Raw genomic sequence first — 115,343 nt, forward strand, 5'->3', positions numbered from 1 at the left:
CCCGGCGCGGGCTCACGGGTCGGGCGCCGGAAGCCGGAGGGGCGCGCGTGGTGAAGGCCCGGCGCGGGCTCACGGGTCGGGCGCCGGAAGCCGGAGGGGCGCGCGTGGTGAAGATCCGGCGCCGCTTCGCGGGGCGGCCACCAGGGGCGCGCGGGGTCGCCGTCCGGCGCCGCGCCACCCTCGCCTGCAGCGTCCTCGGCGCCGCCGTCGTCGCCCTCGACGGCACCGTGCTCACCATCGCCCAGCCCGCGCTCCAGCGCGATCTGCGCGCGGACGTCGACCAGGTCCAGTGGACGAGCACCGGCTACCTCATCGCCGTCGCCGGCCTCCTCGTCTTCGCCGGACGGCTCGGCGACCGGTACGGCCACCGCCGGCTCTTCGCCCTCGGCACGCTCGGCTTCGCGGCCACGTCGGCCTGCATCGCCTTCGCGCCCGGCATCGGCTGGGTGACGGGTCTGCGGGTCGCGCAGGGCGTCTGCGGGGCGCTCCTGCAGCCCGCCACCCTGGGCATGCTGCGCGCCGCCTTCCCGGCCGACCGGCTCGCCATGCCGATCGCCCTGCGCACCAGCGCGATCGGGCTCGCCGCGGCGGCCGGCCCCCTCGTCGGGGGCGCGCTGGTGAGCGCGTACGGCTGGCGGTCCGTCTTCCTGTTCACCGCCGTGCCTGCCCTGGCCGTCGGCCTGCTCGCCGCCGCCGTCCCGATGCCGGACCCGCCGCCCGCCGCCCGTGGCCCCCGGGAGCTCGACCTGCCCGGCGCCTGTCTGCTGGCCGTGACGCTCGCCTGCCTGGTTCACGTGCTGGTCACCGCCCCCGGCCCCCTGGCGACCCCGCTCGCGCTCGGCACGGCGCTCGCGGCCGGGTCCGCGCTCGTCCGGCACGAGCGGCGTACTCCGCATCCGCTCCTGCCGCCCCGCGTGCTCCGGTCGACGCCCGTCATCGCCGGGCTCGGCACCCTGCTCGCCGCCTCCGCGGCCCTGTTCGGCACGCTGTTCGTGACGACGTACTTCCTTCAGGACACCCTCGGTCTCGACCCGCTGCACAGCGCCTTGTGGGCCCTGCCGCTGGCCGCCGTGATGGTGCTCGGCGCGCCCGTCGCCGCGCTGCTTCCGCGCCGCTTCGGCCCCCGCGTCACGACCGTCTCCGGCGCGTGCCTGCTCGCCGCCGGCGTACTGCTCCTCGCCCGGCTCGACGAGGAGGCGACGGCCCTGGTGACCGGAGGCTGCTTCGCCCTGGTCGGGGCCGGATTCGTCACGGTCATGGTCACTGCCGCCTCCGTGCTCGTGCGCCGGGCGGCCGTGGCCGACGCCGGGGTCGCCGGCGGGCTCCAGCAGACCGCCATGAACATCGGCCCGGCCCTCGGCGTCGCCGTCGCGACCCTCCTGATGACCCTCGCAACGACCGGACGTGACGCGGGCGGCACGACGCCCGCCCTGCTGGTCCTGGCCCTCATCGCCACGGCAGGCGCGGCCACCGCCCTCGGGCTCCCGGGACGCCCGGGGCCGCCGGAGGCCGAGGCCGAATCCGGGCTGCGACCCGCGGCCGGCGCCGAGCCGGGGCGGGAATCCGGAGCGGCCCCCGCAGCCTCGGCCGGAGCCGATCCCGGACCGTGATCGGGAGCGGCATCCGCGTCCGGGCCGAGGCGGGAGCCGGTGCCCGGGCTCCCTGCCGGGCGCCGGGCGGCCTTCGCGGCGGGGGCGGTACGCGCCGCTGACCCGGCGGCCGCCCGCATCCGAGGCCGGGACGGGAGCCGGTGCCCCGGAACCCGGGCGCCCACGGGCGGCTTCCGCAGCCCGGGCGGGCGCGAGCGGCAGGCCGCCACCGGACCGGGCGGCCCAGCCGCTCCCCGGCCCGTACCGTCGCCGTTCCCCGTCCGGACACGCCCGGGCGGAGCCGGATACCCGCCGTGCCCTCTGCGTACGATCACGCAATGCCCACTGGTGGTCACCGTCAGTTCCCCTCTCCCCGGACGCGCACGCAGATCACCCTCGGTCGCTGTCTGCCCTTCCTGTTGATGGCGCTGACGGTCGTCGTCGACCTCCTCACCCCCGAGCGGGAGCGCTTCGACCGCCTCCTGGTCGCCGCGCCCGCTCTCGCCGCGGTGACCTGGGGCGTTCGCGGGACCGTTGTCATCGGCGGGCTCGCCATGGGGCTGCGCGCGCTGCTCGGCCTCTCGCGAGGGGAGCCGTTCCTGCCCGATCTGCTCGCCAACGAGCTGGTCCTCGCGGCGGTGACGGCGGCCGCCGTCTGGGTCAGCCGGGTGCGGGTGCGCTACGAGCGGGATCTGCGGGAGGTCACGGCCGTCGCCGAGGTCGTCCAGCGGGTCGTCCTGCGCCCCCTTTCGCCCCGGCTCGGCGCCCTGCGACTGCACCTGCTGTACGTGGCCGCGGCGGCCAAGGCGCGGATCGGCGGCGACTTCTACGAGGCGGTGCGGGTGCCCGGCGCCGTGCGGCTGATGCTCGGGGACGTCCAGGGCAAGGGGCTCGGGGCCGTCGAGACCGCGTCCGTGCTGCTCGGCGCCTTCCGCGCCGCCGTCGACGAGGCGGCGGACCTGCCCGAGCTGGCCGACCGGCTCGAGAAGGGTCTCGACCGCTATCGCGCCTGGGAGCCGGACTCCGACACCGTGGAGCGGTTCGCCACCGTCGTCCTGGTGGAGATCCCCGATGACGGGCACGTCGCCCGGCTCCTCAGCTGCGGCCACCCCGCCCCGCTGCTGCAACACGGCTCCGCCGTCCGGCCCGTGGAGTTCACCGACCCCTCCCTGCCGCTCAGCCTGGCGGGCCTCGCCGACCAGAGGCACCGCGTCGAGGAGGTGCCGTTCGGGCCGGGAGACCGCCTGCTGCTCTTCACCGACGGGGTGAGCGAGACCCGCGACCGCGCAGGCGTCTTCTATCCCCTGGAGGAGCGGCTGCGCGGCTGGGAGGGCGTCCCCGGAGAGCGCCTCCCGGGCCTGCTCCACACCGATCTCGTGGCGTACGGAGCCGACGGCCTCGACGACGACGTGGCCGCCGTCCTCGTCGTACGCCCGTGATCCGGACGTCGTGACGGCGCGGCTCAGCCGAGCGCGTGGCCCGTCGTCGCGTCCACGTGGTCCGGGATCTCCTCGTGCCGGTCGCCGACCGAGAGCGTCCCGGTCGGCTCGAAGAGCAGGATGGACGCGCCGGAGGGAGCGTACGGGCGGTGCTCGACCCCCCGCGGGACGGTGAAGACGGAGCCCTTGGCCAGCGTCACGGTGCGCTCCGTCCCGTCCTCCCGCAGCGCGATGCGCAGTTCGCCGTCGAGGACGAGGAAGAACTCGTCCGTGTCGTCGTGGGCGTGCCAGACGTGCTCGCCCGCCACCTTGGCCACGCGGACGTCGTAGTCGTTCACCCGCGTCACGATGCGGGGGCTCCACAGGTCCTCGAAGGAGGCGAGGGCCTGGGTGAGGGCGATGGGGTCGTTGCTGCTCGGGTCGCTCATGCGCCCATCCTGCGCCGTGACCGCGCACCGCCGCGAGTGCTAGAAAGAGCATATGTCGCAAGGATCCTCGCACGGTGCGGAGCGGGACGGCAGGGGCCCGCACCGGGTCGTGGTCATCGTCGACGCCCACTCCAACCCCTTCGAACTCGGCTGTGCCACCGAGGTGTTCGGGCTGCGCCGACCCGAGACCGGCCGCGAGCTGTACGACTTCCGGCTCTGTTCGCCCGAGCCCAGGACCCGCATGCGCGACGGGTTCTTCACCCTCACGGGTGTCGCCGGGCTCGACGCCGCCGACGACGCGGACACCCTGATCGTCCCCAACCGCCCGGACGTGGAGGTGCCCCGCCGCCCCGCCGTACTCGACGCGGTCCGCCGCGCCCACGCGCGCGGGGCACGCCTGATCGGTTTCTGCAGCGGCGCCTTCACCCTGGCCGAGGCAGGGGTCCTCGACGGCCGCAGGGCGACCGCGCACTGGCAGTGGGCGGATTCCTTCCGCGCCCGCTTCCCTTCCGTGCGGCTCGAAGCGGACGTCCTCTTCGTCGACGACGGGGACATCCTCACCGCCGCCGGCAGCGCCGCCGCCCTCGACCTCGGACTGCACGTCGTGCGCCGCGACCACGGCGCCGAGGTGGCCAACGCGGTGAGCCGCCGACTGGTCTTCGCCGCCCACCGGGACGGCGGTCAGCGTCAGTTCGTCGAGCGCCCCGTTCCCGACCTGCCCGAGGAGTCCCTGGCGCCGCTGCTCGCGTGGGCACAGGAGCGGCTCGGCTCCCCGCTCGCCGTCTCCGACCTCGCCGCCCGCGCGGCGGTCAGCCCGGCGACGCTGCACCGCCGCTTCCGGGCCCAGCTCGGCACGACCCCGCTCGCCTGGCTGACCGGCGAGCGGGTGTCCCTCGCCTGCCGTCTCCTCGAACGCGGCGACGTCCCCCTGGACGTCGTGGCCCGGTCCAGCGGACTGGGTACGGCCGCCAACCTGCGCGCCCTGATGCACCGGCAGACGGGCCTGTCACCCTCCGCGTACCGCCGCCGTTTCGGCCCGGCGGCGGGCTGACCCCCTCAGGACCGCCTTCTCGGCGCAGGGTCACGCGCCTCCCGGGCCGCTTGCGCAGACTCCGTCACGCGCCTCCCGGGCGCCTGCGCAGACTCCGTCCGCGCCTCCCGGGCCGCCTGCGCGGCCGGTCCGGGGCGCCTCAGGAGCGGTACGGCGTGTTCGCCGCGGCCCAGTCCGCGAGGGCGCGGGCGCAGTCCGCCACCGACTCGCGCCAGGTCCGGGCCGCGCCGGCGCCCGCCTCGTCGCTGACGTGCTTGACGATGCGCAGCGGGACCCCGGCGACGGCCGCCGCGGACGCCAGGGCGTACCCCTCCATGTCCACCAGCGGGGCCCGGGCGGCGAGCCGGGCGCGGGCCGCCTCGTCGGAGATGAAGGCGTCGCCGGTGGCGAGGACGACCCCGCCGCCGTCCGGGAGGGCCAGCGGCCCGCCGTAGGTCTCACCGGTCAGCGTGGCGAGCAGTTCGCCGTCGAGGTCGTGCTGGAGCACGGCGCCGACGAGGTGCGTCCCCGTCCAGCCCGGCCGCAGGGCACCGGCCGTGCCCAGATTCACGACCCCGGAGGGGTGGGGGCCCCGGCCGAGCGTGGTGGCGAGCGCGGTCGCCGCGTTCACCTTGCCCATTCCGGTCAGCAGGATCGGCAGGTCCGTGTCGAGGAACTGCGCCTCCTCCTTGACGGCCAGGACGAGCAGGGGTCGGTCGGCCGTTATCTTCCCGATGAGTTCCATGGGGTCACGCTAGTTCGAGACGCCCCCGCCCGTACAACCGGCGGGGTTCCGACCGGCTTGGTGACCACCGCGACACCGCCGGTCACCGTCGGCGCGGCGCCCCCTCCGCCACCGCCCTCACCACCCCTGAGAGACGATTTCACGCCTCGGCGTGTTTCTTACTGCAGGACGCTTGTGCGCGGGCCTTCGTCCCGGCACGCTCCTCGGTATGAACACAGCCAGGCACGCCAGTGAACGCCTGATGAGCTGGCCCTCGCTGATCGCCGACCCCGCCCTCTGCGGCGCCGAGGTCGGCCTGCGGACCGCCACGCGTGAGATCGTCCACTTCCACGGTGAACACGAGGCCGACGTCCACCTGAGCCGCGCCATGATCGCGAAGCTGCGGCCCGCCCTCCTGGGGTCCAGTGCCGTGCGGTTGCGTGCCGGTTCCGGCTGGGTGACGGTCCGTCTGGACATGGGTTCCGACATCGACTTGCTGGCGACCCTGGTGAGCGCCGCGCTCCAGGCATCCACCCGCGCCCCGGAAACGGGGGACGGCGTGCCGGACGGCTGCACCCGCACCTGACGCCCGCAGTACCCCGTTCGGCGGCATGGCGGAGGGGTCCCGTCCTCCCGCGGGTACTCCCCGTGGCATGCCCCCCACATCCGGTGCGCCCCACGAGGCCGCCCCCGACGAGCACGGCCACCGGTTCCGCAGGCTCTACCAGCGCGTCGTGACCTCGGTCATCGGACTCGCCTGGAGCCGGGGGCGCGAGATGGAGCTGATGCACCGGGCGATGGGGTTCGCGGCCCTCAGCCTCCTCACCCTCGTGCCGCTCCTCATCATCGTCGCCGCCGCCGACCTCGCCAGCGGCCGGGGCTTCGCCCGCTGGCTCGTCCAGGGCCTCGGCGTGTCCGAGGTCTCCGAGGAGGAGGTCGAACAGCTCTTCGGTCAGCCGGGGCAGGCACTGCAACGGACCACCGCCTTCGGCCTCGCGGCGCTCGCGGCGTTCGGTGTGACCTTCGGTTCCGCCGTCCAGACGGGATACGAGCGGGTGTGGGACCTCCCGACCGCCCGCTGGCACACCATGTGGCGCCATGTCGTCTGGCTCGCCGTGCTCGTCGCCGCGCTCCTCGTCTTCGCGGCGACGCCCCCACCGGAGAGCGCCGCCGAGACCGTCACGGTCGCCGCCGCGGACACGGTGGGAACCGCCCTCTTCTTCTGGTGGTCGCAGCGCTTCCTCCTCTGCGGGCGCATCCGGTGGCGCGCCCTCGCCCCCGGGGCCGTCTGCACGGCCCTGGGGCTGTTCGGCCTGCGGATCTTCTCCCAGTTCGTCTTCTCCCCGCTGATCGCCTCCAACGCCGTGACGTACGGGCAGTTCGGCACGGTCCTCGTCCTGCAGTCCTGGCTCGTCGGCGTCGGCTACGTCGTCTACGGCGGCGCCCTGGTCGGCCGGCTGATCCACGAACGCCGGGTCGCCCGACGGCTCGACCGGGAACCCCTCGACCCGCCCCCTGGTCCGGGCTGACCGGGGGCCGCGCCCGTGCTCACCCGATCCGGTGACGCGCGGACGGCTCGGCCGGCGGCGCCGCGCGGACCGCTTGGATGGGAGTGATCCACGTGGTCCGACCGTCGAGAGAGAGCTGCCCCATGGCGAACACCTGGCTGCCGCCCGCCGAGTACATCGCGACGCTGCCGAGAGCGACGGCGTACGCCTGCCTGTACTTCACCGACACCGACGGCCGGCCCTTCCAGCTCCGTGCCTCCTACCGGACCGAGCCGTGGCAGTGGCCAGGAGGCAACATGGACCCGGGCGAGACGCCCTGGCAGACGGCGGTCCGCGAGTGTCACGAGGAGACGGGGATCGCCTTCCGGGGCCGGCCGCGGCTCCTCGGCACCCACTTCATCGGCGATCAGGGGGAGGAGTGGCCCGCCAACCGCATCGGGTTCATCTTCGACGGCGGTGTCCTGACCCCGGACCAGCTCGACGCCGTGGTCCTCGACCCCGACGAGCACAGCGAGTTCAGCGTGCGCACGCTGGCCGAGTGGGAGCGGGAGATGACGCCGGGGACCTTCGCGCGCCTCGCGGAGATCGACCGGGCGCGTCGGCTCGGCACCACCGTGTACGTGGAGAGCGGCGCCGGGACCTGAGAGGGCGCCGCGCGGGACGCTCCGGGAGGCCGGGCGTCCCGCGCGGCGAGAGGAGTTCTCTGCCAGGGGGGCGGCCTGCCGTTCCGGGAGACTTCGGGCACGCATCGGATGGTGGCGGAGGATTTCGCGGGATCTCATCTGATATGTCTGGGGCGTGTGCTGGAGCGCGACGGCCGATCTCGTGGCGGGCACGGCCATCACCGCCGTCGGTGTGGGCAGTCTCGCCTCCGTGCGACGCCCCGGCGACGCGCCGCTGGCCGCCCTGCCCCTGCTGCTGGGCGCACACCAGATCGTCGAGTCCGTGATCTGGCGTGCGGGCGGCGGCGCGGGCCCGGCCACGCTCGCCTGGGCCGTGATCGCCCTGCCCCTGCTGGCCCTGTGGGTCCCGCTCGGGGTCCTGGCGGCGTCCCCGCGAGCCGGCCGCCGGCGCCTGGCGCTCCCCGTCGCGGCAGGCGCGGCCGTCGCCGGCGTCCTCGGTCACCGCCTGGCCGGCCGGCCCGTCACGGCCGAGGTCCGCGGCCACACCCTCGGATACGTGCTCGACCTGCCCTTCGCGGCCCCGCTGATCGCGGGCTATCTCCTCGCCACCGTCGGCGCGCTGCTGCTCTCCCACGACCGTCTGCTGCGCCTCCTCGGCCTCCTGACCGGCGCCGGAGCGGTCGTCTGCGTCCTGCTGTGGCGCACGGAGTTCGTCTCCACCTGGTGCGCCTTCGCGGCCGTCGCCTCGCTCGTTCTGCTCGTCTGGGTACGAGGCCGTAACCCCCGGGCGCCTCGGCAGTTGACCAGGGCATGAAGAAGCGCAGCATGCTCGCCATCGCCTCCCTCGCCGCAGGCGTCGTCACGGCCCTCGTCACCCCGCCGCCCCACGCGACCGCCGCCACGGGCGCGGACGCGGGTGCGACCGGCCTCACCGGACTCTCGCAGCACGACACGGAGCTCGACACCCTGCTGGACGAGGCCACGCCCGTCGTTCCCGACGGCAGCCTGCAGCTCCCCGACAGCGGACCCCGCCCGTAGCCGGTGTCGGCACCGGGCAAGGAACGGATCCGGCGGATCCCCGCACCCACCGCGGCGTGCGGGGATCCGTCATGTGGCGGCAGCCCGTGCGCGCGCCGCGCACAGGGAATGACAGGATGTCCCCATGAGCGAGAACGTCTACTTCGACATCACCATCAATGACGAGCCGGCCGGCCGTATCGTCTTCAAGCTGTTCGACGACGTCGTCCCGAAGACGGCGAGGAACTTCCGCGAGCTCGCCACCGGCGAGCACGGCTTCGGCTACGCGGGCTCCCCCTTCCACCGCGTCATCCCCCAGTTCATGCTCCAGGGCGGTGACTTCACCCGGGGCGACGGCACCGGCGGCAAGAGCATCTACGGCGAGAAGTTCGCGGACGAGAACTTCCAGCTCAAGCACGACCGCCCGTACCTGCTCTCGATGGCGAACGCGGGCCGCAACACCAACGGCTCCCAGTTCTTCATCACCACCATCGTGACCGACTGGCTCGACGGCAAGCACGTCGTCTTCGGCGAGGTCGTCGAGGGCCAGGACCTGGTCAAGAAGATCGAGGGCCTCGGCTCCCGCTCCGGCGCCACCAGCGCCAAGATCGCCGTGTCCGCCTCCGGCGTCGTCAAGGCCTGAGCGCCCTCCACCCCACGCACACCGGCGCCCCCCTGAGGGGAGCGCGCGACCGCCCCTGCCGAGCCTTCGCAGGGGCGGTCTTCGTCTGCCCCGCCCCGATACGGCCCGCGGCTCGTTAACCGGATGCGCGCCTCCGGTGCCGCGTGTACGGTCGCCCCACGTGCCGATTCCGTACAGTCGCATCCCGCGCCGACTCCGTACGCCCGCGCACGCGCCGAGCCCGGCCGGATTCCGGAGGTGAGCCCGCATGAACGACCAGCGCCCCCCTCGGGCCCTCCCCGTCGTCGCGGCGGACTGAACCGCGACCGCGCACGGGAGCGCCCGCCGTACGAGCACTCCCGAGCGAAGGAACCATGACCGTCACGCCTTTCCGTATCTCCGTCTCCGACGACGTCCTGCACGACCTGCGGCAGCGCCTGCGCCGTACGCTCTACACCGAGCCGTCCGACTCCACGTACTGGGCGGCCGGCACCGACCCCGGCTACCTCCGGGAACTCGTCTCCCATTGGGCCGACGGCTTCGACTGGGCCAAGGCGGAGGCCCATCTGAACACCTACCCGCACCACATCGCCGACGTCGCCGGACGCCCGGTCCACTTCGTCCGCCTCCGCGGCCGGCGCGCCGAGGGCGCCCCCGCCCCCCTCCCGCTGATCCTCACGCACGGCTGGCCGAGCAGCTTCGTGGAGATGCTGCCCGTCGCCGAACTCCTCGCCGACCCCGCCGCGCACGGCGGCGACCCCGCCGACGCCTTCGACGTGGTCGTACCCTCGCTGCCCGGATTCCTGTACTCCGCTCCGCCGGCCGGGCCGTTCACCCGCCGGGGGGTCGCCGAGACCTGGCACACCCTGATGACCGAGACGCTCGGCCACGGGCGCTTCGGCGCCTTCGGCGGAGACATCGGCGGCGGGGTGACCCAGTGGCTCGGAGCCCTCCACCCCCGTGAGGTGGCCGGGGTGCACATCACCTCCGCCGTCGTCGCGTGCGATTTCGAGGCGGAACCGCCCACGACGGAGGAGCGGACCTACCTCGACGCCCTCGCGGCCTACGACGCCCGGGACGGGGGCTACAGCGAGATCATGTGCACGCGGCCGGACACGATCGCCGCCGCCCTGCGGGACTCGCCCGCGGGGCTGCTGGCCTGGATCGTCGACAAGTACCGCGACTGGAGCGACTGCGCGGGGGACCTCGAGTCCCGCTGGGACAGGGACACCCTCCTGACGGTGGCCACCCTCTACTGGGCCACCGGCTCCATCGGCTCCTCCTTCCGGCAGTACTACGACTACCCGCACAACCGGCCCGTGCCGCCCGTCGAGGTCCCGGCGGCGATCACCCTGAGCCACGAACCGGCGTACGCCGACTATCCCCGGAGCCTCGCGGAGCGCACCTTCCGCGACCTGCGCCACTGGAGCACCCCGGGGTGTGGCGGCCACTTCATGGCCCACGAGGAACCCGCCCAGGTCGCCGAGGAACTGCGCGCCTTCTTCCGTCCGTTGCGGTAGCCGCGCCGCCGCTCAGGCCGCCGGTCCGAAGGCCGCCGCGTTGCGCTCCGCCCACGCGGAGAAGGGGCGCGCGGGGCGGCCGAGGACCCGCTCGACGTCACGGCTCACCCGCCGCTCCTCGGGGCTGGGCTCGCCGAGGACGTCCAGCATCCCGTCCACGGCCGACGCCGGCAGGAACCGCGCCATATGGGCGCGCGCCTCGTCCCGGCCGCGCTCGACGAACCGCAGGGGTGCGCCGACAGCCCGTGCGAGAGCCTCCGTCTGCTCGCGCGGGGTGAGCGCGGCGGGGCCCGTCAGTTCGAGGATCCGCCCCGCGTGGCCGTCCTCGCACAGGGCCGCCGCGGCGACCTCGGCGATGTCGTCCGGGTCGACGACCGGCAGGGCGACGTCGCCGAACGGGGCGGCGACCGTGCGCGTCTCACGGACCGACTCGGCCCACAGGAAGGCGTTGGACGCGAAGCCGCCAGGCCGGAGCACCGTCCACCGCGGCCCCGACTCCCGTACGGCCGTCTCGAACTCCCCCAGCGCCCGGTGCGACGGGGACCACGGCCGGGTCCCGACGAGCTGCGAGGAGAGCAGGACGATCCGGCGCACGCCGGAGGCCGCCGCGCTCTCCGCGATCTCCCGCGGACGCAGGGCCTCCCCGGTCCCGGCGACGAGGAGGAAGAGCGCCTCGGCGCCCTCGAACACCTGCTCAAGCCCACTGGCGTGCGCGAGATCGGCCTGCCGGTGGCGTACTCCGGGCGGCAGCGGCCCGTCGGCGGGCCGGCGGGTCACCGCGGTCACCTCCCGGCCGGACCCGGCCAGAACCCGCACCAGGGTCCGTCCGACGTTCCCGCTCGCACCCGTGACGACGATCATGAGTCATTCCCTTCTCCGGCGGGGCGGAGTGCCCCGCCGCGGTCATGACTCCACCCTGGTCGGCGAACCGGTCATCTCCTGGCCGGTTCTCGGGACGGGTTCGCCTGCCGGTTCCTCAGGAGGGCTCCTCGCCGTAACGGCGTTCGAACCTGGCGACGCGGCCCTCGGAGTCCACCGTGCGGGCCTTGCCCGTGTAGAAGGGGTGGCTCTCCGAGGAGATCTCGACGTCGACGACGGGGTACGTCCGGCCGTCGTCCCATTCGATGGTCTGCTCACTCGTCGCCGTGGAACGGGTCAGGAACGCGAACCCGGCCGAGCGGTCGCGGAACACCACGGGGCCGTACTCCGGCTGCTTGTCCTGCTGCACATGTCCTCCTCGGGCGCGCCTGCTTCTGGGGCCCAGCCTCGCGGCGCTCGGTGACGCCGACCAGCGACCGGGGGCCGACCGGGTGACGGGCGCGGACAGGGCGGGGCGCCGAGGGCGTTTCCTCGTGACCGACGGCCCGCTATCGTCGGGTGATCGCGCGCCGCCCCGGTGGCGGCCGCCGGTGAAGGGGGAATCGCATGGCCGCCGTGGTCGTCCTGTTCGGTGTGATCGGGGCCGCCGTCGCCCTGCTCCTCGTGACGCTGCTGCGACGCGGCGGCGGACGGACCGACAACGCCGACGGGCTGCTCATGGAGCAGGCGCGCCGCGAGCAGGCACACCACGACCGGGTCTCGTTCTCGGCCAGGGCCCAGCACGGTGCGATGCCGACGCTCGGCGACCACCACCACCGCCGCCGCTGACCCCGGGACTCTGGTCCTGCGTCAGGCGGGGGCAGCCCAGCGGGCGGCCAGCAGGAGGGCGATGTCGTCCGGGCGGTCCGTGGCGCGTCGGGCGTCCCGGATCAGCCGGTCCGCCGTCTCCGCCAGAGGGGCGGAGCCCGTGGCCGAGAAGGTGCGGCGCAGCCGCTCCACGCCCTCGTCGATGTCGTGGCCCGGCTGCTCCACGAGCCCGTCGGTGAACAGCGCGAGGACCGCGCCCGGTTCCAGGCGCACCTCGGTCACCGGATACGTGGCGTCGGCGTCGATGCCGAGGACCAGTCCCCCCGCCAGGTCCATGACCTGCGTCTCCCCTTCGGGGTGCCGCAGCAACGGCTGGGGGTGCCCGGCCCGCACGGCCTGGGTGGCGCCGGTGCGGGGGTCGAGGACGATGTAGCAGCAGCTCGCGAACTGCCCCGGGTCGAGGGCGATCAGCAGCCGGTTGGTGCCCTGCATCACCTCCTGCGGCGGGTGGCCGCCGATGGCGAAGGCCCGTACGGCACTGCGCAGCTGGCCCATCGTGGCGGCGGCGGCGACCCCGTGGCCCTGGACGTCCCCGACGACCAGCGCCAGCTGTCCCCCCGCGGTCTCGATGACGTCGTACCAGTCCCCGCCGACGTCCATCCCCTGTGTCCCGGGGAGGTAGCGGGCCACGGTGTCCACCTGGTCGAGCACCGGCAGACGGTGGGGGAGCAGGGCGTCCTGCAGGCCGCGGGCCAGCGCGGACTCGGAGTCGTAGCGGCGGGCCCGCTCCAGCGCCTGGGCGATCAGCCCGGCGAGGGCCGTCAGCACGGTGCGCTCCTCCGGGCTGAACCCGCGCGGCCGGTCGAAGCCGAGGATGCACGAACCGACGGGCCGGCCCGAGGCGATCAGCGGGAGGAAGGCCCGGGCCCCCGTGTCGGCGTCCAGCGGCAGCCCCGGATAGGCCACCCGCAGCTGCTCCATCGACTCGTAGAAGAGCGGCCGGCCGGTCGTGAGCGTCTCGACGCCGGGCAGCCGGGCGTCGAGACCGACGCCGTCGAACGGCTCAAGGAAGCCGGGCGGGAAACCGGTCTCCCACGCGAGGTAGAGGTGGCGCTCGCTCAGGAGGTAGATCGCCAGCTGGCGGCCGCCGAAGGCGGGGAGCAGCTCGTCGGTCACCACCGCCGACACCTGGCGGGCGGTGACCGCCTCGGTGAGCGCGATGGCCAGAGCCACCGGCCGGTACAGCGCCGCCGCGCGGTCCGCGGGGGAGCCGAAGCCCATGTCCGGCTTGGTCACGGACGTGGGCTGGTAGACGGGCTCCTCCTCGGGGAGCAGCAGCAGCGTCACCCCGTCGTGGCCGGGATAGAGCGAGACCGAGAGCCACTCCCTGTCCGAGGGGTGGGCGAGGAAGTGCACCGATTCGTCCGAGAGCAGGGCCGCGCGCAGCTGTTCCTCGTGGGCGGGATGACCGAACCAGGGGAAGACCTCCGCGAGGGGCCGCCCGGCCAGCGCGGACCGGGGACGGCCCACGAGGTCCTCGGTACGGTGGTTGACGTAGGTGATCCGCCCGAGCCGGTCGATGGCGAGGATGGCGCGGGGAAGCCGGTCGGTGGCGTCGGAGCCGACCAGGCCGGTGCCCAGGTCGACCAGCGAGCCGGTCAGCCGTCCTCCGGCGGGGAGGCCGGGGGGGACGTCGGCCGGCGGCGGGTGCGTCGTGGCGGCCGTCAGGGCGGCCGAGGAGCCGGCCGGTCCGTCGCGGGGGGCGGCGCGGGCGGAGACCTCCAGGAGATGGAGCCCGCCGTCCGGGCCCTTCAGCCGGATCCGCCGGGCCACGGGAGCGCCGGACTCGGCGGCCCGGCGGGCGATGGTCCACAGGGCGTAGGTGTCCTCGGGAGCGAGGCGGGCCGTGAGCGCCTCGATGGTCCCGGGCCACGGGGCCTCGTCGCCGATGATCGCCCGCAGCCCGTCGTCGACGGTGACCTTTCCGGAGTCCAGGTCCCAGTCGAAGTAGCCGATCCGGATGGGCGGGGTCCCTGCCGACGGCAGCTGGACGCACACCGGCTCCGTGGGCCACGCGACCGACGTGCCGTCCGCGCTCAGCTCCGCGAGGGCCGCGCCGAGCCGGCGCGCCTCCTCGGTGAGCCGCCCCCGGTCGCGCGCGTTCACGGGCACGCCCGGGCTCGGCGCACGCAGCACCACGAGCACCCCGAACCGCTCGCGGCCGTTGACGACCGGCGCGTAGAGGGAGGCGAAGGGGAACGGCAGGCTCGCCACGAACTGGGGGAAGAGCCGCATGGCCTCCTCCGCGTCGGCCAGGTGCACCGGCTGGCCGGAGCGGTACGCCTCCGCCACGGGGAACGGGCGGTTCACATGCATCCGCCACCAAGGCCGGAACAGGGAGCCGGGCAGCCCGGCGAGGACCGCGAGCCGCAGCAGGCCGGGGGTGCCGGAGCGCAGATACACACCGCCCGCGTAGCCACCGACCGCCTCGATCGTCCTCAGGGCGGCCTCGGCCAGCGTCAGCGGCAGCGCACCGAACGCCTGTACGTCGGCGCGCGCTGTCCTGGCCGCGTCCCCGGCGTCGGCCGACGACACGGGGCCGGGCGCACCGTACGAGGTCACACTGCCAGCATGCTCCCGGGCCGCGCCGCCCCGCATCTCGGAGGTCCGGGACCGAATCCCCCGCCGCCTTTCGCGCCGGGTCTCCGAGCCGTCGGCGTTCTCCGGTGATCCGGCGCCGTCCGGGGGCGACGGGCGCGCGCGTCGGGGAACATGGGGAGCCGAGGCGGGGAGGCGGGTGCCATGGAGGCCAGTGTCCTGACAGCGGTGATCGCCGCGGCGGCGTTCGTGTGCCGCGCGGCCGTCCTGGAGTGGCGCGACCCGGGCGCCGGCCGCCGCGTGTGGGCCTTCGCGAGGGATCGCCGGGCGCTCGGTGCCGGGCTGGCCGCCACCGTCCTCCTCGGCGCCGTGGCCTGGAGCCGTGCCGGTGCCGGCGCGGTCGTGTGGGCGGCCCTCGCCGGGGTGCTCGTGGCGTCGCTGACGGCGGGAAGGCGGCCGTCCGGTGACCGGCACGGCCGACCCGGGAGCCGGCCGTCGTAACCTTCGGCGCCCGAACCCTTGACGTACGACTTAAATCATCCCTTGAATCATGCCTGCAACCCAGCAGTCGGCATGTTCTCGGGAGGCGATGTCATGAGCATGACTTATCGCGCGTCGGCCTCCTCCCCCCACTCACGGAAGAGAGAGTCATGCGCCCCTCCCGCACCCCACGGCGCGCGCTGTGGTCGGCCATGACGGCGGCGACGGTCCTCGCCGTCACCGCCCTGGGCCTCGGCACACCTGACCCCGACGCGGGGCCTCCCGTCACGGAAGCCGCCGTCGCCACCGTCGCCCAGGCCGCCGCCGTCACCTTCTCCGACGACTTCGACGGACCCGCGGGCGCGGCCGTCGACGGCGCCCGGTGGCAGATCGAGACCGGTGACAACGTCAACAACCACGAGCGGCAGTACTACACGGCGGGCAACCGCAACGCCGCGCTGGACGGCCAGGGCCACCTCGTGATCACCGCGAGGAAGGAGAATCCCGGCAATTACACGTGCTGGTACGGCCGGTGCGAGTACACCTCCGCCCGTCTCAACACGGCGGGCCGGTACACCGCGCAGTACGGCCGGGTCGAGGCCCGGATGAAGGTGCCCCGCGGCCAGGGGATGTGGCCCGCGTTCTGGATGCTGGGCAACGACCTCGGACAGGTCGGCTGGCCCGCCTCCGGCGAGATCGACATCATGGAGAACGTGGGCTTCGAGCCGTCGACGGTGCACGGCACCCTTCACGGCCCGGGCTATTCCGGCTCCGGCGGAATAGGCGCCGGCTACACCCTGCCCGGAGGCCAGGCCTTCGCGGACGCCTTCCACACCTTCGCCGTCGACTGGTCGCCCGGCAAGATCACCTGGTCGGTCGACGGCACCGTCTACCAGACCCGCACTCCGGCGGATCTCGGCGGCCGGGCCTGGGTCTTCGACAAGCCGTTCTTCCTCATCCTCAACCTGGCCGTCGGCGGCTACTGGCCCGGCGACCCCGACGGGTCCACCGTCTTCCCGCAGCAGCTCGTCGTCGACCACGTCCGCGTCACCACGGCCGACGGCCCGACGTCCGGCGGGCCGATCACCGGCATCGGCGGCAAGTGCGTCGACGTCGCCGGCGCGAACACCGCGAACGGAACGGCCGTACAGCTGTACGACTGCAACGGCACCGCCGCGCAGAAGTGGACCGTCGGCGCCGACGGGACCATCCGTGCCCTGGGCAAGTGCCTCGACGTCGCCTCCGGGGGTACCGCCGACGGGACCGTCGTCCAGCTGTGGGACTGCAACGGCACCGCCGCGCAGCGCTGGGACGCCAACGCGGCCCGGGACATCGTCAACCCCCAGGCGAACAAGTGCCTGGACGCGACGGGCAACAGCTCCGCCAACGGCACCCGGCTCCAGATCTGGACCTGCGGCGGCGCCGCCAACCAGAAGTGGACGGTGACCCGCTGACCGTCCCGGCGCCGGGAGCGACGCGCACGGAGCGTGGCGCCCCGGAGACCTCGCGGAGGCGCGCGTAGCGGCGCGCCCCGCCCGAGACCTCGCGGACGCGGCCCCGTGGCCCGGCCCTCGGACACGCACCGGAGGCCGGGCCCCGGCACCGGAGCCCGTGCCGGGCCGACCGTCCCGAGGGGTGCGCGTCAGGAGTCTCGCGGCGGTATGTTGCGTACAAGGACGTGACGACAGGGGGCAGGGTGACACAGCGCAGCGGTCGTACGGTGCGTGACCTGCGGCGCGAGAACCGCACCGCCGTTCTGCAGCGCCTCTACTTCGACGGCCCGCTGAGCCGTTTCTCGCTCGGCCCCGCCACGGGGCTGAGTTCGGGCTCCGTGAGCAACGTGGTGGCAGAACTGGTCGCCGAGGGACTGGTGGAAGAGGCCGGCAGCGTCGACTCCGCCGGCGGACGCCCCCGCATCCTGCTCCGCGTCCGGCCGGACAGCGGCTACATGATCGGCGTCGACGTGGGGGAGACCCGGATCAGGGTCGAACTCTTCGACCTGGCGCTCACCGAACTCGCACGGGTGGAGCGACCGCTCGCGACCGAGGGCCCGCGGCGAACCGACCGCTACGACGTCGCGGTCGTGGTCGGGCATCTGCGCGAAGGCATCGCCGAGGTCCTCGACCGGGCCGGCATCGAGGCGGAAAGGCTCCTCGGCGTCGGGGTCGGCGTCCCCGGCATCGTCGCCCGCACCACCGAGGACGGTGCCGTGGTGCACGGCCAGACCATCGGCTGGGACGGCGTGCCGCTGGAGCGTCTGCTCCGCGAGTCCGGTCTCCTCCCCGAGTCGGTGCCGTACTACATCGACAACGGCGCCAAGACACTCGGTCAGGCGGAGATGTGGTTCGGCGCCGGACGCGGCGCGCGCAACGCCGTCGTGGTGCTCTTCGGTTCGGGCGTCGGCGCCTGCGTCGTCTCCGACGACATGCGTCCCGGCAGGGCCGTGGAGTGGGGACACCTGACCGTGAGGGTCCGGGGGCGTCGGTGCCGCTGCGGTGCCCAGGGCTGCCTGGAGGCGTACGCCGGAGCGGAAGCCCTCCTGGAGCGGTGGGCGGAGGCGGGCGGCCGTCCCCCGGCCGGTGTGGACGAGGAGACGGCGCTGACCGCCATGCTCGCCGCCGCCTACCCGGAAGCGGGAGCCGAGGCGGGAGCCGGCGCGGACCCGGCGACGGAAGCGGGCCCCGCCGGCGCGGCCGTCCCGGCGCGCGAGGCGGACGCGACCGCCCTGGCCGTCCTGGAGGAGACCGCGGAGTACCTCGGAGCGGGCTTCTCCGATCTCATCAACCTCTTCCAGCCCGAGCGGATCCTCGTCGGGGGGTGGGCGGGGCTCCAGCTGGGCCACCGCTTCCTGGACGCGGTACGGGCGCACGCCACCTCCTACGCCCTGGCCTACCCGGCCGCCCACGTACGCATCGACCTCGGCACCCTGGGGCCGGACGCCGTGACGGTGGGCGCCGCCATCCTGCCGCTCACCGACTTCTTCGCACGGGGCGGACGCCGGGCCGACACGGATCCGCGGGAACAGGAGCCCGTCCCGGCCTGGCGCGCGACGCTCGAGGAGCGGACGGCCCCCTGAGCCACGCCCGGGACGTCGCGGCTCGGGCGGCACCCCGCGGACACCACCCGTGGGCGCGGGTCACTCCTCCAGGCCCGGCAGGCCGTCCGGGGCCGGGCAGATCCGGTGGCCGGCGTGATCGAACACGTACAGCTGTGCCAGGTCGACGAGCAGCGGGATCTGCGCCCCGGTGCGCACCCGGACGTGCGGGCCCGTCCGTACGACGAGGTCGCTGCGGCCGACGGCCCGCCGCTCCTCGGACGCCGGTGTCGCGGGGCCGGCCGGCTGCGGTGCGTCGGCCGTGGGGGCGTCGGGCTCCGCGGCCCGGGAGGCGCCGGTCCTGGCCAGCGCGTGCTCGCGCAGACGCGCGAGGACGGTCCGCTGGGGGGTGCGGCGGCGCCGTCCGGCGGCGGGGCGGGGGCGGGACGCCTCCAGATCGACCACGACGGCCGGGTGGGAACCCGTGTTCACGTGCACGAGCGCTTCGTGGCCCTGGTACTCCACGTGCTCGACGATGCCGGTCAACGCCACCTCGCCGGGCCGCGCCTGGCTGGGCTGGGCGATCCGGACCGCCTCCGAGCGCAGTCCCACGATGATCCGGCGCCCCTGCTGGATGCGGAGCAACTGGTGGTCGCCGCTGAGCGGTTCGGGCAGGAAGAGGCGCTGCCGGCCGAGGTCGATCGACATCCGCGCGTCCAGCGGCGCGTGCACCACGGCCTGCAGCAGGCTGATGCGCGGCGTGCCGATGAACGCGGCGACGAAGACGTTCGCGGGCAGGGCGTACGTCTCGCGCGGGGTGCTGATCTGCTGGAGCACCCCCCCGCGCATCACCGCCACCCGGTGGCCGAGGGACATCGCCTCGGACTGGTCGTGGGTGACGTAGACCGTGGTCACGCCGAGTTCGGCGGTCAGCCGGGCGATCTCGGCCCGGAGGTGGCTGCGCAGCTTGGCGTCGAGGCTGGAGAGCGGCTCGTCCATCAGGAAGACGGACGGGCGCCGGGAGATCGCCCGCCCCATCGCCACGCGCTGCCGTTCGCCACCGGACAGCTGCCCCGGGAAGCGGTCGAGAAGATCCTCGATCGCGAGCATCCGCGCCGTGGCCTCCACCTGCGGGCCGTGGTCGGTGCGCGGATCCCGCAGCCTCAGCGGAAAGCCGATGTTCTCCCGGCCGGTCATGGTGGGGTACAGCGCGAAGCTCTGGAACACCATGGCGATGTCCCGCTCGCGGGGCGGTATGTCGTTGGCGTACTCGCCGTCGAGCAGCAGTTCGCCCTCGGTGATGTCCTCCAGGCCGGCGATCAGGCGCAGCACCGTGGACTTGCCGCAGCCGGACGGCCCCAGCAGGACCAGGAACTCACCCGGTCGCACGGTGAGGGAGACACGTTCGACGGCATAGGAGTCGCGCCCGTATCTCTTGCTGACATCGCGCAGTGCAATGGCACGGCTCATAGCGATCCGCCTGAAGGAGGGAGGAGGAATGAGGGAGGAGAGAGCGAGGGGGAGGCAGCAGAGGGGAGGGTGGGGAGGAGGACACATCAGAGGCGGAGCGCGGGTGTGACGCGTGCCGAGGGTGACGCGTGCCGAGGGTGACGCGTGCCGGATGTGACGCGTGCCGGATGTGACGCGTGCGGGGTGTGACGCCAGAAGTTGGCCGACAAATGCCCTTCAGGGAACGCCTTGCGCCAAGATCGGGAGAAGCGGCTCCAGAGCGGGCAAGAGGTGAACCGGCCAGACAACTCCCGGTGCTCTCATGGGAGTTAAGGGCCTCGAACGAGCGCGGCGCAGCGGTGGGGGAGCAGCCGCGTACCCCGGTCGGCGGCACGCCGGGCCCTCGTCGGGCGGGAGCGGGCCGGATCGACGACAGTGGGGGCGTGGACGTGGATGTGGACGAGGTCGCCTCGGAGCTGTACGGACTGCCACCGACGGACTTCACCGCCGCCCGGAACGCCGCCGTCGCCCGGGCCCGTGAGGCGGGCGACGCGGAAGCGGCCCGGCGGATCGCCGGACTGCGGAGGCCGACGCTCGCGGCCTGGGCCTCGACCCTCCTCGTACGGCACAGACCGGCGGAGACCGAGCGGCTGCTCCAGCTCGGGCGCGCGCTCAGGGAAGCGCACCGGAACCTCGACGGACCCCGGCTGAAGGCGCTCGGCCACCGGCAGCACGCCGTCCTGGCCGCGCTCGCCCGGCAGGCCCGTGACCTCGCCGCCGAGGCGGGCCAGCCGGTGAGCGAGGCCGTGGTGGGGGAGATCGAGGAGATCGTGCGGGCCGTGGTCGCCGACGAGGAGACGGCGCAGCGGTGGTCGACCGGAGTCCTGGAGAAGGCGCCGCCCGCCAGGATCGGCTTCACCGGTCTGGAGCCGGGGCCGGGGGCCGTACCCGCGTCCCCGGGGGGCGGCGCGGGAGCCCGTGCGGAGCGGCCGCGGAACCGGCGGCGCGAGGAGCGGGGGGAGAGCCAGGAGGACGGGAGCCACGGGCGGAGGCGGGGCGGGGGGCCGGAGGGGGAGGGGCTGGAGGCGGCGGTCGCGGCCGCCCGGCGGGAGGTGGCACGCCGGGACAGGGAGGTGCGCCGGGCCGAGGAGGCCCGGCAGGCGGCCGGTCGCCGGCTGTCCCGGGCGGAGGAGCACCTCGCCGACCTCGGGCGACGCCGCGGCGAGGCGGAGCGGGAGCGGGACCGGGCCCGGGAGGACGCCGGAACGGCCGAAGAGCGGGTGAGGGAAGCGGAAGGGGCCGCGCAGGCGGCCCGGGAGGCGCTGGAGCGCCTTCCGGACGCCCGATGACGGCGCCTTTCCGCTCGGCGCAGGCCGGGCGATTGTCAGAGGTGGATGCGATGCTGCCGGGTATGGACGAGCTGATGAGAGGCCGTGTCTACGGCGCCGACCACGACGACCCCGATCCGGGGCCCAGGCCGGGGCACGACTACCGGGAACTGGTGGCCGGCCCCCTGGACGGACTGCTCCTCGACGTCACCGGATGGACGCCGGAGCAGCTCCGGCAGGGAGCCGCCCTGGCCACCGAGATAGGGACGTACGGACCCGGCGGCCGTGCCCAGTACGGACCGCGGGACGGTGATCCGTCGCACTGGGACTGGGAAGGCGACATCCGCTGAGGCGAGCGGCCCGCGGCACGGCGACCGGAGGCCGGCCGGAACGCGTGTTCCGACCGGCCCCGGGGGGCGTGTCACGGACCGACGGCCGTCACAGCGCCGGGTAGGCGTTCTTCATCAGCTCCTGGAACTGGGCCGAGAACCACTGGCCCGAGATCGGCGCGTCGGGCAGGGCGCCCGACATGCTGTTGCCGTTGCGCGCGTTGCCCGTGTAGGTCGGGTCGCACATCCGGTCGAATCCCTTGCCCTCGTTGTTCGGGATCTCCTTGCTGGCGCCGTCGGACTCGCCCGGGGGCTTCATCCACACGTACGCGTCGATGCCGGCGGCCGGAGCGGCCTGCGGCCGTTCGCCGAGGCCCGCGCCCGACTGGTTGCACCAGTTGCCGAGGTGGATGCGCCGGTCGTAGCGCCCGCCGTTGACGTACGTGTCGACCGAGGTCTGCGCGCCCGGCGCGGTGGGACGCGCGGTGCCGCCCCAGCCGTTGCGGGAGGTGTCGATCAGCATGCCGAGCTTCGAGTCGAAGCCGAGCGAGACCAGCTTGTCGCGCATCGCCTGGGCGTACGACAGCTCGTCGACGTACCGGTTCCAGTCGACCCACTTCGACTGGCGCACCGAGACCCCGTTGACGGAGTCGTTGATGCCGAAGTGGTTCTCCTTCAGGGCGCTGTAGTTGGCGGTGTTCACGATGAAGCCGTGGACGTTGGCGACCGTGGAGCCCTCGGCGGTCGCCGCCTGCTTGAAGAGTTCGGCCGAGGGGCCGAAGTTGTCGTCCCAGCCGAGCCAGCCGTGGTGGCCCGCGTCCACGTAGTTGTAGACGTTGGCGATCGAGCCCAGCTTGTTCAGCGCGTAGCCGACGCCCTTGATGTAGTTGCCGTTGGACTTCATCACGTCGCAGTTCGGGGTGGCCGTGGGGCGCCCGGAGACGTTGGTGACGAGGTTCGGCAGCGAGTCGATCTCGACGGTGGTGACGACCCGCAGGCCGGCGTACTTCGGGTCGGCGAGGACGGCCGCGATCGGGTCGATGTACTGCGTCTTGTAGCGGTCGATCTCGGTGGGGCCCAGCTCGCCGTTGGAGGCGAGCGCGGCACAGTCGCGCCCGGGCAGGTTGTAGATGACCAGCTGGACGACGAGCTCACCGCTGCCCTTCTGGACCAGGGCCTCGTCGAGGTGGTCGCGCAGGCTCATGCCGCCGTTCACTCCGCCGATGGCGGCGATGCGGTCGAGCCAGACGCCGGTGGGCTGGTTCGAGATCCTCGTCCCGCCGGGCTCGGCGGAGGCCTTCTCCGACCACTCCGGGTTCACGTACACCTTGGCACCGGCGTACGGGTTGTCGGCCTTGCCGGAGGTGGGCGGCGGCGTCGTGGGCGGGGTGGTCGGGTCGGTCGGCGTGGTGGCGCCGTTGCAGGTGACGCCGTTGAGCTTGAAGGTCGCGGGCACCGTGTTCGTGCCGCTGTAGGAACCGTTGAAGCCGAAGGAGGCCGTGCCGCCCGTGGCGAGCGATCCGTTGTACGACAGGCTCTTCGCCGTCACGGCCGCCCCGGACTGGGTGATCGTGGCGTTCCAGCCCTGGGTGACCTTCTGGTCGCCGGCGTAGGACCACTCCAGCGTCCAGGTGGACACCGGGTCACCGGTGTTGGTGACGACGACATTGGCGCCGAAGCCGGAGTTCCACTGGTTGGTGACCGTGTAGTCGACCTTGCAGCCCGCGGCGGCGGCGCCGGCGGTGGACGACATCACGGTCGCCGTGGCGCCGGTCGCCGTGATGAGGCCGATGGCCGCCAGCAGGGCGGTGCGGCCGGTGGTACGGCTGGTTGTGCGGCTCATTTCGTGAGGTGCCTTTCAGTCCTGGGCGCGCAGGTGCTCGCGCGGCCCGATGCCGAATGCGATGGGTGTGCCGTCGTACGACGTGATCAAGGCAGGACCCGGGGAGCGGTTGCGGGTGCTCCCGGTCCAGCCGAGATACGAGAGGGAGCGGTCGTCGAAACGCTTCATCACCCTGTCGATGAAGCCGTGACCGCAGGTGTGCTCACCGGTCTCGCGCGCCACCGGGGGCACGCGGGCGGCGGGAGCGGGGGTGCTGTCCCGGCAGGCTTCGTCGGAACGGATGGCGAAGGAGTACACGTGCCAGACCGCGGCGAGTTCGCCCGCGGGGTCGGGGGGGGAGCGTGGGCGAGCCACCGGCTCAGGCCGTCGGAGTACGCGATGCCGGGAACGAGGACGAGGGCGAGGGCCCCGGCCGCGCGGACCCCGGCCTCCGACCACGCATGTCGCGACCGCCGTCGGCGACGGTCACCGATCCCTGGAAGCCGCCGGCCCACTGGCCGACGACCGCGTACTCCACCGTGCACGAAGGTGCGGTCGCTGCTCCGGCGGCCGTACCGACCACGGCGAAAGCGGTGCTCGCCCTGGTGAGCGCCGCTCGGGCGAGCGGCGCGGACAGACGTGGGGGGATGACGCATGAGCGAGTCCTTGCAGCGAGGACGCGTCTGAGACGACGCGCCGACTGACGGAATCGCTCCCACTGGTGGGGCCAGACCGTAGCGCCAACGGGCGCCAAGCAAAAGAGGAGTTGAAGAAGTTCCCGGTCGAATGTGTTCGACTCTTCACGCACCTTGACGCCCTTGCGTCCCGTCTGCACAGTGGGAGCGCTCCCACTGGTTCAGAGCTTGTGTCCTTCTCTCCGCACGCCCCGCCTCCCCGAGCCGCGAGGAGAACCACCCGCATGCCACCCCGCACGCCACACCTCCCCAGCAGAAACCGCGGAACACGCAGGCCACGCGCCGTCTCGGCCGCCCTCGCCGCGGCCCTGACCCTCCCCCTGGGTCTGACCGCCGTGGGCACGACCGCCCACGCAGCGGCGGTGCAGTGCAGCGTCGACTACAAGACCAATGACTGGGGGTCCGGCTTCACCGCCGAACTGACCCTCACCAACCGCGCCACCACCCCGCTCGACGGCTGGACGCTCACCTACGACCAGACCGGCGACCAGAAACTGACCAACGGCTGGAACGGCACCTGGTCGCAGTCCGGCAAGAGGGTCACCGTCGTCAACGCCGGCTGGAACCGGACCGTCGCCGCGGGAGCGGCCGTCACCACCGGCGCCCAGTTCGGCTACACCGGGACCAACGCCGCCCCGACCGCCTTCGCGGTCAACGGCACGCCCTGCGCCGGAGCCCACCAGCCGCCCCTCGCCGTGCTCACCAGTCCGGCCCCCGGAGCGGTCTTCTCCCAGGGCGATCCCGTGCCGCTGGCCGCCACCGCGGCCGCCGCCGACGGCGCGAGCGTCGACAAGGTGGAGTTCTACAGCGACACGGTCCTGCTCGGCACGGACACCACCGCCCCGTTCGCCTTCAGCGCGACCGGTCTCGCCGCCGGCTCCCACTCGCTCTACGCCAAGGCGTACGACAGCATGGGCGCCTCCGCCGAGTCCGCCCCGGTGGGCGTCACCGTCGCCGCCGGACCGGCGCTCGTCGCCACGCCCGCGCAGTTCGGCGTCCGGCAGGGAGCCACCGGCACCTTCGATCTGAAGCTCTCCACCCAGCCCGCCGGGAACGTCACGGTGTCCACCGCGCGCACCTCGGGCAACAGCAACCTCACCATCGGCGGAGGCGCGAGCCTCACCTTCACCCCGGCGAACTGGAACACCGCCCAGAAGGTGACCATCGCCGCGGCGGCCACCGGGACCGGCTCGGCCGTCTTCACCGCGACCGCCCCCGGCCACACCAAGGCCGAGGTGACCGTCGCCCAGCTGGCCGCCGACTCCACCTACGACGCCCGCTTCCTCGACCTCCACGGCAAGATCACCAACCCGGCCAACGGCTACTTCTCCCCGGAGGGCATCCCGTACCACTCGGTGGAGACCCTGATCGTCGAGGCCCCGGACCACGGCCACGAGACGACCTCCGAGGCGTACAGCTACCTCATCTGGCTCCAGGCGATGTACGGCAAGATCACCGGCGACTGGACCAAGTTCAACGGTGCGTGGGACACCATGGAGAAGTACATGATCCCCACCCACGCCGACCAGCCCACCACCGGCAGCTACAACGCCTCCAAGCCGGCCACCTACGCACCCGAGCACGACCTGCCCTCCCAGTACCCGGCCCGGCTCGACTCCGGAGCCCCGTCCGGATCCGACCCGATCGCCGGTGAACTGAAGAGCGCCTACGGCACCGACGACATCTACGGCATGCACTGGATCCAGGACGTCGACAACGTCTACGGCTACGGCAACGAACCCGGCAAGTGCTCTGCCGGGCCGACGGCGACCGGGCCTTCGTACATCAACACCTTCCAGCGCGGCCCGCAGGAATCCGTCTGGGAGACCGTCACCCACCCGACCTGCGACAACTTCACGTACGGCGGGAAGAACGGCTACCTCGACCTCTTCACCGGGGACGCCTCCTACGCCAAGCAGTGGAAGTTCACCAACGCCCCCGACGCCGACGCCCGCGCCGTCCAGGCCGCCTACTGGGCCGACATCTGGGCCAAGGAGCAGGGCAAGGGAACCCAGGTCACCGCGACCGTCTCCAAGGCGGCCAAGATGGGCGACTACCTGCGGTACGCCATGTTCGACAAGTACTTCAAGAAATCGGGCAACTGCGTCGGACCCGTCACCTGCCCCGCGGGCACCGGCAAGGACAGCGCGCACTACCTGATGTCCTGGTACTACGCCTGGGGCGGCGCCACCGACACCAGCGCCGGCTGGTCCTGGCGGATCGGCTCCAGCCACGCCCACGGCGGCTACCAGAACCCGCTCGCCGCCTACGCGCTGAGCGAGTACGCCCCCCTGAAGCCCAAGTCGGCCACGGGCGCGGCGGACTGGGCGACGAGCCTCGACCGTCAGCTGGAGTTCTACCGCTGGCTCCAGTCCTCCGAAGGCGCCATCGCGGGCGGCGCCACCAACAGCTGGCAGGGCCGCTACGCCACGCCGCCGGCCGGGACGCCCACCTTCCACGGCCTCTTCTACGACGAGAAGCCCGTCTACCACGACCCGGCCTCCAACCAGTGGTTCGGCTTCCAGGCCTGGTCCATGGAGCGGGTCGCCGAGTACTACCAGCAGACCGGGGACGCGGCCGCCAAGACCGTCCTCGACAAGTGGGTCGCCTGGGCCCTGTCCAAGACCACCATCAACCCCGACGGCACCTACCGCATCCCCTCCACGCTCCAGTGGTCCGGCGCCCCCGACACCTGGAACGCGGCGAACCCCGGTGCCAACACCGGGCTCCACGTCACCGTCGCCGACTACACCGACGACGTCGGCATCGCCGCCGCCTACGCCAAGACCCTGACCTACTACGCCGCCAAGTCCGGCCACGCCGAGGCCAAGCGGGTCGCCAAGGCCCTGCTCGACGGCATGTGGACCCACCACCAGGACCCGCTGGGCATCGCCGTCCCGGAGACCCGCGCCGACTACAACCGGTTCGACGACCCGGTGTACGTACCGTCCGGCTGGACCGGCACCATGCCGAACGGCGACACGGTGAACAACGCGTCCACCTTCGCCTCGATCCGCTCCTTCTACCAGGACGACCCCGCCTGGCCGAAGGTCGAGGCCTACCTGGCGGGCGGCGCCGCGCCCGTCTTCACCTACCACCGGTTCTGGGCCCAGGCGGACATCGCCCTGGCCATGGGCTCGTACGCGGAGCTGCTCGAATAGCAGCCGCCCCGCCAGGAGCCGGCTCCGCGTACGACGAGGCCGGACGGATCCGCTTCCCGGATCCGTCCGGCCATCCACGCGTCACACGGCGGGTCGGTCGAGCGCCGTGAACGTGAAGGAGAACCGCGCGGGAGCGGCCCGCAGCCGGTACGGCGGCAGCACACCGGGGCCGCACGAGCGGGAGCCGATGCCCTGCTGGGCGTGGTCCAGACGGAGCCAGACCGTGTCACCGGGGACGAGATCGCTCCGGTGCTCCGCCGCGTCGAGCTGCTCGTCGGTCCAGCGGCGGGCCGCGAACCAGAACGGGGGGTCACCCTCCACCCGCAGCCCGCCGTGCTCCCCGCTCAGGTCGAGCCACCGGGTGTCGATCCGGGCACCGTTCTCCTGCGGACGGACGTAAGGGGTCTGGAGATCGTCCACGCCCGCCTCCCAGCGGCCGATCCGCGCGGCGGCGCGGGTGTCCGGATAGGCCTCGCCCGGCCCGCCGCCGAACCAGGTGACCCGGTCCAGAGCGGCCGGAAGGCCGAGGCGCACACCGAGCCGGGGGAGGGGCAGCAGCCACTCGCCCTCCGGGGCCACGTCGACCGTGAGCCGCAGCCGGGAGCCGTCGGACGTCCAGCGGTAGACGGTGCGCAGCCCCGCGTCCAGCGCCGCGGGCGCCACCCGGGTCCGTACCGTCAGCCCCTCACCGTCCGTCTCCACCGCGTCGACGCGGTGCCTCATCCGGTGCAGACCCACCTCGCGCCAGAGCGTTCCGTAGCGTTCGTCCGGCTTCCACCAGGCCCCGTTGTCGTTGTCGGTCGGCGCGCGCCAGACGTCGAGGCGCAGTCCGCGCACGGGAATGCCGGCGAGAGAGAGCGGCTCGCCCGAACGGGCGTCGAAGGAGGCCGGGCCGAGCGTGATCAGCCCCGAGCCCGCGCCCGGCCGCGCACCGCTCACCTCGCGGCCCACCACGGCCCGTGGCCGCACCGGGAGTTGGCCCCACGCGACCTCGTGGCCCGCCGGAGCCCAGGCGGTGTCGTGGGCGAGCAGCGCCCGTACCGTCCAGGTCCGCTCCCCTCCGCCGTACCCCTCGCCGCCCCCGTCCGCTCCGGGCTCGGGCGCCGCGGGCAGGGCGACATCGGTGCTCTCCCCGGCGCGCAGCGCCGGTACCGCGAGCGGCCCGCCGCCGGCCGGCACTCCGTCGACCAGGTACGACCAGGTGAAGGACAGCGCGGAGAGATCGGCGAAGTCGTGGAGGTTGGTGATCCGTACGCACGCGGCGGCGCCGTCCTCGGCGCCGGGGACCGGTTCGATCCGGACCGGCTCGACGACCTTCTTGTACTCGACCAGGCCGGGCGACGGTGTCCGGTCGGGGAACAGCAGCCCGTCGCAGACGAAGTTGCCGTCGTGCAGCTCCTCGCCGAAGTCGCCGCCGTAGCCGTAGCCGTACTCCGGGTGGGCCAGACCGTGGTCGATCCATTCCCAGACGAAGCCGCCCTGACAGCGCTCGTACCGTTCGAAGAGCCGCTGGTACGCGGAGAGGCCACCGGGCCCGTTGCCCATCGCGTGCGCGTACTCGCAGAGGATGAAGGGGAGTTCGCGCCGGGAGTCGGGGCCCTCGTCCTCCCGGCGGCCGATCTCCTCGACCTCGTCGTGCGTGGCGTACATCCGGGAGTACAGGTCCGTGTCCGCGCAGGACGGATCTCCTTCGTAGTGGACGAGCCGTGACGGATCGCGGTCGCGGATCCACGCGGCCATGGCGGTCAGACCGGCGCCGGTGCCGCACTCGTTGCCGAGCGACCAGATGATCACCGAGGCGTGGTTCTTGTCGCGCTCGACGGTCCGCGCCGCACGGTCGAGCAGCGCCGGGGTCCAGGAGTCGTCGGCCACCGGATTGCCCCGCCAGCCGGACCGCTGGAAGCCGTGGGTCTCCAGGTCGCACTCGTCGATCACCCACAGGCCGTACTCGTCGCACAGGTCCAGGAAGGCGGGGTGCGGCGGATAGTGCGAGGTGCGGACCGCGTTGACGTTGTGCCGCTTCATCAGCTCCACGTCCTGGCGCATGGTCGCCAGGTCGACGCTCCGGCCGGTCTCGGGATGGAACTCGTGCCGGTTCACCCCCCGGAAGAGGACGCGTCGGCCGTTGACCTTGACCAGACCGTCCTCGACGAGGACCGTACGGAAACCGACGCGCAGACCGACGCGCTCGCCGCCGGCGGCCAGTTCGCCCGCGTAGAGGCGGGGGGGTCTCGGCGGTCCACGGCTCGACCGCGACCGTCACCTCCTCGTCCGTCGCCACGTCGATGCCCAGCTCCGGCACCGTGACCCGGCCCGGTACGTCGCACGCGACACGCAGCGTGCCCGTGGCGGAGGTGTGGTCGTACGAGGCGTGCACGAAGAAGTCCCGGGCCGCGCCCTCGGGGCGGTGGTGCAGGGTGACGTCGCGGAAGATGCCCGGCAGCCACCACTGGTCCTGGTCCTCCAGGTAGGAGCCGGCCGACCACTGGTGGACACGGACGGCGAGCACGTTGCCGCGCGGCCTCAGCAGGGCGCCGACAGCGAACTCGTGCGGCAGGCGCGAGCCCGTGAAGGCGCCCAGCTCCTCGCCGTTGAGCCAGACCCGCGCCGCGGACTCCACTCCGTCGAAGCGCAGCACGGCCCCGCCGCCCTGCGGCCAGTCCTCCGGCAGGTCGAAGGGGCGCAGATGGTCGCCGGTGGGGTTCTCGGTCGGGACGCGCGGCGGGTCGACCGGGAAGGGATAGAGGATGTTGGTGTACGCCGGGGCGCCGTGGTCCTTGCCCTGGAGCACCCAGTGCCCGGGGACCGCGATCTCGCCCCAGCCCCGTGAGTCGTACCCCTCGGCGGCGAAGGAGGCGTCCTCGGCGTCGGCGGTGGGGGAGAGCCGGAAGCGCCAGGTCCCGTTCAGGGAGAGGGAGGCGGCGTCCGAGCGGGCGAACCAGGCGCGGGGCGGCAGGCAGCCGCGGCCGGGGGAGACGTCTTCGTACCAGGGCAGGGAGGGCATGAAGCTCCTGCGGGAGAGGACGGAGGGGGATGAGAGGGAGAGGCGGCCGGTGGGCGGGAAGCGCTTGCCGCCCCCCGTTTCCATCCCATCCTGACCTCTCCCTCCGCGCAACCCCGGCGGCGCGCCGGGCTGTTGGACCTTTCGCGGCGGGTTGGACGCGGGTGCCGTGATCACCCGGCCCGGCCCGGCGCCGCGGCTAGCGGCCGGCCCGGCGCTTGTTCCAGACGTCGAAGCCGACCGCCGCGAGCAGCACCAGTCCCTTGATGACCTGCTGGTAGTCGGTGCCGATGCCGACCAGCGACATGCCGTTGTTCAGGACGCCGAGCACCAGGCCGCCGATCACGGCGCCCGTCACGGTGCCCACGCCGCCGCTCATCGAGGCGCCGCCGATGAAGGCCGCCGCGATCGCCTCCAGCTCGAAGTTCAGGCCCGCCTGGGGCGTGCCGGCGTTGAGCCGCGCGGCGTAGACGCACCCGGCGAGCGCCGCGAGGACGCCCATGTTGACGAAGACCAGGAAGGTGACGCGCTTGTCCTTGACGCCCGAGAGCTTGGCCGCCGCCTTGTTGCCGCCCAGGGCGTACACGTGACGGCCGACGACCGCGTTGCGCATCACGTATCCCAGACCGATCAGCAGCGCGCACATGACCAGCATGACCACCGGCACGCCGTGGAAGCTCGCCAGGGTCAGCGTGAACGCCACGACGGCCGCCGTCATCGCCACGCACTTCAGCGTCCACAGCCCGGCGGGCAGCACGTCGAGTTCGTAGGCCAGCTGCCGCTTGCGGTCGCGCCACTCGCGCAGGAGGAGGAAGACGACGGTGGCCAGGCCGAGGAGCAGCGTCGGGTTGTGGTACTGCGTGTAGGGGCCCATCTCGGGGATGAACCCCTTGGCAATGTTCTGGAAGCCGTCGGGGAACGGCGCCAGGGACCGGCCCTCCAGGAAGATCTGGGTCAGACCGCGGAAGAGCAGCATCCCGGCGAGCGTCACGATGAACGACGGGATGCCGAGGTAGGCGATGAAGTACCCCTGCCAGGCGCCGGCGGCCGCCCCGACCAGCAGGCAGAGCACGAGGGCCAGGGCCCAGGGCACGTCGTGCCGGACCATCAGCACGGCCGCCAGGGCCCCGACGAACGCGGCCAGGGACCCGACGGAGAGGTCGATGTGGCCGGCGATGATGACGATCATCATGCCGATGGCCAGGATGAGGATGTAGCTGTTCTGCTGGATCAGGTTGGAGACGTTGTTCGGCAGCAGCAGCGTCCCGTCGGTCCATATCTGGAAGAGGACGACGAGGAAGACGAGGGCGACGAGCATGCCGTACTGGCGCATGTCGGCCCGCACCGCCTGGAGCAGCAGCGCACCGGCCGACGGGGGCTCCGGCCGGGCCTTCGCCGTGTCCTGCGCGGGGGGAGTCGTGGTGGTCATGGCGGGCTCAGCTCCTGCTCATGGTCATGTGGCGCATCAAGGTCTCCTGGGTGGCCTCGCCGCGGGCCACCTCACCGGTGAGTCGGCCCTCGGTCATCGTGTAGATCCGGTCGCACATCCCGAGGAGCTCGGGCAGCTCGGAGGAGATGAACAGCACGCCCTTGCCCTGGGCCGCGAGCCGGTCGATGACGGTGTAGATCTCGTACTTCGCGCCGACGTCGATCCCACGGGTCGGCTCGTCGAGGATCAGCACCCTGGGGTCGGCGTGGATCCACTTGCTGAGCACGACCTTCTGCTGGTTGCCGCCGGAGAGGCGGCCGACCTGCTCGAAGACGGTCGGGGTCTTGATGTTCATGGTGGCGCGGTAGCGCTCGGCGACCTGGCGTTCGTGGTGCTCGTCGACGACGCCGCGCCGCCGCATCCCCGGCAGGGACGCGAGGGAGATGTTGCGGTGGACCGTGTCGATGAGGTTGAGGCCGTACCGCTTGCGGTCCTCCGTCACATAGGCGAGACCGGCCTCGATCGCCGCCGGCACGGTCCTGGTCGACACCTCCCGGCCGTCGATCTCCACCGTCCCGGAGACGTAACCCCCGTAGGAGCGGCCGAAGACCGACATCGCCAGCTCCGTGCGGCCCGCGCCCATCAGGCCGGCGAGGCCGACGATCTCGCCCGGGCGGACGGTGAGGGACACGTCGTCGACGACCGTGCGCCGCTGGTCGACCGGGTGCCGTACGGTCCAGCCGCGCACGGCCAGCGCGGGCCGGCCGGCCCCGGCCGCGTCGTGGGGCGTGCGGTCGGGGAAGCGGTGGTCCAGGTCGCGGCCGACCATGCCGCGGATGATCCGGTCCTCGGACAGCTCCGGCGCGGCGGCCGGCTCGGGTCGCACCGTCAGGGACTCGACGGTGCGGCCGTCGCGCAGGACCGTCACCGCGTCGGCGATGCGCCGGATCTCGTTCAGCTTGTGCGAGATGACGACGGAGGCGACGCCCTGCTCGCGCAGCTCCAGGATGAGTCCCAGGAGGGCGGCGCTGTCCTCGTCGTTGAGCGCGGCCGTCGGCTCGTCGAGGATGAGCAGCCGCACCCTCTTGGACAGTGCCTTGGCGATCTCGACCAGCTGCTGTCCGCCGACGCCGAGGTCGGCGACCGGTGTCAGGGGGTTCTCGCGCAGGCCGACGCGGGCGAGGAGCCGGCGGGCGCTGCGCAGGGTGTCGTTCCAGTCGACGATCCCCCGGCGTGCCTGTTCGTTGCCGAGGAAGATGTTCTCGGCGATCGACAGGTGGGGGATGAGCGCCAGCTCCTGATGGATGATCACGATGCCGCGGCGCTCGCTCGCCCGGATGTCCCGGAAGGCGACCGGCTCGCCCTCGAAGCGGATCTCGCCCTCGTAGCTGCCGTGCGGATGGACCCCGCTCAGCACCTTCATGAGGGTCGACTTCCCGGCTCCGTTCTCCCCGCAGAGGGCGTGGATCTCCCGGGGGCGGACCGTGAGGTTCACCTCGCTGAGCGCGGTGACGCCGGGGAAGGTCTTCGTGATGCCGCGCATCTCCAGCACGGGACGGGAGGACCCGTGCTCGTCCGGCTCGGGCCGCTTCACGACAGCTGTCCCGCCGTGAAGTACCCCTCGCGCACGAGGAGCTGGGTGTTCGACTTGTCGATACTGACCGGGTCGAGGAGGTACGACGGCACGGTCTTCTTGCCGTTGTCGTAGTCCTTGACGTTGTTGACCTCGGGCTTCCTGCCGTTCAGCACGGCGTCGCCCATGGCCACCGCCCGGGCGGCCAGCTTGCGGGTGTCCTTGAAGACCGTCTGCGTCTGCTCGCCCCGGATGATGGACTTGACCGAGGCGAGTTCCGCGTCCTGGCCGGTGACGATGGGCAGGGGCCGCTCGGGCGTGCCGTAACCGGCGCTCCTGAGGGCGGAGATGATGCCGATGGAGATGCCGTCGTACGGCGAGAGGACCGCGTCGACGCTCTCCGCGCCGTAGTTCTTGCTGATCAGGTCGTCCATCCGCTTCTGTGCGGTGCCGCCGTCCCAGCGCAGGGTGGTCGCCTGGTTCATCCGCGTCTGTCCGCTGCGTACGACGAGCTGTCCGCTGGCGAGGTAGGGCTGGAGCACCTTCATGGCGCCGTTCCAGAAGTACCGGGTGTTGTTGTCGTCCGGCGAGCCCGCGAACAGCTCGATGTCGTAGGGCTTGCCCGCGTTCCGGGCGGGCGCGCCCAGCTTCAGCCGCTCGACGATGTAGCGCGCCTCCAGCTCACCGACCCGCTCGTTGTCGAACGAGGCGTAGTAGTCGACGTGTTCGGTGCCCATGATGAGGCGGTCGTACGAGATCACCGGGATGCCCGCGTCGTGCGCGCGCCGCAGGACGTCGGTGAGGGCGGCGCCGTCGATGGCGGCGACCACCAGCAGCCGCCTGCCCTTGGTGATCATGTTCTCGATCTGGGCGATCTGGTTCTCGACCTTGTCGTCGCCGTACTGCAGATCGGTCTCGTAGCCGGCCTGCCGGAACTGCTTCGCCATGTTCTCGCCGTCGGCTATCCAGCGTTCCGACGCCTTGGTCGGCATCGCCAGGCCGATCGTGCCGCCCTTGCCCGCGTCGGGCCGGTAGCGGCTGCCGCCGCGGGCCTCCTGGCCGCAGGCGGTGAGGGCGAGGACGAGCAGGGAGGCGAGGGCGGCCGCCCGGAGTGTGCGGATGCGCATGGTCAGTTCCCTTCGGGGGCGGGGAAGCGCCGGAGTCCGCCGGGCAGCCGGGAGCCGAGCGGGGACATCCCGCCGTCGGCGCCGTGGCGGGCCAGCAGATCGAGGACGAGGCGTCCTCGCCGCACACGCTCGCGTGCGGTGGCGAGGGTGTGCTCGCGCAGATGGGCGCCGTAGGGGTAGATGCCGGCGGACTTGCTGAGACCGAACTTGAGATAGAGGGGCGCCCCCCTGCGGATCAGTTCGGCGGCCTCGTACATCCGCACGAAGCCGCCGAGGTCGTCGGGCGCCTCCACGTAGAGGTCGAGGGGCGCGCGGCTGGCCCGGCGGATCTCGGTGAGGTGGCCGAGGGTGAGGTCGGAGGGGACGTTCAGGGAGTCCGCGCCGAGGTGTTCGTAGACGGCGTACGAGGCGGGGTTGGCGGGGCCGACGAGGGCGGAGGCCTTGAGGGTGGTGTCGGCGGGGAGCACCCCCGCCGCGCGCATCCGGTGCAGGGTCCACAGCACGCCCTCGTCGGCGACGAGCAGGCAGCGCACGCCCGCCGCGGTGGCGCGCAGGGCGTCCTCGACGCATCCGGCGAGCGCGTCGTGGCCCCGGGCCCGCGGCCCGGCGCCCCCGGAGTCGGTGCGCGTGGCGGCGCCGGTGTCCCAGGTGCCGCGCGGCCCGGTGAAGAGGCACAGCTCGACGGCGCGTGCGGCGCAGGCGTCCACCATCTCGGTGATCTCGGCGTCGGTGAGCATCCAGACGCCGCTGCCCTGGCTGACCCGGTGGACGGGGACGTCGAGCCGGGCGCTCTCCTCCAGGACGACGGCGAGCGCCTCCGGCCCTTCCACGGAGGGGACCTCGGTGCGCCAGGTGCCTCCGTCGGGGAAGCGGTGCGGTGAGGCGTCCGCGGGGTCGGCCGGAGGCACGGGATGGCCGATCCGGGCGAGCGCGTCGGCCCCGGGGCGGCGGGGTGGGGAGGGCGAAGCGTTCACGGAGATCCCTTTGTTCGGTATATCGGACACGGTTCGGAGTGAGCGGCGTGCGCCGGTGGGGAGGGGGCGTACGGGCGAGGCGTGGACGGCGGGGAGCCCGGCGCGGGCTCCCACCACCGCCGTACGGTTCGGCGGACCGGCCCGGGTCAGGGACGGAGCAGGATCTTGCCGGTCCTCGGATCGCCGCCGCCGACGAGGGCGACGGCCTCCGCGAACCGGTCCAACGGGAACTCGTGGGAGATCAGCGGGGACGGGTCGAGCAGCCCGAGACCGAAGGCGCGTACCGCGTCGGCCCAGGCGCCTGAGGACGCCCCGAAGACACTGCGCACCTCCAGCTGGCTCAGGGAGAGGTGCACCGGGTCGATCCCGACGGCCCCCCGCGTGAACATCCCGGTCAGCACGACGCGGCCGCCCCGGCGGGCCAGCAGGCAGGAGGACGCGGCCGTGGAGGGTGCCCCGGCCGTCTCCACGACCAGGTCGAAGCGGCCGGCCAGCGCGGTCGCCTCGGCCGGGACGAGGGCCCGGCTCGCGCCGGACCGCAGCGCCTGCTCCCCTCGGGCCGTCCGCGGGTCGACGGCGACGAGTTCGGCGGGCGAGGAGGCCGCGAGCAGCTGGACCGCGAGCAGCCCGAGGGTGCCGGCGCCGACGACGGCGACCCGCTCGCCGGGCCGGGGGCGCCCGGCGCGTACGGCCGCGGCGGCCACCGCGGCCGGTTCCAGGAGCGCGGCGGACCGCAGGTCCGCGTCGTCGTGCAGCAGGTGCAGCAGCCGGGCGGGTACGACCACGTGGTCGGCCATGCCGCCCGGCTCCGTGAAGCCGGTCTCCGCGTACCCCGCCGCGCACAGGGTCGTCTCACCGCACCGGCACCGCTCGCAGGTCCCGCAGGAGCGGAAGCCCTCGGCGACGCAGCGGCGGCCGACCAGCGCGGGATCGGCGCCGGGCCCCGCCGCCTCCACGGTGCCGGACCACTCGTGGCCGGGCGTCACCGGGTAGCGGACGAAGCCGGGGTCGCGGTGTCCGTCGTACATCTCGCGGTCGCTCATGCAGATCCCGGCGGCGGCCACCCGGACCCGCACCTCACCGGGGCCCGGGCGGGGGATCTCCCGTCGCACGAGCCGGTGTTCGCCGGGTCGCGCGATGACGATCGCCCGGCTCACTTGGGCTCCCTGCGCTCCCAGCCCTCTGCCCACAGGTCGAAGCGGGCCCGCTGCTGCGGGAACGCGGCCGCCGCGTCCACGTCCAGCTCGACGCCGAGGCCCGGCTCGTGCGAGACCGTGAAGCAGCCGGTCTCCGGATCGACCTCCGGCGCGCCGCGGACGACCCCCTTGATCTCCGCGTCCGCGAAGTCGTTGAAGTGCTCCAGGATCTTGAAGTTCGGTGTGCAGGCGGCGAGCTGGAGCGAGGCGGCGGTGAGCACCGAGCCGCCCACGTTGTGCGGGGCGATCAGCGTGTAGTGGGTCTCGGCCGTCGCCGCCAGCTTGCGGGTCTCCAGGATGCCGCCGATGTGCCCGACGTCCGGCTGGATGATGTCGGCCGCCTGCGCTTCGAACAGCTCGCGAAACTCGATCCGGTCGTGGATGCGTTCACCGGTGGCGATCGGCAGGTCGACCTTGGCGGCCACCTTCTCCAGCGCCTTGAGGTTCTCCGGCGGGACGGGCTCCTCCAGCCACGCGGGACGGAACGGCGCCATCTCGCGGGCGAGCCGGATCGCCGTCGCGGGGGAGAAGCGCCCGTGCATCTCCAGCATCAGTTCCGTGTCCGGCCCGATCGCGTCCCGGACGGCCTCGATCAGCGAGACCGCGTACCGCGAACGCTCGGCGTCCAGCTCGAAGTGGCCGGTGCCGAACGGGTCGATCTTCAGCGCGCGATAGCCGCGGGCCACGACCGCCCGGGCGGCCTCGTGGTACGCCTCCGGCGTGCGCTCGGTGGTGTACCAGCCGTTGGCGTACGCCTTGACCCGGTCGGTCACCCTGCCGCCGAGCAGCTGCCAGACCGGCACGCCGAGCGCCTTGCCCTTGATGTCCCAGCAGGCCATCTCCACGACGGCGATGCCGGACATCACGATCTCGCCGGCCCGGCCGTAGTCGCCGTACTTCATGCGCCGGACGAGGTCCTCCACGGCGAACGGGTCGGAGCCGGCGATGTGGTTCGCCTCCGCCTCGCGGAGGTACCCGACCAGCGCGTCCGTGCGGCCGAGCATTCGGGTCTCGCCGACGCCGGTCAGGCCCTCGTCGGTGTGGACCCGGACGTAGGTGAGGTTGCGCCAGGGCGTACCGACGACATGAGTGGTGATTCCCGTGATGCGCACGGAGATTGCTCCCAGGATCGACTCGTTCGATATTTCGTCATGCGTTCGAAATGTTGGCGTGACCGTAATCAGCGCTCCGGAGGGTGTCAATGGCCCGCGCAGGGCCATTGCCCGGCGAACACGGCCGTGGTTAGCCTGTGTTCGTCATACCGGTCAATGATCGGAATATCGAACGGGTGAGGGTGGGTGGGCGGTCGTGGGACGTCTCGTACCGGCAGTGGCCAGGGCTTTCGACATCCTGGAGCTCTTCCTCCACGGCGACGGCACCCTCTCGGCCCCCGAGATCACCCGCGCCCTCCAACTGCCCCGCACGACCACGCACGAGCTGCTCACCACCCTGGCGGCGCGCTCCTACCTCGTGCCCGTCCCGGAACAGCCCGGACGCTACCGGCTCGGCGTCCGCACCTACCAGCTCGGCAGCCGCTACGCCGAGCAGCTCGACCTCGCCGCCGAAGGGCAGGCGGTCGCCCGCGAGGTCGCCGACACGTGCGGCGAGACCGTGCACGTCGCGATCCTGGAGGACGCGGACGTCATCTACATCGCCAAGGTGGACTCCACCCACGCCGTCCGCATGGTCTCGGCGGCGGGGCGAAGACTTCCCGCGCACTGCACCTCCGTCGGCAAGATGCTGCTCGCCTCGCTCCCCGAGCCGGAGCTCGACGCCCGCATCGCGGGGCGCGAACTGGCCTCCATGACCCCGAACAGCATCACCGACCCCGCCGCGCTGCGCGCCGCCCTCGCACGGATCCGGGAACGCGGCATCGCCACCGAGCACCGCGAGTCCAACCCGGACGTCAGCTGCGTCGCCGCGCCCGTACGGGACACCTCCGGCCGCGTCGTCGCCGCCCTCTCCGTCTCCGCGCCCGTCATCCGCTGGAGCCCGGAGCGCGAGGCCGAACTCGCCGGACTCGCCGCCAAGGGCGCCGCCGACCTGTCCCTCCGGCTCGGGCACCGGGGCCGGTGATGAGGGCCGCAGGACGGACCGCGGGCGACCCCGCCATCGAGGTCGCGGTACGCGAGCCCGCCGAACTCGGCGAAGGGCCGACGTGGGACCCGGCCGGCGGGCGGCTGATATGGGTGGACATCCTCGGACGCCGCCTCCACGCCTACGAGCCGGACGGCGGCCACGTCTCGGTCACCGCCGTCGAGCAGCACATCGGCGCGGCCAAGCCCCGGACACGCGGCGGACTCGTCGCCAACCTCCGGGACGGCGTCGGCCTCTACGACACCGACGGCGCCTTCTCCTGGCTGCACCGCGACCCCGTGCCCGGCCGGCGGGGCAACGACGCGGCGGTCGCCCCCGACGGCAGCCTGTGGGCCGGCACCATGCGCTACGACGAGGCGGCCGGGGGCGGACACCTCGTCCGGGTCGCCGCCGACGGTTCCGTGACCACCCTGCTCGACGGCGTGACCGTGAGCAACGGCATCGGCTGGAGCCCGGACGGCGCCGTCGCCTACTACGTCGACAGCCCCACCCGGAGGATCGACACCCTCCGCGTCCGGGAGGGCCTCCCGGTCGAACGCCGCGCGTTCGTCGAGGCCGGAGAGGGCGCAGGCTTCCCCGACGGACTGACCGTGGACGCCGAGGGCTGCGTATGGGTCGCCTTCTGGGACGGCGGACAGCTCCGCCGCTACACCCCGCGCGGCGAGCTCGACCGGACCGTCCTGCTGCCCGTACGACGCCCGACCGCCTGCGCGTTCGGCGGGCCGGAGCTGCGCGATCTGTACGTCACGACCGCCCGCACGGGCCTGCCAGACCCCGACCCGCTCTCCGGCGCGCTGCTCGTCCTGCCGGGCATCGGCCAGGGCCTCCCCGCCACCCCGTTCGCCGGATGAACGGCCCGCCATCCGTCCGGGCGCCACGCCCGACCCGCCTGGACAGCCCGCCGAGCCGCCGCCTAGGGTCGGGAACCGAAGCGTCGGGCAGCCGCCCGGGGAGCCGGTAACTGCCGCGGAGAACTGAAGTGGTCACCCTCGCCGATGTCGCCCGTCACGCCGGAGTGTCGGCCAGCACGGTCAGCTACGTCCTCAGCGGGAAACGGTCCATCTCCGCCGCCACCCGCGAACGGATCCAGCACAGCATCGACACCCTCGGATATCGCCCGCACGCCGGGGCCCGCGCCCTCGCCAGCAGCCGGACCAGCATCCTCGCGCTGATGATGCCGCTGCGCACCGACCTCCACCTCCCGGTGATGCTGGAGATCGCCATGGCCGTCACCACCACGGCCCGCGCCCACGGTTACGACGTCCTCCTCCTGACCGGGGAGGAGGGACCCGAAGCCGTACGACGCGTCGAGGGCAGCGCCATCGCCGACGGCATGATCGTCATGGACGTGGAACTGGACGACCCCAGGCTCCCCCTGCTCCGGCAGGCGGAACGCCCCTTCGTCCTCATCGGACTGCCCGGCGACCCCGCCGGGCTCGACTGCGTCGACCTCGACTTCGAGGCCGCCGGAGCCCGCTGCGTCGGCCACCTGGCCGACCTCGGACACACCGGCGTCGCCGTCCTCGGCGAACCCCCCGCCGTCTACGCCCGCGGCACCGGCTTCGCCGAGCGCACCCTCACCGGGCTGCGCGCCACCGCGCGTGAGAAGGGCGTCGACCTGCTGCACCGGCCGGTCGAGGGCACGTACACCGCCGTCTCCGCGACCCTCGGCCGGATCTTCGAGGAACGCCCCGCGACCAGCGCCCTCGTCGTCCAGAACGAAGCCGCCGTCGAACCCCTTCTCGCCGTGCTGCGCCGGCGGGGGCGGGCCGTGCCCGAGGACGTCGCCGTCGTCGCCGTCTGCCCCGACCAGGTCGCCCGCCAGGCGTCGGTCCCCCTCACCGCCGTGGGTGTCCCCGCCGCGGAGATGGGACGCCTGGCCGTCGAACGGCTCGTCGCCCGCCTCGGCGGGCAGGCACCCTCGGGGCCGACGCTGATCGCGCCCGAACTGACCGTACGCGAAAGCTCCGGGAGCCACCGTGATCACGGCGGCCGGTGATCCCGCGACCGAGTTCCACGCCTTCTTCGAGCGCCACTACGCCGAACTCGCCCGTCTCGCGCACCTGCTGACGGGCGACCGCGAAGGCGCCGACGACCTCGCCGCCGACGCCATGGTCGCCCTCTGGCACCAGTGGGACCGCGTCCGCGCCGCGGACCGCCCGGTCGCCTACGCCCGCGGAGTCGTCGCCAACCTCGTCCGCAGCAGGATCCGCGGCGCCGTACGGGAGCGCCGCCGCGTCGCGCTGTTCTGGGACCGGCGCTCGGAGTGGACCCGGGAGCCCGACGTCCCGGTCGTCGTCGACGTCCAGTCCGCCCTGCGGGCGCTGCCCTTCCGCAAGCGCGCCTGTGTGGTCCTGCGCCACGCCTTCGACCTCTCCGAGCGCGATACGGCCCTCGCCCTCGGGATCTCGGTCGGCACGGTCAAGAGCCAGACCTCCAAAGGCATGGCGGAGCTGCAGCGCCTGCTCGGAGCCGAGTCCGCGGCCGCACTCGTCGGAGGGAAGAGCTGATGGACGAAGCGCAGGTACGCCGCCGGCTGCGTGAGGCGGCCGGAGCCCATCAGCCCGACCGAGCCCGCATCCTGGCGCGCGTGGAGCGCGGGATCGCGAACCCCGCGCGCGCCGCCGAGGCGCGTCGCCGCCCCCGGGCGCTCTGGACGACGGCGGCCGCGGTCGCGGCCGCCGTCGTCGGGGTCCTCTCCCTCGGCGGCCTCGCCGCGACGACGCTGAACCCCGACGCCGACCCCGGCCGGGTCGCCACGATGCCCGCCGCCCCACCTCCCGTCGGCGCGGCCGGCACCGTCGACCCGGGAAGCAACCGGTGGTGGGCGCAGAGCAACGTCACCCTCACCGCCCCCGCCCCCCTGACCGCGCTCACCGTCGAACTGCGGATCGCCCGCACCGCCGGCGTGTCGAGCACCGGCCACTGGCGCACTCCGCCCGCGGACGACTTCACCGTCTCCGTACGCCAGGAGGCGACGGCACTCGTCTACACCTGGGTGCTCAAGCCGGGGCGCACGGTCCCGGCCGGGCGCCATGTCTTCGCCGGCCAGTACAACCACGCCGAGGGAGGACGGGACGCCGGGTCCGACACGTACACCGTCACGTCCGCGGGTGACTCCCACGCACGGGCCGTGACCCGCGGCGGCTTCGCGCCGGGGGCCGCGCGGCGCTGAAGCCGTGTTCAGGAGCGGAACGGCCGGGGGTTCCAGTCGCCGAGACAGGAGCTCCTCGTCGCGGACCGGGCCTGGAGCGGGGTCAGCTGCGGCCGGTTCTCCGGGACCGTGACCACGGCGCCCGGCCCCGTGTTGCGGTACTCGGCGAACCGCTGGGCCTGCCACGGGAAGGCGTCCCGCATGGTCGCGTACGGTGCCACGGCGTCGATCCCGGGGCCGAGCACGCTGTCGCGCACCACGAGCGAGGGCCAGGCGGTCGGATCCGAGCTGGGCACCCAGGGCCGGGCCAGCTTGTAGAAGCCGTCCGGTGCGGCGCTCGTGATCCGGCAGTGGACGGCCAGGAAGCCGTACGCGTTGTGGCCCGCGGTCGACGGGGCGAAGACGAAGCCGTGCGGCGCGGACGCCAGGTCGGTGCGGAGCAGCGTCCGCAGATGGCAGTGCTCGAATACCGCGCGGGCCCGGCCGAAGACGAAGTCCACGTCGCCCTCGACGTGGCAATGGGCGTAGTACTGGCGTGCCACGGCGGTCAGCGCCGTCGAGTCGGCGTAGAGGGTGTCCTGGTGGCCGAGGAACCGGCAGTGGAAGAACGCGGACCGGTCGCCCTGCGCCTTGAGCGCGACGGCCTGGGTGTCCTTGATCTCCGGATGCCCGGCGCGCAGGAAGTCGTTGGCGAAGGTGATCCACTGCGCGGTGAACCCGTCGGCCTGGACGGTGGTGGTGGCCGATCCCGAGGTGCCGTGGGTGCCGCCGCCCGGTTTCGGCGTCCCGCTGGCGTTGTCGTACACCACGACGACGTCCCGAGGGTCCTCGCCGGCCCCGATCCACGTCATGCCGGTCCGTGTCGCGCCGACGGTCACGGTCTCGCGGTAGGTGCCGGGGGCGATGACCAGCGTCCACCCCGGGCCGCTCGCGGCGGTCACCGCGGCCTGGACGGTGGTGTGGTCGCCGAGCCCGCCGGGATGGACGTAGAGGGTGGAGGGGGTGAGTCGTGCGGCGGAGGTTCCGAACCTGCCGAAGGGGCCGCGCGACCGGGCGGTGGCGGGGGCGGCGGGCAGGACGGGGGCGAGCGCCGCGCCGGCGCTCGCGATGAGCACGGCACGGCGGCTGAGCGGAGGCATGACGGCGCTCCTTCGCTGGAGGGGGAGGGGAGGGGTGGGCGGGAGCGGGGCGGCCCGACGTGTGGTCGCGGTCGGGCCGCCCCGCTCCCGTGCCGGCGGTGGGTCAGCGCAGCCGGCCCGCGCCCGCCCAGTGGTCGACCAGGGCCGGCACGGCCCGAGGAGTGTCGACCCGGGTGCGGAGCTGCGGCGTCCAGCCCGCGTCGCCGCGCAGGATCTCCGCCGGGAACTCCGCGTTGTGGACGGCCAGCAGGTCGACGGACCTGCCGTTGACGTGGTTGTCCGCCGTCGTCACCGGGGCGTCCTTCCACTTCTTCAGGATCTTCCCGGCGCCGACGCCCGCCGGCAGGGTGAACGCGTTCTTCTCGGCGACCAGTCGCGACTCCAGGCCGATGCCCAGGCTGTACGCGTAGCCCGACGCCGGCACCACGAAGTGGTTGTTGTACGCGTCGACCTTGCCGAAGCGGACCCGCGGGGCACGCTCGATCACGTTCTCGAAGAGGTTGTGGTGCAGGGTGACCCGCAGCTTGTCGCGGTCGGTCGCGCCCGCGCTGTCGCTGTTGCCGATCATCAGCGTCTTGTCGTGGTCGGCGAAGACGTTCCAGGAGACGGTCACGAGGTCGGCGCCGCGCACGATGTCCAGTTCGCCGTCGTGCTGCTGGTAGACCTCGCCGTAGTACGACGGCAGCGAGCTGTCCGGGTGCGCGCCGTCCGTGAACGTGTTGTGGTCCACCCACACGTGCGTCGAGCCGTACACGACCATGCTGTCGTACTCGGAGTTCCACGCGCCGGTCGCGCCGTCCGTGGGGTCCCACTGCGGGAAGCAGTCGAGCGGGCTCTCCAGCGTCAGGTTCCGGACCACGACGTTGTCGACGCCCTGGATCTGCAGACTGCCGCCGGTGATCCCGGCGTTCCTGCCGACGCCGACGATCGTGGTGTTGGCGGGGACGTACGCCTTGATCGCCTTGGCCTGGGCCGTGGCGGACGCCGCCCGTAGGTCCTCCTGGGGCCCGCTCACCGGAGTGTCGTACCCCCAGACCGCCGGGTCGTAGTCCGCGAGGTACCGCTCGAAGTCGTAGCCCTCGGCCTCGAAGGCCGAGCACCCGGCGGCGGTCGCGTTCAGCGTCCCCTTGATCTTGACGATCCTCGGCTCGGTGCCGGGGACGGCGAGCGCGGTCCGCAACTGCTCCCAGGTGGTGACGGTGAAGACCCGGGAGGGGGCGGCCTTCGCGCCGCCGCTGGTCCCCGTGCCCTCCGACGCCCAGCCGTCCCCGGCGGGCAGCGCCTGCCGGGCCGGGTCGGGCGCGGCCTGGGCCGTGGCGGCGGGACCGGTGACGGTCAGGGCGAGGGCGGTCGCGCCCACCGCCCACAGGTGTGTCTGTCTCAAGGTCGGCTCTCCTCGGATGCGGGCCAGGTGATCCACTCCGCGGGGATCTCGTCGTCCAGGCGGCGTGTGTCGCCTGGTGCGAGGACGCGCGAGTGGAGGAGTGCGCCGGCGACCAGCCGGGCCACGGCGATCGCGCCGGGCGGGTTGAAGTGGGTGTTGTCCTGTTCGGCGGCCGTCCAGTTGAAGTACGTCTTCGTCGTCTCCGGACCGAGCTGCTGCCACAGCGCCAACGACTGTTCCTGGACGTCGAGCAGCGGGACGCGCTCCTCGCCGGCCACCTCGCGCATCGCCGCGGGGTAGTCGCCCAGCGTCGGCAGCGCCGTGCCGGCCGCGTCGAACCTGCGCCGCTCCACCGAGGTGGCGAGCACCGGCCGGGCGCCGCGCTCGCGCGCACCCGCGACGAAGCGGCGCAGGTTGTCCTGGTAGGTGGACCACGGTTCGGTGTAGCGCGTGGGGTCGGCGGCCTTCTGGTCGTTGTGGCCGAACTGGACGAGCAGCACGTCGCCCGGCCGGATCGCCTCCAGGATCGCGGCCAGCCGGCCCTCGTCGAGGAAGCTTTTCGTACTGCGGCCGTTGATGGCGTGGTTGGCGACCGTGACGCCCCGGTGGAGGAAGAAGGGCAGGGCCGTCCCCCACCCCGTCTCCGGCGCCGCGTCGGCGTACTTCTGTGCGGCGGTGGAGTCGCCTGCGATGTAGAGGGTGCGCATGGGGCGGTGTCCTCGGGAAGGGCGGGAGGAGGCCGCGGCGGGGGCCGCGGCCAGGGCGAGCGCGAGGCCCGCCCCGGCCGCGACCACCGCACGGCGGCTCGGCGCGGAGGTCACTTCTTCTGCGACTTCCACTCGGCCTGCGCCGTGTTGAGCTGCTCGGCCAGGCTGTCGAGGAACTCCTTGGCCGTCGACTTGCCAAGCAGCACCTTCTGGAAGGCAGGCTCGTTGTCGGCCTTGGAGATGGTGTTCCAGTCCGGCAGGTAGTACGGCAGCTGTACGATCGCGGCCTTGCCGCTGAAGAGGACGTCGGCGGCGAGCTTGGTCGGCTCGGCCTTCTGGATCCAGGGGTCCTTGGCGGCCTCGGTGTTGGCCGGGATCGCTCCCGCCGACTCGTTCCACTTGCTGTTCGAGGCGTGCGAGGCGGCGAACTCGATGAACTTCCAGGCCGCGGCCTTGTTCTTGCTCGACGAGAACAGACCGAGGCCGTCGACCGGGTTGGAGACCTGGACCCGGGTGCCGTCGTCCGTCGTCGGGTTCGGGATGCCCCGGAACTTCTCCGTACCGAGGGCCTTCACGTGGTCCTTGTACGAGCCCAGGTTGTGGTTCAGCATGCCGATCTCGCCGCTGTCCCACTGCGCGACCATCTTGGTGAAGTCGTTGTTGACGTCGGCCGCCGGCGTGTTCTTCTTGAACAGGCCCGCGTACTTCTCCAGCGCGGCCACGTTCTTCGGGTCGTTGACCGTGGTCTTGTCGCCGTTCCAGAAGCTGGTGATGCCGCTCTGGCCGTACATGGCGTCCAGCGCCTGGGCGATGGAGCCGGCGCCGCCGCGGATGGTGTATCCGAACCGGTTCTTGTCCCTGGCGGTCAGCTTGTCGGCGGCCGTGTAGAACTTCGACCAGGTGGTGGGCTCCTCCAGGCCCGCGGCCGCGAACAGATCGGTGCGGTAGTAGAGGACGCCGTTGCTCGCGGAGGTCGGGACCGTGAAGAGCTTGTCCTGGCCTCCCGCGGACTTCACGCTCTCGACCATGCCCTCGTTCAGCTTGCCCTTGAGGGCGCTGCCGTCGATCCGGGCGTCGAGCGGCTCCAGCGCGTTCTGGGCGGCGATCCCGGCGAGCATCGCCGCACCCACGCCGCCGACGTCCGGCAGGCCGCCGCCCTGGATGGCCGTGTCGTACTTGGACTGCACCTCGGTGGAGGCGATGCCGACGTACGTGACCTTGATGTCGGGGTTCTGCTGCTCGAAGTCCTTGATGATCTCCTTCCAGACGTCGGTGCGGACACCGCCGTTGTTGTCCCAGAAGGTGATCTCTCCCTTGCCCGAGCCCTCATCGCCCTTGTCGCCGCCCGCTCCGCTGCCGTCGTCTCCGCAGGCGGTGGCGGTCAGGGCGAGCACGGTCGTCAGGGCGAGGGCGCAGACGGCTCTGCGCCGTCCGCCACGGAAGATGGTCATCGTCGGCTCTCTTCTCTCGGGTCCTACGCGGGTCCTACGGGGGGTCTTGCGGGGTGGTGCGATGGCGTGGGGGGAGTCAGGGGGTGAGGTGGAACGACGTGAACACGGCGGTGCCGGTGGGTCCCGTGCCGGGCGGGGCCGCCGCGAACAGACCGAGCAGCGCGCCGACCCACCGCCAGGGAGTGGCGGCGAAGACCTCGCCGACCGGCGTGAAGCCCTCGCCGGTGTCGTACGAGAAGCGGCAGCGCGCGTCCCGCCCGAGGTCGATCCGCAGCCGGGCGCTGCCGGCGGGGGCGGGCCGGTCGTACGCGGCGTCCCGCTCGCGGTCGGCGTTGGCGGGAGCGAACCGGTGCACGAGCCGCGCCGAGCCGTCCGCCTCGCGGCGCAGCCCGATCCAGCTGTAGGCGTCGCCGAGCACCACGAGCCCCGCCCGGGCGCCGGGAAGCCCGCTGTCGAGCCGCAGTTCGACGTCCACCCTCCCGGCGCGCGCCGGAAGCCGCTGGGTGAGCAGGTGCGGCAGCCCCCGCAGGTCGTCGACGTGCTCGCTGCGCCCGCAGGAGAGCCACAGGCCGTCACCGGAGTGCTGGGTGGTCCAGCCCTCGCCGGGATTGGCCGTCCACTGCCACTGACGGCCGAAGCGTCCGCCGGGGAACGCGTCGTCGGCGGCGGGTGCGGAGGCCGGCTGCTCCGGCAGGTCCGGCTTCGCGTGGACGGCGACGGGGGTGCCCGCCGCACCGAGCACCGGCCATCCGTCGGCGTCCCAGCGCATCGGCTGGAGGTGGACGACCCGCCCGTACGCCCCGCGCTGCTGGAAGTGGAGGAACCAGTCCTCGCCGCGCTGGGTGCGGACCCAGCCGCCCTGGTGGGGGCCGTTGACGTCCGTGTCCCCCTGCCGCAGCACGACCCGTTCCTCGTACGGGCCGAAGAGGGAACGCGACCGGAACGCGCCCTGCCAGCCGGTGGAGACGCCGCCGGCCGGGGCGAGGATCCAGAACCACCCGTCGTGGCGGTACACCTTCGGACCCTCCAGGGTGAACCACCCGGGGATCCGGTCGGCGTCGACGATCGTGGTCCCCTCGTCGAGGACCCTGCCGCCGTCCGGGCTCATCCGGTGGCCGGTGAGCCGGTTGTTGACGCCGGAGCGGGATTTGGCCCAGGCGTGCACCAGGAAGGCCTCGCCCGTCTCCTCGTCCCACAGCGGACAGGGGTCGATGAGACCCCGGCCCGCCTTCACCAGCACCGGCTCGTTCCACGGGCCGCGCACGGAGGGCGAGTTGACCTGCCAGATGCCGTGGTCGGGGTCGCCCCAGAAGATCCAGAACCGGCCGTCGTGGTGGCGCAGGGAGGGTGCCCAGACCCCGCCGTCGTGCCGTGGCGAGGCGTAGGCGGCCTCCGGCCGGAGCCGGTCGAGGGCGTGCGCGACGATCGTCCAGTTGACCAGGTCGCGCGAGTGCAGCAGCGGAAGGCCCGGCACGCGGCCGAAGCTCGACGCCGTGAGGTAGTAGTCCTCGCCGACCCGCAGCACATCGGGATCGGACCAGTCGGCCGCCAGGACGGGGTTGCGGTACGTGCCGTCCCCGAGGTCTCCCGTACGGGGAGCGGCCATGGCGTCGGCGGCGCTCGCGGGGCGGCCGGTGCTCGTGCCTCTCCCCAGGGAGGTGTCGCCGGTCCCGTCGGCGGTGCTCGTGGCGTCGTTCACGAGGCGACCGCCTTCCGCACCAGGGACGCGGCCTCGGCCCGGTCCGGACGGCCGTCGGCGACCACGGTGACCACGCGTCGTACGACGGTCTCGCCGGCCTCGACGGTCAGCCGCCTGTCGTGGGCGAGCGAGGAGCCGACTCCCGGATACTCGGCGGCGCGGACGAACCACGGATCGCGCCGCGTCTCCTCCGTCGCTCCGGCGAACACCAGCGTCCAGCCCTCGCCCGCCATCGCCACCCAGTCGGCCGGAGTACCGTGCACGTCCTCCTCGCCGTCGGCGTCGGCGCCGAAGACGACGGGCGCGGACGCCTCCTTCGGCGCGCGCCAGAAGAAGCCGCCGTAGGCCGCACCGGGCCGGCCGTTGGTGGCGGGACTGCCGAGGGAGAGCTCCGCCCCGGAGACGTTGGTGAGCGAGAACGTGAAGTCCAGTGCCCACGCGGTGCCGGTCAGCGTCGCCACCGCCACGGTCCGGTGCTCCCGCAGCAGCACCCGGTCCGCCGCCGTCCAGCTCAGCTCCTCCACGAACCCGTCCGGATCGCGCAGCTTGAAGCCGTCGTGCCGCTGGACGCCGTGGTTGTCGAGCACCGTCGGCCCCTGGCCGCGCACGAAGGTGCGTCCGCCCCAGAAGTTGTGGCCCGCCACATCGGCCACGGCGACGCCCACGCCGAGGTGATGCCGGTGGTCCTCGGGCATCAGCTCGGTGACCCGGGTCCCCGCCAGGGTGGTGACGGGGTGGAGGTACGGCCGGGGCGCGTGGTCCGCCGCCAGCTCGGGACGGGTGAGGTACCGGGCGACCGGGCGGCCGGCGCAGCGCAGGACGATGGCGGCGTTCACCGTGCCTCCGCCGTGGTCGAGAGCGCCCAGGGGGCGCCGAGCTCGGAGTAGAGGCCGAGCATTTCGGCGCTCCGGTCGACCAGGGCGTCGATGCCGGAGACGACCCGGCGCGGCGCGTTCTCCCCCGGCTCGCTGTGCCAGTACGCCTCCGGCAGCGGCGCCGGTTCCGGGGCCAGCCGGACGGCCTCCACCACCCGCATGAAGGCGCCGGTCTCCTCGGGCGGCACGCACAGCGGTTCGCCCCGGGTCACGTGCCCGACCAGGTTCTCCAGCAGGTCCGTGCGGCCGTGGACCGTCTCCTCCGGGCCGTGACCGCCCCGCTGGAGCAGCACCCGGTCCTGCTTGTACCAGAACGTGATCCGGCCCCGGGTGCCGTGGACCACGACGTACGGTTCCGCCGCCGTCTGCGCGCACAGCGTCGCCGCCACCGTCACGCGTGTGCCCCGGGCCGTCACGATCCGGACGCAGGAGGTGTCGTCGGCCTCGATCGCGTGGGCGCGCAGGAGTTCGGTCTCGATGTGTGACACGTCCTGGTCCCGGCCGGCGCCCGCGAGCGCCAGCGCCGTGGCCACGGCGTGCGCCAGCGGATTGGTGAGCGCCCCGTCCACGACGTCAGCACCGTCCAGCCGTCGCCGCCCCGACCAGGGGGCGCGCCGGAAGTAGGCCTCGTCACGGACCCAGGCACCGGCCGCGCCGACACCGAGGAGCTCGCCGATCACGCCCTCCGCCACCATCCGCCGGATCTCCGGGACGGCGTGCGACCCCAGCGACTGGAAGCCGATCTGGCAGGCGACGCCCGCCGCCGCGACCCCGTCCGTCATCCGCCGGAACTCCGCCAGCGACGGGGCGGGCGGCTTCTCCAGGAGCAGGTGCGCCCCCCGCCGGGCGGCGGTCAGCGCCAGGTCGGTGTGGGTCTGGATCGGCGTGCAGACCACCGCGATCCGTGCCCCGGTGGAGGCCAGCAGGACGTCGAGGTCCGAGGACTGCTCCGGGGTGCCGATCCCTTCCAGCTCCGCCGCGTCGAGCGGCCGCAGCTCGCAGACACCGGCCAGCCGGACCAGGCCGAGCCGTTCCAGGCGCCCGATGTTGAGCAGGTGCCGGCGGCCGTGGCCGCGAGCGCCCGCCAGGACCACGGGCAGGGGAGACGGTGTGACGGCGCTCATCCCTTCACCGCCCCCGCGCTGAAGCCGGTGACCAGCCACTTCTGGATGAAGGCGAACACGATCACGACGGGCACGGCCGCGATCACGCCACCGGCGGCCAGCGCGCCGAGGTCGACGCTGTCGGCGCCCATGAGGGTGTTGAGGCCGACCGGGATGGTCTGCTTCTCCTGGCTGCTGAGGAACATCAGCGCGAAGAGGAAGTGGTTCCAGGCGTGGACGAAGGCGAAGGAGCCGACGGCGACCAGGCCGGGACGCAGCAGCGGCAGGACCACGATGCGGAAGGCCCTGAAGCGACCGCAGCCGTCGACCCAGGCCGCCTCCTCCAGCGAGTACGGCACGTTCCTGATGAAGCCGCTGATGAGGATCATGGACAGCGGGAGCTGGAAGACGGTCTCCGCGATGATGACGCTGCCCAGCGAGTTGATCATCCGCAGATTGGCGAAGATCTGGAACAGCGGGACGAGCAGCAGCGCGCCGGGGACGAACTGGGAGCAGAGGAGGGCCAGCATGAAGCCCTTCTTGATCCGGAAGTCGAAGCGCGCCAGGGCGTAGCCGCCGGCCAGGGCGATGACGGTGGTCATCACCAGCGTCGCCACCCCGATGAGAAGGCTGTTCTGGAAGAAGGTCGCGAAGCTGCGCTCGGTCCACACCTTCTCGAAGTGTTCGGTGGTCATCGGCCAGGGCACGAGCGAGGTCGAGCCGGCCGGGCGGAGGGCGAAGAGGAGGATCCAGTAGAAGGGGATCAGGGTGAAGAGGAGGTAGATGCCGAGCGGTACGTAGATCTGCCACCGGGGGGCCTCGTCCCAGGCGCGGCGCCGCCGTCGGGCGGTGGGCGCGGGGGTGCGGGGCGGGGGCGGGCCGCCGGGCGCGGTGTCGGTCGCCGGTGTGGCCGGCGCGGTCAGGGTGTGTTCCTGGGCTATCACTTGCTCTCGCCTCCGAACTTGCTCAGGCGCAGATAGACCATCGAGCAGAAGAGAAGGATCACGAACGCCACCGTGGTGAGCGCGGAGGCGTAACCGAAGTTGTGCGCGTCGACACTGGTGTTGGCGATGTACAGCGGGAGGGTGGTCGTCTCGCCGGCCGGACCGCCGCCGGTGAGGGTGTAGAGCAGGTCCACGTTGTTGAACTCCCACACCGCGCGCAGCAGGGTGGAGAGGATGATCGCGTCCTTGAGGTGGGGCAGGGTGATGTGGAGGAACTGCCGCAGCCGGCCGGCTCCGTCCACCTCGGCCGCCTCGTACAGGTCCTTCGGCACGGACTGGAGATCGGCGAGGATGAGGATCGCGAAGAACGGCACCCCGCGCCACAGGTCGGCGACGACCACGGCGGGGAAGACGGTCGCCGTGTCGGACAGCCAGGACGTGCCGTACTCGCCGATGCCCATGTCCGCGAGGTAACGGGTGATGCCCGTCTGGGAGTTGTAGAGCAGCACCCAGATCGCGGAGGTCAGGACGCCCGAGACGGCCCAGGGCGAGAAGACCAGGGCCCGGCCCAGGGCCCGGCCCACGAACGTCTGGTTGACGATCAGCGCGAGCGCCAGGCCGAACAGCAGCTGGAGGGTCACCTCGACGACGACCCACTTCACGCTGAAGCTCAGCGTCCCCCAGAAGTGGGGGTCGTCGGTGAAGATGCGGGTGAAGTTGTCGAACCCGGCGAAGCCGTTGCGCCAGGGCTTGGTGGGGTTGTAGTGCTGAAGGCTGTAGTAGAAGACGCTGATGACCGGATAGGCGATGAAGCCCAGCATCAGCAGTCCGGCGGGGGCGATGAGCAGGTACGGCAGTCGGCGGGGCGCCGCTCCGGTGCGGCGGCGGCTGGGTGCCTTGGGCGGCGGGGTCACGGCTGTGGCCATGACGGCGGCTCCGTTCTCGGGCGCGAAGCGCTTCGCGGACGGTGTTCGAGATCGCGAACAGGGGAACTGGGGTCGGGCGGCCCGTGGGCGGCTCGGTCGGGGGCCCTCGGGGCCGGTCGGCGACGCCGGCACGGCCCCGAGGAGCCCGGGCGGCGACGCCGGAACGGGCCCGTGGGCCCGGGCGGCGGTGCGGGCCGTCGGCCCGCGTACGGGTCAGCCCGCGTAGGGATCCGGCGTCGTGCCCGGCCGGGCCAGGAACGCGAAGTCGCACCCCGTGTCGGCCTGGGTGATCTGCTCGTCGTACAGCGCTCCGTAGCCGCGTTCGTAGCGGACCGGGGGCGGCGACCACTCCTCCCTCCGCCGCGCCAGCTCCTCCTCCGAGACCTCCAGATGGAGGGAGCGGGCCTCGACGTCGAGGGTGATCGTGTCACCGGTGCGGACGAGGGCCAGCGGCCCGCCGACATGCGACTCGGGAGCCACGTGCAGCACGCACGTGCCGTAACTCGTGCCGCTCATGCGGGCGTCGGAGATCCGGACCATGTCCCGCACGCCCTGCTCCAGCAGGTGCCGCGGGATCGGCAGCATGCCGTACTCCGGCATGCCCGGGCCGCCCCTGGGCCCCGCCCCCCGCAGCACCAGCACGTGGTCCGCGGTGATCCCGAGGGCGGGGTCGTCGATGGTCCGCTGCATGGTGCGGTAGTCGTCGAAGACGACCGCCGGACCGGTGTGCTTCCACAGGTGCGGCTCGGCGGCGATGTGCTTGATGACGGCGCCGTCCGGACAGAGGTTGCCCCGGAGCACCGCCACCCCGCCCTCGTCCGCGAGCGGCCGGTCCCGCGGGCGGATCACGTCGTCGTCGTGCACCAGCGCACCGTCGAGCTGCTCGCGCAGGGTGGCGTGGGAGACCGTCGGCCGGTCGAGGTGGAGCAGGTCGGTGATGCGGGAGAGGAAGCCGGGCATCCCCCCGGCGAAGTGGAAGTCCTCCATCAAGTGCCGGCCGCCGGGACGGAGGTTGGCGAGCACGGGGACGGTCCGGGCGATGCGGTCGAAGTCGCCCAGGGTCAGCCGGACCCCCGAACGGCCTGCCATGGCGATCAGGTGGATCACCGCGTTGGTCGAGCCGCCCAGCGCCAGGACCGCTGCCACCGCGTCCTCGTACGCCTCCCGGGTCAGGATCCGCGACAGCCGCAGGTCCTCGCGGACGAGCTCGACGATCCGCATCCCCGAGGCGGCCGCCATCCGGTCGTGGCCCGAGTCGACCGCCGGGATCGAGGACGCGCCCGGCACCGTCACCCCGAGCGTCTCGGCCGCCGCCGTGAGGGTGGAGGCCGTCCCCATGGTCATGCAGTGTCCGGGGGAGCGCGCCAGACCGTTCTCCAGTTCGGCCATCTCGCAGTCACCGATCAGGCCCGCGCGCTTGTCGTCCCAGTACTTCCACATGTCCGTGCCGGAGCCGAGCGTCTCGCCCCGCCAGTGTCCCGGCAGCATCGGCCCGGCGGGCACGAAGACCGTCGGCAGGTCCACCGAGGCGGCCCCCATCAGCAGGGCCGGGGTCGACTTGTCGCACCCGCCGAGCAGCACCGCCCCGTCGACCGGATAGGAACGCAGCAGCTCCTCGGTCTCCATCGCGAGCAGATTGCGGTACAGCATCGGCGTCGGCTTCTGGAACGTCTCCGACAGCGTGGAGACCGGGAACTCCAGCGGGAAGCCGCCGGCCTGCCAGACACCCCGCTTCACGGCCTGCGCGCGGTCGCGCAGATGGACGTGGCAGGGGTTGATGTCCGACCAGGTGTTGAGGATCGCGACGACCGGCTTGCCCAGGTGCTCCTCGGGGAGGTAGCCGAGCTGGCGGGTGCGGGCGCGGTGGCTGAAGGAGCGCAGTCCGTCCGTGCCGTACCACTGGTGGCTGCGCAGCTCCTCCGGGCGGCGGCTCATACCGGCCACCCGGCGGCTATCGCGGCGACCTCGGCCCGCGCGGAAGCGGGCAGCTCCCGGCTCGGCGGCCGGATGTCGCGCCGGCACAGACCGAGCGAGGCGAGGGCCTCCTTGACGACCGTGACGTTGTCCGCGCTGCCGTTGGCGGCCCGCAGCTCCTCGAAGCGGCGGATCTGCTCCCACACCTTCATCGCGGCCGCGTAGTCGCCGGCCCGCAGCGCGTGGAGCATCTCGAGCGAGAGGGAGGGGGAGACGTTCACCAGGCCGGAGGTGAAGCCGGTGGCGCCGCTCGCGAAGTAGGAGGGGGCGTAGGGCTCGGCGAGGCCCGCCACCCAGACGAAGCGGTCGAGGCCGGCGTCCCGGGCGAAGGCGGCGAAGCGCGCGGCGTCCGCGACGGCGTACTTGACACCGATGACGTTGGGGCAGGTGTCCGCCAGCTCGGCGAGGCGGGCGCCGCTCAGCAGCGGGTTGCGGAGGTACGGGACGATCCCGAGTCCGGGCACGGCCTCGGCGATGGCCCGGTGGTAGTCGACCCAGCCCGCCTCGGAGACGTACGGATGGACGGGCTGGTGCACCATCAGCATCTGTGCGCCGGTGTCCCGGGCGTGCCGGGCGGCCTCGATCGCCGTCGGGACGTCGTGGCCGACGCCGACGAGGACCACGGCCCGGTCGCCCGCCTCGGCGACGGTCAGCTCCGTGACCCGGCGGCGTTCCTCGGGGGTCAGGGCGTAGAACTCCCCGGTGTTGCCGTTGGGGGTGAGGGTGCGCACCCCGCCGTCCAGGAGCCGGCGCAGCAGCACCCGGTGCGCCTCGGTGTCGAGGGTTCCCTCCTCGGTGAACGGAGTGACGGGGATGGCCACGACATCGGCGAGGGCGGTCTTCAGGGTCTCGAACGTCATGGTCACTCGCTGTCCTGGGGGAAGGCGCGCTCGACGAAGGAGGCGATGTGGGCGTGGACGGCCCGGCCCGCCCCGGCGACGTCACCGGTGGTGGCCAGACGCAGGATCTCCTCGTGCTCGGCGGCCTCGCGCTCCCAGGAGGGCACGGCGGCCCACGCCACGGTGGACACCAGGGCCGCCTGGTCGCGGACCTCGTCGAGCATCCGGCCGAGCAGCGGATTGCCGCACGGGAGGTAGAGCGCGCGGTGGAAGTCCCGGTTGGCCAGGGAGCGTTCGGCGGGGTCCGGGGCGGTGGCGGCCCTGCGCAGGGCGTCCTGGGCCGCGTCGAGCGGGGCGCCGGCGGCGACGGTACGACGCACAGCCTCGGGCTCCAGGAGCAGCCGGACGTCGTAGACCTCGCGGGCCATGTCCGCGTCGACCATGCGGACGGTGGCGCCCTTGTACTGGCTCATCACGACGAGTCCGCTGCCGGCGAGCGTCTTGAGCGCCTCGCGCACCGGGGTCTTCGACACCCCGAAACGGGCGGCGAGCTCGGTCTCCACGAGGGCCTGGCCGGGACTCAGCCCGCCGGTGAGTATGTCGTGTTTGATCGCCTCCAGGACGAACTGGGTGCGGGACGGTATGGGGCTGGGGGCGAAGGCCATGACGCACTCTCAGATCTCGTGTATCGCGTCTCATATATGACGTACGAAGTGCAATGCGATGAAGCTAGGGGGGCGGTGATGTTTCGTCAATGCTTCGCGCAGGACTTTTAGAAAGCGCTTGCTGCGGTGGGGTCCGCACCCTCGCGCGCGCGGGCGTGAAAGGAGGCGACCGGGTCTGGTCAGGGGATTTGTTTTCTGTCATAACTAATAGGGCATCGCGCGCGACCGCCGCCCGAGACCACCCCGAGGACCACGATGAAGTTCACCGACGGCTTCTGGCTGATGCGCGAGGGCGTTCAGGCCTCGTACGCCACCGAAGTCCGCGATCTGCGTCCGAGCGCCGACCGCTTCACGGCCTACGCCTCCGTCAAACGGGTCCGCACCCGCGGCGACACCCTGAACTCGGCGCTGCTGACCGTGGAGTGCTTCTCGCCCGCCGAAGGTGTCATCGGCGTACGCGTCACCCACCACGCCGGCCGGGCCCACCACGGCCCCGACTTCGAGCTGCCCGGGGACTCCCCCGGAGGGGCGGGCGTCCGCACCGACGGCCCCGTCACCGAGCTGGCCAGCGGCCCGCTGCGGCTGCGCCTTGACCGTTCCCGGCCGTGGGCCCTGGAGTTCACCGACGCCGACGGACGCGTCCTGACCTCGTCGGGGGGCAAGGGCACCGCCTTCGTCACGACCGGTGACGGGGCGCACCACATGGCCGTCCAGCTCGCCCTCGCCGTCGGCGAGAACGTCTACGGCCTGGGCGAGCGGTTCACCCCCTTCGTCAAGAACGGCCAGAGCGTCGACATCTGGCAGGCGGACGGAGGAACCAGCAGCGAGCAGGCCTACAAGAACATCCCCTTCTACCTCTCCTCGCGCGGCTACGGGGTCTTCGTCAACCACCCCGGCCGGGTCTCCTTCGAGGTCGGTTCCGAATCCGTCGGCCAGGTGCAGTTCAGCGTCGAGGACCAGAGCCTGGAGTACTACGTCGTGGCCGGTCCCACGCCGAAGGAGGTGCTCACCCGCTACACCGCGCTGACCGGCCGCCCCGCACTGCCGCCGCCCTGGTCCTTCGGCCTGTGGCTGACCACCTCCTTCACCACCCCCTACGACGAGGCGACCGTCACCTCCTTCGTCGACGGCATGGCCGACCGGGGCATCCCGCTCTCGGTCTTCCACTTCGACTGCTTCTGGATGCGCGCCTACCAGTGGTCGGACTTCCGCTGGGACCCCGACACGTTCCCCGACCCGGCCGGCATGCTCGCCCGGCTCAAGGCGCGGGGGCTGCGGATCGGCATGTGGATCAACCCCTACATCGCGCAGAAGTCCGCCCTCTTCGCCGAGGGCGTGGCGGGCGGCCACCTGGTGAAGCGGCCGAACGGCGACGTCTGGCAGTGGGACCTGTGGCAGCCGGGCATGGCGCTGGTCGACTTCACCGACCCCGCGGCCCGCACCTGGTTCCAGGACCGCCTCCGCCCCCTCCTCGACCAGGGCGTCGACTGTTTCAAGACCGACTTCGGGGAACGCGTGCCGACGGACGTGGTCTGGCACGACGGCTCCGATCCCGAGCGGATGCACAACTACTACACCCAGCTCTACAACCAGACCGTCTTCGAGCTCCTGGAGAAGGAGCGCGGACCGGGCGAGGCCGTCCTCTTCGCCCGTTCGGCGACCGTGGGCGGGCAGCGGTTCCCCGTCCACTGGGGCGGCGACTGCTGGGCGTCCTTCGAGGCCATGGCCGAGTCGCTGCGCGGCGGCCTGTCGCTCTCCCTGAGCGGCTTCGGCTTCTGGAGCCACGACATCGGCGGCTTCGAGGGGACCCCGTCCCCGGACGTCTTCACGCGCTGGCTCGCCTTCGGCCTGCTCTCCTCGCACAGCAGGCTGCACGGCAGCGATTCCTACCGGGTGCCGTGGGAGTTCGGCGAGCGGGCCGTCGAGGTGGCCCGGCGGTTCACCCGGCTCAAGCACCGCCTCATGCCGTATCTCTACGGGGCCGCGGTCGAGGCCCGGGACGCGGGCGTGCCCGTGATGCGGCCGATGCTGCTGGAGTTCCCGGACGATCCGGCCTGCCGGCCCCTGGACCGCCAGTACATGCTGGGCCCCGACCTGCTGGTCGCGCCCGTCTTCTCCGCCGGGGGAGAAGTGGAGGTGTACCTGCCGGCGGGGGAGTGGACCCACCTCCTCACGGGGGAGACGGTCACCGGCCCCGGCTGGCGCCGGGAGGTCCACGCCGACCACAGCCTGCCCCTCTACATCCGCCCGGGCGCCGTCCTGCCGATGGGCGCCGAGGAGGAACGGCCCGACGGGGACTGGCTCGACGGTCTCACCCTGCTGGTGGCCCCGGGCCCGGTGGAGCGCACGGTCACGGTCCCCGACCACCAGGGCCGGCCGGCCGCGACGTACCGCGTGACACGGACCGGCGACGAGGTCACGGCGACGGCGAGCGGCACGGAGCGGCCTTACGCGGTACGCCTGCTGGGCGGCGGGGAGGTCCCGGTCGTCCCCTGAGGCCGACGGAAGGGCCCGGCACCGGAAGGCATCGGTGCCGGGCCCCGCTCGTCGGTACCTCCCGACCCTCAGCCGTGGAAACCGACGTGCGCGAGCCGAACCGGCCCGCGCAGCCTGACGCGGAGGTCCGCCACGTCCCTCAGGCGCAGCGGAGCGCCGAGCGTCGTGTAGGCGTACGGTCCGCCCGTCGCGGGCACGTCGATACGGGCGAGCACGGGGCCGCCCAGCAGCGAGAGCTCGACGCTGCCCTCACCCGCGGCCTCGACGGCGACGTCCGTCACGCCGTCGCCGAAGTCGCACCCCCAGAAGAGGAGTTCACCCTCGCCGTACGGGCCGTCCGGGGTCACGGCGTCCCCCGCGGTCTTCGTCCGGTCGACGATCACCGTGCCGGACTGCTCGTCGTAGTCCACGGCTTCGAGGCCGCGCTCCCGTACGGGCCGCGGGCCCGCCGTCACGCCGCCGACCTCCAGGGGGACCGATCGGCGCGGGTCGGCGCTGGAGGAGCCCGCCTCGATCGCGTACGGCCCCGGCTCCACCGTCCACCGGCCGTGGGCCACGTCCCAGAAGCCCAGCTCCCGGAGCGGGAACGCGAACGCCAGGGCGGCGGACGCGCCGGGGGCGAGGCCGACCCGGCGGTGGGCGACCAGCTCGCGGTGCGGGCGCGGCACCGACGGCGCCACCGCCCGCGCGTACACCTGGACCACCTCGTCCGAGGCGACCGCGCCCGTGTTGGTGACGGTGCACGCGACCCGCACGGTCTCGCCGTCGAGTACGGCCGACAGCTCGTCGTACGCGAAGGAGGTGTAGGTCAGACCGTGCCCGAACGGGAACAGCGGCGTGCCGTCGAAGTAGAGGTACGTCTGGCGTCCGCCGACGACGTCGTAGTCCGTCATCGCGGGCAGGTCGGCGTCGGCGGCGTACCAGGTCTGGGGAAGCCGTCCTGCGGGGGAGACGTCCCCGGCCAGGACCCGGGCGAGGGCGCTGCCCGCGGCCTGGCCGCCGTGCGCGGTCCACAGCAGGGCGGCCAGGGTGGCGGCGGCCTCCGGCACCGCGTACGGGTAGGAGGAGACCAGGACGAGGACGGTGCGCGGGTTGGCGGCGTGGGCGGCCCGCCACAGCCGGTCCTGGTGGGCGGGGAGCGCGAGCGTGGTCCTGTCCTCGGTCTCCCGGCCGTTGATGTGGGGGTCGTTCCCGGCGACCACGATCACGACGTCCGCGCCGGCGGCGGCCTCCGCCACCGCGTCCTCGCCCCGCTCGACCGTCTCGACCGTGAAGATCTCGGCGGATGCGCGCTCGGCGGCAACCTTCACGCCCTCGGCGGCGACACAGACGTATCCAGCCGTCGCGAGGTGCCGAAGGAGGTGACCAGCCCCATGGGACCCGTGAGCCCCCACGGCTTCGAGCCGGAACGTCTCGCGGACGACCCAGCCGCCCGGCTCGTCGGCGGAGGCGCGGACCAGTCCGTCCTCCGCGACGGACAGGTGACGGCCGTCCGGGGCGCGCAGGGTGAGCACGCCGTCACCCCAGTCGGCCAGGGCGAGTTCGGTCCCCTCCGGGTCCGTGGTGAGCGGCGGCAGGTCCGTGCGGCCGGCGAGCAGCGCGGGGTCCAGGGAGCCCTCGGCGGCGTGTCCCGCACCGGCCGCCTCGCTCACGGGCACCCGCAGCCGGGCACCGGAGGCCGTGCGCAGCCGTATGCGGTCCACCCCCTCCGCGAAGGTCACCCGGTCCGCCCCGTAGCGCTCGCGCAGCCCGTCCAGGGGGGTCGAGCGGTGCAGCAGGGAGCCGCTGTACCAGTCGAGTTTGCACGCGTCGGCGAGGAGGCCGACGACCGCGACGCGGACGCCGGGGGTGAGCGGCAGCAGCGGGCCGTGCCCGTCCCGCGGCTCGTTGGAGAGCAGGACGACCGCCTGCTCGGCGGCCTCCCTCGCCAGCGCCCGGTGTCCGGCCGTGTCGAAGGCCCGCTCGTCCGCGTGGGGATCCAGCTCGGGGTCGAACTCGCCGAGCGCGAAGCGGACCGCCAGCTGGCGCCGTACCGCCGTGTCGATGTCGTCCTGGCCGACGAGTCCCCGCTCCAGTGCGCCGCGCAGCCGGCCCACGACGACCGACGCGTCGGTGCCGTGGTCGGTGAAGGAGTCCACGCCGGCGCGCAGGGACGCGGCCACGGCCTCCTCGTGCGTGCCGAAGTACCGCTGCGAGTCGACCAGATTGGAGGGCGCGCCCGCGTCGGAGCAGACGAGGAGCGGCCGCGCGGTCCACTGGCGAAGCTCCTGCGCCAGGTAGGGCGAAAGATGGTTCGGGCGGCCGTTGACGAGGTTGTACGCCGGCATCACCCCGGCGACCGCCCCCGCCTCGACGGCGCCGCGGAACGCGCGGAGGTCGTATTCGTGCAGCACCCGGGGCCGCACGGAGGCCGAGGAGGTGTCCCGGTCGGCCTCGTTGTTGTGGGCGAGCCAGTGCTTGAGCACGGGCGCGGTGCGCCAGTACGCGGGGTGGTCGCCGCGCAGTCCCCGCGTGTACGCGACGGCGATCGCGGTGGTGAGGGCCGGGTCCTCGGAGTACCCCTCCTCGCCCCGCCCCCACAGCGGGTTGCGCAGGAGGTTGACCGTCGGCGCCCAGACGTTGAGGCCCACCCGGTCGTCCTTCGCGCGCATCGCGCGGACCTCCCGGGACACCGCCTCGCCGACCCGGCGCACCAGGTCCGGGTTCCAGGTGGCGCCGAGCCCCACGGCCTGGGGGAAGACCGTGGCGGGCCCCATCCAGGCGACCCCGTGCAGGGCCTCCTGACCGGTGCGGAACGCGGCCAGCCCGAGACGTTCGACCGCGGGCGCGAACTGGTGCAGCATCGCGAGCCGTTCCGCGGGGGCGAGCCGGGCGAGCAGGTCGTCGACCCGTCGGCCGACGGGTTGGGCGGAGTCACGGAAGAGCGGCCGGTCTGCGGTCACGTGCGAGTCCCTTGGCAGAGGAAGGACAGTGATTCGAAGCGCTTCGATGCTCCGCCGCTCCCGAAGGTGTGTCAAGGCGTGAGGGCGTATCACTCCACTGGCGCGATACGGCACTTCGCCGCGCTACTTTCCGCGAAGTGCCCACGAAAATGCCGATCAACTCTTGCCGTGCCTGAGACGTTCACTTAACCTCACAGCAACATCGAAGCGCTTCGACACCGCTTGTCGGCAAGGCCGTCGATCACGTGAGTCGACGGCGCCCGCGGGGCCCGCGCCCCGCCCGCTCCACCTCAGACACCGCAGCCGACCGGAGGCCCGCAGCCGCCGGGTGTCCCGGCGCGCCATGAAGGGTTGACGCAATGACGCCGAACGCCGTCCCCACGGGCTCCGCGAGCTCCGCTCCGAGCCGGAGAGGGTTCCTCGCCTCCACCGCCGTCGCCGCCGTCGCGGTGGCCGGCGGCGCGCCCCTGCTCACCGCCTGCGGGGGAGCGGAGACCGGCAGGAAGGACGGCACCACCACGGGCAAGGACGCGGCGAAGATCCTCCCCGCCTACGTGGCGAGCACCGTCGTCGCTCCCGACATCGCCCCGCGTAACGGCTCGGCGGCCGGTTTCACCCGGGCGATCCCCGCCGACCGGCTCAAGGCCTCCGTCCCCACCAAGAAGGGCAAGGGCAGCGCGATCACGATCATGGCGCCGCTCTGGGGCACCCCGCCCGCTCCCGACAACCCCTACTACCGGGCGATGAACGAGGCCATCGGCGTCAAGGCCACCTGGCAGAACCAGGACGGCAACGTCTACGACCAGAAGCTCGGCGCCGTCCTCGCCTCCAGCGACATCCCGGACGTGGTCGTCGTCCCCGGCTGGAACCTCGGCGGCAAGATACCCAGCGCCGTCAACGCCAAGTTCGAGGACCTCGGCCCCTACCTGTCCGGGGACAGGGTCAAGGCCTACCCCAACCTCGCCGCCATCCCGACGGACGCCTGGCAGCGGTCCATCTTCGGCGGAAAGCTGCGCGGACTGCCGATGCCCGCCTCGTACGTCACCAACATCGCGCCCTTCTACCGCAAGGACGTCTTCGAGGCGAAGGGATGGCAACTCCCCAAGAACGCCGACGAGTTCCTCGCCCTCGCCAAGGAGATCACCAGCGCCAAGGCCAAGGTGTGGGCCTGCGACGACATGACGTGGACCGCCTTCAACATGTTCGGCGTCCTGAGCGGCAGCGACAAGGCGCTCGGCTGGAACCTCGTCGACGGCAAGCTGATCAACCGCATCGAGACGCAGGAGTACCTCGAAGCGCTGGAGTGGACCCGCAGACTCTTCGAGGCGGGCGTCGTCCACCCCGACGCCAAGGCGCAGAACCAGGGGGACGCCGGCAACCGCTTCACCTCGGGACAGGTCCTCGTCTACAACAACGACCTCTCCCACTGGTACGCCAAGACCGCCGAACAGGCCGCCCAGAATCCCGACTTCGCCATCGCGGCGATGGACATCCCCGGCCACGCGGGCGGCGCGCCCAAGCTGTGGGCCGTCAACCCCGCCGGCATCTGGGCCTTCGTGCGCAAGGGCAGCCCCAAGGCTCTCGTCGAGGACGTCCTCGCCATCGCCGACTTCACCGCCGCCCCCTACGGCACCCGGGAGCGGATGCTCACCGACTTCGGCGTCGAGGGCGTCGACCACACCGTGAAGGACGGGATGCCGGTCAAGACCGACCAGGGCAACCAGGAGGTCTCCAGCTCCTGGCTCTTCATGGGCAGCCCGGCCCCCTACATCGCGCACCCGGACACCCCCGAGGCGACCCGGGCCATGGTCGAGTGGCAGCAGCGCATGGGCGCCTTCACCACCAAGTCCAGCTTCTACGGCATGACGGTGACCGAGCCCTCGCGCTGGACCGCCCTCATGAACGACTTCGAGCAGCTGGAGAAGGACATCGTCCGGGGCCGCAGGAAGATCTCCGACATGCAGCAGGCCGTCTCGGAGTGGAAGAGCGGCGGCGGGGACCAGTTGCGCGACTGGTACCGCGAGCTGCTCGACGCCAACGGCCCCGCGGCGAGCTGACCGTGACCACGCCCGACACCGCCACCCCGGACCGGACGGCGGCGTCCGCTCCGCGGCCCCCCACGGGGAAGCCGGCGACCGCGCCGTCCCGGCCCGGCAGGCCGGCCGGGACGTCCGGGAAGGTGCCCCTCGGCCGCCGCTTCCGGCGCGACCGGGCCCTGCTCCTCATGTCGGCCCCGGCGCTGCTGCTCGTCCTGGTCTTCCACTACATCCCGATCCTGGGCAACGTGGTCGCCTTCCAGGACTACGACCCCTACCTTTCCACCAACGGCGTGACCGCCGTCCTGGAGAGCCCCTGGGTCGGCTTCGACCAGTTCGAACGCGTCTTCTCCGACCCGGACTTCTGGCACGCGGTCGAGAACACCCTCGTCCTCTTCCTCCTCCAGCTCGTCCTCTTCTTCCCCGTACCGATCGCCCTCGCCCTGCTCGTCAACAGCGTGCTGCGGCCCCGCGTGCGGGCGGTCGTCCAGTCCGTGCTCTACCTTCCCCACTTCTTCTCCTGGGTCCTCGTCGTCACCGTCTTCCAGCAGATCCTCGGCGGCGCCGGCATCATCGCCCAGACCCTGCGCCGGCACGGTTACGAGGGATTCGACCTCATGACCGACCCGGGGATCTTCAGGTTCCTCGTCACGGCCGAGGGGATCTGGAAGGACGCCGGCTGGGGCGTCATCGTCTTCCTCGCGGCCCTCGCCGCCGTCAACCAGGAGCTGTACGAGGCCGCCGCCATGGACGGAGCGAGCAGGTGGCGCCGGATGTGGCACGTCACCCTGCCGGCGCTCCGCCCGATCATCGCGCTGCTCCTCGTGCTGCGCGTGGGCGACGCCCTCACCGTGGGCTTCGAACAGCTGCTGCTGCAGCGCGACGCGGTCGGCCCCGGAGCGGCGGAGGTCCTCGATACCTTCGTGTGGTGGACGGGACTGCGCAGCCAGGACTTCAGCTACGCGGCCGCCGCCGGACTGATCAAGGGAGTCGTCGGCCTCGTGCTGGTCCTCTCCGCCAACAAGGCCGCCCATCTCATGGGCGAGCAGGGGGTGTACCGGAAATGACCGCGACGGCACCGGGATCCGGCAGGACCGCGTCCCCGCGGCGACCCGTCACGGCCGGCGGGCCCCGGAGCGCCGGCCGCTGGGCCGCGCCCGCCCGTCCCGTGTGGGAGGAGCCGCCCACCCGCGCCGGCCTCACCCTCAAGGGCGCCGTGCTCACCCTCTCCTGTCTCGCCGTGCTCTTCCCGCTGTGGATCGTGGTGGTGACCAGCCTCTCGTCCAAGAAGACGATCACGGAGACCGGCGGCCTGGTCGTCGTGCCGAGGGACATCACCTTCATCGCCTACCAGGAGCTGCTCAGCGGCGGTCAGGTCACCCGCGCCGCCCTGGTCAGCGTCGCCGTGACCGTCACCGGCACCCTCTTCTCGATGACGGTGTCCGTCCTGTGCGCCTACGGACTCTCCCGACCGGGCTCGCTCGGTCACCGCCTCATCCTGCTCGCCCTGCTCGCCACGATGTTCTTCGGCGCCGGGCTGATCCCCACCTATCTGCTCGTCCAGACCCTCGGCCTGACCGACACCTACCTGGCGCTGATCCTGCCGAGCGCCGTGAGCGTCTTCAACATCCTCGTCCTGCGCGGCTTCTTCATGGGCATCTCCCCGGAACTCATCGACAGCGCCCGGATCGACGGCGCCGGGGACTTCCGCATCCTGTGGCAGGTCGTCATGCCGCTGTCCCGCGCCGTGATCGCCGTGATCACCCTCTTCTACGCCGTGGGCTACTGGAGCGCCTGGTTCAACGCCTCGATCTATCTCAGCGACCAGCGCATGATGCCGCTCCAGAACGTCCTCATCCAGCTGGTGCAGAAGCAGGAGATCCCGGTCGGCCTCGGCCAGGCGGTCAAGGCCGGCCCGCTGTCCGGACTCGCCGTCCAGATGGCCGTGATGGTGCTGGCCCTGCTGCCGGTCGCCGTGCTCTCCCCCTTCGTCCAGAAGCACTTCAAGAAGGGCATGCTCACCGGCGCGGTCAAGGGCTGACCGTCCCGCCGAGGGCCGGTCACCTCGCTCAGGGACGGCCGCCTCGTCCGAGGACGGTCACCTCGTTCCGTGACGGCCGCCTCGCCTTGGGACGGCGGTCCCCCGCGCAGCCGGCCGGCCCGTCGGGGGCCGGGCGTCCCCCTGGGCCGCCGACGGCCGGCCGTCGCTTCGAGGGCCGCCCGTGACCGCACGACATCCACCGCGCCCCCCGCACGCCCCTTCCCGCCCCCACCGACCGAGAGGTCCGCCATGCCGCGCACGCCGTCGTCCCGTCCGTTCGGCCGCCGCACCGTCCTCACCGGAGCCGCGGCCACAGCCGCCGCCACCGCCCTCCCCCTCGCCCTGCCGGGGTCCCCGGCAGCGGCCGTCGCCGCGCCCGCCTCCCACCCCGCGGTCACCCCCTACCGCTGGCGCACCGCCGTCATCGGCGGCACCGGCTTCGTCACCGGCGTGCTCTTCCACCCCGCCGTACGCGGACTGGCCTACGCCCGCACCGACATCGGCGGCGCCTACCGCTGGGACGACGCGCTCGCCCGCTGGACCCCGCTCACCGACCACCTCGGCTGGGACGACTGGAACCTCCTCGGTGTCGAGGCGATCGCCGTCGACCGCGCGCACCCCGACCGCCTCTACCTCGCGGTCGGCACCTACAGCCAGTCCTGGTCCGGCAACGGAGCCGTCCTGCGCTCCGAGGACCGCGGCGCCACCTGGGCCCGCACCGACCTCACCGTGAAGCTCGGCGCCAACGAGGACGGGCGGGGCACCGGCGAACGGCTCCTCGTCGACCCGCGCGACAGCGACACCCTGTGGCTGGGCACCCGCCACGACGGCCTGCTGAGGTCCACCGACCGCGGCGCCACCTGGGCCCCCGCCCCCGGCTTTCCCGGACAGCCCTCGGCCACCGGCCAGGGCGTCACCCTGCTCGTCGCCGCGGGCCGCACGCTCTACGCCGGCTGGGGCGACGCCGGCGGCGCGCTCCACCGCACCACCCCCGCCGGCTGGGAGCCCGTGCCCGGCCGGCCCACCGGACCCGCCGCCGCGATCCCGGTCCGCGCCGCGTACGACGCCGCCACCCGCGAGCTGTACGTCACCTACGCCGACGCCCCCGGACCCAACGGCCAGACCGACGGCTCGGTGCACAAGCTGCACGCCGTCACCGGCCGCTGGACCGACGTCACCCCCCTCAGGCCCGGTGGCGCGGACACCTTCGGCTACGGCGGCGTCGCCGTCGACGCCCGACGACCCGGCACCGCCGTCGTCTCCACCAACAACCGCTGGGCACAGGTCGACACCCTCCTGCGCACCACCGACGGCGGCGCCACCTGGACGTCCCTCAAGGACACGGCCGTGCTGGACGTGTCGGAGACCCCCTTCCTCAACTGGGGGGAGGCCGCCCCGAAGTTCGGCTGGTGGATCCAGGCCGTCGCCCTGGATCCGTACGACTCGCGCCACCTGCTCTTCGGCACCGGCGCGACGCTCTACGCCACCCGGGACCTGGTCCACTGGGCCCCCCGTGTCCGGGGCCTGGAGGAGTCCGCCGTGCGCCGGCTTATCTCGCCGCCGGTCGGGACGGCGCGCCTGATCAGCGGGCTCGGCGACGTCGGCGTCATGTACCACGACAGCCTCACGGCGTCCCCCTCGCGCGGCATGGCCACACGACCGGTGTCCGGGTCGGCGACCGGCCTCGCGCAGGCGTCCCGGGCACCGTCCTACGTCGTCCGCACCGGATGGGGCGACCAGGGCAACGGCGCGTACTCCACCGACGGAGGCCGGACCTGGGCGCCCTTCCCCACCCAGCCCCCGATCGCCAAGGACGCACCCGGACCCATTGCGACGAGCGCCGACGCCCGGACCCTGCTCTGGTCCTTCGTGCACGGGGACGGCACCCGGCACGCGACCCACCGCTCCACCGACAACGGCACCACCTGGACCGAGGTCCCCTCCTTCCCCAAGGGCGCCACCCCGGTCGCCGACCCGACCGACCCGGCCCTCTTCTACGCGTACGACACCGACACCGGGCTAGTCCACGCGAGCACGGACAGCGGCCTCACCTTCGCCCCGCGTGCGAGCGGACTCCCCGCCGGAGACACGCAGTTCCGCATCGTGGCCGCCCCGGGCCGCCGTGGCCACCTCTGGCTCTCGGCGAAGGAAGAGGGCCTCCACCGGTCGACCGACGCCGGACGCACCTTCACCAGGGTGACCGGCTGCCGGGCCTCCTACGCCCTCGGCTTCGGCAAGGCGGCGGACGGCGCCGCCTATCCGGCGCTCTACCAGACAGGAGCCACCACCGGCGTCGTCGCCGTCCTCCGCTCCGACGACGAGGGCGCGAGCTGGACCCGTATCAACGACGACGCCCACCAGTGGGGCTGGACCGGCGAGACGATCACCGGCGACCCCCGGACGTACGGCCGCGTCTACCTCGGGACCAACGGCCGGGGCATCCAGTACGGAGACATCGCCTGATGCCCGGCCTCGGCGACGTGACCCGGGCGGCGGACCCGGACCGGGCCCGCATCCTCTTCGGCGGCGACTACAACCCCGAACAGTGGCCCGAGGAGACCTGGCAGGAGGACGTCCGGCTCATGAAGCGGGCCGGCGTCACCTCCGTCACCCTCGGCGTCTTCTCCTGGGCGCGCATCGAACCCCGGCCCGGCGCGCGCGACTTCGGATGGCTCGACCGGCTCATGGACCTCATGCACGATCACGGCATCGGCGTCGTGCTCGCCACCCCCACCTCCTCGCCCCCGCCCTGGCTGGGCCGCCTCCACCCCGAGACCCTGCCCCGCGACGAGGACGGCCGGACCGAGTGGTGGGGCTCCCGCCAGCACTTCTCCCACTCCAGCGAGGTCTACCGCCGCCACGCCGCGGCCGTCACCGAGGACCTCGCCGCCCGCTACGCCACCCACCCCGCCCTCGTCATGTGGCACATCAACAACGAGTACTGCACCGTCGACCACGGCGACGAGGCGGCCCGCACCTTCCGCCGCTGGCTCCAGGACAGGTACGGGACGACGGACGCGGTCAACGACGCCTGGGGCACCGCCTTCTGGGGCCAGCGCTACGACGACTGGAGCGAGATCCTCCCCCCGCGCCGCGCCCACTACCTGAAGAACCCCGCCCAGCTGCTCGACTTCCGCCGCTACACCTCCGACATGCTCCTGGAGTGCTACGCCGCCGAGCGCGACATCGTCCGCCGGCACACCCCGCACCTCCCCGTCACCACCAACTTCATGCCGTTCTGGACCGGCCAGGACGCCTGGCGATGGGCCCGGGAGGAGGACGTCGTCTCCGTCGACGTCTACCCCGACCCGAAGGACCCGTACGGCGGCCAGTACAACGCCATGATCGGCGACATGACCCGCTCCCAGGCGGACGGCGGCCCGTGGATGGTGATGGAACAGGCGGCCGGCGCGGTCAGCTGGCGGGGAGTCAACCACCCCAAACCGCGCGGTCTCAACCGCCTCTGGACCCTCCAGGCCGTCGCCCACGGGGCCGACGCCGTCTGCTACTTCCAGTGGCGCCAGTCCCGCCAGGGAGCGGAGAAGTGGCACTCCGGGATGCTCGGCCACGCGGGGGAGCGGGGCCGGATCTTCCAGGAGGTGGTCCGGGTCGGTGCGGAGCTCGCCCTGCTCGGTCCCCACGTGGCGGGCACCCGCCTCACCGCCGACGTGGCGATCCTGCACGACTGGGACGCCTGGTGGGCCGGAGCGCGGGACGGCGGACCGTCGGTCCACCTCGACTACGCCGCACTCGTCCGCGCCTGGCACCGCGCCCTCTGGGACGCCCACCTCACCACCTCCTTCGCCCACCCCTCCCACGACCTGTCCGCCCACCGGCTCGTCGTCGTCCCGCATCTCCCCCTCCTCGACGACCGGGCCGTCGAGAACCTCGCCGGCTACGTACGCGGCGGCGGCACCGTCGTCTCCGGCTTCCTCACCGGCCTCGTGGACCAGGACGACCGCGTCCGCCCCGGGGGCATGGACCACCGGCTCCGCGCACTCTTCGGCATCGACCTCGTCCACGAACGGTGGCCGCTGGACGAGGGCGAGCGGGTCGACTGCGGAGACTTCCTCGGCACGCTCTGGTCGGAGGAGCTCACCCCCGCCCCCGGCGCGGAGACGGTCGCCACCTACCGGGGCGGCGAGCTGGACGGCCTGCCCGCCGTACTCCGCAACGGCCGCGCCCACTACCTCTCCACGCTCCCGGAGCCCCCCGCCCTGCGCGACCTCCTCGCGGCCGTCGCCCGCGAGGCGGGGGTGCTCCCCACCCTCGAAGGACTGCCCGACGGTGTGGAGGCGGTCCGCCGCGGCGAGCTGCTCTTCGTGCTCAACCACCGGCGCGGCGACGTCACAGTGCCCGTGCCCGGACGCCACCGCGACCTCCTCACGGCCGCGCCCGTGCGCGACACGCTGCGCCTGGAACGCCACGGTGTGGCGGTCCTGGCAGAGGAGACGCCGTGATCCACGGGACATGGGAGCCGCAGCCCGCCCGGCGGTGGGAGGACGCCTTCCTCTCCGGCAACGGCAGGCACGGCGCGATGGTCCTCGGCGACCCGGACGACGACCGCGTGATCATCACCCACCACACCCTCGTCCGGCCGCACGACGACCCCGAGGCCGCGCGGCCCCCGCGTCTCGCCGCCCGACTGGCCGGCCTCCAGGACCGGCTGCTCGCCGGGGACCGCACGGCGGCCGAGGACTTCACCGACGGACGCCCCACCCACTGGGTGCGCGCCTTCCACCCCGCGTTCCAGACCCGCCTGACGCGCGAGCCGGCCGGCCTCCCCGCCGCGGCCTCGGTCCGTCGGCACGTCGACTTCACCAGCGGCGTCGTCACCACCGACCAGGACCGCCGCCGCAGCCGCGTCTTCGTCTCCCGCGCCGACGACGTCGTCGTCCAGCACGTGACCGAGCCCGGGCCCGCCGTCGAACTCGGCCTCGACCACCGGCTCCCCGGTGTCCCCGCCGACCTCGCGATCGGCCGGGGCGCGACGCTGACCGGGCACGACGCCGTCCTCACCCTGCGGGCCGGCTACCCGCGCGCCCGCCACGGCTACACGGGCGTCGTCCTGCTCCTCACGACGGGCGGCCGCGTCTCGATCACCACGTCGGGCGTACGGATCGAGGGCGCCCGGGACATCCTGACCCTCACGCGCGTCCGGCGCCACGACGAGGAACTCGACGTGGCCGGGGAGGTCGCCGACCTGCGCGCACTGCTGCGCCGGCCCGACGGCGCCCCGGCCCGCTCCCGCGACCGCGGACGGCTCTGGACCGGGCTGCTCGCCCGCCACACCGCCCTGCACACGACCGCCTACGGCCGCGTGACGCTCGACCTCGCGGCGCATCCCTCCGAACGCGCGCTCCCCGGTTCCGTCCTGCTGCGCCGGCCGCCCGGCCCCGCGCTGCTCGAACGGCTCTTCGCCGCCGGCCGCTACCACCTCCTCTCCTCCTCCGGCATGCTCCCGCCGCGCCTGACCGGCCTGTGGACGGGCGACTGGAACACCGCCTGGTCCGGCGCCTTCACGACCAACGCCAACCTCAACCTCCAGACCTCCTCGGCTGCCGCCGCCGACCTGCCCGAGGTCACGGCGGCACAGTCCGCGCTCATCGAGGGCCAGTTGCCCGACTGGCGCGACAACGCCCGGACCGTCTTCGGAGCCCGCGGCGTCGTCGCCCCCTCCCACACCGACGGCGAAAGCGGACACAGCTACCACTTCAGCCGCGCCTACCCCCTCCACCTGTGGACCGCCGGCGCCGACTGGCTGCTCAAGCCCCTGCTCGACGAGGAGGAGGGCCGCGGCGCGCACAGCCCGCGCCTGACCGCCCTGCTCGACGAGGTGGCCGACTTCTACGAGGACTTCCTCACCCGGACAGGCCCCGACGGGCGCATCGCCGTCGTCCCCTCGTACTCCCCGGAGAACCGCCCCGCGAACGGAAGCTGGGGCGCGGTCGACGCGACGATGGACGTCTGCGCCGCCCGGCACGCCCTCCTGGCCGCCGCCGACCGCGCCCCCGGCCCGCGCGCCGCCCGCCTGCGCGCGCTCGCGGACCGGCTCGCGCCCCTGCGCGTCAACGACGACGGAGCGCTGGCGGAATGGGCCCGGCCCGGGCTCGACGACCGCTACGACCACCGGCACCTCAGCCACCTCTACCCCGTCTGGCCGCTGGAGGAGATCAATCCCTACGACACCCCGGCCCTGGCGACGGCCGCCCGGCGCGCCCTCGAACTGCGCGGCAGCGAGAACGACGCGGCCCACGGCCACCTGCACCACGCCCTGATCGCCGCCCGGCTGCGGGACGCCGGCCGGGTCCAGACCTGCCTGGAGCGGCTTCTGACGGGTGACTACTTCCACGACTCGCTCATGAGCGCCCACTATCCGGGCCGCGACGTCTACAACGCCGACGCCGCCCACGCCCTGCCGGCCCTGCTCGTCGAGTCCCTGGTCCAGTCCACCCCCGGGCGCCTCGTCCTGCTTCCCGCGCCCCCCGCCGCCTGTCCGTCCGGGCGGCTGACGGGCATCCGGACCCGGTGCGGCGTGCGGGTCGGTCTGGAGTGGGCCCCGGGGACGTACACGGCGGTCCTCCGGCCGACCCGGACCGTACGGATCGATCTGCGGACCCCGGACGGCTCCGCCACGCTCGACCTGGCCGAGGGCGAGGAGCGTGTCGTCACCGCGCGAGACGGGGAGCGGGGCCCGAGCTGTCCCGCACGGTGAGGACGGGCGTGAGCAGTTCGACGCCGTGGTCGCCGGTCCCGTCCAGCCGCGCGACCAGGCGTTCCACGGCCCGCCGGCCCAGTTCCTGCGCGGGGATCGCCACCGAGGTGAGGCGCACCGACGCCTGGGCGGCGAGCTGGTCGGGACAGACCGCCACCACCGACACGTCCTCGGGCACGGCCCGGCCCGTGCGGCGGAGCAGCGCGAGCAGCGGCTCGACGGCGGACTCGTTCTGCACCACGAAGCCGGTGGTGCCGGGCCGTTCGTCGAAGATGCGGGCGAGCGTGCCGGAGAGCGCGTCGTGGCCGCCCTCGCAGGGCCGGTGGAGCAGACCCACGCCCCGGGCGGTGGCGCGGACGCGCAGTCCGCGCAGGGTCCGCTCGGCGAATCCCGTGTGGCGGGCGTAGACGCCGGGGGACTCGCCGATGACCGCGATGTCCCGGTGGCCCAGCTCGGCCAGGTGGTCCACGCACAGCGCGCCTGCCGCCTCGAAGTCCAGATCGACGCAGCTCAGTCCGGCCGTGTCGGCCGGCAGCCCGAGGAGCACCGCCGGCTGTCCGGCGGCGCGCAGCAGCGGGAGCCGTTCGTCGTCGAGCTGGATGTCCGTCAGGATCGTCGCCTCGGCGAGGCCGCTGCCGATGACCCGGCGCATGGCCGAGGGGCCCTCCTCGCCCGTGAGCAGGAGCACGTCGTAGCCGTGCGTCCGCGCGGTGGTCGCGACGGCGACCGCGATCTCCATCATGACGGGGACGTACATGTCGGTCCGGAGCGGGACCATGAGGGCGATGACGCGGGACCGGCTGCTGGCGAGCGCGCGGGCCCCGGCGTGGGGCTGGTAGCCCAGCCGGTCGATGCTCTCGCGGACCCGCTGCCGGGTCCCGGCGGAGATGGAGCGCTTGCCGCTCAGGACGTAACTGACCGTACTGGCGGACACTCCGGCGTGCCGGGCGACTTCGGCGAGGGTGACCATCCGCGCTCCCGGCAGACTCTTGAGGTGTGGTGAAACGCTTCGACCACGGCGGCGATGATCACCGCGCCGACGGTTCTCAGAAACGGTAACCCGGCCGGTAGAGCGTGTCCATAGCTTCTCGACCGTGAGTCGAAGCGCTTCGATGAGCTGTTTCCCTGAAGGCTTCATCCGGCTCCGAGGGCGGCGGGTCAGCCGACGAGGCGGGCGGCGGCGATCCTCCGCACCGCCTCCGTCAGCTGCTCGGTGCTCGCGCACGTCGTCAGCCGCACGAACCCCTCCCCGCACGGCCCGAACGCCGTCCCCGGGATGGAGGAGACGCCCGCCCGGTGCAGCAGCTCCTCGGAGAACCGCTCGCTCGAGACGCCCTCGGGCGTACGGACCAGGGCGTACACCGCCGCGCTGGGCCGCAGCACCTCGAGACCGGCCGCCTCCAGGCCGTCGCAGAGGAGGTTCATGCGCGCGCGGTAGACGTCCCGCAGCCGGTCCGGATACTCCGTGGTGTCGGTGAGCGCGGTCACCGCCGCGTGCTGGACGGCGCCGGACGCCCCCGCGTCCGTATGGGTCCTGACGGCGCGCAGCGCCCCCACGGCGTGCGGATTGCCTGCCGCGAAGCCGACCCGCCGGCCCGGCATGCGGTACGCCTGCGACAGGGAGTGGAACTCGATCCCGCACTCCATCGCGCCCGGGGATCCGAGGAACGACGGCGGGGGCGCGCCGTCGTAGTAGATCTCGCTGTAGACCGCGTCGGATGCCACCAGGATGTCGTGGCGCAGCGCGAACCGGGCCAGCTCGTCGTAGAAGGCGCGGGGGGCCACGGCCCCCGTGGGGTTGTTGGGATAGCAGATCCAGAACAGCTTGGCCCGGCGGGCTGTGTCGGCCGGGATGGCGTCCAGGTCCGGCAGGAAGCCGTTCCGCTCCCGCAGGGGTACGCGCACCACCTCCGCGCCGCAGAACCTCGCCCACGTCGCGTAGACGGGATAGGCCGGGTCCGGTACGAGCACCACGTCGTCCCAGTCCAGATAGGCGAGCGCCAGATGGGCCATGGCCTCCTTGCTGCTCAGGGTCGCCAGCACCTCGGTCTCGGGATCGGCCGCGACGCCGAAGCGCCGGGCCAGGAAGCCGCTCGCCGCCTCCCGCAGGCGGCGCGCGCCGCGACAGGGCGCGTGGCGGTGCGCGGACGGGTCCCGCGCCGCCTCCCGCAACGCCTCGGCGATGTGCGGAGGAGTCGGCAGATCGCAGTCGCCGACACCGAGCGGGACCGGCGGGCGCCCGGTCCGCTCGGCCATCTCCCTCTCCCGGTCGACGAACGAGAACAGGTAGTCGTCCGTGGAAGCCGGACGACGGGCGGGCTCGGGCGGCACGTCCACACTCCTCAAGATCGGGAACGCCGGGGACGAACGTATCGACTTCCCCGTGGCGGGGCGCCGACTCCGTACTCCCGCTGACGACTTCTCGCCAATGCGCTCCGATTCCCGCCCGCGCCCCGCTAAGGTGCACGGCATCACGGATTCCGGGCACCTTCTGACCTGCACCTCACGGCCGTTCCGCTCCCCGGCCGCTCTGCCGTCGTTGCCGTTCCGCTCCCCGGCTCCCCGGCCGCCCCCGGCCCTTCCGCTCCCCGGCTCCCCGGCGCCTCCGCTCGGCCGGCATCGCCACCCCGTGCGCTCTCAGCGCGCCGGCGGCGGGATCACCGCCACCGGGCAGTGCGCGTGGTGCACCACGGCATGCGCGACCGATCCCATGAGCAGCGACTCCACCCGGTGCCCCCGATGGCGCCCCACCACGACGAGACCCGCGCTCCGTGACCCCTCCACCAGCCGCCCCGCCGCGTCCGACGGCACGACCACGGGGACGACCTCCACCTCCGGATACCGCTCGGTGAACGGCCGCAACCGCTCCCGCTGCCGCTCGGCCGTCTCCCGCACCAGATCCGGAGCGTCTTCCGACGGAAGAGGCGGCGGCACCTGCAGGGCCGGAGCGGGCGGACCGATCAGCATCACCGGCGACGGCGGCAGACGGTAGGCGGTCACCGCTTCGAGGCCCACACCGCGCTGCCGCGCGGCCTCGAAGGCGAAGGCGAGCACCTCGTCAGACGTCTCGTCCGGGTGGACGCCGGCCAGGATCCGTCCCGCCTCCGCGCCGCTCTCCAGCGACATGGCCCGCGCCTCGTGCGGCACGACGACGACCGGGCACGCCGCGGCCGACGCCAGAGCCCGGCTGGTCGAGCCCAGCAGCAGCGTCGCGAAACCACCGCGGCCGCGCGAGCCGACCACCAGCAGCCCTGCGCGTCGCGCCTCGGCCAGCAGCGCGTCGGTCACCGAGCCGTCCAGGGTGACGTACCGCACGGCCACACCCCCGCCGTCGCCCTCCCCGCCCCCGTCGTCCGTCGGCACGCCGCCCCGCTCCTCGATCCACGCGCGGACGCCGTCGGTGACGGGATCGCGGATCTCCGGCGCCTCCCCCAAGGAGGAGATGCGGGCGGCGCCGAGCTGGAGTGCCTCGGAGCGCACATGGGCGACCACGAGGGGCGCGCCCGACCCGCGGGCCGCGCTCAGGGCCCATTCGAGGGCCCGCAGACTGTTCTCGGACCCGTCGAAGCCGACGATGACAGACGTCTCGCTCATACCGGGATCATTTCCCGCACGCCGGGAGGCGCCCCGGACCGCCACGCCGACGCGTCGAAGGAGCCCCACCCGGTGATGCCCCGCAGAGCGCGCCCGTCACGCCCCGGGAGCGCCCGTTACGTCGAAGCGCCCCGGCCCGTCACGCCCCGGAGGCACCTGGCACATCGACGCCCCGGAGGCGCCCGGCCTCAGGAACCGTCCGCCCGTTCGGCGTTGAGCGCGTCCACGGCGGAGCGCGCCTCGCCGATCGTCACGTAGTCGACGGCCACGAAGGTGACGGGTCTGCCGCGCGCGCGTTCGCAGGCGTGAGCCCGGTCCAGGACGCTGTCCCGAGCGTTCACCTTCGCCGCGTCCAGGCGGCTGCCGCCGTCGATCGTGACGAAGTGGTTGAGCAGGAACAACCGCTTGTCCGTTCCGCCCCGGTGCGGCACGCAGGACATCTCCCCGGGGTCGCGGAAGGCGTACGGCGTCTCCATGGCGTAGTCGTAGAAATTGCGGTACCAGGGGGCCGGTCCGTCGGCCCGCTCGGCGAACACCACGAGCCGGCGCCCGGAGTCGACCATCTCGCCGAGCGTGGGCCAGCGGCGGTCCGGATCCCGGTCGGGCGTGTGGAGCAGGTCCACGAGGCCCGCTGCGCGGAAGGCCGCCTCGGTGTCGGCGGCGCTGACGGAGTCCTGGACGATGAGGGTGACGACCTCGGTGGGATGGTCGCGCAGCCAGTCGCCGATCCGCCGCAGTGCCGGGACCAGCTCCACCGCCCCCGCGCGGCACACGGAGTGACACAGCCACAGACCCGGCCTCGGCGGATTGAAGCGGGTGACGGCGTCGACGATCCGCCGCCGGGTCTCCGGCGGGAAGTCCGACTCCGCCAGCCGGGCCGTCACCTCCTCGGGCCGCTCCCACCGGTACGTGTCCAGCTGGAGCGCGCGTACCCCGGCGTTGAGCTGGCCGGTGATGTCGGGGTCCTGGAGCGGCCCGATGAACCGGTCCGCGGTCGTCGACATGCCGTTGTGCGAGGTGAGCTGGGCGACCTCGTCGTACCGCAGGTCGCACAGCCGCGCGTCCCCCTGACATACCCGGGAGCCGGCGCCGGCGAAGGCGAGGGGGACGAGGGCCACACCGCTGAGCGCCACGGCCGTCACGCCGGCCGCCGACCAGACGGACGCGCGGCGCGCCACCTCCAGGACGGGGCGCCGCTGGACGGCGAGACCCAGGGCGAGGGCCGTCGCCCCGGCCGCCAGCGCGACGAGAGCGGCCGTCAGCGCTCCGGAGAGGGCACGGTCGAGCGCGGTGCGCTGGATGTCGTCCACGAGCCGGGTCAGCGAATCCGGCCAGGACGCCGGGGGAGTGACCACCCGGCCGCCCGCGGCCAGACGCAGCACGGCCACGGCGAGGGCCGTGAGGATGCCGCCCGCCGCCAGGGCCCACCCCAGGTGGCGCAGCCGCCGGGGGAGTGACTCGGGGCCGGTGAACCACAGGGCGGCGAGCGCCGCCGCGCCCAGGAGCGCGGCCAGCGGCTCCACGACGCCGAGGGTGAGGTGGGTGGCTCCGCGGATCCGGTGGACGGTGTCGAGGGACCCGTCGCCGCGTTCGAGGTCGGCCGTGATGTTCCAGCTGCCGTCGTCGGCGGCCGTACGCACGCGCTCGACGGCCTCGCGCGTCCGGTCGGAGAAGACGGCGGGCCCCACGGACGCCAGGGCCGTCGCCACGTCGCCCTCCCGGAGCGCGAGATCCACCTCGGGACGCAGGTCCTCGCGCCGGCCCTCGGGCACGAGCCGGAGGAGGGCGTCGGAGGCGGTGGCCGCCTGAGAGGCGGTCAGGGACAGCTTGGGCAGCCCGGCCGGCGGCCGTCCGGCCGCCACCTCGACGAGCGAGGCGTCGAGTTCGCGGAGGAAGGCGGGGAAGTCGGGGGCGGGTCGCTCCTGGAGGGAGGCGACCAGGTCGCCGAAGTAGGCCTGGGTGAGGTGGCCGAGGTTGTCCACGACGGGCTGGAGATCGGCGGAGAGCGTCAGCGCGTCCCGGTCGCCCCGCAGGTACGCGATCAGATGCGCGATCTGCTCGTCGGTCAGGGCGCGAAGGGTCTCCGGCGGCAGCACCGTCTTCAGATTGGACGTCAGCACGGCCTCGTTCACCGGAAGCCGCCCCAGCAGCTCACGGGTGACGGGGGTCAGTTCGGGATCGACGAGCACCTCGTCGTAGAGCCGCTCGTACGTCCGCTCCCGGGCGAGGACGTCGCGGTGGAAACCCGCGTTCAGTACGGTGCTGCGCGCCGTGGCCGTGGCGGCGACGATCAGCACGCACAGCACCGCGCACACGTAGGCCACGCCGCGAAGGACCGGCATCCACGGAGGCGCACGCATCCCCTCATCCTGAGCCATCCGGGCCGCAGGCGCGACCCGGGGAGGGATCCGGACGCGTCGGAGCCGCTCGCCGGCGGCCCCGCGGAGCGCCGGCGGCGGGGGCGGAGCCCCTCGGTGACGGCCCGTCGGAGCCCTGCCGTCGGCGCGCCGGTACCGCTGTCAGTGGCGCAGGACGCTCGCGATGCGTCCCGCCGCGGCGAGCGTGCCGTCGGGAACGAAGCGCACCCGGGCGCCGGAACTCAGGGCCCGCTCGACGATCTCGTCCACGACGTCCTGCCGCGCGTCCGCCTCGTCCGCCGCGACGGGCTCCAGGTGGTCGCCGTGGTCGCGCACGATCACCCGGAACGTGTCCTCCACCGCCAGCAGCCCCACCCGGCCATCGGACACACCGCGCCAGACCTCGTCCAGGCCTCCCGCGAAGGTCTTCTGGCTGCGAGCCCGGTCCAGCTGACCGAGCAGCGACGCCACCTCGTGCCGCGACTGTTCCCCGACCGCCGGCGCGACCGCGTCGCGCACGGCCGAGGCCGGTCCGGCGGCGAGGCCGCCGTGCGTGACCGTGGTCAGCGCGTGCTTGGCGACGGTCCCGACCTCGGCCAGGAGCGAGAGCGCGGGGGCGTCACCGACGATGTAGAGCGGCCGGGGGTCGGCGTCCAGGGCCAGCACCGCCGCCACGTCCGCGTCGCGCAGGAACTGCCGTGTCCGCTCGTCCCCGTAGGTGCCCGGCACGTCGCCGACGCGCTCCTCCCGCTCCACGTCCCGCTTCTCGAGGCTCCGCGTCACGGGGAAGGTGCCGTCGGACCGCTCCGTCAGCCGCTCGCCGGCCCCGCTCCACAGGGACACCCGGTCGGCCGCCACCACCAGGACCCAGTAGGGCCGGGCGAGTGTGCGCGCGGCGACGAGGTTGCGGGTCAGGAACGTGTCCGAGAGGACGACCCGCTCCGGCACGGCACGTGACACCGTCCACACGTGGTGCTCGCCGGGCGCGGCGAAGAGGACCAGTCCCTCCTCGGCGTGCGCCGGATCGACCGCGGACACGGCGGCCCGCAGCTGCCCGACCACGTCCAGGCGGCACTCGCGGGCGACGGCCGGATCCGCCTCGAGACGCTGCTCGGCCTCGGCGACGAGGTTGCGCAGACGGACCCGGTCCTGCGCGTCGTCCGGTTCGCGACGGTGCGTGGGCATGAGGATCGACAGCGCCGGGTACGGCCGAGGCTCGCGCAGCCGGGCCAGGACGGCGGTGCTGAGGTGGGGGTGCATCGGGTCCCTTCCGACGGGAGGTGGCCGGCCGCCTCGGCGTGCCCGACGGGGCGGCGGCACATCAACGAAAAGAACCCTATGTCCGATTGCGGGGGGTGGCAGAACTTCCGCGCCAGATGACGAAGCGCCGCCGCGCGGGAAGGCGGGCCGCCATACTGGGCGGCGGCGGGAGCAGAGAGGCAGACGAATGACATGAGTCAGAACGCGGCGTACGACGTCCTCGTGGTCGGTGGCGGCGGCGTGGACACCATCGTCCGGGTCGGCTCCCTTCCGGTCCCGCTCGCCGACTCGGTCCACGTCGGACCGATCGAGGAGTGGGCCGGGCACACCGGCGGGAACGTGGCCCTCGGGGCCCGGGCGCTCGGGCTGCGCGTGGCGATGCTCGACTGCGTGGGCGACGACTGGATCGGCACCCTGGTGCGGGAACGACTGGCCGAGGGCGGTGTGGAGTTCGCTCCGCTGATCTCGCCCGCCGGCACCCGTCGCGCGGTCAACCTGGTGGACGCCACCGGCCGCCGCATGTCGTTCTACGACGCCCGCGACCCGGACGACCTGCGGATGCCGAGAGACTTCTACCTGCCCCGGCTGCGCCGCACGCGCCATGTCCATCTCTCCATCATGAACTTCACGCGGTTCCTCTACGACGACATCCGGGACCTCGGCGTCCCCGTCTCCACCGACCTCCACGACTGGGACGGACTGGCCGAGCACCACCGGGAGTTCGCCCTGCGCTCCGACCTCGTCTTCCTCAGCGCGGCGGGCACGGGGGACGGCGTCGACGCGCTGATGCGGGAGATCCTGCGCGAAGGCCGCGCCGGGACGGTGATCGCCACGGCGGGCGCGGACGGCTCCTACGTCCTCACCCGGGACGGCGGTTCCACCCCCCGCCACGTCCCGGCGGTCGCCCCGTCCGCCCCCGTGGTGGACTCGAACGGCGCGGGCGACGCGTTCGTCTCCGGGTTCCTGTACGGCCGGCTCGCCGGGCGCGACGTCCTCGACTGCGCACGGCTGGGCGCCGTGGCGGGCGCGCACGCGTGCACCGGCCCGGGGTCCACGGCCCTCATCGACGAGGCGGCGCTGCTGGCGGCGGAGAGGTCGGCACGCGAGGGTTCCTAGCCTCGGCCCGGCGGCCCCGGCACGTCCGCCCCGGGCCGGCCGGCTCCCGGCGGCCGGCCCGTCCCCGGCCGCCGCCGTCACTCGTACGCCCGAAGGCCGCGCGGCTCGGCGGGGGCCCGGCCCGGGACCGCCGGGCAGGAGTGCGGCGGTCAGAGCACGCGGTCGTCGCGGTGGCGGCCCAGCGCGCGGCCGTAGCGTGCGGAGACGGCCGGCATGAGACCGGAGCCGTCGGCGGGACGCTCCAGGCCGAAGACGTACCCGGGGAAGTCGAGCTCCCGTTGGACCGCCCAGATCTCCTCGTGCCGCTCCGGTGGCAGGACGCGTGCCGGGTCGCCGACCGCCACCCAGCCGATCGGCACGGTCGCCCCGGCGGCGAGCACGGTCCGCAGGTGGACCACGCCGTTGACCCGCACCTCGGCGCCCGCCCCGATCCGGGCCCCGTTGAACACCCGTGTCCCCGACGCCAGGAACACGTCGTCCTCGACCGCACACCCGGTCAGACAGGCACCCGGCCCCACCAGGACGTGCCGGCCCAGGCGCACGGGGTCCCGGGGCGTTCCCCGCAGGACGGCGTTCTCCATCACGATGCAGCCCTCGTCGAGCTCCACGGGCCCGCCCTCGGCGGTGAGCACCGCGCCGAACAGCACCCGGCAGCCGGGCCCCACGCGGACGTCCCCGCAGAGCGTGGCGGTCGGTGCGACGTAGGCGGACGGGTGCACGGTCGGCTCGGCGCCGTCATGGCTCAGCAACATGCATGGATGATGCACGATCCCCAGGGCCGCTGTCCCGGCCGAGGCGTGTCGGCGTCACGCCCCGGCACCCGCGACCGCAGGATGGGCGCACCGGCCGTGTCGAGGGATCCGAGGAGGCCATGCCGTCATGGGCGATCTTCTGCTGGTGCGCCACGGTGAGACCGCGTGGAGCGGATCAGGCCGCCACACCGGGCGCACGGACATCCCCCTCACCCCCCGGGGCGAACACCAGGCCGCCACGCTCGCCCCGTTCTTCGCCGGCCGCTCCTTCGCCCGCGTCCTGACCAGCACCCTGCGCCGGGCGGTGCACACCGCCGAACTCGCCGGACTCACCCCGGCCGTCGCCGATCCCGATCTGTCCGAGTGGGACTACGGTGCCTACGAAGGGCTGACCACGCCCGACATCCTGCGCACGCGCCCCGGCTGGTCGCTCTGGACCGACGGCGTGCCCGACGGCCCTCCCGGCCGTCCGGGTGAGAACGCCGAGCAGGTGGGGGCACGCGCGGACCGGGTACTGGAGCGGGTGGCCGAGGCGGTCGACGCCTCGGGACAGGACGTCGTCCTGGTCGCCCACGCCCACGTCCTGCGTGTGCTCACCGCCCGGTACCTGTGCCTGCCGCCCGCCGAGGGACGGCTCTTCCTCCTGGAGACCGGGACGGTGAGCCGGCTGTCCCGGGAACACTCGCTGCCGGTCGTCGCGGGCTGGAACACCCGCCCGTAGGGCGGTCGAAGCCGTAGAGGCCGGGCGCTCCGGACCCGGCGGGCCGACGGTCCGCACGCCCGCCGTCGGCCCGCCCGGCCCGGGTCCGCGACGGTCGGCGCGAGCCCGTCAGCCCCTCGCGCCGTTCCACCGGGCCGAGCCGTCGCGGCCGGCCGTGTAGGCGCCGTGCATCCCCGGCCTTGTGGAAGGCGTCCAGCGCCGCGCGCAGCGCCTCGCGGTCCATTGCGGGGCGCGGAACGGTGGCCGCGGCGCCCGGGGACGTGACGTCCGACGCGCGAGCGGCGCCGGCGCGCGCGTCGCCCGACGCCTGCGCGGGCAGCACGCCCAGGGAGATGGCCGGCGCGGCGAGGGGGGCCACGGCGGTCGCGCGGGCGCGGGAACGGCGCTGTAAGCGGCGGGTGTCGGTGTGGGCCAAGGTCATGAACGCCCCCCGTTCGGTCGGTGCGGCGCACGAGGTGTGCGCTGATCACCATCCTCGGCTCCGGTCACGCGGCCGGCCTCCTCCGTCGGCACGATCTCGTGCAGCAGAAGGGCATGACACATGTCAGGGCCGAGCGGCGGCCGGGAGGCCGTCACCGCCCTTGTCCACGCGCCTGATCGGCCGGCCCGTTCCGTCCCGCCACGAGCCGGTTCCGTCCCACGGCGAGTCGGCCCGTTCCGTCCCGCCACGGCCGCTCCGGGCGCCTCGTCGGCCGCATCGCATCGCGTCGCACGGCCGCTCGCCTCCGGGGCTCCCGGAGGCCCGTCAGTCGAGCGGAGGCGCGACGAGAGTGTCGGACTGGTGCGCGCGCCGCAGGGAGTCGGCCACGAACCCGTCGCGCTTCAGCTCCTCCACGAGCTCCCGCAGGAACCGCACGCTCTCGGGCCGCCGGGTCACCGGTGTGCCCACCGCCTGCCGGATGCGCATGAAACGGCCGTCGATCAGCCGGACGTCGGGGTTCGCCGCGACGAACTCCGTCATCGGCTGCCGGATGCCGGCCGCCACCTCCAGGTTCTCCGCGCGGAAGGCGTCCACCCCGTCCGTCCCGCGGACGACGCTCGCGTGCCGCAGCGTACGGCCGAGGAAGAGGTCGTAGGCCGAGCCGTGCTTCACACCGATGCGCACACCGGGCCGGTCGACCTCCTCGACCGTCACCAGAGGGGAGTCGAGGGGGACGGCGAACACGCCCTCGATCACGACGTAGGGCGAGGTGAACGCGACCGCGGCCTCCCGCGCCGGTTCGACGGCGAGGAAGCAGAGGTCGGCGCGGCCCGACGCCATCGCCTCGTACGACCTGCGCGCCGCGTCGAAGCAGAGCAGCTCGACCGGCACGTCCAGCCGGGCGGCGATCTCCCGGGCGAGGTCGACGGTGACACCGCTCGGCGCCTCGGGGGTGCCCTGCGCGAGGACCGGATTGCCGAGGTTGATCGAGGCACGCAGGACTCCGGCGGGAGCCAGATCATCGATGACGGCGGCGGGCACGTTGTCCATGGGCGGGAGTCTAGAAGGTCGTCCCGCAGGCCCTGCCCGGGGTCGCGGTCCGTCACGTGCCCTGCCGTTCACGCCGGACCGGGGTAGGCGGGAACGTGCCGGACCGCCGTTCGATGGCACACTGGCCGCCGATCGTTCCGAGGAGTCCACCGTGTCGCTCATCCACAACCTCCGGCGCACCGTCCGTCGCGCCTACCGGAGGACCGTCGACCTGAGCCACCCCGCGCGCTCGCCGCTGGGCAGCGCGGTGGTCAACTGTGTGGTGTACGAGGACGGCGCACGGCAGAAGGGGGCCTGTCCCGCCGACGAGGCGGTGCGACGCGTACGCGGATCGGGCGACGGGTTCGTCTGGATCGGCCTCCACGAGCCGTCCGTGGAGGAGTTCGCCGGACTCGCGGAGCTGTTCGGCCTGCATCCGCTCGCCGTCGAGGACGCCGTCCACGCCCATCAGCGGCCCAAGCTCGAACGCTACGACGACACGCTCTTCGCCGTGTTCAAGACGGTGCGGTACGTCGAGCACGACGAGCTCACCGCCACCAGCGAGGTCGTGGACACCGGAGAGCTGATGGTCTTCACCGGCGCCGACTTCGTCATCACCGTCCGGCACGGGCGGCACGGTTCGCTCGGTCCCCTCAGGGAGGCCCTGGAAGCCGACCCGGATCAGCTCGCCAAGGGGCCCGCGGCGGTCCTGTACGCCATAGCCGACCACGTGGTGGACGACTACCTGGCCGTGGCCGACGCCGTACAGAACGACATCGACGCCGTCGAGACCGCCGTCTTCAGCGAACAGGCCTCCCGCGGGGACGCCGGCCGCGTCTACCAGCTGAAGCGCGAACTCCTGGAACTCAAGCGGGCCGTGACCCCTCTGGACCGCCCGCTCCAGACCCTGGCCGCGCGGCCCCTGCCGCTCGTGGGCCCGGACATCCAGCCGTACTTCCGCGACGTCGCCGACCACCTGTCCCGGATCACCGAGCAGATCACGTCGTTCGACGCGCTCCTGGACTCCATCCTCCAGGCCCACCTCGCCCAGGTGACCGTCGCGCAGAACGAGGACATGCGCAAGATCACGGCATGGGCGGCCATCATCGCCGTTCCCACGATGGTGTGCGGTGTGTACGGCATGAACTTCGAGCACATGCCCGAACTGAGGTGGACCTACGGCTACCCGCTCGTCGTGGGCGCGATGGCGGTGGCGTGCTTCCTCCTCCATCGCAGCTTCCGGCGCAACGGCTGGCTCTGAGCCCGGGCCGGCGCCGACGCGGGCGCGGTCGGACGCGGAGGAATGGCGGCCCGCCCGGCCGGGTGGGAGGGTCGGAAGGACTGTACGCCCACCGTGGCCACAGGCGGCTCTCGATCCGGTCGCGGGCGCCTGCCTGTGGTGCGACGAGACGAGGTGTCCATGCCGCCACCCCCGGCGCCGCTGTTCGTCATGGACGACCACGGCCTGGTGCTGCACTGGAGCGCCGACGCCCGACGCGTGTTCGGGTACACGGCGGCGCAGGCCGTGGGCATGCCCGCCCTGGAGGTGCTGGCCGGCACGCCGGCGCCGGGGAACTGGCACGTCCGCTCGGTCCCGGGGGCCCCGGGGGCGCGGGAATGGGGCGTGTGGGACGCCGGCGACAGCGGGCCCGCCCCGCGAGACGCCACCGGCCGGGCCGCCCAGGTCGACGGCCTCGACGAAGCCGTGCTGGACGCGGTCTTCACCCAGTCGGCGATCGGCCTGCACGTCCTCGACCCGGAGCTGCGCCTGCTGCGTCTGAACGCCGTGGCCGTCGGCATGCGCGGAGTGCCGGAGGACCAGATCCTGGGCCGTCCCATCAGCGAGGCGTACGGGCCTTACGCCCCCGACATCCCCGAGGACATCCTGCGCGACGTGCTGGCCACCGGCCGGGCGCGGCGGGAGGTGCTCGTCCGGGGCCGTCCCCCCGTCGACCCGCACCGCCGGCACGTCTTCTCGACCTCGGCCTACCGGATCCAGGACCGGTCGGGCCGGCCGCTCGGAGTGGTGGCGACCGCCGTGGACGTCACCGCCCGCGAGCGGGCCCAGGGCCGGCTGAGTCTCCTGCACGCCGCCCACGAGCGGATCGGACGCAGCCTGGACGTCCTGCGTACGGCGGAGGAGCTGGTCGACGTGACGGTGCCGGCGTTCGCCGACTCGGCGATCGTCGCCCTCACGGACTCCGTACTGCGCGGGCAGGAACCGGAGCTTCTGCCGAGGGAGGGCGTGCCGCTGCTGCGCTGCGCGGCGACGGCGGGGGACTGCGCCGCGGGACGCACACCGACGGTCGGGGCGGTCCTGCTGCCGGGCCTCTTCGGCGACCCCCTGCCCCGGGAGCCGGTGCTCCTGCTCGACGGTCACCCCGACGTCGACGGCCACTCCGACGGCGGCTCCGGGAGCCCCGAGCCGGAAGCCGGGGGGAAGGGCGCCGGGGGGACGGGGAACGGCCCGGGAGAGACCGTGCCGGGGGAGACGGGCCCGGTGGAGAGCGGGCGCCCCGGCTCCGGGGACCCCGCTTCACCGGCCCTCGGACCGCAGGCTTCCCCCGGCCCGCAGCCCTCTCCCGCCGATCACCCCGATCACCGGACGCTGGTGGCTCCGCTCATCGTCCGCGGCCAGCTCTTCGGCGTCGCCGCCTTCCACCGGCCCGCCGCGTCCGAGGCGTTCGACCGGGGCGACCTGGCGCTCGCCGAACAGGTCGCCGCCCACACGGCGACCTGTCTGGACAACGCGCTCCGCTTCACCCGCGAGCACATCGTCATGACCGCCCTCCAGGGATGGCCGCTGAGGCAGGAGACCGCGACCGAGCGCGCCTTCGAGGTCGCCCAGCGGCATCGCCCCGGCGGCACCGGCGCCGGTTCGTGGTTCGACGTGATCCCGCTGCCGGGCGCCCGCGCGGCCCTCGTGGTGGGCAAGGTCGAACAACCGGGCATCAGTGCCGTGGCGACGATGAGCCAGCTCAGGACCGCCGTACACACGCTCAGCACGCTCGACCTCGACCCCCATGAACTCCTCGCGCGGCTGCACGCCACGACGCTCCGGCTCGCCCGCGAACAGGTCAAGGTGCCCGGCGTCGAAGAGCCCACCGCCAGCTGCACCTTCGTGGTCCACGACCCGGTCAGCGGGCGGCTCGACGTCGCACGGGCGGGATCGTCGCTCTTCGCCGTCGTCCGTCCGGACGGTTCGATCGATGCCGCGCCGCTGCCGAGCGGCCCGCTCCTCGGTGGCGACGGGCCGCCCTTCGCCAGCGCCGAGTTCAGCCTCCCGGAGGGCAGCACGCTCTGTCTGGCCTCCGAGGACGCCGCGCCCGAAGCAGGCCGGCCGGCGGAGCTGCTCGTCCAGGCGCTCCGCCACCCGGACCGAAGCCCCGAGCGCATGGCCGACGACGTCGAGAGGCTCATCGCCGCCGACGCGGTCCTCCTCGTCGCCCGGACGCGGCACCTCCCGGAGTCCGAACTGGCGCGCTGGGACGTGCCGGCCGACGCCTCCGCCATCGGCCACACCCGCCGCGACGTCCGACGACGCCTGAGGGAATGGGGGACACGGGTCGACCCGTTCGCCGTGGAACTCGTGGTCAGCGAACTGCTGACCAACGCCTTCCGCTACGGCTCCGAGCCCATCACCTTGCGCCTGATCAAAGGCGAGCACACGCTCACCTGCGAAGTGACCGACGGCGCGCTCACCGCGCCCCATCTGCGGCACGCCAAGGCGAACGACGAGGGCGGACGCGGCCTGCACATCTCCGCGAGCCTCACCCAGTGCTGGGGCGTCCGGTTCTCGGCGAGGGACAAGACGGTCTGGGCGGAGATCGCCGAGGACACGACCCTCTGACCGCCGGGCACTCCGGCGTGGCGACGCGGGCCCGGGGAGGTGGCCGGAGTCGGGTCCCGCGCGGCGGTCCTGCGGGGGCGATGTCTTCCGGCACGAGGTCCGGAAACCCCTTTGCGCCGGTCGCCGACGGCTTGTTAGCGTCCCGTGCGCGCGTACTCGCGTGCGATCGCGTGTGATCACGAGGGTGACAAGGTGACGAGGGGGTTGATGACCATGGCTGCCACGGCCGCCGTCAGCATGCCCATCTCCGGGCCGGCGCCGCGCTAGGGCGCAGGTCCGGGTCGTTCGACCGACCAGGAGCGTCACATGTCATCCTCCACCTCCACCTCCACCTCCGCCTCGTCCTCCGTCCCGCCGGACGGCGGGCGCACCGATCCGGCGACCGGCCTGCCCGCCGACCTCTCCACGGACCGGCTCGTCCTGCGGACGTGGTCGACCGACGAGATCGCGGGAGTCCTCGACGGAAGCCGCCGCTCGCACTGGGCCGGGGACTTCCCCGCCGAGGGCGATCACGTCATCGCCGGGCTCCTCGCCGACCATCCCGCCTGGCTGCACCCGTACGGCCACCGGCAGGTCGTCGAGCGGGCGAACCGTCTGGTGATCGGCTCCATCGGCCTCTTCTGGCCGCCGAGCGACGGCACGCTGGAGCTCGGGTACGGCGTGGTCCCGTCGCGGCGGGGCCAGGGATACGCGACCGAGGCGGCCCGGGCCCTGGCGGAGTTCGCCCTCACCGCGCCGGGCGTCCACACGGTGTACGCCTCCGTGGAACCGGCGAACCTGCCGTCCCTCCGGGTCCTGGAGAAGGCCGGCTTCCACCGCGTGAGCGCGGACGCATCGCCGGACGAGCCTTCGGATGAGACCCCGGACCAGGAGCTGGACCAGGCCCCGGCTGAGGCCCCGGTCAGGTTCCGCTTCACGGGGCCGGACTCGTCCCGGCCGTAGGCGCCCACGCCCGGGGGGACCGGCGCCGGTGCCAGGCTCCGGCTCCCCGCCCGGTGGCTGGGGGCCCCTGTGACAGTGAGGCCCCAGCGGTTACGGTGGTCGGAAGATCGTTCCGCAGGAAGGAAAACGGGATCATGCGACTCTTCGACGCCCACCATCCGGTGGAACCCCCGCGATGACGGCGACCGACGAGACGCACGTGCTCGTGCGTACGGAGGGCCAGGCCGGTTTCCTCACCCTCAACCGGCCGCGGGCCCTCAACGCCCTCACCCACGCCATGGTGCTCCGCATCGACGAGGCGCTGACCGCGTGGGAACACGACCCGGCCGTCGAGACCGTCGTCATCGACGGCGCGGGGGAGCGGGGACTGTGCGCGGGCGGAGACATCCGGGCCATCCACGACGACGCCCGCCGCGGCGGCTCCGCGTCCGCCGCGTTCTGGCGCGACGAGTACCGGCTGAACGCGCGTATCGCCCGCTACCCCAAGCCGTACGTGGCGTTCATGGACGGCATCGTGATGGGCGGCGGAGTCGGCGTCTCGGCCCACGGATCGGTCCGTGTCGTCACCGAGCGCTCCCGCGTGGCGATGCCCGAGACGGGCATCGGCTTCGTGCCCGACGTCGGCGGCACGTTTCTGCTGAGCCGCGCGCCGGGCGAACTGGGCACCCACCTCGCGCTGACCGGCGCCCAGGTGGGTGCGGCGGACGCGCTGCCGGCCGGGCTCGCCGACCACGTCGTACGGTCGCGGGACCTGCCCCGGCTCGCGGCGGAACTCACCCGCGCCCCCGCTCACGAGGTACTCCCGCGCTTCGCGCGGGCACCGGAGACGCCCGGCGAGGCGGCCGCCCAGCGGGAGTGGATCGACACCTGCTACGCGGCCGACACGGTGGAGGGGGTGATCGACCGGCTCCTCGACTGCGGTGTGCCCGAGGCGAAGGAGACCGCCGCCACCCTGCTGGCCAAGTCGCCGACCGCGCTGAAGGTGACCTTCGCCGCGCTCCGCCGCGCACGCCGCCTGGAATCCCTGGAGGCCGTGCTGGACATGGAGTTCCGGCTGTCCTGCGCCGCGCTCTCCTCCTCCGACCTCGTGGAGGGCATCCGCGCCCAGGTGATCGACAAGGACCGGAACCCCCGGTGGTCCCCGCCCGACCTCCCGGCGGTCACGGACGAGGACGTCGCCCGGTACTTCACCCGGCCGAGCGCGGGCGACCTGGGACTGGCCCGGCCCCACCCCTAGATAGTGCTTCAGGTTCCCGTGCGGACGCGGCGGCCCGCCCGTCCTGCGGATCTCGCCGCATCGGCGCGCGGGTCCCCCGGCCAGGCCCACCGCACATCGGTCGACGGGGAGTCGTGCAGACTGGGGCGATGAGTTCCGGGGCGGGGCATGGCGAGGGTGGCTGGGACGACGAAGGGGCTCTCCGGGATGCGCTGAGACGCAGGGCCCAGAAGCTCGGGCTCGTTCTGACCGAGTCGGACGGCACGCGGGGTCGCCGCGCGGAGTACGTCGACGCGGGGAGCGGTCGGCGCGTCGTGGTGGCGTACCCACCCGGCGAGAAGTGGCGGTCCTTCCTGGTGATCCTCAAGGCCGACGGCACGCGCCTGGCCTGGGGGTGGACCCCGGACCTGGCCGAGGTCGTCAGGGCGACGGCGGCGTGGACGGGCGGTGCGGGGCTGGAGGAGACCCGGGCGCGCGCCTCGTTCATCCGGTTCAGGCCCTGGGCCCTCGCCCACGAGCGGCAGCCGTTCGGTGCCGTCGAGTTGGCGTGGTCGCTCAAGCTCGACCTCATCCACATGCCGCCGAACGAGCGCCACCCGCGCGCCCACGCGCTGCTGGCGGCGGCGTACGCCCAGCCGGTGCTGCGCCGGCTGATGCCGGTCAACAGCCATTTCATCCTCTGGTTCTCCACCAGGATCAAGGACCCCTACAAGGCTCCGATCGGGTACGCCATCAGCCCCTACGACGAAGGGTGTTACGGGGTGCGGAGCCGCGGCCGGCCGGTCGTACGCACCGAGACGCCACAGGAGGCCGTAGCCCTCGTGGTGGCCGCCCTCCCGGAGGATCTCGGCCCGGCAAGCTGAGGCGGCGTAGAGGGCCGCGGGCCGTACGCGCGGCCTTCGCAGCACGGGAAGTCGCACCGGTGACCTTTCCGTGCGGGTGGTGAGATCCGTACGGCAGGCCCAGATCGCCTGCCCGGCAGGCCGGTCCCGACGGCCGGCAGACCGGGGCCTTCTCGTTCGGATCGTCTCGCGGATCGCCTCGCCGACCGGATGACGAGGGCGGCGAGGCGGAGTCCGGCGAGGGCGGGTGTGCCGGAGCCGTTTCGTCGCGACCGGGTGGAGGCAGACCCGGTGGACGGACCCCCGACTGTTGGTGGCGACACCAGGACCGGCGCCCGCTCCCCAGCGCCCCGCCCGGGCCGACAGGACGGGTCCGCGCCACCGAGACCCGCCGCGACGCGCTCGTGCACGACGCCGTCGCCGGCGGCGGCGCCGCACCGCGACCCAGCGTCGGCGAGCGGCCTCTCCCGCACGGGCTGCGTGCGGGAGAGGTCCGGTCGTCCCGCGTGTGCGGGGCGCGTGAGGGAGAGGTCCGGTCCTGCTTCGGGTGGGGTGTGGGTGGGACGCCTACGGCGGAGGCCCGGTCCTCCCGCGTGTGCCACGCGGGCGACGTACGGCAGGCGGGGGCGGCTCGTTCCGGCGTCGGCGTCCGTGGGCGTCCGCCCGGTCCCCGTCAGCTTCCTTCGGCGACCACGACGAAGTGCCCGCGCCGCTCCTCGCCGTCCGGCAGGCGCCAGCCGGCCGTGACATGGCCGAGGGTCCGCTCGTCCGGGGCGGTGCCGGAGGACGGCTCGGCGGCGCGCAGGACGCGTGCCACCCGCAGGACGAGCGGGGCACTCGGCGCGTCGGCGGCCCGTCCGCTCTCCGCCGCGGGCCGCACGAGGACATCGGTCCCCTGCGGGCCGTCGGTCACGGGGGACGGCCCGGTCGCCGTGACCGGCTCCGTCACGCCCGTCGCCGCGTGGCGGGAGAAGGAGGGGACCACCGTGGGATCGGGGGTGTCGGTGTCGCTCTGCGCCTGCGGTTCTGCGTGGCCCTGGAGGAGGGCCAGCAGCTGGGCCACGAAAACCGGGTCGTGCGTGCCGTCGTACACGTAGCGCAGCCCCAGCACACCGTGCTCGGTGGTGCCGACGAGCCCGTGCTCGGCATCCGTCGCGCCGTCGATCGGCGCCGCGCGGTACGTGAGCGGTACGTGGTACGAGACCGGCCGGTCGCCGGACGTGTCCGTGACGACCATGAACTCGATGCCCACCTCACCCTCGGGGTCGTCGAGCCGGAAGCCGCCCGCCTTCTCGAGCTCCGGCGTGCGTCCCGCGCCCCCGACGTACCAGGGCCGGTGGGGGAGCCAGGAGGTCAGCAGCTCCAGCTTGGTGGGCTTCAGGGTGGTGTGGTGGATGACAGCCATGATCCGAACCTACCGGGCACGCCCCCGTCCCCTTCCGTGGGGGTGCGAGGTGCCCGGCGCGGTGGTCGAGGGCAACCGGCCACCGCGGGACCGGAGTTGTCGCCACCCGCGGCGAGTCGCCTGGAATCGCCGGGTGTGTCCCGGAGCTCCCGGGGTAGGGAGCCACCGGGGGGGGGCGGAGGGCTGCCGCCGGGAGCTGCGGCAGTCGGAGGATTCGAGCGGGTCGCGCCGGGCAGGCGCCCGTTATCGGCTGTTATGTTCCCCAGGGAGGTGTGCCGATGGAGCACCGTGACGACCACGCAGTACCGAACCCGGCCGACCGATACCCGCGGCCGGACTTCCCCGCCCAGGAGCAGGAGCACCCGGGGTGGACCGGCCCGATGGACCCGCCGCCCGACCACGGCGAGACGAGCTACCACGGCCATGCCCTGCTCTACGACCGCAAGGCCCTCATCACCGGCGCCGACTCGGGCATCGGCAGGGCCGTGGCCCTCGCCTTCGCGCGTGAAGGCGCCGACATCGTCTTCACCCACCTGCCGGAGGAGGAGGGCGAGGCGGCCGAGACCAGGCGTCTGGTCGAGGACGCGGGCCGCAAGGCGGTGGCGGTCCCCTGCGACATCCGCGAGGAGCAGCAGTGCGCGCGGCTCGTCGCGCGGGCCGTCGAGGAGCTGGGCCGCATCGACATCCTCGTCAACAACGCGGCCTATCAGATGTCCCAGCCGGCCGGCATCCAGGACATCACGACCGAACAGTTCGACCGTGTCCTGCGGACGAACCTCTACGGCATGTTCTGGCTGACGAAGATGTCGCTGCCTCACATGCCGAAGGGCGGTGTCGTCATCAACTCCGCCTCGGTGCAGGGCTACCAGCCCAGCCCGCATCTGCTGGACTACGCGATGACCAAGGGTGCGATCGTCACCTTCACCCAAGGGCTGGCCCAGATGCTCGCCTCCGACGGCATCCGCGTCAACGCGGTCGCCCCGGGGCCGGTCTGGACGCCGCTGATCCCGGCGACCCTTCCGGACACCGTCGAGTTCGGCAAGCAGTCGCCCCTCGGCCGCCCGGCCCAGCCCGCCGAGATGGCTCCCGCCTACGTCTTCCTCGCCTCCCCGCAGGCGAGTTACATCACCGGCGAGATCGTCAACGCGACCGGCGGCACTCCGCTGCCCTGACCGTGTCACCCCGAGGCGCCCGGCTTCTCCGGCGTCCGGGGTGTGAGGCGCGGAATCCGGGGAAGGCGCCTCCCGTCCCCCCACGGGCAGGTCGCGAGGTCCCGGGGGCGGCCCCACCGATCCCCTTCCGGTGGGGCCGCCCCCGGGACCCGCGCGTCTGGCCGCGTGTCCGGCGGTCCGGAGCGCGATCGGCGGGCCGGATGGTGAGCGGCCGGCGCAGGGGCGTACGGGGCCGGGGCGGCCCCCGCGCGATCATCCGCGCCGTCACACGATCGACGAGCCGCGCGCCAGGAGCAGCGCCACGTCCGCCGCCGCCACGGCCACCGCCCCGGCGAACGCCGTCTTCCGCCACCACCGCCCCGGCACCGGGCCCGCGAGGCCGACGGCGGCGGCCCCCGCCACCAGGGCCACCGCGACCCCGTCGACGCCCGCCGTGCCCTCCGGCCCCAGCGCCAGGACCGCCGTCGCGGCCACGAGCGGGACCGGCAGCGACAGTCGGGTGCCGGTGACCCCCAGCCGGTGCGGCAGCCCCCGGATCCCCGCCGCCACGTCGTCGGGGATGTCCCCGAGCGAATCCGCGAGATGGGCCGCCACGCCGAGGAGGGCTCCGGCGGCCGTCGCCCACCAGGCGGGCCAGGGGTGGCCGGGCAGACTCAGGGTGACGACCGCGGGAAGGGTGCCGAAGCCGATCGCGTACGGCAGCCAGGACAGCGCGGTCGCCTTCAGCCGCACGTTGTACGCCCAGGCCGCGGCGACCCCGGTCAGGTGCACCGCCCCGGCGAGGAGACCGCAGGCCAAGGACAGAGGTACGCACAGCGCCAGGGCGCCGAACGCCGCCGCCCACACCGCGCCGGGGGACACCGCGCCGCGCGCCACCGGTTTCCCCCGGCGTCCGGCGGCGGCATCGCGCCGGACGTCGAAGGCGTCGTTGCACCAGCCCACGGAGAGCTGTCCGGTCAGTACGGCGCCGCCGACCAGCAGGCAGCGAGGAGCGCTCAGGCCCACGAGGACGCAGAGCGCGACGGTCAGCGCGGAGACGGCGGCGACCGGTCCGGGGTGACAGGAGAGGGCCAGCCCCACCGCCCGGCCGCCCGGCCGCGAGGTCGCGGCGCCTGACCGGGGCCCCTCGACCGCATCCATGGTGTCCATCGGCCGATCGTAGGCACCGGCCTGGGGGGCGAACTGCCCGAACACGAACAAAAGCGGCAGACGCGAAGGGAATATGCACCTTTCGCCCCACTCTCGCGTGCAGGATGACGCCATGAAGCCTCCCCCTCAGGAGACCGGATGACCCGGATCGCGGCCGTGCACGGTGTCGTCCCTCCCCACCGCCACACCCAGCGCGACGTGACCGACATGGTGGCGCGCACCTGCCTCACGCCGGGCGCCGACCGCCGTGTCCTGGACCGTCTCCACCGCAACGCGCGGGTGCACACACGGCACATGGTGCTGCCCCTGGAGCGCTACGGCGCACTCGACGGCTTCGGGGCGGCCAACGACGTCTTCATCGACGCCGCCGTCGACCTCGGCGGGCGGGCCGTGCGCGGCGCCCTGCGGACGGCGGGACTGCGCCCCGCCGACGTGGACCTGCTGATGTTCACCTCCGTCACCGGCGTGGCCGCCCCCTCCGTCGACGCCCGGCTCGTCGGACGGCTCGGGCTGCGGCCCGACGTGAAGCGCCTGCCCGTCTTCGGCCTGGGCTGCGTCGCCGGCGCGGCCGGGGTGGCCCGGCTGCACGACTACCTGCTCGGCGCCCCCGACCACGTCGCCGTCCTCCTCTCCGTCGAACTCTGCTCCCTCACCTTCCAGAACCGGGACGCGTCCCCCGCCAACCTGGTGGCGACCGCGCTCTTCGGCGACGGCGCGGCGGCCGTCGTCGCCGCCGGTGACCGCCGCACGCCCCGGCCGCGGGCCGGAGCGCCCGAGGTCGTGGCCACCCGCAGCCGCATGTACCCGGACAGCGAAGGCGTCATGGGCTGGAGCATCGGGGACTCCGGTTTCAAGGTCGTCCTCGACCCCGGTGTGCCCGACGTCGTCCGGAGGTACCTCGCCGACGACGTCAGCGGTTTCCTGGAGGAACACGGCCTCAAACCCAAGGACATCGCCCACTGGGTCTGCCACCCCGGCGGCCCCAAGGTCCTCGAAGCCGTCTCCGAGGTGCTCGAACTGCCCGAGGGCGCACTCGACATCACCTGGCGCTCACTCGCCGAGGTGGGGAACCTCTCCTCCTCGTCGGTGCTGCACGTCCTCAGGGACACGCTGGAACAGCGGCGGCCCGAGCCGGGAACGCCCGGGCTGCTGATGGCCATGGGCCCGGGATTCTGCAGCGAACTGGTGTTGCTGCGCTGGTAGGACGGAGAACACGTGATCTGGTACACCGGCCTGGTACTGGCCGTGGCGGTGGAACGCCTCGCCGAACTCGGCGTGGCACTGCGCAACACCCGATGGAGCACGGCCAGAGGAGGAACGGAGAGCGGCCGCGGCCACTATCCCGCGATGGTCGCCCTGCACACCGGCCTGCTGGCCGGATGCCTCGCCGAAGTCCTCCTCACCGGGCGCCCGTTCGTTCCGTGGTTCGGCTGGACCATGGTGGCCGTCGTCGTCTCCGCGCAGGCCCTGCGCTGGTGGTGCGTCGCCACGCTCGGACCCAGGTGGAACACCCGCGTCATCGTCGTCCCCGGCCTGCCCCTGGTCTCCGGCGGGCCGTACCGGTGGCTGCGCCACCCCAACTACGTCGCCGTGGCCGCCGAAGGACTCGCGCTCCCGCTGGTCCACGGCGCCTGGATCACCGCCGCCGTCTTCACCCTGCTCAACACCGCGCTCATGACCGTGCGCATCCGCTGCGAGGAGGCGGCCCTCTCCGGTGCCGCCGCCCCCCGTGCGCCCCGGGCCTCCCGTACGGCGGGCGGGGCGGACGTACGCGCGTGATCGACGTCCTGGTGGCGGGTGGCGGCCCGGCCGGTCTGGCGGCCGCGATCCAGGCCGCGCGCAGAGGCATGGAGACCGTCGTCGTGGAACCGCGCGACCGGCCCGTCGACAAGGCCTGCGGCGAAGGGATCATGCCCAGCGGTGTCGTGGCGCTGCGCGAGCTCGGCGTGCGCGTGTCCGGCGTCGCACTGCGCGGCATCCGCTACACCGACGGCGGGCGCGGCGTCGAGGCCGCCTTCCGCGGCGGTACGGGTCTCGGTGTCCGGCGGACCGCGCTCCACGCCGCCCTGCACGAGCGGGCCGAGGAACTCGGCGTGCGCATCGTCCCAGGGAAGGTGGGGCGGATCGAGCAGGACCATGACGGGGTCACCGCGGTGGGAATGACGGCGCGTTGGCTGATCGCCGCCGACGGCCTGCACTCCCCGGTCCGGCGCGAGCTGGGCCTCGACGTCCCGGTCGGGGCCACGCGGCGCTACGGCCTGCGCCGCCACTACCGCATCCCTCCCTGGACGGACCTGGTGGAGGTGCACTGGTCCCGCACGGGTGAGGCGTACGTGACGCCCGTCGGGGACCGGCTGGTGGGCGTGGCCGTCCTCAGCCGCGACCGCCGCCCCTACGAGGAACAGCTGGCGTCCTTCCCCGGCCTCGCCGCCTCGCTCCGGGGCCTGGAGGCCGGAAGCGTGCGCGGGGCGGGGCCCCTGCGCCGGCGGGCACGGGCCCGGCGGGCCGGGCGCGTCCTGCTGATCGGCGACGCCGCCGGGTACGTCGACGCGCTCACGGGGGAGGGCATCGCCCTGGCGGCCGCCACCGCCTCGGCCGCCGTCGCCTGTCTCGCCGCCGGGCGGCCCGAGGACTACCCCGCGCGGTGGGCGCGGCTGACGCGTCGGCACCGGCTGCTGACCGAGGCGCTCCTGCGCACCGCCGGCCACCCCGCCGCCGCCCGCCTGATCGTCCCGGCGGCCCGCCGCGCACCGGCGCTCTTCCGGGCGGCGGTGCACGCCTTGCAGTAGCCGGCCCGGGCGGCGGTGCACGCCTTGCAGTAGCCGGTCCGGGTGGCGGTGCACGCCGTGCCCGTACGGGCCGGAGCCCGGCGCGGCCTGGGCCGGCGGCGGCGTGGCCTGCGCCGGTGGTACCTCCGCGCGCCTCCACCCGGGGCGCCACCACCGGCACGCCGCCCCCTCCGCCTCCGCCCCGGGCGGCCGGGGTCGCGCCGGGTCGTGACCCGTTCGGCGGCGACGCGGTCCGCCGCCGGTCCGCCGGGAGCGCCCTCGCCCCACCCCGGGCGGCCGCACGACCCACCCCGCGGACGGCGGCCGCACGGTCTTCGGCACCTGCGCGGTTCCGGAGCCGGATCGGTATAAAGGGCGCATGGGAAGCGTCGAACGGTACGAGCTGACATTTCCGGTCTCGGGCGACTCCATCGTGGTCACCCGCACCGACCGCAAGGGGGCCGGCGGGCACTCCGTCTACGCCGATGACACCGGCATCGTGCAGGCCGAGATCAACGACGAGGGAGAGGTGCGCATGGTGGCCAGCGGCGGTCACCAGAGCCACGGCGGACCCGTCCGGGCCGTTCCCCTGCCTTGAAAACCCTGCCGCGATGATCCTCCTCACCTGAGATGATCTCCGGGCGTCCGGGCCCACCTCCGGCCCGGACAACAGGGGAGGATCAAGGTGAAGAGAGTCAACGCGGCAGCGCTGGGACTGGCCGTCGCCGGCAGCCTGCTGCTCGCCACCGCCGCGCCGGCGGCGACGGCCGTGCAGGCGGTCCAGGCCCCCGGCGCGGCGCGGGCCGTGGCCTCGGCCCCCGCGGCATACGCCGGGACCGCGCAGGCGACCGAGCCGTATCCGGACGAGACCCGTGTCATCACCTGGAACGTCTGCGGCGAGGCCGGCAGCCCGCGCGGACAGGAGGGCTACTGCGCCTTCCGCAACGAGCCGGACCGGAAGATGGAACAGGTCGCCCAGCTGGTGGCCGAGCACCAGGCGAACGTGGTGATGCTCCAGGAGGTCTGCGGATACGACGAGACCACGCCCGAGGCCGAGCGCCGCGCCAACTGGGGCAAGAGCCACATGGCGCTCCTGAAGGAACGTCTCGGCGCCGGCTGGTCACTCGCGCACGCGTCCGGCAACCGCGAGTCGGATCTGGACAGCCGCTGCCGGGGCGAGGCCCTCGGCGGCGACCTGGGCGTGCTGCTCGCGGTCAAGGGCACCTTCGCGGGCCCCGTCGAACGGATCGAGACGGTGCCCGCCGAACTCTCGGCGCGCAAGCTGCCGTTGCTGTGCGCCCGGGTCACCGGCCGCACCGACAAGTACTGCACCACGCACCTCATACCGGGCGAGGCGGCCATCGCCAAGCGCCAGTCGGAGACCGTCGCCGCCCACCTCGCGGACGACATCCCCGTCGGGGTGGTGATCGGCGGCGACTTCAACCGCAACGCCGGGTCCGCCGACCTGGCCCCGATCGCGGACCCGCTGGACCGCTGCGTCGACGGCGACCACACCTACCAGTACTGGGCGTCCACCGCCACCGCCCCCAGCCGCCACTGGCTCGACCACCTCTTCACCACGCCGCGCGCCGACGGCGCCCGCTTCGTCTCCTGCGCGGTCGACCAGACCCGCATGGACAGGACCCGGAACACCGGGACCGAGACGACCAATCCGCCCAACGGCTACTCCGACCACGCCCCGGTCATCGCCTACCTGCGGAACGCCCCCGTACCCGGCGACATGACGGGTGACGGCAAGCCCGACCTCCTCGCGGTCGACGCCGCGGGCAAGCTGCGCCTCTACCACGGCAAGGGCACCGGCGCCGTCCCCGGAGCGCACGACATCATCGGCACCGGCGGCTGGGGGAGCGCCTCCGTGACGCACCGCGGCGACTGGACGGGAGACGGCACGGAGGACGTCGTCGCCCGGGTGGGCGGCGAACTGCGCGTCTACGCCAACCGCGGGGACGGCTCCCTCACCGCCCCCGTCACGGTGGCCGGGGGCCTTCCCACGGACGCGAAGGTCGTGAGCCCCGGCGACGTCACGGGCGACGGGCACCCCGACACCCTCCTCTCGTACGACGACCGGCTGTGGCTCTACGCGGGCGTGCGCGGCGCCGCGCCGGCCGTGGCCGCACCCGTGCTCGTCGGGAACAGCGGCTGGGACGTGATGACCCTGACCGCTCCCGGCGACGCCGACCACGACGGCCGTCAGGACCTCCTCGCCCGCAACACGGCCAACGGCGACCTGTGGCTCTACCGGGGCCGCGACGGCGGACGTTTCGAGGACCGCACCCTCTACGGCCACGGCTACGGCGTGGCCAACCGGCCCCTGCTCGCCGGCGCGGCCGACGCCGACGGCAACGGCACCGCCGACCTCTGGACCACGACGAACGAGGGGACCGGCACCCTGATGTTCTACGCCGGTGCCACCGGTTCGTCGGGAGACCCGGTGGACGGGGAGCGTACGACGGTCGGCCTGAGCGGCTGGAACACCATCCGTTCCATCGGCTGACGGTGAGCGCGCAGCCCGCCCGACCCCCGTGGCCGGGCGGGCTTGTCCGGTCAGGCGGCGAGTGCGACCGGCTCGCCCAGGCGTGCGGCGGCCGTCCGCCAGGCCGACGTCACCGCCGCGTGGGCGAGCGCGGTCCGCTCGGGGCCCGCACCGGTCAGCAGTACGGGCGCACCCACGTGGACGTGCAGGCCGGGTCGGCGCAGCGGCGCCGTGAACAGCCCCGCGAGCTGCTTCGGGCCGCTTCCCGAGGTGATGCGACGGGCCCCCGCCTGGCCGAGCGGCACGACGGGCGCCCCGGTGTGCTCGGCGAGCCGGGAAAGGCCGCTCCGGAAGGCCTCGGGAGCCGCCTCGCCCGCGTCCCTGCGGCTCGGGATCCCGCCCTCGCCGTAGATCAGGACGAGGCGCCCCCGCGCGAGCGCCCGCGCCGCCCCGGCGAGCGAGTCGGCGGCCCGGCGGTCCCCGCGGTGGACGGGCACGTACCCTTCCCGGGCCAGCGCGCGGCCGAGCAGCGGGATCCGCCACAGGCCCGCGGTCGCCAGGACGACCGGCTCGACTCCCAGACGCCGCAGCGCCGCCAGGACGACGGCGGGGTCGGCGAGCGAGGTGTGGTTGGCGGCGATGATGCTGCCGGGCGCGAACTCGGCGTCGGCGTCGGTGGTGACCGTCAGACGGCCGACGGCGGGCACCAGGGCGTCGGCGATGCGGCTGAGCATGTGCGGATCTCCCGGACTCGGCGGTGCGACGACCTCCATCGTCGGCGGTGGGCGGCCCGCGGACGTGAGTACCGGTACTCAACCTCAGGGTCCGCCGTACCCAGCGGATCCCGGGCAGGCGCCGGACACCGGAGGACCCCCGGGGATCACTCGAACGGCGTGGTGTCCCCGGCTCCCCGGCGGACGATCTCCACGCCGTCGCCGGAGAAGTCGATGACGGTGGTCGGCTCGGTGCCGCAGTCGCCCGAGTCCAGGACGGCGTCGACCAGGTGGTCCAGCCGTTCCTTGATCTCCCAGCCCTGCGTCAGCGGCTCGGCCTCGTCGGGCAGCAGCAGGGTGCTGGACAGCAGCGGCTCGCCGAGTTCGGCGAGGAGGGCCTGGGTGACGCCGTGGTCGGGGATCCGGACGCCCACGGTCTTCTTCTTCGGGTGCAGCAGCTGGCGCGGCACCTCCTTCGTCGCCGGCAGGATGAAGGTGTAGCTGCCGGGGGTCGCCGCCTTGACCGCACGGAAGACGTTGTTGTCGATGTGCACGTACTGCCCCAGTTGGGCGAAGCTCTCGCACACGAGGGTGAAGTGGTGGCGGTCGTCGAGGTTCCGGATCGTCCTGATGCGGCTGATGCCGTCACGGCTGCCCACCCGGCAGCCCAGCGCGTAGCAGGAGTCCGTCGGATAGGCGACGAGCGCGCCGGAACGGATGCTGTCGGCCACGGTGCCGATGGTGCGCGGCTGCGGATTGTCGGGGTGGACATCGAAGTACTTGGCCATCCGCCGAGTCTACGGGCTGTTCGGGCCTCCCCCGGCGGGCGCACGACGGCGGCTACGCCAGGGGGGTGGGGGCCGGATCCGGTCGCCACCCCCCGCTCTGCGCGTGTCAGCGGTGGCCCAGCCAGCCCGCCGCCGGGAGGAGCCGGCCGTCGTAGCCGAACAGGGCCTGGTTCTCCCAGCCGTTGCCCGAAGCGGGGTCGGCCGGGTCCCAGCCGTTGCCGGGGACGGCGGTCCAGGTGGGCTCCCAGTAGACGACCCCCAGGCCCCGGCCGTTCGGTACGGCCTCGACCACGTTCATGACGTCACGCAGCCACGCCGCCTGTCCCGCGGTGCTCGCCGGGTAGCCGGAGACGAGTTCGGCCGTGGTGTCGATGATGTTCTCGTGGCCGTCGTCGCTGTCGAGGCGGAAGGGGTACGCGGTCTCGACGACCAGGACCGGCTTGCCGTATCGGGCCGAGATGTCGTCGAGGTTGGCCTGCAGACCGGACAGCGGCCCGTGCCAGTAGCCGTAGAACGACAGGGCGATCACGTCGTAGGCGACGCCCTGGGCCGTCGCGTTGTCGAACCACCAGCGGTAGAGGGCGTTGTCGCCGCCGTCTGCCAGATGAAGGGCGACCTGGGTCGAGGCGGAGACCGCCTTGGTGGCGGAGGCGCCGGACTTCAGGAGCCCGGCGAGCCGGCCCCAGTCGTCCGTGGAACCCTCCGGCCACAGCATGCCGGTGTTCGTCTCGTTGCCGATCTGCACCATGTCCGCGGTGGTGCCCTGTGCCTTCAGGGCGCTCAGGACGTCGTACGTGTGCTGGTAGACGTCCGTCTTCAGCTGCGTGTACGAGTGACCCGCCCAGGCGGCCGGTGTGGTCTGCGCGCCGGGGTCCGCCCAGGTGTCGGAGTAGTGGAAGTCGACCAGGAGCTTCATGCCCTGGGCTTTGATCCGCTTCGCCGTCGCCAGGACACGGTCCTTGTCGTTGTATCCGTCGGCGGGGTTCACCCACACCTTGAGGCGGCCGTAGTCGGCCCCCGCCGACCTCAGGATCGTCAGGGCGTCGCCGGGGCTTCCGCCGCTCGTGCGGTAGACGCCGCCGAGGTCCTCGCTCTTGCTCAGGGAGGAGACGTCGACCCCCTTCACGGCGAGCCCGGTCCTCCCGGCGGTGAAGGCCAGATCGTCGACGTTGAGCCAGCGGCCCGCCCCGGCGTCGGAGGCGACACTGACGGTGCACTGGCCGCCGGTCACCTTCACCGAGGTGACCAGCCGTACCCAGGCGCCGTCGGGGGTGGGCGGCAGATCGGTGCGCTGTTCGGCCGAGCCGCAGTTGCGCAGGGCGAGGTAGGCGGAGTTCTGCCCGCCGCTGGAACGCACCCACGCGCTCAGCGTGTAGTCGCCCGCGGCCAGCCCCGTCAGGTGCTGGTAGGTCTCCACCGCGTACGCGGTGGACGACCAGTGCGTGAGGCGGTGGCCGCCACCGCGCCCGCCGGGTTCGGTGAAGGAAGCGGCGTTCCGGCCGGTCGCCGAGTAGGTGGACCAGCCGACCGGGGTGGCGGTGCCGACGCCGCCGGACTCGAATCCGGCGTTGGTGAGTGTGGCGGCGGCCCGCGCCTGGGGAGCCGGCAGCGCGGCGAGGAGCAGGGCCGAGAGGGCGGCGGCGGCAGCGGCTCGCAGCCCGGAGACGCGCCCCGGCCCGCGTGTGCCCGCCGTCCCGGCGCGTGTGGTGCGTGGTGCGATGTCCATGTCGGTGTCCCTTCGACGGTGGAGGGGTGCGGTGGTGCCCGCGCCCGGAGGCGGCACCGTGCTGAGCCGCCGCCCGGCGGGCGGTGTCTACGAGTGAGCCGAAGGGGCGCGCGGGTGCCGGGAGGGAGAACGCGCGGAGGGTCGCGAGGATCGAGCGACCCGAGCACGACCGACCGTCGACGCACGCTGAGAGCGCCCCGGAGGAGAACCGGGCCTCACATCATGGGTCAGGTGTCCAGCCGTACGACGCGGACCGCGCCCGCGGGCACCACGAGGTGGCCGTCGGCCCGCTCCCCGTCGAGGAGTTCGGTGCCGGGGCCGTCGAGGGGCACCTTGGCGTCCTGCGCGGTGTGGTTGAGCGCGAAGAGGAAGTCGCCGCCCTCCCCGGAGCGGCGCACCACCTCGACGTCGCGGGGGAGCGCGTCCCGCGGGTCGACGCCGGCGTCCCGACAGGCGGCGCGGAGCACGGAGTCCAGCGCGTCGGCGGTGAGCCGGGTGGACACGTACCAGGCCGTGCCCAGGCCGAGCCGGTGGCGCGTGACGGCGGGGCCTCCGGCCGCCGGACCGTCGGCGTACGTCCAGACGGTCTCCGCTCCGCGCGGCACGACGAACTCCGTCCACACGTCGGCGGGCAGCGAGGCACCGTCGGGACCGGTGATCCGCACGCCCTCGCCCGCGCCGAGCGGCGACCACTCCTCGACGGTCAGACCGAGGACGTCGCGCAGCGCGCCCGGGTAGGCCCCCGGGTGCACCGCGTCGTGTTCGTCGACGATCCCGGAGAAGTACGAGACGACGAGCGTGCCGCCGTTCTCGACGTACGACCGCAGGTCGCGCCCGGCGGCCTCGGTGGCGAGGTAGAGCGCGGGGACGACCACCAGGGGATAGGCCGAGAGGTCGGCCTGCGGGTGGGCGAAGTCGACGGTCAGATGCAGGTCGTACAGGCTTTCGTAGAAGCTGTCGGCGCGTTCGCGCGCGTCGTGGTCCTCGCTCGGGCGCCACTCCAGGTTCTGCGCCCACCACGACTGCCAGTCCCACAGCACGCAGACGTCGGGGACGGTCCGCGTCCCGCGCAGCTCCGCCAGTGCGCCGAGGTCCGCGCCGAGCTCCACGACCTCGCGCCAGACCCGGGAGTCCGTCCCGGCGTGCGGCACCATCGAGGAGTGGAACTTCTCGGCCCCGCGCCGGGACTGGCGCCACTGGAAGAACATGGCGCCCTCGGAGCCGCGGGCGACGTGGGCGAGGGAGTTGCGGGCCATCTCGCCCGGGCGCTTGGCCGGGTTGCGGGGCTGCCAGTTGACACCGGACGTGGAGTGCTCGAGCAGCAGCCAGGGGGCGCCGCCCGCCACGGAACGAGTGAGGTCGGCGGCCATCGCCAGGTTGACGTGGGTGCGGCGGCCGTCGGTGATCAGGTAGTGGTCGTTGGTGACGACGTCGACCTCGCGGCCCCAGGTCCAGTAGTCGAGGGAGTCGCACTGGCTGAGCGCGGTCATGAAGTTGGTGGTGACCGGGATGCCGGGGGACAGGCGGTGGAGGATGTCGCGCTCGCGGCGGAAGTTCTCGCGCAGGGTGGCGTCGGCGAAGCGCCGGTAGTCGAGCTGCTGGGCGGGGTTGCCGACGGTGGGGGTCAGACGGGGCGGGTCGATCTCCTCGTACGAGGCGTAGCGCTGGCCCCAGAAGGCCGTGCCCCAGGCGTCGTTGACCGCCTCGACCGAGCCGTGGGCGGTGTCGAGCCAGCGGCGGAACCGGACGGCGCAGGTGTCGCAGTAGCAGGCGCTGACCGGGACGCCGTACTCGTTGTGCACGTGCCAGAGGGCGAGGGCGGGGTGGGTGCCGTAGCGCCGGGCCAGCTCGGTGGTGATCCGCGCGGAGGCCTCGTGGTACGCCGGGGAGCTGTGGCAGATCGCTCCGCGTGAGCCGAAGGAGTACCGCACGCCCTCACGGGTGACCGGCAGCGCTTCGGGGTGGGCGCGGTAGAACCACGCGGGCGGCGCCACCGTCGGGGTGCCGAGGTCGACGCGGATGTCGTGGGCGTGGAGCAGGTCGAGCAGCCGGTCGAGCCAGCCGAAGTCGTAGGCGCCGGGTTCCGGTTCGAGCAGCGCCCAGGAGAAGATCCCGACGCTCACCATCGTGACGCCGGCCTCGCCCATCAGCCGGACGTCCTCCTGCCAGACGCTTTCGGGCCACTGCTCGGGGTTGTAGTCCCCGCCGAAGGCGAGCCGGCGCGGGCCGTGGGCAGTGGTCTCCGGCATGAAAGCTCTCCTGGTACCTCGGGGACGTCGGGTGATCCCGACGTCGTGAACAGCTCATCTGCGGACGCTCTCTGGGAACGTGCACAGACACCGTCGTGAGCAAGCAACGCAACATAACCGCACAGGAACAACCATTGACAAGTGTCCGGAGCGTTTCTCTACTGTGAACGCTCACAGATGCATGGCAGGTTCCTTCCACCGAGGGAGGACCGCTCGTCAGGGGAGGGGCTCCATGCCCATCGTTTCGCGCCACCGTGTTGTCGCCCTCGTCACCGCCGCCGCCCTCGGCGCGGCCACGCTCACCGCCTGCGGCTCGTCCCAGGACGGCGAGCAGGAAGATTCCGGTCCCGTCTCGCTCACTTACTGGGCCTGGGCGCCGAACATGGACAAGGTGGCCGCGCTCTGGAACAGGAAGCACCCGGACATCAAGGTCACCGTGCAGAAGCAGGCCTCCGGCGACGACCTGGTGACGAAGATCATCACGGCGTCCAAGGCGCACCAGGCACCCGACCTCGTCCAGGCGGAGTTCCAGGCCCTGCCCACGCTCGTCAGCAACGACGCGCTCGCCGACATCTCCCAGGAGGTCGGGGAGGCCAAGGACTTCTTCGCCCCCGGCCTCTGGCAGCAGACCACGCTCGGCGGCGACGCGGTCTACGCCGTGCCGCAGGACTCCGGGCCGATGATGTTCTACTACCGCACCGACCTCTTCCGGCAGTACGGCCTGAAGGTCCCCGCCACCTGGGACGAGTTCGCGGCCACCGCGCGGGCGCTCAAGGCGAAGGCCCCCGACAAGGCGCTGACCACGTTCTCCTCCAACGACTCCGGCCTCTTCGCCGGCCTCGCCCAGCAGGCGGGCGCCCGGTGGTGGACCACCGAGGGCGACACGTGGAAGGTCGGCATCGACGACCCGGCCACCCGCAAGGTCGCGGACTTCTGGGGCGGACTCGTCGAGGAGGGCGCCATCGACAACCAGCCGATGTACACCCCCGCCTGGAACAAGGCCCTCAACACCGGACAGCAGATCGGCTGGGTCAGCGCCGTCTGGGCCCCCGGCACCCTGACCACCGCTGCCCCCGACACCAAGGGCAAGTGGGCCGTGGCCCCCCTGCCCCAGTGGGACACGGCCAAGCCCGCCACGGGCAGTTGGGGCGGCTCCACCACCGCCGTCACCAGCGACTCCCCGCACAAGGCGGCCGCCGCGCGGTTCGCCACCTGGCTCAACACCGACCCCGAGGCGCTCGCCGCCCTGGTGAAGGAAGCCGGCGTCTACCCCGCCGCCACCGCCGCCCAGACCGGAGGCGCGCTCGCCGAGGCCCCCGAGTTCTTCGCCACCCAGCCCGACTTCTACCGTCAGGCCGCCGCGATCGCCAAGACGACCGCGCCCGCCGCCTGGGGGCCCAACGTGAACGTCGCCTACACCTTCTTCAAGGACGAGTTCGGCAAGGCGGCCAAGGCGAAGAGCAAGGCCGGCTTCGCCTCCGCCCTGTCCGCGCTCCAGACCGCCACCGTCGCGGACCTCCGCAAGCAGGGATTCGAGGTCGCCCCGTGACCCGGCCCCCCACGGGCGCGCGTCCGTCGTCCAGGGCCACCGCGGCTCCGGACGGCCGGCCGTCACCCCCCGCCGAAGAGGCGCCGGCCGCCCGGCCGTCGCCCCGCGCCACCCCCGGCCCCGTGCGGAGCGCCCCCTATGTCTTCCTCCTCCCGGCCGCCGTCCTCTTCGTCCTCTTCTTCGCCCTGCCCATCGGCTACGCGATCTGGCTCAGCCTCCACAAGATCGAGGTGAAGGGGCTGGGCCTCGGCAAGGGATCCAGGAACGAGGTCTGGGCCGGGCTCGAGAACTACACCGCCGCCCTCACCGACTCCGAACTCGCGCACAGCGCCCTGCGGATCCTGGGGTACGGCGCGATCGTCGTCCCCGTCATGCTCGGCCTGGCACTGCTGTTCGCCCTGCTGCTCGACACCGAACGGGTACGGGCCCGCTCCTTCGCGCGCCTCGCGATCTTCCTGCCGTACGCCATCCCCGGTGTCATCGCCGCCCTTCTGTGGGGATTCCTCTACCTGCCGGACGTCAGCCCGTTCTTCCCCGTCCTCGACGCCCTCGGACTGCCCCGGCCCGACCTGATGGACGGCGGTCCGCTCTACGCGGCCATGGCGAACATCGCCGTGTGGGGCGGTACCGGATTCAACATGATCGTCATCTACACCTCGCTGCGGTCCATCCCCGCCGAGGTCCACGAGGCGGCCCGGCTCGACGGCTGCTCACAGCTGCAGATCGCCCTGCGCGTCAAGATCCCGATGGTGGCTCCCTCGCTGGTCCTGACCTTCTTCTTCTCGATCATCGCCACCCTCCAGGTCTTCAACGAACCCACCACCCTCCAGCCCCTCACCAACGGGATCCCCACCACCTGGAGCCCCCTGATGAAGGTCTACAACGACGCCTTCGTCGGCGGGAACATCCACGCCGCCTCGGCCACCGCCGTGGTCCTCGCCCTGGCGACCTTCCTGCTCTCCTTCGGCCTGCTCAGGGCCTCCGACCGCCGCACGCAGCAAGGAGCAACCCGATGACCGGGCTCGCCTCCCCGCCCCTGACCCGCAACGCGCCCCCGGCCGCCGGTACCAGCCCCGGCACCGCGCAGGGTGCGCCGCGGCCCCGCCGGGTCGCCCTTCTGCCGACCGCCGCCCTCGTCCTCGGCGCCCTCTACTGTCTGCTGCCCGTCGCGTGGGTCCTGGTGGCCTCCACCAAGTCCGGCGCCGACCTCTTCTCCACCTTCACCTTCCTCCCCGGCGGAGGCTTCGGCGACAACCTCTCCGACCTCGACGCGTACCGCGACGGCATCTACTGGCGCTGGATGGGCAACTCCCTGCTCTACGCCGGACTCGGCGCCGTCCTCTCCACGGCGGTCTCCGCCCTCGCCGGCTACGCCCTGGCCGTCTACCGCTTCCGCGGCAGGGAGACCTTCTTCAACGTGATCCTCACGGGCGTGCTCATGCCCCCGGTGATCCTCGCCATCCCGCAGTACCTGCTCATGGCCCATGCGGGCCTGACGGACACCTACCTCTCCGTCCTGCTGCCCCTCGTCCTCTCCCCGTACGGGGTCTACCTCGGCCGGATCTACGCCGAGGCCGCCATCCCCATGGAGCTCGTCGAGGCGGGCCGGATGGACGGCGCGGGGGAGTGGCGGATCTTCGTGCGGATCGCCGCCCCGATGATGTCCCCCGGACTCGTGACGATCTTCCTCTTCCAGTTCGTCGCGATCTGGAACAACTTCCTGCTGCCGTACATCATGCTCGGCGACGACGAGAAGTTCCCCATGACGGTCGGCCTGTTCACCCTCCTCAAGCAGGGTGCGAGCCAGGCCTCGCTCTACACGCTGGTGATCATCGGCGCGCTCCTCGCGATCCTGCCGCTCATCGCCCTGTTCCTCGTGATCCAACGCTTCTGGAGCCTCGACCTGCTGTCGGGCGCCGTAAAGTCCTGACAGCAGGGGAACGAGGGGAAGAGACATGAGCACAGCAGCGAGCAGGCGTCGCCCCGCGACCATCCACGACGTGGCGCGCGAGGCCGGAGTGTCGCGCGGAACCGTCTCGCGCGTCCTCAACGGCGGGCACTACGTCAGCCCCACGGCGAAGGCGGCCGTCGACGCCGCGATCCGCAGGACGGGGTACGTCGTCAACCGGCACGCCCGCTCGCTCATCACCGGCAAGTCCGACTCCGTCGCCTTCCTCCTGACCGAGCCCCAGGAACGCTTCTTCGAGGACCCCAACTTCAACGTGCTGCTCCGCGCCTGCACCCAGGCGCTCGCCGCCCGGGACATCCCGCTGCTGCTCATGATCGCCGGGACCGAGGACGAACGGCGGCGCAACCTCCGCTACATCGAGGCCGGTCACGTCGACGGGGTGCTCCTGGTCTCCAGCCACTCGGGCGACCCCGTGGTGGCACGCCTGCACGAGGCCGGCGTGCCCGTCGTCGCCTGCGGCAAGCCGCTCGGCCAGACCGCCAAGGTCGGCTACGTCGCCGCCGACGACCGCGACGGGGCACGGGACATGGTGCGCCACCTCTATGCCTCGGGCCGCCGCCGGATAGCCACCGTCGCCGGCCCGCCGGACACGCCGGGCGGCGTCGAGCGGCTCACGGGCTACCGCGAGACGATGACCGAGTGCGGACTGCCCGTCGACGAGTCCCTGATCGTGACCGGCGACTACAGCCGGGCGAGCGGGGAGGCGGCCGCCGCCCTCCTCCTGGAGCGCGCGCCCGACGTGGACGCGGTGTTCGTGGCATCCGACCTGATGGCCCAAGGCGTGCTCGACACCCTGGCCCGCGCCGGGCGCCGGGTGCCCGACGACATCGCGGTGGGCGGCTTCGACGACTCGCCGGCCGCGCTGGCCTCCCGCCCCACGCTCACCACGATCCGTCAGCCCTGGGACCGGATCAGCACCGAGATGGTGCGGACGCTGATGGCCCGGATCGGCGGCGAGGATCCGGCCGCCGTCATTCTCCCCACCGAGCTGGTCCGCCGGGAATCGGCCTGACCCGTCGGCTTGGCGTGCGCGGATGTCCCGCGAGGGCCGCGTGACGGGTGGGTTTCGGTGGCCGGCCCGGGGGCGGGGGTGCTGCCCGGGCCGGCCGGCCGGCCCGGGTGGCGAGGGTGCCGCCGGGCCGGCGGCACGACGGCGAGGGTGCCGTCGGAACCGCCATGGCCCACGGCGGCGAGGGTGCCGTCCTGGGCCGGTCGCGGGCCCAGGTGACAGGGGGATGTCGTCCTGGTGTACCCGCTGCGGCCGGTACCGAGGACGCTACGCAATGGCGATTGTCGACACCGGCCGCGGTCCTACCCGTCCCGTCCGTGGAGAGGGGGGTGAGATCCGTGGGTCAGAGTCTCGCGTCCCGGGGGCCGCGCTTTCCAGGGAGCACAGGTGCAGATAATGGGTTCTCCCGACCGACGCCGCCCCGTCGGCGACGTCCGAGCGAGCGAAGGTGTGTCACGTGCGAGTCGCAAGTGTCCGCGGGCCTTTGAAACAGCTTCTCCTGGAGCGCCGGGCCGCGGTCGATCCGGTGTCGGCGGGCTTCCCGCCCCGGATACCCGGGCCAGGACGCCGGGCGGCGGGCCTGAGCCAGGAGCAGATGGACGAGCTGCTGCAACGCGCCCCCGGCACGTACAACCGGTTCGAGAACGGGCAACTCGCGAACCCCAGCAGTGAGTTCCTCACCTCCGTGGCCAAGGTGCTCCGACTGAACGAACAGGAGTGGACGTTCCTCTGGCGGCTGGCGCGCCGCGAGAACCCTCCCTTCACCCTGCACCGGGATTCGGGCATGTCCGTACCCGGCGTGTGGCAGCGGGTCGTCGACCAGATCACCGGCGCCCTGGCCTACATCAACGACGCCGAGTGGAACGTCCTCGCCCACAACGAGGAGTACCGCCATCTCTTCCCCGGCGGCAGGCCGCCCGCCAACACGATGCGCTGGATGCTGCTCGAACCCCAGGCCCGCGAAGAGGTCCTCCTCGACTGGGCGACCCGCTGGGCGCCCCTCGTCATGCCCCAGCTGCGCCACGCCGTGGAGATGCGGCCGCACAACCCGGCGCTCGCCCGGCTGGAGGCCGAGGTGCTGCGGGACCCGGTCGCCGGGCCCCTCTACCGCGAGACCGCGACCGCCCCCGTCCCGTATCCCGACGGCTCCGAACGGCCCATCAACCACGCGGTGCACGGACCCGGCTGGGTCACCACCTGTGTCGCCGAGCCCGTCACCTCGCCCGGCGCCCGCGTCATGCTCCTGCTCTACACCCCCGGCGCGTCGCTGGCCGAACGCCATCCCGTCCTCACCGCCCCCCTGCGGTCCTGACTCCCGGACGTAGGGGAAACGGGCGAAGTCTCCTCGCTTACCGTTCCGTTACGTCCGTCCGTCCCACCCAGGGGAGTCAGCCTTGACGTATCTCGCCCGTCCCGCCATCGCCCTGCCCGAGCACGTCGTCACGACCGACGAGTTGTGCGACGACATCCGCCGCGCGCACCCCGGACTGCCGCGGCTCGACGCGTTCCTGCGGATCGCCCGCGCGACGACCGTCGAGACCCGGCGGTTCACCCGCCCCCTGTCCGCGCCCACCGTGTCCGGTGACGCTCCCGTGGCGGAACGCAACCGCGCCGCCTACGAGGACGCGCTCCGGCTCGCGGTCGAGGCGGGACGCCGGGCCCTGGCCCACGCCGGGCTGGAGCCCGGTGACGTCGACTGCGTCATCACCAGCCACACCACCTCCTGGACCGTGCCGTCCCTCGACGTCCACCTGATCCACGCACTGGGCCTGAGACCCGACATACGCCGCATCCCCCTGGCCACCCTGGGCTGCGCGGGCGGGGCGCAGTCCCTGGTCTACGCCCACCGGGACATCGCCGCCCACCCCGGCGCCCACGTCCTGGTCGTCGTGGCCGAATGCCTGTCCACGGCCACGTACAACCACGCGGACACCAGCCGCGAATCGATGATCTACAAGGCGCTGTTCGGGGACGGGGCCGCCGCGGTGGTCGCCTCCGGCGTCCCGCGCCGGCCGGGCCCGCACGTCCTGCTGGACGACACCTTCGAGTACGTCCTGCCCGACAGCGTCGACCGCTACCGCGGCCGCCTGTCCGGAGCGGGCCTCGCCTTCGACTCCACCCCGGCGGCCACCCGGGCTCTGAACGACTGCCTTCCCGCGATCACGAAGTGGCTCGGCGGCCGCCGTCTCGACTTCGCCGTCGTGCACCCCGGCGGGCCGCGGATCCTCACCGACGCGGCCCACGGACTCGGACTCGATCCCGACCCGGCAGACGGCGACCTGACATATTCGTGGGCCAGTCTCGCCGCGTGCGGAAATCTCGGCGGGGCCGCCGTACTCGACGTGCTGGCCCGGACGTTCGACGCCCCGCCCGCTCACGAGGCCGAGGGCATCCTCATCGGCTTCGGCCCCGGCTTCACCCTGGCGGCCGCGCACGGCCGTTTCATCGATCCCCCTCGCTGAGGTGCGGGAGGAGGCGGTCGGGAGTCAGGGGCAGGTCCCGCAGCCGTACCCCCACCGCGTGGTGGACGGCGTTGGCGACGGCCGCGGCGGTGCCGACGATGCCGATCTCCCCGATCCCCTTGCTTCCCATCGGATTGAGGTGCGGATCGTCCTCCTCCAGCCAGTGCGCCTCGATCGCGGGCACGTCCGCGCAGGACGGCACGTGGTAGGCGGCCAGGTCGCGCTCCGTGAAGCCGCCGAAGGCCGCGTCGGGGGAACTCGTCTCCGTCAGGGCCATCCCGATGCCCATGGTCATCCCGCCGATGAACTGGGAACGCGCGGTACGGGGGTTGAGGATGCGGCCGGCGGCGTAGACCCCGAGGAGGCGGCGCACCCGGACCTCGCCGGTCACGGTGTCGACCTGGACCTCCGCGAAGTGGGCGCCGAACGCGTGCCGGGCGTAGGGGGATTCGCGCCCGGCCTCCTCCTCGGTGTCGGCCGTCGCGGACAGGCCGTCGACCGGGGGCTTCCCGGAGTGCGCGCGCAGCTTCCCGGCGAGGGCGGTGCACGCCTTGTGCACCGCCCATCCCCAGGAGGCCGTGCCCGAGGAGCCGCCGGCGAGCGGGGCGTCGGGCAGTCCGCTGCTGCCGATGTCGACGCGAACCGACTCGACGGGCGCCTGGAGGACCTCGGCGGCGATCTGCGCGAGCACGGTGCGCGCACCCGTGCCGATGTCGGTGGCGTTGAGCCGGACGGTGTACGTGCCGTCCGGGGAGGCGTGCGCGGACGCGGTGGAGGGGCTGACGAGCACCGGATAGGTGGCGGCGGCCACGCCGGTGCCCAGGAGCAGGTCCCCTTCACGGCGCACCCCGGGCCGCGGGTCGCGCCCCTCCCAGCCGAAGCGCCGGGCTCCTTCGCGCAGACACTCCACGAGGTGCCTGCTGCTGAACGGCCGTCCGCTGTCGGGCTCGGTGTCCGGTTCGTTGCGGACGCGCAGTTCCACCGGGTCGATGCCGGTGGCGACGGCGAGTTCGTCCATCGCCGACTCCAGGGCGTACATGCCGGACGCCTCGCCGGGAGCCCGCATCCACGACGGCGTCGGCACGTCCAGCGCCACCACCCGGTGGACGGTGCGGCCGGCCGGCGAGGTGTACATGGTGCGGGCGGGGACGGCGGCCTGCTCCACGAACTCCTTCACCGTCGACGTCTGCGTGACGACCTCGTGCGCGAGCGCCGTGATGACGCCGTCACCGCCCGCGCCGAGCCGTACGCGCTGCACGGTGGGCGCGCGGTGGCCCACGACGGCGGGGAGGTCACGGCGGGGAAGGGCGAGCTTGACCGGGAGCCCGGTGTGGCGGGCCGCCATCGCCGCGAGCACCACGTGGGGGCGGGGTGTGCCCTTGCTGCCGAACCCGCCGCCCACGTGCTCGGACAGGACGGTGACCGACTCCGGGGGCAGGGCGAAGAGGCCCGCCAGGGTGTCCCGTACCGTCGTCGAGCCCTGGCTCGAGTCGTACACGGTCAGCCGGCCGTCGTCCCACCACGCCGTGGCGGCGTGCGGTTCCATCGGATGGTTGTGGAGCGCCGTCATGGTGTACGTCGCGTCGACCCGGACCTCGGCGGCGGCGAAGGCCGCGTCGAAGTCGCCGCGTTCGCGCACCGCCGGGTGGCCGCCGTTCGCCTCCTCCGGGGTGTAGATGCGGGGATGGTCGGCGGTCAGGCGCACCTCGTGCTCGTCGGCCTCGTACTCCACGCGCAGCGCCTCGGCGGCGGCGCGGGCGTTCTCCGGGGAGTCGGCCACGACGAGGGCGACGTACCAGCCGCGGTGCGGGACGCGCTCGTCCTGGAGCACGGCGAGCGTGGGGTCGTCGGGGGTGCCCAGCCGGGGCGCGTTCGCGTGGCTGAGGACCGCGTGCACGCCGGGCAGGGCCAGGGCGGCGTCGCTGTGGACGGCGGTGACCCGGCCGCACGCGACGGCGGCGGGCACGGGCCAGGCGTACGCGCAACCGGGCGGGGTGTGCTCGGCGGCGTACCGCGCCGCACCCGTCACCTTCAGGCGGGCCTCGCGGCGCACCACGTCGCCGCCCGTGGCCGTCGCGGTCCCGCGGGCTCCGGCCGTCACGTCCTGCGGGGAGGTGACGGACGGCGGGGAGAGTCGGTCGTTCATGCCGGGTTCCTGTCTCCTTCGGCGCGGGAGGCGAGGTCGCTCAGGACGCTGACGGCGAGGTTCCGCGCCAGTGTCACCTTGAAGCCGTTGTCGCGCAGCGGCCGCGCCGTGGCCAGTTCGGCGTCGGCCGCCCGGGCGTACGTCGCGGCGGTGGCCGGAGCCCCGCGCAGCACGTCCTCGGCGGCGCGGGCACGCCACGGCCGGTGGGCGAGACCGCCGAAGGCGAGCGTGGCGTCCTCGACGACACCGTCCTCGACGCGGACGACGGCGGCGACGGAGGCGAGCGCGAACGCGTACGAGGCGCGGTCACGGGCCTTGCGGTAGGCGCTGCGCACGCCGGCCGGGAGGGGCGGCAGGCCGACGCCCGTGATCAGTTCCCCCGGGCGGATGACGGTGTCCTGGTCGGGCCGGTCGCCGGGCAGCCGGTGGAAGTCCGTCACCGGGACCGCGCGCTCGCCGTCCACGCCGCGCAGATGGACCACGGCGTCGAGGGCGGCCAGCGCGACGGCCATGTCCGAGGGATGGGTGGCGACGCAGTGTTCCGAGTGGCCGAGGACCGCGAGATCGCGATGGGCTCCGTCGCGGGCGGGACAGCCCGTGCCCGGCTCCCGCTTGTTGCAGGGCTTGGACGTGTCCTGGAAGTAGGGGCAGCGGGTTCGCTGGAGCAGGTTCCCGCCGGTGGTCGCGGTGTTGCGCAACTGTCCCGACGCCCCGGACAGCAGCGCCTGGGAGAGCGCGGTGTACCGCGTGCGGACCAGTGGATGCGCGGCCAGGTCGCTGTTGCGCACGGTCGCCCCGACGCGGAGCCCACCGTCGGGGGTCTCCTCGACCGCGTCCAGCGGGAGCCGGCTGACGTCGATGAGGACCTCAGGGGCGGCGACGCCCAGCTTCATCAGGTCCACGAGATTGGTCCCGCCGCCCAGGAACTGGGCTTCCGGGTGGGCGTCGAACGCGTCGAGCGCCTCCTCGGCCGTGCCGGCGCGGAGGTAGGAGAAGGACCTCATGGCGTCGCGGCCTCCTCGATCGCGTCGACGATGTGCGGATAGGCACCGCAGCGGCAGAGGTTGCCGCTCATGCGCTCCCGGATCTCGTCGGCGCCGAGCGGTGCGGGGCCGTCCGGGGGAGTCACCACGGAGGGGTGTCCCTCGGCGGCCTCGCCGAGCATGCCGACGGCCGAACAGATCTGTCCCGGTGTGCAGTACCCGCACTGCAGGGCGTCCCGGGCCACGAACGCCTCCTGGACCGGGTGGAGACGGCCGTCCTCGGCGAGTCCCTCCACCGTGGTGATGTCGGCGCCCTCGCAGGCCACGGCGAACAGCAGACAGCTGTTGACCCGCCGCCCGTCCACGAGGACCGTGCACGCGCCGCACTGCCCGTGGTCGCAGCCCTTCTTGGCGCCGACGAGGTCCAGGCGCTCCCGCAGGGCGTCCAGCAGGGTGGTGCGGTTGTCCAGGCGCAGCGTCCGCGGCGAACCGTTGACCTTCAGGGTGACGTCGGAGGTCCCGCTCCCCGCCGGGGCGGACCGGGTGGGGCTAGCCATGGGTGACGCCCGGGTCGGCGAGGGAACGGCGCCGGTCCGTGACCCGGCGCGGGCCGGGGCAGCGGTCCCGTCCGTCGGCCCCGAGGGGGCGGCGGACGTTCTTCGCGGACAGCTCTTCGACCGTCGTGCGGTCCTCGCGCAGCAGCACGATCCCATCCATGTGCAGGCCTCGCCCTTCTGTCATGGTGTGTAGTCATATGCCCCGGGATGGGTGTTCCCCCGGAGCGGCGCTCGTATGTCCGTCCGTCAGTCGACGCGGATCGCCAGCAGGCACGCGTCGTCGTCGTGCCCCGACCGGGCGTGATCCTCCACCAGCCGGTCGATCGTCTGCTGCGGCGTCAGCCCCGCCGCCTCGCCCACCGTGGTCACGAGCCGCTCGATGCCCTCGGTGATGTCCTCGCCGCGCCGCTCGACCATGCCGTCCGTGTACATCAGCAGCAGATCGCCCCGTTGCAGGGGGTACGCCGACGTCTCGTACGCGTACCCCGGCAACGCCCCCAGGAGCGGGCCGCGTTGCTCGGTGGTGAGCGCGAAGGCCCGTCCCTCGCGGCGCACCACGGGCGCCGGATGCCCCGCGTCGGCCCAGTGGAGGACC

The 115,343-nt window shown here is 73.4% G+C and carries 93 protein-coding genes and 1 pseudogene (1 of these 94 running past the window's edge); 48 read left to right on the forward strand and 46 right to left on the reverse strand.

Annotation, left to right across the window (positions count from 1 at the left end; translation table 11 throughout):
- The first annotated feature begins 107 nt into the window (after nt 1-107).
- Nucleotides 108-1,610 (forward strand): MFS transporter, encoded by a 1,503-nt coding sequence (locus AB0K65_RS03990; protein WP_365714239.1) that lies wholly within the window; start codon nt 108-110, stop codon nt 1,608-1,610.
- 317 nt (nt 1,611-1,927) lie between these two features.
- The gene (locus AB0K65_RS03995) at nt 1,928-3,028 is read left to right on the forward strand and encodes a PP2C family protein-serine/threonine phosphatase (protein ID WP_365714061.1); all 1,101 of its coding nucleotides are present in this window, start codon (nt 1,928-1,930) and stop codon (nt 3,026-3,028) included.
- Between the two features lie 23 nt (nt 3,029-3,051).
- Here the strand turns inward: AB0K65_RS03995 and AB0K65_RS04000 are convergent, their stop codons facing one another.
- A complete protein-coding gene (locus AB0K65_RS04000; protein ID WP_365714063.1) occupies nt 3,052-3,456 on the reverse strand; it encodes a cupin domain-containing protein in 405 nt (134 codons plus the stop codon).
- Nucleotides 3,457-3,508: 52 nt separating this feature from the next.
- On the opposite strand from AB0K65_RS04000, the gene AB0K65_RS04005 reads away from it, so the two are divergent.
- Nucleotides 3,509-4,507: a helix-turn-helix domain-containing protein gene (locus AB0K65_RS04005; protein WP_365714065.1), complete on the forward strand. Its 999-nt coding sequence runs from the start codon at nt 3,509-3,511 to the stop codon at nt 4,505-4,507.
- Nucleotides 4,508-4,646: 139 nt separating this feature from the next.
- Here AB0K65_RS04005 and AB0K65_RS04010 read toward each other — a convergent pair whose 3' ends face one another.
- The gene (locus AB0K65_RS04010; protein ID WP_365714067.1) at nt 4,647-5,231 is read right to left on the reverse strand and encodes a nucleosidase; all 585 of its coding nucleotides are present in this window, start codon (nt 5,229-5,231) and stop codon (nt 4,647-4,649) included.
- Between the two features lie 208 nt (nt 5,232-5,439).
- On the opposite strand from AB0K65_RS04010, the gene AB0K65_RS04015 reads away from it, so the two are divergent.
- The 7 genes from AB0K65_RS04015 to AB0K65_RS04045 all read left to right on the forward strand — a co-directional run bounded on the left by AB0K65_RS04015 (nt 5,440) and on the right by AB0K65_RS04045 (nt 10,500).
- The gene (locus tag AB0K65_RS04015) at nt 5,440-5,796 is read left to right on the forward strand and encodes a luciferase family protein (RefSeq protein WP_365714069.1); all 357 of its coding nucleotides are present in this window, start codon (nt 5,440-5,442) and stop codon (nt 5,794-5,796) included.
- 67 nt (nt 5,797-5,863) lie between these two features.
- Nucleotides 5,864-6,739, forward strand: coding sequence for a YhjD/YihY/BrkB family envelope integrity protein (locus tag AB0K65_RS04020; protein WP_365714071.1), 876 nt, complete (start codon nt 5,864-5,866; stop codon nt 6,737-6,739).
- Nucleotides 6,740-6,861: 122 nt separating this feature from the next.
- On the forward strand, nt 6,862-7,362 hold the full coding sequence (locus AB0K65_RS04025) for an NUDIX domain-containing protein (protein WP_365714073.1): 501 nt from the start codon (nt 6,862-6,864) through the stop codon (nt 7,360-7,362).
- A gap of 154 nt (nt 7,363-7,516) precedes the next feature.
- Entirely contained in the window at nt 7,517-8,155 is a 639-nt protein-coding gene (locus AB0K65_RS04030; RefSeq protein ID WP_365714075.1) for a DUF6629 family protein, read from the forward strand.
- Complete coding sequence (locus AB0K65_RS04035) at nt 8,152-8,379, forward strand: hypothetical protein (protein ID WP_365714077.1); 228 nt, start codon at nt 8,152-8,154, stop codon at nt 8,377-8,379. Before AB0K65_RS04030 ends, AB0K65_RS04035 begins: the two co-directional genes overlap by 4 nt.
- Before the next feature lie 124 nt (nt 8,380-8,503).
- Entirely contained in the window at nt 8,504-9,001 is a 498-nt protein-coding gene (locus tag AB0K65_RS04040) for a peptidylprolyl isomerase (RefSeq protein ID WP_365714079.1), read from the forward strand.
- A 353-nt stretch (nt 9,002-9,354) separates the two neighbouring features.
- Complete coding sequence (locus AB0K65_RS04045; RefSeq protein ID WP_365714081.1) at nt 9,355-10,500, forward strand: epoxide hydrolase family protein; 1,146 nt, start codon at nt 9,355-9,357, stop codon at nt 10,498-10,500.
- Nucleotides 10,501-10,512: 12 nt separating this feature from the next.
- Here AB0K65_RS04045 and AB0K65_RS04050 read toward each other — a convergent pair whose 3' ends face one another.
- Together AB0K65_RS04050 and AB0K65_RS04055 are read right to left on the reverse strand one after the other, a co-directional pair.
- The gene (locus AB0K65_RS04050) at nt 10,513-11,361 is read right to left on the reverse strand and encodes an NAD(P)H-binding protein (protein ID WP_365714083.1); all 849 of its coding nucleotides are present in this window, start codon (nt 11,359-11,361) and stop codon (nt 10,513-10,515) included.
- Nucleotides 11,362-11,476: 115 nt separating this feature from the next.
- Entirely contained in the window at nt 11,477-11,728 is a 252-nt protein-coding gene (locus AB0K65_RS04055; protein WP_365714084.1) for a type B 50S ribosomal protein L31, read from the reverse strand.
- 197 nt (nt 11,729-11,925) lie between these two features.
- On the opposite strand from AB0K65_RS04055, the gene AB0K65_RS04060 reads away from it, so the two are divergent.
- Entirely contained in the window at nt 11,926-12,147 is a 222-nt protein-coding gene (locus AB0K65_RS04060; RefSeq protein WP_365714086.1) for a hypothetical protein, read from the forward strand.
- Between the two features lie 21 nt (nt 12,148-12,168).
- On the opposite strand, the gene AB0K65_RS04065 is transcribed toward AB0K65_RS04060, so the two are convergent.
- Entirely contained in the window at nt 12,169-14,784 is a 2,616-nt protein-coding gene (locus AB0K65_RS04065; RefSeq protein WP_365714088.1) for a SpoIIE family protein phosphatase, read from the reverse strand.
- Nucleotides 14,785-14,928: 144 nt separating this feature from the next.
- On the opposite strand from AB0K65_RS04065, the gene AB0K65_RS04070 reads away from it, so the two are divergent.
- From AB0K65_RS04070 to AB0K65_RS04080, 3 genes are all read left to right on the forward strand, one after another.
- Nucleotides 14,929-15,225 (forward strand): hypothetical protein, encoded by a 297-nt coding sequence (locus AB0K65_RS04070; RefSeq protein WP_365714090.1) that lies wholly within the window; start codon nt 14,929-14,931, stop codon nt 15,223-15,225.
- Nucleotides 15,226-15,374: 149 nt separating this feature from the next.
- A complete protein-coding gene (locus AB0K65_RS04075) occupies nt 15,375-16,658 on the forward strand; it encodes a family 16 glycosylhydrolase (protein WP_365714092.1) in 1,284 nt (427 codons plus the stop codon).
- Nucleotides 16,659-16,900: 242 nt separating this feature from the next.
- The gene (locus AB0K65_RS04080; protein ID WP_365714094.1) at nt 16,901-18,280 is read left to right on the forward strand and encodes an ROK family protein; all 1,380 of its coding nucleotides are present in this window, start codon (nt 16,901-16,903) and stop codon (nt 18,278-18,280) included.
- Between the two features lie 60 nt (nt 18,281-18,340).
- Here AB0K65_RS04080 and AB0K65_RS04085 read toward each other — a convergent pair whose 3' ends face one another.
- Nucleotides 18,341-19,708 (reverse strand): ATP-binding cassette domain-containing protein, encoded by a 1,368-nt coding sequence (locus tag AB0K65_RS04085; protein ID WP_365714097.1) that lies wholly within the window; start codon nt 19,706-19,708, stop codon nt 18,341-18,343.
- Between the two features lie 422 nt (nt 19,709-20,130).
- Here AB0K65_RS04085 and AB0K65_RS04090 point away from each other — a divergent pair, with 422 nt between their 5' ends.
- On the forward strand, nt 20,131-21,036 hold the full coding sequence (locus tag AB0K65_RS04090; RefSeq protein WP_365714099.1) for a hypothetical protein: 906 nt from the start codon (nt 20,131-20,133) through the stop codon (nt 21,034-21,036).
- A gap of 62 nt (nt 21,037-21,098) precedes the next feature.
- Nucleotides 21,099-21,365: a hypothetical protein gene (locus tag AB0K65_RS04095; protein WP_365714102.1), complete on the forward strand. Its 267-nt coding sequence runs from the start codon at nt 21,099-21,101 to the stop codon at nt 21,363-21,365.
- 88 nt (nt 21,366-21,453) lie between these two features.
- On the opposite strand, the gene AB0K65_RS04100 is transcribed toward AB0K65_RS04095, so the two are convergent.
- The gene (locus tag AB0K65_RS04100) at nt 21,454-23,187 is read right to left on the reverse strand and encodes a glycoside hydrolase family 6 protein (RefSeq protein WP_365714105.1); all 1,734 of its coding nucleotides are present in this window, start codon (nt 23,185-23,187) and stop codon (nt 21,454-21,456) included.
- Between the two features lie 15 nt (nt 23,188-23,202).
- On the reverse strand, nt 23,203-23,541 hold the full coding sequence (locus tag AB0K65_RS04105; protein ID WP_365714107.1) for a hypothetical protein: 339 nt from the start codon (nt 23,539-23,541) through the stop codon (nt 23,203-23,205).
- Between the two features lie 544 nt (nt 23,542-24,085).
- On the opposite strand from AB0K65_RS04105, the gene AB0K65_RS04110 reads away from it, so the two are divergent.
- Nucleotides 24,086-27,022 carry a glycoside hydrolase family 48 protein gene (locus tag AB0K65_RS04110; protein ID WP_365714109.1) on the forward strand — a complete coding sequence of 979 codons (2,937 nt, stop codon included), beginning with the start codon at nt 24,086-24,088 and terminating at the stop codon, nt 27,020-27,022.
- 81 nt (nt 27,023-27,103) lie between these two features.
- On the opposite strand, the pseudogene AB0K65_RS04115 reads toward AB0K65_RS04110, so the two are convergent.
- From AB0K65_RS04115 to AB0K65_RS04145, 7 genes and pseudogenes are all read right to left on the reverse strand, one after another.
- Nucleotides 27,104-30,026 (reverse strand): annotated as a pseudogene (locus AB0K65_RS04115) (glycoside hydrolase family 2 TIM barrel-domain containing protein).
- Between the two features lie 196 nt (nt 30,027-30,222).
- Nucleotides 30,223-31,452, reverse strand: coding sequence for a multiple monosaccharide ABC transporter permease (gene mmsB, locus AB0K65_RS04120; RefSeq protein ID WP_365714112.1), 1,230 nt, complete (start codon nt 31,450-31,452; stop codon nt 30,223-30,225).
- Between the two features lie 7 nt (nt 31,453-31,459).
- A complete protein-coding gene (gene mmsA / locus AB0K65_RS04125; protein ID WP_365714240.1) occupies nt 31,460-32,995 on the reverse strand; it encodes a multiple monosaccharide ABC transporter ATP-binding protein in 1,536 nt (511 codons plus the stop codon).
- A 47-nt stretch (nt 32,996-33,042) separates the two neighbouring features.
- Complete coding sequence (chvE, locus tag AB0K65_RS04130) at nt 33,043-34,152, reverse strand: multiple monosaccharide ABC transporter substrate-binding protein (RefSeq protein WP_365714114.1); 1,110 nt, start codon at nt 34,150-34,152, stop codon at nt 33,043-33,045.
- Between the two features lie 2 nt (nt 34,153-34,154).
- The gene (locus tag AB0K65_RS04135; RefSeq protein WP_365714241.1) at nt 34,155-35,132 is read right to left on the reverse strand and encodes a hypothetical protein; all 978 of its coding nucleotides are present in this window, start codon (nt 35,130-35,132) and stop codon (nt 34,155-34,157) included.
- 140 nt (nt 35,133-35,272) lie between these two features.
- Nucleotides 35,273-36,283 carry an alcohol dehydrogenase catalytic domain-containing protein gene (locus tag AB0K65_RS04140; RefSeq protein ID WP_365714116.1) on the reverse strand — a complete coding sequence of 337 codons (1,011 nt, stop codon included), beginning with the start codon at nt 36,281-36,283 and terminating at the stop codon, nt 35,273-35,275.
- Nucleotides 36,280-37,434, reverse strand: a complete 1,155-nt coding sequence (locus tag AB0K65_RS04145) for a mandelate racemase/muconate lactonizing enzyme family protein (protein WP_365714118.1) — start codon at nt 37,432-37,434, stop codon at nt 36,280-36,282. The genes AB0K65_RS04140 and AB0K65_RS04145 overlap by 4 nt, the downstream gene beginning before the upstream one ends.
- Before the next feature lie 196 nt (nt 37,435-37,630).
- On the opposite strand from AB0K65_RS04145, the gene AB0K65_RS04150 reads away from it, so the two are divergent.
- From AB0K65_RS04150 to AB0K65_RS04170, 5 genes are all read left to right on the forward strand, one after another.
- On the forward strand, nt 37,631-38,398 hold the full coding sequence (locus AB0K65_RS04150; protein WP_365714120.1) for an IclR family transcriptional regulator: 768 nt from the start codon (nt 37,631-37,633) through the stop codon (nt 38,396-38,398).
- On the forward strand, nt 38,398-39,270 hold the full coding sequence (locus AB0K65_RS04155) for an SMP-30/gluconolactonase/LRE family protein (protein WP_365714122.1): 873 nt from the start codon (nt 38,398-38,400) through the stop codon (nt 39,268-39,270). Before AB0K65_RS04150 ends, AB0K65_RS04155 begins: the two co-directional genes overlap by 1 nt.
- Before the next feature lie 128 nt (nt 39,271-39,398).
- A complete protein-coding gene (locus AB0K65_RS04160; RefSeq protein WP_365714124.1) occupies nt 39,399-40,418 on the forward strand; it encodes a LacI family DNA-binding transcriptional regulator in 1,020 nt (339 codons plus the stop codon).
- Nucleotides 40,399-40,929: a SigE family RNA polymerase sigma factor gene (locus AB0K65_RS04165; RefSeq protein ID WP_365714126.1), complete on the forward strand. Its 531-nt coding sequence runs from the start codon at nt 40,399-40,401 to the stop codon at nt 40,927-40,929. Before AB0K65_RS04160 ends, AB0K65_RS04165 begins: the two co-directional genes overlap by 20 nt.
- Entirely contained in the window at nt 40,929-41,594 is a 666-nt protein-coding gene (locus AB0K65_RS04170; RefSeq protein ID WP_365714128.1) for a hypothetical protein, read from the forward strand. The genes AB0K65_RS04165 and AB0K65_RS04170 overlap by 1 nt, the downstream gene beginning before the upstream one ends.
- An 8-nt stretch (nt 41,595-41,602) precedes the next feature.
- Here AB0K65_RS04170 and AB0K65_RS04175 read toward each other — a convergent pair whose 3' ends face one another.
- The 12 genes from AB0K65_RS04175 to AB0K65_RS04230 all read right to left on the reverse strand — a co-directional run bounded on the left by AB0K65_RS04175 (nt 41,603) and on the right by AB0K65_RS04230 (nt 55,279).
- Complete coding sequence (locus AB0K65_RS04175; protein ID WP_365714130.1) at nt 41,603-42,712, reverse strand: pectinesterase family protein; 1,110 nt, start codon at nt 42,710-42,712, stop codon at nt 41,603-41,605.
- 103 nt (nt 42,713-42,815) lie between these two features.
- Nucleotides 42,816-44,051, reverse strand: a complete 1,236-nt coding sequence (locus AB0K65_RS04180) for a pectate lyase (protein ID WP_365714242.1) — start codon at nt 44,049-44,051, stop codon at nt 42,816-42,818.
- Nucleotides 44,052-44,092: 41 nt separating this feature from the next.
- On the reverse strand, nt 44,093-44,803 hold the full coding sequence (locus AB0K65_RS04185; protein WP_365714132.1) for a rhamnogalacturonan acetylesterase: 711 nt from the start codon (nt 44,801-44,803) through the stop codon (nt 44,093-44,095).
- Nucleotides 44,804-44,913: 110 nt separating this feature from the next.
- Nucleotides 44,914-46,254 (reverse strand): sugar ABC transporter substrate-binding protein, encoded by a 1,341-nt coding sequence (locus AB0K65_RS04190; protein ID WP_365714134.1) that lies wholly within the window; start codon nt 46,252-46,254, stop codon nt 44,914-44,916.
- A gap of 76 nt (nt 46,255-46,330) precedes the next feature.
- Complete coding sequence (locus tag AB0K65_RS04195; protein WP_365714243.1) at nt 46,331-47,860, reverse strand: family 43 glycosylhydrolase; 1,530 nt, start codon at nt 47,858-47,860, stop codon at nt 46,331-46,333.
- Between the two features lie 89 nt (nt 47,861-47,949).
- Nucleotides 47,950-48,789 carry a PmoA family protein gene (locus AB0K65_RS04200; protein ID WP_365714136.1) on the reverse strand — a complete coding sequence of 280 codons (840 nt, stop codon included), beginning with the start codon at nt 48,787-48,789 and terminating at the stop codon, nt 47,950-47,952.
- Entirely contained in the window at nt 48,786-49,952 is a 1,167-nt protein-coding gene (locus tag AB0K65_RS04205; protein ID WP_365714138.1) for a Gfo/Idh/MocA family oxidoreductase, read from the reverse strand. The genes AB0K65_RS04200 and AB0K65_RS04205 overlap by 4 nt, the downstream gene beginning before the upstream one ends.
- Nucleotides 49,949-50,875, reverse strand: coding sequence for a carbohydrate ABC transporter permease (locus tag AB0K65_RS04210; RefSeq protein WP_365714140.1), 927 nt, complete (start codon nt 50,873-50,875; stop codon nt 49,949-49,951). Before AB0K65_RS04210 ends, AB0K65_RS04205 begins: the two co-directional genes overlap by 4 nt.
- Nucleotides 50,872-51,801: a sugar ABC transporter permease gene (locus tag AB0K65_RS04215; protein ID WP_365714142.1), complete on the reverse strand. Its 930-nt coding sequence runs from the start codon at nt 51,799-51,801 to the stop codon at nt 50,872-50,874. The genes AB0K65_RS04210 and AB0K65_RS04215 overlap by 4 nt, the downstream gene beginning before the upstream one ends.
- 213 nt (nt 51,802-52,014) lie before the next feature.
- Nucleotides 52,015-53,736, reverse strand: coding sequence for an L-arabinonate dehydratase (araD, locus tag AB0K65_RS04220; protein WP_365714144.1), 1,722 nt, complete (start codon nt 53,734-53,736; stop codon nt 52,015-52,017).
- The gene (locus AB0K65_RS04225; RefSeq protein ID WP_365714146.1) at nt 53,733-54,635 is read right to left on the reverse strand and encodes a dihydrodipicolinate synthase family protein; all 903 of its coding nucleotides are present in this window, start codon (nt 54,633-54,635) and stop codon (nt 53,733-53,735) included. Before AB0K65_RS04225 ends, araD begins: the two co-directional genes overlap by 4 nt.
- A 2-nt stretch (nt 54,636-54,637) precedes the next feature.
- The gene (locus AB0K65_RS04230; protein ID WP_365714148.1) at nt 54,638-55,279 is read right to left on the reverse strand and encodes a GntR family transcriptional regulator; all 642 of its coding nucleotides are present in this window, start codon (nt 55,277-55,279) and stop codon (nt 54,638-54,640) included.
- 255 nt (nt 55,280-55,534) lie between these two features.
- Between AB0K65_RS04230 and yicI the strand changes: the two genes are divergently transcribed.
- The gene (gene yicI / locus AB0K65_RS04235) at nt 55,535-57,775 is read left to right on the forward strand and encodes an alpha-xylosidase (protein WP_365714150.1); all 2,241 of its coding nucleotides are present in this window, start codon (nt 55,535-55,537) and stop codon (nt 57,773-57,775) included.
- Nucleotides 57,776-57,843: 68 nt separating this feature from the next.
- Here the strand turns inward: yicI and AB0K65_RS04240 are convergent, their stop codons facing one another.
- Nucleotides 57,844-60,717 (reverse strand): glycoside hydrolase family 3 C-terminal domain-containing protein, encoded by a 2,874-nt coding sequence (locus AB0K65_RS04240; RefSeq protein WP_365714152.1) that lies wholly within the window; start codon nt 60,715-60,717, stop codon nt 57,844-57,846.
- Between the two features lie 359 nt (nt 60,718-61,076).
- On the opposite strand from AB0K65_RS04240, the gene AB0K65_RS04245 reads away from it, so the two are divergent.
- From AB0K65_RS04245 to AB0K65_RS04270, 6 genes are all read left to right on the forward strand, one after another.
- The gene (locus AB0K65_RS04245) at nt 61,077-62,774 is read left to right on the forward strand and encodes an extracellular solute-binding protein (protein ID WP_365714154.1); all 1,698 of its coding nucleotides are present in this window, start codon (nt 61,077-61,079) and stop codon (nt 62,772-62,774) included.
- A gap of 2 nt (nt 62,775-62,776) precedes the next feature.
- Nucleotides 62,777-63,820, forward strand: a complete 1,044-nt coding sequence (locus AB0K65_RS04250; RefSeq protein WP_365714155.1) for an ABC transporter permease subunit — start codon at nt 62,777-62,779, stop codon at nt 63,818-63,820.
- Nucleotides 63,817-64,794, forward strand: coding sequence for a carbohydrate ABC transporter permease (locus AB0K65_RS04255; protein ID WP_365714156.1), 978 nt, complete (start codon nt 63,817-63,819; stop codon nt 64,792-64,794). The genes AB0K65_RS04250 and AB0K65_RS04255 overlap by 4 nt, the downstream gene beginning before the upstream one ends.
- 249 nt (nt 64,795-65,043) lie before the next feature.
- On the forward strand, nt 65,044-67,257 hold the full coding sequence (locus AB0K65_RS04260; RefSeq protein WP_365714157.1) for a 1,4-beta-glucanase: 2,214 nt from the start codon (nt 65,044-65,046) through the stop codon (nt 67,255-67,257).
- Nucleotides 67,257-69,254, forward strand: a complete 1,998-nt coding sequence (locus AB0K65_RS04265; protein ID WP_365714158.1) for a beta-galactosidase — start codon at nt 67,257-67,259, stop codon at nt 69,252-69,254. The genes AB0K65_RS04260 and AB0K65_RS04265 overlap by 1 nt, the downstream gene beginning before the upstream one ends.
- Entirely contained in the window at nt 69,251-71,509 is a 2,259-nt protein-coding gene (locus AB0K65_RS04270) for a glycoside hydrolase N-terminal domain-containing protein (protein ID WP_365714159.1), read from the forward strand. Before AB0K65_RS04265 ends, AB0K65_RS04270 begins: the two co-directional genes overlap by 4 nt.
- Here AB0K65_RS04270 and AB0K65_RS04275 read toward each other — a convergent pair.
- From AB0K65_RS04275 to AB0K65_RS04295, 5 genes are all read right to left on the reverse strand, one after another.
- Nucleotides 71,463-72,479, reverse strand: coding sequence for a LacI family DNA-binding transcriptional regulator (locus AB0K65_RS04275; protein ID WP_365714160.1), 1,017 nt, complete (start codon nt 72,477-72,479; stop codon nt 71,463-71,465). The genes AB0K65_RS04270 and AB0K65_RS04275 overlap by 47 nt on opposite strands.
- 188 nt (nt 72,480-72,667) lie before the next feature.
- Entirely contained in the window at nt 72,668-73,840 is a 1,173-nt protein-coding gene (locus AB0K65_RS04280; protein ID WP_365714161.1) for an aminotransferase class I/II-fold pyridoxal phosphate-dependent enzyme, read from the reverse strand.
- Nucleotides 73,841-74,146: 306 nt separating this feature from the next.
- The gene (locus AB0K65_RS04285; protein WP_365714162.1) at nt 74,147-75,103 is read right to left on the reverse strand and encodes a universal stress protein; all 957 of its coding nucleotides are present in this window, start codon (nt 75,101-75,103) and stop codon (nt 74,147-74,149) included.
- 188 nt (nt 75,104-75,291) lie between these two features.
- The gene (locus tag AB0K65_RS04290) at nt 75,292-77,463 is read right to left on the reverse strand and encodes a PI-PLC domain-containing protein (protein ID WP_365714163.1); all 2,172 of its coding nucleotides are present in this window, start codon (nt 77,461-77,463) and stop codon (nt 75,292-75,294) included.
- A 159-nt stretch (nt 77,464-77,622) separates the two neighbouring features.
- The gene (locus tag AB0K65_RS04295; protein WP_365714164.1) at nt 77,623-78,720 is read right to left on the reverse strand and encodes a chemotaxis protein; all 1,098 of its coding nucleotides are present in this window, start codon (nt 78,718-78,720) and stop codon (nt 77,623-77,625) included.
- Between the two features lie 192 nt (nt 78,721-78,912).
- Here AB0K65_RS04295 and AB0K65_RS04300 point away from each other — a divergent pair, with 192 nt between their 5' ends.
- Nucleotides 78,913-79,836 carry a PfkB family carbohydrate kinase gene (locus tag AB0K65_RS04300; protein WP_365714165.1) on the forward strand — a complete coding sequence of 308 codons (924 nt, stop codon included), beginning with the start codon at nt 78,913-78,915 and terminating at the stop codon, nt 79,834-79,836.
- A 149-nt stretch (nt 79,837-79,985) separates the two neighbouring features.
- On the opposite strand, the gene AB0K65_RS04305 is transcribed toward AB0K65_RS04300, so the two are convergent.
- Nucleotides 79,986-80,588, reverse strand: coding sequence for a gamma carbonic anhydrase family protein (locus tag AB0K65_RS04305; protein WP_365714166.1), 603 nt, complete (start codon nt 80,586-80,588; stop codon nt 79,986-79,988).
- A gap of 127 nt (nt 80,589-80,715) precedes the next feature.
- Here AB0K65_RS04305 and AB0K65_RS04310 point away from each other — a divergent pair, with 127 nt between their 5' ends.
- Nucleotides 80,716-81,309: a histidine phosphatase family protein gene (locus AB0K65_RS04310; RefSeq protein ID WP_365714167.1), complete on the forward strand. Its 594-nt coding sequence runs from the start codon at nt 80,716-80,718 to the stop codon at nt 81,307-81,309.
- 745 nt (nt 81,310-82,054) lie between these two features.
- Here AB0K65_RS04310 and AB0K65_RS04315 read toward each other — a convergent pair.
- Nucleotides 82,055-82,780, reverse strand: coding sequence for a transporter substrate-binding domain-containing protein (locus AB0K65_RS04315; RefSeq protein ID WP_365714168.1), 726 nt, complete (start codon nt 82,778-82,780; stop codon nt 82,055-82,057).
- A 151-nt stretch (nt 82,781-82,931) separates the two neighbouring features.
- Here AB0K65_RS04315 and corA point away from each other — a divergent pair, with 151 nt between their 5' ends.
- The 5 genes from corA to AB0K65_RS04340 all read left to right on the forward strand — a co-directional run bounded on the left by corA (nt 82,932) and on the right by AB0K65_RS04340 (nt 89,630).
- On the forward strand, nt 82,932-84,020 hold the full coding sequence (corA, locus tag AB0K65_RS04320; protein WP_365714169.1) for a magnesium/cobalt transporter CorA: 1,089 nt from the start codon (nt 82,932-82,934) through the stop codon (nt 84,018-84,020).
- Between the two features lie 159 nt (nt 84,021-84,179).
- Nucleotides 84,180-86,609 carry a SpoIIE family protein phosphatase gene (locus AB0K65_RS04325; protein WP_365714170.1) on the forward strand — a complete coding sequence of 810 codons (2,430 nt, stop codon included), beginning with the start codon at nt 84,180-84,182 and terminating at the stop codon, nt 86,607-86,609.
- Between the two features lie 306 nt (nt 86,610-86,915).
- Nucleotides 86,916-87,551 (forward strand): GNAT family N-acetyltransferase, encoded by a 636-nt coding sequence (locus tag AB0K65_RS04330; protein WP_365714171.1) that lies wholly within the window; start codon nt 86,916-86,918, stop codon nt 87,549-87,551.
- Between the two features lie 175 nt (nt 87,552-87,726).
- Nucleotides 87,727-88,788: an enoyl-CoA hydratase/isomerase family protein gene (locus tag AB0K65_RS04335; RefSeq protein ID WP_365714172.1), complete on the forward strand. Its 1,062-nt coding sequence runs from the start codon at nt 87,727-87,729 to the stop codon at nt 88,786-88,788.
- Nucleotides 88,789-88,916: 128 nt separating this feature from the next.
- The gene (locus tag AB0K65_RS04340; RefSeq protein WP_365714173.1) at nt 88,917-89,630 is read left to right on the forward strand and encodes a DUF6193 family natural product biosynthesis protein; all 714 of its coding nucleotides are present in this window, start codon (nt 88,917-88,919) and stop codon (nt 89,628-89,630) included.
- A 652-nt stretch (nt 89,631-90,282) separates the two neighbouring features.
- Here AB0K65_RS04340 and AB0K65_RS04345 read toward each other — a convergent pair.
- The gene (locus AB0K65_RS04345) at nt 90,283-91,014 is read right to left on the reverse strand and encodes a 1,4-alpha-glucan branching protein (protein WP_365714174.1); all 732 of its coding nucleotides are present in this window, start codon (nt 91,012-91,014) and stop codon (nt 90,283-90,285) included.
- Between the two features lie 278 nt (nt 91,015-91,292).
- Here AB0K65_RS04345 and AB0K65_RS04350 point away from each other — a divergent pair, with 278 nt between their 5' ends.
- The gene (locus AB0K65_RS04350) at nt 91,293-92,186 is read left to right on the forward strand and encodes an SDR family oxidoreductase (protein ID WP_365714175.1); all 894 of its coding nucleotides are present in this window, start codon (nt 91,293-91,295) and stop codon (nt 92,184-92,186) included.
- 264 nt (nt 92,187-92,450) lie between these two features.
- On the opposite strand, the gene AB0K65_RS04355 is transcribed toward AB0K65_RS04350, so the two are convergent.
- Nucleotides 92,451-93,326 carry a UbiA family prenyltransferase gene (locus tag AB0K65_RS04355; protein WP_365714244.1) on the reverse strand — a complete coding sequence of 292 codons (876 nt, stop codon included), beginning with the start codon at nt 93,324-93,326 and terminating at the stop codon, nt 92,451-92,453.
- 147 nt (nt 93,327-93,473) lie between these two features.
- On the opposite strand from AB0K65_RS04355, the gene AB0K65_RS04360 reads away from it, so the two are divergent.
- The 5 genes from AB0K65_RS04360 (at nt 93,474) to AB0K65_RS04380 (ending at nt 98,618) form a co-directional block, all read left to right on the forward strand.
- A complete protein-coding gene (locus tag AB0K65_RS04360; RefSeq protein WP_365714176.1) occupies nt 93,474-94,538 on the forward strand; it encodes a 3-oxoacyl-[acyl-carrier-protein] synthase III C-terminal domain-containing protein in 1,065 nt (354 codons plus the stop codon).
- Between the two features lie 12 nt (nt 94,539-94,550).
- Nucleotides 94,551-95,114, forward strand: coding sequence for an isoprenylcysteine carboxyl methyltransferase family protein (locus AB0K65_RS04365; protein WP_365714177.1), 564 nt, complete (start codon nt 94,551-94,553; stop codon nt 95,112-95,114).
- The gene (locus AB0K65_RS04370; protein ID WP_365714178.1) at nt 95,111-96,124 is read left to right on the forward strand and encodes an FAD-dependent monooxygenase; all 1,014 of its coding nucleotides are present in this window, start codon (nt 95,111-95,113) and stop codon (nt 96,122-96,124) included. Before AB0K65_RS04365 ends, AB0K65_RS04370 begins: the two co-directional genes overlap by 4 nt.
- Nucleotides 96,125-96,482: 358 nt before the next feature.
- Nucleotides 96,483-96,701: a DUF6296 family protein gene (locus AB0K65_RS04375; RefSeq protein ID WP_365714179.1), complete on the forward strand. Its 219-nt coding sequence runs from the start codon at nt 96,483-96,485 to the stop codon at nt 96,699-96,701.
- A gap of 87 nt (nt 96,702-96,788) precedes the next feature.
- The gene (locus tag AB0K65_RS04380) at nt 96,789-98,618 is read left to right on the forward strand and encodes an FG-GAP-like repeat-containing protein (protein ID WP_365714180.1); all 1,830 of its coding nucleotides are present in this window, start codon (nt 96,789-96,791) and stop codon (nt 98,616-98,618) included.
- Nucleotides 98,619-98,668: 50 nt separating this feature from the next.
- On the opposite strand, the gene AB0K65_RS04385 is transcribed toward AB0K65_RS04380, so the two are convergent.
- The 4 genes from AB0K65_RS04385 to AB0K65_RS04400 all read right to left on the reverse strand — a co-directional run bounded on the left by AB0K65_RS04385 (nt 98,669) and on the right by AB0K65_RS04400 (nt 104,073).
- A complete protein-coding gene (locus AB0K65_RS04385) occupies nt 98,669-99,331 on the reverse strand; it encodes a lysophospholipid acyltransferase family protein (RefSeq protein ID WP_365714181.1) in 663 nt (220 codons plus the stop codon).
- Between the two features lie 146 nt (nt 99,332-99,477).
- Entirely contained in the window at nt 99,478-100,098 is a 621-nt protein-coding gene (locus AB0K65_RS04390; protein WP_365714182.1) for an L-threonylcarbamoyladenylate synthase, read from the reverse strand.
- A gap of 106 nt (nt 100,099-100,204) precedes the next feature.
- Nucleotides 100,205-101,824, reverse strand: a complete 1,620-nt coding sequence (locus AB0K65_RS04395) for an arabinogalactan endo-1,4-beta-galactosidase (protein WP_365714183.1) — start codon at nt 101,822-101,824, stop codon at nt 100,205-100,207.
- A gap of 227 nt (nt 101,825-102,051) precedes the next feature.
- Nucleotides 102,052-104,073, reverse strand: coding sequence for a beta-galactosidase (locus tag AB0K65_RS04400; protein ID WP_365714184.1), 2,022 nt, complete (start codon nt 104,071-104,073; stop codon nt 102,052-102,054).
- A 232-nt stretch (nt 104,074-104,305) separates the two neighbouring features.
- Between AB0K65_RS04400 and AB0K65_RS04405 the strand changes: the two genes are divergently transcribed.
- The 6 genes from AB0K65_RS04405 (at nt 104,306) to AB0K65_RS04430 (ending at nt 111,062) form a co-directional block, all read left to right on the forward strand.
- Nucleotides 104,306-105,622, forward strand: coding sequence for an extracellular solute-binding protein (locus AB0K65_RS04405; protein ID WP_365714185.1), 1,317 nt, complete (start codon nt 104,306-104,308; stop codon nt 105,620-105,622).
- 122 nt (nt 105,623-105,744) lie between these two features.
- Nucleotides 105,745-106,638 carry a sugar ABC transporter permease gene (locus AB0K65_RS04410; protein ID WP_365714186.1) on the forward strand — a complete coding sequence of 298 codons (894 nt, stop codon included), beginning with the start codon at nt 105,745-105,747 and terminating at the stop codon, nt 106,636-106,638.
- Nucleotides 106,635-107,552, forward strand: a complete 918-nt coding sequence (locus tag AB0K65_RS04415; RefSeq protein WP_365714187.1) for a carbohydrate ABC transporter permease — start codon at nt 106,635-106,637, stop codon at nt 107,550-107,552. Before AB0K65_RS04410 ends, AB0K65_RS04415 begins: the two co-directional genes overlap by 4 nt.
- 25 nt (nt 107,553-107,577) lie before the next feature.
- A complete protein-coding gene (locus AB0K65_RS04420; RefSeq protein ID WP_365714188.1) occupies nt 107,578-108,603 on the forward strand; it encodes a LacI family DNA-binding transcriptional regulator in 1,026 nt (341 codons plus the stop codon).
- 454 nt (nt 108,604-109,057) lie between these two features.
- Entirely contained in the window at nt 109,058-109,912 is an 855-nt protein-coding gene (locus AB0K65_RS04425; protein ID WP_365714189.1) for a helix-turn-helix domain-containing protein, read from the forward strand.
- Between the two features lie 82 nt (nt 109,913-109,994).
- A complete protein-coding gene (locus AB0K65_RS04430; protein WP_365714190.1) occupies nt 109,995-111,062 on the forward strand; it encodes a PhlD in 1,068 nt (355 codons plus the stop codon).
- Here the strand turns inward: AB0K65_RS04430 and AB0K65_RS04435 are convergent.
- The 5 genes from AB0K65_RS04435 to AB0K65_RS04455 form a co-directional block, all read right to left on the reverse strand.
- Nucleotides 111,043-113,208 carry a xanthine dehydrogenase family protein molybdopterin-binding subunit gene (locus AB0K65_RS04435; protein WP_365714191.1) on the reverse strand — a complete coding sequence of 722 codons (2,166 nt, stop codon included), beginning with the start codon at nt 113,206-113,208 and terminating at the stop codon, nt 111,043-111,045. The two genes, AB0K65_RS04430 and AB0K65_RS04435, sit on opposite strands and share 20 nt — an antisense overlap.
- Complete coding sequence (locus tag AB0K65_RS04440) at nt 113,205-114,212, reverse strand: xanthine dehydrogenase family protein subunit M (RefSeq protein ID WP_365714192.1); 1,008 nt, start codon at nt 114,210-114,212, stop codon at nt 113,205-113,207. The genes AB0K65_RS04435 and AB0K65_RS04440 overlap by 4 nt, the downstream gene beginning before the upstream one ends.
- Nucleotides 114,209-114,748: a 2Fe-2S iron-sulfur cluster-binding protein gene (locus tag AB0K65_RS04445; RefSeq protein ID WP_365714193.1), complete on the reverse strand. Its 540-nt coding sequence runs from the start codon at nt 114,746-114,748 to the stop codon at nt 114,209-114,211. Before AB0K65_RS04445 ends, AB0K65_RS04440 begins: the two co-directional genes overlap by 4 nt.
- Nucleotides 114,741-114,932, reverse strand: coding sequence for a hypothetical protein (locus AB0K65_RS04450; protein WP_365714194.1), 192 nt, complete (start codon nt 114,930-114,932; stop codon nt 114,741-114,743). Before AB0K65_RS04450 ends, AB0K65_RS04445 begins: the two co-directional genes overlap by 8 nt.
- A 62-nt stretch (nt 114,933-114,994) precedes the next feature.
- Nucleotides 114,995-115,343 carry the final stretch of a PP2C family protein-serine/threonine phosphatase gene (locus AB0K65_RS04455; RefSeq protein ID WP_365714195.1) on the reverse strand. 1,403 nt of this gene lie beyond the right edge of the window, so only the last 349 of its 1,752 coding nucleotides appear in the window; the start codon falls outside the window, past its right edge; its stop codon occupies nt 114,995-114,997.

The sequence above is a fragment of the Streptomyces sp. NPDC053755 genome (assembly GCF_040677675.1).
In the GTDB taxonomy this organism is placed as follows: domain Bacteria; phylum Actinomycetota; class Actinomycetes; order Streptomycetales; family Streptomycetaceae; genus Streptomyces.

Bases quoted from the DNA above. Each gene is read 5' to 3' on its own strand.
- AB0K65_RS03995 (WP_365714061.1), top strand. From the start codon at position 1,928: ATGCCCACTGGTGGTCACCGTCAGTTCCCCTCTCCCCGGACGCGCACG.
- AB0K65_RS04000 (WP_365714063.1), bottom strand. From the start codon at position 3,456: ATGAGCGACCCGAGCAGCAACGACCCCATCGCCCTCACCCAGGCCCTC.
- AB0K65_RS04005 (WP_365714065.1), top strand. From the start codon at position 3,509: ATGTCGCAAGGATCCTCGCACGGTGCGGAGCGGGACGGCAGGGGCCCG.
- AB0K65_RS04010 (WP_365714067.1), bottom strand. From the start codon at position 5,231: ATGGAACTCATCGGGAAGATAACGGCCGACCGACCCCTGCTCGTCCTG.
- AB0K65_RS04015 (WP_365714069.1), top strand. From the start codon at position 5,440: ATGAACACAGCCAGGCACGCCAGTGAACGCCTGATGAGCTGGCCCTCG.
- AB0K65_RS04020 (WP_365714071.1), top strand. From the start codon at position 5,864: ATGCCCCCCACATCCGGTGCGCCCCACGAGGCCGCCCCCGACGAGCAC.
- AB0K65_RS04025 (WP_365714073.1), top strand. From the start codon at position 6,862: ATGGCGAACACCTGGCTGCCGCCCGCCGAGTACATCGCGACGCTGCCG.
- AB0K65_RS04035 (WP_365714077.1), top strand. From the start codon at position 8,152: ATGAAGAAGCGCAGCATGCTCGCCATCGCCTCCCTCGCCGCAGGCGTC.
- AB0K65_RS04040 (WP_365714079.1), top strand. From the start codon at position 8,504: ATGAGCGAGAACGTCTACTTCGACATCACCATCAATGACGAGCCGGCC.
- AB0K65_RS04045 (WP_365714081.1), top strand. From the start codon at position 9,355: ATGACCGTCACGCCTTTCCGTATCTCCGTCTCCGACGACGTCCTGCAC.
- AB0K65_RS04050 (WP_365714083.1), bottom strand. From the start codon at position 11,361: ATGATCGTCGTCACGGGTGCGAGCGGGAACGTCGGACGGACCCTGGTG.
- AB0K65_RS04060 (WP_365714086.1), top strand. From the start codon at position 11,926: ATGGCCGCCGTGGTCGTCCTGTTCGGTGTGATCGGGGCCGCCGTCGCC.
- AB0K65_RS04065 (WP_365714088.1), bottom strand. From the start codon at position 14,784: ATGCGGGGCGGCGCGGCCCGGGAGCATGCTGGCAGTGTGACCTCGTAC.
- AB0K65_RS04070 (WP_365714090.1), top strand. From the start codon at position 14,929: ATGGAGGCCAGTGTCCTGACAGCGGTGATCGCCGCGGCGGCGTTCGTG.
- AB0K65_RS04075 (WP_365714092.1), top strand. From the start codon at position 15,375: ATGCGCCCCTCCCGCACCCCACGGCGCGCGCTGTGGTCGGCCATGACG.
- AB0K65_RS04085 (WP_365714097.1), bottom strand. From the start codon at position 19,708: ATGAGCCGTGCCATTGCACTGCGCGATGTCAGCAAGAGATACGGGCGC.
- AB0K65_RS04095 (WP_365714102.1), top strand. From the start codon at position 21,099: ATGGACGAGCTGATGAGAGGCCGTGTCTACGGCGCCGACCACGACGAC.
- AB0K65_RS04100 (WP_365714105.1), bottom strand. From the start codon at position 23,187: ATGAGCCGCACAACCAGCCGTACCACCGGCCGCACCGCCCTGCTGGCG.
- AB0K65_RS04110 (WP_365714109.1), top strand. From the start codon at position 24,086: ATGCCACCCCGCACGCCACACCTCCCCAGCAGAAACCGCGGAACACGC.
- mmsB (WP_365714112.1), bottom strand. From the start codon at position 31,452: ATGACCACCACGACTCCCCCCGCGCAGGACACGGCGAAGGCCCGGCCG.
- mmsA (WP_365714240.1), bottom strand. From the start codon at position 32,995: ATGCGCGGCATCACGAAGACCTTCCCCGGCGTCACCGCGCTCAGCGAG.
- chvE (WP_365714114.1), bottom strand. From the start codon at position 34,152: ATGCGCATCCGCACACTCCGGGCGGCCGCCCTCGCCTCCCTGCTCGTC.
- AB0K65_RS04155 (WP_365714122.1), top strand. From the start codon at position 38,398: ATGAGGGCCGCAGGACGGACCGCGGGCGACCCCGCCATCGAGGTCGCG.
- AB0K65_RS04170 (WP_365714128.1), top strand. From the start codon at position 40,929: ATGGACGAAGCGCAGGTACGCCGCCGGCTGCGTGAGGCGGCCGGAGCC.
- AB0K65_RS04175 (WP_365714130.1), bottom strand. From the start codon at position 42,712: ATGCCTCCGCTCAGCCGCCGTGCCGTGCTCATCGCGAGCGCCGGCGCG.
- AB0K65_RS04185 (WP_365714132.1), bottom strand. From the start codon at position 44,803: ATGCGCACCCTCTACATCGCAGGCGACTCCACCGCCGCACAGAAGTAC.
- AB0K65_RS04190 (WP_365714134.1), bottom strand. From the start codon at position 46,254: ATGACCATCTTCCGTGGCGGACGGCGCAGAGCCGTCTGCGCCCTCGCC.
- AB0K65_RS04195 (WP_365714243.1), bottom strand. From the start codon at position 47,860: ATGGCCGCTCCCCGTACGGGAGACCTCGGGGACGGCACGTACCGCAAC.
- AB0K65_RS04205 (WP_365714138.1), bottom strand. From the start codon at position 49,952: ATGAGCGCCGTCACACCGTCTCCCCTGCCCGTGGTCCTGGCGGGCGCT.
- AB0K65_RS04215 (WP_365714142.1), bottom strand. From the start codon at position 51,801: ATGGCCACAGCCGTGACCCCGCCGCCCAAGGCACCCAGCCGCCGCCGC.
- araD (WP_365714144.1), bottom strand. From the start codon at position 53,736: ATGAGCCGCCGCCCGGAGGAGCTGCGCAGCCACCAGTGGTACGGCACG.
- AB0K65_RS04225 (WP_365714146.1), bottom strand. From the start codon at position 54,635: ATGACGTTCGAGACCCTGAAGACCGCCCTCGCCGATGTCGTGGCCATC.
- AB0K65_RS04230 (WP_365714148.1), bottom strand. From the start codon at position 55,279: ATGGCCTTCGCCCCCAGCCCCATACCGTCCCGCACCCAGTTCGTCCTG.
- yicI (WP_365714150.1), top strand. From the start codon at position 55,535: ATGAAGTTCACCGACGGCTTCTGGCTGATGCGCGAGGGCGTTCAGGCC.
- AB0K65_RS04245 (WP_365714154.1), top strand. From the start codon at position 61,077: ATGACGCCGAACGCCGTCCCCACGGGCTCCGCGAGCTCCGCTCCGAGC.
- AB0K65_RS04255 (WP_365714156.1), top strand. From the start codon at position 63,817: ATGACCGCGACGGCACCGGGATCCGGCAGGACCGCGTCCCCGCGGCGA.
- AB0K65_RS04260 (WP_365714157.1), top strand. From the start codon at position 65,044: ATGCCGCGCACGCCGTCGTCCCGTCCGTTCGGCCGCCGCACCGTCCTC.
- AB0K65_RS04265 (WP_365714158.1), top strand. From the start codon at position 67,257: ATGCCCGGCCTCGGCGACGTGACCCGGGCGGCGGACCCGGACCGGGCC.
- AB0K65_RS04275 (WP_365714160.1), bottom strand. From the start codon at position 72,479: ATGGTCACCCTCGCCGAAGTCGCCCGGCACGCCGGAGTGTCCGCCAGT.
- AB0K65_RS04285 (WP_365714162.1), bottom strand. From the start codon at position 75,103: ATGAGCGAGACGTCTGTCATCGTCGGCTTCGACGGGTCCGAGAACAGT.
- AB0K65_RS04290 (WP_365714163.1), bottom strand. From the start codon at position 77,463: ATGCGTGCGCCTCCGTGGATGCCGGTCCTTCGCGGCGTGGCCTACGTG.
- AB0K65_RS04295 (WP_365714164.1), bottom strand. From the start codon at position 78,720: ATGCACCCCCACCTCAGCACCGCCGTCCTGGCCCGGCTGCGCGAGCCT.
- AB0K65_RS04300 (WP_365714165.1), top strand. From the start codon at position 78,913: ATGAGTCAGAACGCGGCGTACGACGTCCTCGTGGTCGGTGGCGGCGGC.
- AB0K65_RS04305 (WP_365714166.1), bottom strand. From the start codon at position 80,588: ATGTTGCTGAGCCATGACGGCGCCGAGCCGACCGTGCACCCGTCCGCC.
- AB0K65_RS04310 (WP_365714167.1), top strand. From the start codon at position 80,716: ATGGGCGATCTTCTGCTGGTGCGCCACGGTGAGACCGCGTGGAGCGGA.
- AB0K65_RS04315 (WP_365714168.1), bottom strand. From the start codon at position 82,780: ATGGACAACGTGCCCGCCGCCGTCATCGATGATCTGGCTCCCGCCGGA.
- AB0K65_RS04325 (WP_365714170.1), top strand. From the start codon at position 84,180: ATGCCGCCACCCCCGGCGCCGCTGTTCGTCATGGACGACCACGGCCTG.
- AB0K65_RS04330 (WP_365714171.1), top strand. From the start codon at position 86,916: ATGTCATCCTCCACCTCCACCTCCACCTCCGCCTCGTCCTCCGTCCCG.
- AB0K65_RS04335 (WP_365714172.1), top strand. From the start codon at position 87,727: ATGACGGCGACCGACGAGACGCACGTGCTCGTGCGTACGGAGGGCCAG.
- AB0K65_RS04340 (WP_365714173.1), top strand. From the start codon at position 88,917: ATGAGTTCCGGGGCGGGGCATGGCGAGGGTGGCTGGGACGACGAAGGG.
- AB0K65_RS04345 (WP_365714174.1), bottom strand. From the start codon at position 91,014: ATGGCTGTCATCCACCACACCACCCTGAAGCCCACCAAGCTGGAGCTG.
- AB0K65_RS04350 (WP_365714175.1), top strand. From the start codon at position 91,293: ATGGAGCACCGTGACGACCACGCAGTACCGAACCCGGCCGACCGATAC.
- AB0K65_RS04355 (WP_365714244.1), bottom strand. From the start codon at position 93,326: ATGGATGCGGTCGAGGGGCCCCGGTCAGGCGCCGCGACCTCGCGGCCG.
- AB0K65_RS04360 (WP_365714176.1), top strand. From the start codon at position 93,474: ATGACCCGGATCGCGGCCGTGCACGGTGTCGTCCCTCCCCACCGCCAC.
- AB0K65_RS04375 (WP_365714179.1), top strand. From the start codon at position 96,483: ATGGGAAGCGTCGAACGGTACGAGCTGACATTTCCGGTCTCGGGCGAC.
- AB0K65_RS04385 (WP_365714181.1), bottom strand. From the start codon at position 99,331: ATGCTCAGCCGCATCGCCGACGCCCTGGTGCCCGCCGTCGGCCGTCTG.
- AB0K65_RS04390 (WP_365714182.1), bottom strand. From the start codon at position 100,098: ATGGCCAAGTACTTCGATGTCCACCCCGACAATCCGCAGCCGCGCACC.
- AB0K65_RS04395 (WP_365714183.1), bottom strand. From the start codon at position 101,824: ATGGACATCGCACCACGCACCACACGCGCCGGGACGGCGGGCACACGC.
- AB0K65_RS04400 (WP_365714184.1), bottom strand. From the start codon at position 104,073: ATGCCGGAGACCACTGCCCACGGCCCGCGCCGGCTCGCCTTCGGCGGG.
- AB0K65_RS04405 (WP_365714185.1), top strand. From the start codon at position 104,306: ATGCCCATCGTTTCGCGCCACCGTGTTGTCGCCCTCGTCACCGCCGCC.
- AB0K65_RS04415 (WP_365714187.1), top strand. From the start codon at position 106,635: ATGACCGGGCTCGCCTCCCCGCCCCTGACCCGCAACGCGCCCCCGGCC.
- AB0K65_RS04420 (WP_365714188.1), top strand. From the start codon at position 107,578: ATGAGCACAGCAGCGAGCAGGCGTCGCCCCGCGACCATCCACGACGTG.
- AB0K65_RS04435 (WP_365714191.1), bottom strand. From the start codon at position 113,208: ATGAACGACCGACTCTCCCCGCCGTCCGTCACCTCCCCGCAGGACGTG.
- AB0K65_RS04440 (WP_365714192.1), bottom strand. From the start codon at position 114,212: ATGAGGTCCTTCTCCTACCTCCGCGCCGGCACGGCCGAGGAGGCGCTC.
- AB0K65_RS04445 (WP_365714193.1), bottom strand. From the start codon at position 114,748: ATGGCTAGCCCCACCCGGTCCGCCCCGGCGGGGAGCGGGACCTCCGAC.
- AB0K65_RS04450 (WP_365714194.1), bottom strand. From the start codon at position 114,932: ATGACAGAAGGGCGAGGCCTGCACATGGATGGGATCGTGCTGCTGCGC.